Raw genomic sequence first — 81,827 nt, 5'->3', positions numbered from 1 at the left:
CGAAGGCGAACCAGAAGCCGATCTGCCAGAACCAGAAGGACAGCTTGCCCCAGAACGGATCCAGCTTGAAGCCGAAGGCCTTGGGGAACCAGTAGTTGATGCCGGCGAACAGGCCGAACAGCACGCCGCCGATGATGACATTGTGGAAGTGGGCGATCAGGAACAGCGAGTTGTGCAGCACGAAGTCGGCGGGCGGCACCGCGAGCAGCACCCCGGTCATCCCGCCGATGACGAAGGTCAGCATGAAGGCGACCGTCCACATCATCGGCAGTTCGAAGCGGATGCGGCCGCGATACATGGTGAAAAGCCAGTTGAAGAGCTTCGCCCCCGTCGGGATCGAGATCACCATCGTCGTGATGCCGAAGAAGCTGTTGACGCTGGCCCCCGACCCCATGGTGAAGAAGTGGTGCAGCCACACGATATACGACAGGATGGTGATGCAGATCGTCGCATAGACCATCGACGTATAGCCGAAGAGCTTTTTGCCCGAGAAGGTCGAGGTGACTTCCGAATAGACGCCGAACAGCGGCAGCACGAGGATATAGACCTCCGGGTGCCCCCAGATCCAGATCAGGTTCACATACATCATCGGCGAGCCGCCGAGGTCGTTGGTGAAGAAATTGGTGCCCGCATAGCGATCGAGCGCCAGCAGGGTCAGCGTCGCGGTCAGGATCGGGAAGCTCGCGACGATCAGGATGTTCGCGCAAAGCGACGTCCAGGTGAAAACCGGCATCTTCATCAGGCCCATGCCCGGCGCGCGGAGTTTCAGGATCGTCACGATCAGGTTGATCCCCGACAGGGTCGTGCCGACGCCGGCTATCTGAAGCCCCCAGATATAATAGTCGACGCCGACATTGGGGCTGTAGGCGATTCCCGACAAGGGCGGATAGGCGAGCCAGCCGGTCTGGGCATATTCGCCGACGAACAGCGAGATCATCGTCAGCGCCGCGCCCGACACCGTCATCCAGAAGCTGAAATTGTTGAGGAACGGAAAGCTGACGTCGCGCGCGCCGATCTGGAGCGGGACGATATAGTTCATCAGGCCCGTGATGAACGGCATCGCGACGAAGAAGATCATGATCACGCCGTGCGCGGTGAAGATCTGGTCATAATGGTGCGGCGGCAGATAGCCTTCGGACCCGCCGAACGCCATTGCCTGCTGCAGGCGCATCATGATCGCGTCCGAAAAGCCGCGCAGGAACATGATGAGGCCCAGGATCATGTACATGATCCCGATCCGCTTGTGATCGACGGTGGTCAGCCAGTCGCGCCACAGCCAGCCCCACAGACGATATTTGGTGATCGCGGCCAGCACCGCGATGCCGCCGATCGCGACGGCGATGAAGGTGACGACCAGGATCGGCTCGTGCAGCGGCAACGCGTCGAGCGACAGCTTGCCGAGGAAGGGGCCGGTTGCGGGGGCGGGTTGCGGGGTGATCACGAAGGCTGCCTTCAGCTTGTCTGGCGGGGAACGGCGTTCAGAGCGGTACGCTCGGGCGCCTGATTGGGATGGGGCAGGCCTTCGCCCTTCAGCGGCGCCGGGTTCACCGGCTTCGCGTCGGGACGGTCGGCCGAGTGCATCTGCTGGCTGCACAGCGCCGCGACATAGCGGACGCTCCAGTTCGCAAGACCGCCGGTTCCGCGCGCGGCGAATTTGTCATAGGTGACCGAACGGACGTTCTGGATGCCGGCAATGCCCGCGCCGCCCTTCGCATCGATCGCCATCATGTCGTGCATGCACATCTTGCCGGGTTCGACGCACATGTTGACCACCGCGTCGAAAAGCTGGGGATCCACTGTGGCGAAACGGCGCACCGGCTCCTTCTGGCTCGGCTTCTCGAGCTTCAGATAGGCGGCGCGGCCGAGGTCGCCCTCGCCCGAGGCCTTCGCCGCGGCGACCCATTGGTCGAACGCAGGCGCGGGCAGGCTCTTCACCTTGAAGCGCATGTCGGAAAAGCCCCAGCCCGAATAATTGGCCGAAAAGCCGTCGAACGTGCCGGTCTTGTCGAACACGCCGTGCAGCTTGGTCTCCATCCCCGGCATTGCATAAATCTGGCCCGCAAGTGCCGGAACGTAAAAGCTGTTCATCACCGACGAGGCCGAAATGCGAAAGCGGATCGGCCGGTTCACCGGCACCGCCAGTTCGTTCACCGTCGCAATCCCCTGTTCGGGATAGATGAACAGCCATTTCCAGTCGAGCGCGACGACATTGACGTCGAGCGGCTTCACATGGGCGGCAATCGCCTGCCCCGGCCCGGTGCGCGCGAGCGGGCGATAGGGGTCGAGCAGGTGCGTCGCGACCCACGTCACCGCGCCGAGGCAGATGATGATCAGCAGCGGCGCCGACCAGATGACGAGTTCGAGCTGGGTCGAATGGTCCCAATCGGGCTTGTAGGTCGCCTGCTTGTTCGCCGCGCGATATTTCCACGCGAAGAAGATCGTCAGCGCCATCACCGGCACGATGATCAGCAACATCAGCACGGTCGAGATGATGATCAGATCGCCCTGCTGGCGCGCAACGTCGCCCGCCGGATCGAGCACGATCAGCCCGCAACCCGACAGCAAAGGCAGCGCGGCGAGCAGCGGCAAAAGCCGCCAGCGAGCAGGAAAACGGGGGAGATTGCTTGGCATGATGCGCGCCTAGGCCTCCTTTGTTGCACTGCACATAGGACATTTTGTCCAATCCCGCGACCGCCGCGGATCGCGCAGGGGCAATTTCATAAGGGGCGTTTTTGCCCTATGATCGACTCGCGCCACCGAATGTCCCTTTTCGGGAGCGCCAGCAGCAGGACGCATCTTATGTCTGCCGAAACCGCGCCGTCCACCACCCAGGCCGAACGCGACGCCCGCGCACTCTATGAAGACGATCATCGCATTTCTCCCGCCGAGATCGCGATCGGGGTCATCATAGGGCGAACGTCAGAGTTTTTCGACTTTTTCGTGTTCGCCATCGCCTCGGTGCTGGTGTTCCCGAAGCTCGTCTTTTCGCAGCTCGACCCGCTCACCGGCACGTTGTGGTCGTTCGCGATCTTCGCGCTCGCCTTTCTGGCGCGTCCCGCCGGCACGATGGTCTTTTCGTGGATCGACCGCGTCTATGGCCGTGGCGCCAAGCTGACGATCGCGCTGTTCCTGCTCGGCGGATCGACCGCGGCGATCGCCTTCGTGCCGAGCTATGAGACCGCCGGGATCGGCGCGGCGCTGCTTCTGGCTCTTTTCCGCATGGGACAGGGCGTCGCGCTCGGCGGCTCGTGGGATGGGCTCGCCTCGCTGCTCGCGATCAACGCGCCGGAGGGCAAGCGCGGCTGGTATGCGATGATCCCGCAATTGGGCGCGCCGCTCGGGCTGATCGTCGCGAGCCTGCTCTTCATGTTCCTGATCGCGGCGCTGCCGGCGCAGGATTTTCTCGACTGGGGCTGGCGCTATCCCTTCTTCGTCGCCTTTGCGATCAACGTCGTCGCGCTCTTCGCGCGGCTGCGCATCGTCGTGACCCCCGAATATGCCGCATTGTTCGAGGATCGCGACCTTGAACCCGCGAAGCTGACCGAGACGCTGCGTTCCGAATGGCGGATCATCGCGATGGGCGCCTTCGCTCCGCTCGCGAGCTTCGCCCTTTTTCACATGGTGACGGTGTTCCCGCTGTCGTGGGTGTTTCTGTTCACCGAAGAGACGCCGGTGCGCTTTCTGATGATCGAGGCGGTCGCAGCCGCAATCGGTGTGTTCGCGATCATCGCCTCGGGCTATCTCGCCGACCGCGTCGGGCGCCGCACATTGCTGGGCGTCACGGCCGCCGCGATCGCCGCCTTCAGCGGCTTCGCGCCGCAGCTTCTCGGCGCGGGCGAGGCCGGCGAGGCCGCCTTCATGATCCTCGGCTTCATCCTGCTCGGATTCTCCTTCGGCCAGTCGTCGGGGGCGCTGTCGTCGAACTTCGACCCGCGCCATCGCTATACCGGATCGGCGCTTACCTCCGATCTCGCCTGGCTGTTCGGCGCGGGCTTCGCGCCGATGGTCGCGCTGTGGCTGTCGAGCCAGTTCGGGCTGATCGCGGCGGGCGCCTATCTGCTGTCGGGCGCGATCGGGACGCTCGTCGCGCTGTGGCTCAACCACGAACTGGCGCGGACGATCGATTGACGGCCGCCGCCTCCATCGCCGGCGTCGTCCTTGCGGGCGGCGCCTCGTCGCGCTTCGGCCGCGACAAGGCGGAGGAAATATATGCGGGGCGCAAGCTGATCGACTGGTCGATTGCGGCGCTCGCCCCGGTTTGCGGCGCCGTCTTCGTTTCGGGTCACGCCCATGCAGCGCGCGAGAGCGTACCCGATCGCCCGCGTGCCGGGCTGGGGCCTCTCGGCGGGCTGGCGGGCGCGCTGACGGCGGCGCGCGACGCAGGATATGAGCGCCTCCTGTCGCTGCCCTGCGATACGCCGCACCTCCCCGAGGGGTTGCTCGATCGGCTCTGCCGGTCGGACGGCGCGGCTTTTGCTCTCTCCTGCCCGGTGATCGGCATCTGGCCGAGCGCCGACGCCGACCGCCTCGCCGCCTGGCTGGCAGATGACGGCCCACGAGCGGTGCGCGCCTGGGCCGAAGCCATCGGGGCGCAGGCGGTCGAAAGCGATACGATCCCTAACATCAATCGCGTCACAGATTTCGAGCGGCTAGGTCAAAAATAGAACCCCATCATTCCCGCGAGGGCAGGAATCCCGCTTTTTCCTTTTATTCTTATCTTCTTCGTGCCTTTGCGCCTTTGCGTGAGTTTTTCTGGAATCTCACGCAAAGGCGCAAAGGCACGAAGAAGAAAGCTGGATCCCCGCCTTCGCGGGGATGACGAGATGGAATTTATCCGCCCACTTTGCGGAGGTTTCCCTCGATCCCGGCCAATGCCAACGCACCGAGCAGTCCCGCATCGCCGCCGAGCGCGGGCGCCACGATCATCGCTTCGGGATCGCCCGCGAAATAGCCTCCCGCCGCAGCCGCTTCGCTGCGCACCCGATCGAGCAGCCCAGGCGTTTCCATCACGCCGCCGCCGAGGATGATGCGATCGGGCGCGAGAATCGCGCGAAAGCTTGTGATCGCCCGCGCCAGATACCAGGCGATAATCGCGTGCGCTTCATGTTCGGCAGGCGGGTCCGAAAGCGACGCCCCCCACCGCGCCGCGATCGCCGGACCGCTCGCCAGTCCTTCGAGGCAATCGCCGTGAAACGGGCAGATGCCGCCGAAATCCCTATCGTCCGGGTGGCGCGGCATGGCGATATGCCCCATCTCGGGGTGCGAGGCGCCGTGGATCAGCCGCCCGCCAACCACCGCACCGCCGCCGATTCCGGTCCCGACGGTCAAATAGAGCGCCGACCGGCACCCCTGCCCCGCGCCCCAGCGATATTCGGCGAGCGCGGCGCCGTTGACGTCGGTATCGATCGCGACCGGACAGCCGAGCGCGCGAGCGAAAGGCGCCGCCATCGCCGCATGGCTCCAGCCGGGCTTGGTCGTCCGCGTGATATGGCCCCAGTCCGGCGACGCCGGATCGAGGTCGAGCGGGCCGAAGGAGGCGATGCCGACCGCCGCATAATCGCCGCCCTGCGCGCGCAGCCAGTCGATCGCCGCGCCGATGGTCTCGGCGGGATTCGTCGTCGCTATGCGCGTGCGTGCCGCAATCGTGCGATCGCGCCCAGCGATCCCGACGACGAATTTCGTCCCGCCAGCCTCGATCAGCGCTATCCTGTCCCTCGTCATCGCCGGCACTCTCCTATTTCCAGCCTTCGGACAGGCTGACCGGTTGTCAAGCACGCGGCCGCCCGATAGGGCACACGCGGTGAACAGCAGCATCGAAATCGGAACCGACGACCGGGGCAGCGCCGTTCACGTCAATGTGCAGGAATTGCTCGCGACGCGCCTGCTCGTTCAGGGCAATTCGGGGTCGGGCAAGTCGCACCTGCTGCGCCGTCTGCTCGAAGAAAGCGCCGGACTCGTCCAGCAGGTGGTGATCGATCCCGAGGGCGATTTCGTCACTCTCGCCGACCGCTACAATCATATCGTCGTCAACGCGGGCGATTACAGCGAGCGCGAGATCGCCGCGATGGGCGCGCGCATCCGCGAGCATCGCGCTTCGGTGATCGTGGCGCTCGACACGCTCGACATCGAGGCGCAGATGAGCTGCGCCGCGGTGTTCCTCAATGCCCTGTTCGATGCGCCGCGCGAGCATTGGTTTCCCGCGCTCGTCGTCGTCGACGAGGCGCAGATGTTCGCGCCGAGCGCGTCAGGCGACGTCTCCGACACCGTCCGCCGCGCGAGCCTGTCGGCGATGACGAACCTGATGTGCCGCGGCCGCAAGCGCGGTCTCGCGGGCGCCATCGCGACCCAGCGCCTCGCCAAGCTTGCCAAGAATGTCGCCGCCGAGGCGAGCAATTTCCTGATGGGCCGCACCTTCCTCGACATCGACATGGCGCGCGCCGCCGATTTGCTCGGCATGGAACGGCGGCAGGCCGAGGCGATCCGCGACCTCGAACGCGGGCATTTCCTGGGGCTCGGCCCGGCAATTTCGCGGCGTCCGATCGCGGTCAAGATCGGCTCGACCCAGACCGCGACGCGCGCCGGGACGCATGGCCTGCTGCCGCTGCCGAGCGCCGAGCCGCACGATATGCGGACGATGCTGTTCGCCGAACTGGAAACGCAGCCGCTCCCGACGCCAGCGCCCGCGCCGAAGCCGGTCGCCGCGCAGGAACTGATCCAGCGCTTCGCCGAGCAGGATGCGGATGACGAAGCGCCCGCAGCAGCACCGACTTTATTCCCCGAAGCCGATCTGCCCGATGCCGAACCGGCGATCGTCGCCGCGCTCGAGGACATGCTCGCCGACCCCGACTGCGCCTTCCACCCCGAATCCTTTCTCTATCAGGATTTCTCGGTGCGCTGCCGGATGCAGAAGCTCGGCCGCGTTCCGCTCGATCTCGCGCAGTTTCGCAAACGGTTCGCGCTGGCAAAGGGCGGCATCTTCGACCCCGCCGAGGACAAGTGGCGCGAATTGCTGGCCGCTGCCGACCGCCTACCCGACGATATGCTCGCGCCGTTCGTGCAGATCGCGCGCGCCGCGATCGAGGGCAGTCCCTGCCCCGACGACGACGCGCTCGGCCGCGCCTATGGCACGCGCTCGCCGGGCCGCATCCGGCGGCTCGTCGACTATATGGAAAAACAGGGCGCGATCGTCGTGCGATCGGACTTCGGCGGTCGGCGCTCGATCGGCATCCCCGAATTGGGGCTCAGCACCGAGGCGGAATAACACCCCGTCATCCCGGCGCAGGCCGGGATCTCGCCCTATTGGCATGACGCACCGGCGAGATCCCGGCCTGCGCCGGGATGACGATGGATTTATGCCGTCGCCAATATATCCGGCCGCCGTTCCAGCAACCGCTGCTGCTCAGCCTGCGAGCGGTATAGAAAATCAGCAGGAAGCCCGAGCCGCAGGCTCGCCTGACATGGCGCCGACGTCCGGCTGGCGAAGCGGTCGGCCAATTTGCCCACCGCACGCAGCATCAGCCTGTCCGCGCGCGTGAGGTCATATTTCGGCCCCAGATCGAGCCGGCCCCGGAGGGCATGGGGGAGCAGCGATACCGATGCCCGCGCGATCGCGCGATGCAGGAAACGCGGCGTCCCCGGCGCCGCGCGGCCCGACTGGATGATATCGAGGAATTCAAAGATGATCGGATGCGCCTCAAACTTCGGTTCGAGCATGGCCATCATGTCCATGAACCCGTCGACCGACGCCGGCGTGTGCCGCGCGCCGAACTCGCGCCCGATCGCATCGCCGTCGCGCATGAAGCGATCCTTGTCGGCCTCGCCGAGCGGATGGACGAAACGGTCATAGGCCATCAGGAAGCCATAGGAGGCCGTCGCCGCGACCCAATCGAGCAGCACCGGGTCGAGCGCGCGATAGGATTCGCCCGCGGGAGTCTTGCCCTTCACCGGCCCATGCAGGCGATTGACCTTGCCGATCACCTCCTTCGCGACGCTCGCGGGGCCGTAGCAGGCAAGCATCGCGACGAGGCCGGTGCGGCGCGAGCGGCCGATCGGATCGACCTTGTAGGTCGAATGATCCCATACCCCCGAACGGATGCGCGGCTCGGCAAATTCAAGCAGCACCGCCGCGATGCCGCCGATGCCGAGCGCGATCGGATTCTTGTAGACGCGCCACTGGACGCTGTCGGGCGCAAGCAGGGCCGGTTCCCCGGCGGGAGAGGCAAAATCGATTATCGTGCCCAGATAATTGTCCTGCATGTCTGCCTGCGCCCTTTCAGCAATTATTTGCGGCTTCCGCCGCGAGCGGCACCGGCCCGCTCCCCCTCCCGGCCTCCCATAGGCTACTATCGTCGGGGAGGCCGGGAGGGGGAGCGGGCCGGTGCGGGACCCCCGCTAAAAATCGTAACCCAGCGTCAGGCCGAAGGTTCGCGGCTGGTTGGCGAAACGGACGACGACGTTGGCGTTGCTGGCGACCGACGACCAATAATATTTGTTGAACAGATTCTTCGACCATAGCGACAGCGACCACCCGGCCTCTGACTTCAGGCCAAGGCTGGCGTTCACGACGGCGAAGGAGTCGATCTTGTAGAGCGGATCGTCCTCGAAGATCGTGTTCGACTTGCTCTGATAGCGCAGGCTGACCGCGCCATTGACGTTCAGCGTATCGCTCACCGGCGTGTCATAGGCGGCAACGATGCTGCCCTGGAAGTGCGGGCTGTAAATGAACTCCGCACCGTCGAAATTCTGCGGCTGACCGGCGGCATTGGTGCCGACATAATCGATCACGCGCGTCTTCAGCCACAGGCCGTTGGCGGAAATCGTCACGCCCTGGGCCGGACGCAGCGTCAACTCGCCTTCGACGCCATAGGCCTTCGACTTCGGCACATTGTCGAGGCGGGCCAGCGCCGTATAGATCGGATCGGCGAAATAGGTGCTGATCTGCTTGTCCTTATAATCATAGTAGAAGGCAGCCAGATTCGCCTGAAGGAGGCGATCGGCCAGCGTCGCCTTCAGGCCGACTTCATAGGCGGTCAGCTTTTCCTGCGTGACCGGCGCGTTCTGGCGCGCCTTGCTCGCCGCGTTGACCGGCGAGGTGCCCGATTTATAGCCGCGGGACACCGATGCATAGACGAGCGTATCGTCGTTCGGCGACCAGTCGAGCACCACCCGCCAGGCGAGGTTGTTCTCGTCGAGCGTGGAGACCACCGGGCCGAAGCTGTTCGTCACATCGTCATAGGTGTTGCACTGCCCCTCGACGATGGGCGCCGGGATCGGCAGCGTGCCGCCGGCCGAGAAGAGGAAGCGGTTCACGACGTTGACGTTCGGCAACATGCTGCCCTTATAGTCGCGCGAGCAGCCCACATAGTCCTGCTTGTCCTCGGTATAACGAAGGCCGACGGTCAGCTTGAGCTGCTCGGTCAGTTCGGCGTCGGCGTTTCCGAAGAGGCTCCACGTCTTCGTGTTCATCGTGCCGATGTCTTCATAGGTGCGGAACGCCGTCGCCATGTCGGCGGCCGTATAGCCGCCGGAATTGAACGGCGTTTCGAGCAGATTGACGCCGGGCACGATGAGATAGGGTGCCGCGCGGATGAAGCGCGCGTTCGCATTTTCACCGAGCAGCGTGCGGTTGCTGTCGACGATCTTGTCGTGACCATAATAGCCGCCGACCAGCCAGTTGACGGCGCCGCTCTCGCCCTCGAAATGAATCTCCTGCGCGAAGCTCTTGATGCGGCCGTCGGCTTTCTGCAGCAGAACCTCGAACGGCGCGCCGCTCCAGTCGGACAGCGCCTTGCGCCGAAAATCATTGTAGCTGGTCAGGCTGACGAACTTCACCGCATCGGTGACGTCGTGATCGAGGCGCAGTTTCAGGCCCCAGAAGCGATTATTCTCGGCCAGGTCGCCGGGCAATCCGGCTCCGCGTCCGATATCGGCCGAACGAGCGGCTTCGGGCGCCCAGTCGGCCTGGCTGGCCTTGGTCGGGAAATTGCCCGCGATATAGTCGGCAAGCCCCGGGACATTGAAGAAATGCGACGCGCTGGTGCCCGTCACGGGATTGGTCGCCGGCGTGAAGCCGATTCCCTGCCCGGCGACGGTGTCCGACTTGTTCCGCCACCAGGTTACCGACAGGTCGATGTGGGTGCCGGTGCCGGGCTCGACGGCGAGCGAGCCGCGGATACCGAGCTTGTCGACCTTGCCGAGGCGTTCGTCGGGGCGCGAATTGCTTACCTGCCAGCCCTTGTCGCTGTTCTCGCTGCGGATCGCGAGGCGCGCGGAAACGCCCTCGCCGAGCGGGCCCGAGATGTGACCGGCGAAATTATAGGTCTGATAATTGCCCAGTTCGGCGCTGACCCCGGCGTCGAAATGATCGGTCGGCTTGGCGGTGATGAAGTTGATGAGCCCCGCCGTCGTGTTGCGGCCATAGAGAGTGCCCTGCGGCCCCTTCAGCACCTCGACGCGCTCCAGATCCATGATCGGCCCGGTGTTCATGATCGGATAGGCGTAAGCGACCTCATCGACATAGGTGCCGACGGTCGAGGTTGCGGACAGGTTGATCGTGTTGAAGCCGATGCCGCGCAGCGTGTAGGTCGGCACGCCCTGATAGCTTTGCGACACGGTGAAGCTCGGCGCCACGGCGGTCAGGTCGCGCACATCGGTGACGCGCAGATTTTCCAGCGTTTCGCTGTCGACGGCCTGAATCGCCATGCCGACATCGTTGATCGATTCGGCGCGGCGCTGCGCGGTGACGATAATGTCCCCCTCGACCGGCGGCGCCGCCTGGTCGGCCTCGGTAGCAAAGGCCGGCACCGTCCCGGCCAGACCCGCCGCGGTTCCCGCGAGCAGAAAAATACGCATTGCCTTCATCGTCCATCCTCCCTCAAACAGCTTGTCGCGGAACTCGTCTATGTGCGAGCGTCGCGCGAAGCCGGACAATGACAGAGGACCGGATTGCGGCCCCGCGAACAAGCTGGCACCTGTGTCAGGATGAGGATGAGGTAGACGAGGTGAAGGACAGCCAGGCGCTTTGCTGGGCAGAAATGCCGACCCTGATCGCCGAGGTGCAAGCGGCGGGCGATGCGATCGGCCTTCCCTTCATTGCGGCGCAGGCCGATCTCGGCGATCCCGAACCGATGGCCGACGCCGACGGCCGTCCCTATGCCGAAACGAGCTTTCGCTGGATCGACCCGGCGCACGCCTATTGGCGCGACCGCAAGCTCGCGCTCCACATCGCTTTCCTGACCGCGGCGCGGCTCGTCGCCGAACCCTTTTATTACAGCGACGGCAGCCTCCACACCTGGCGCCCGACCGGGCTGCTCGACGCGGTCGATTGCGAGCAGGCGAAGAATACGCCCAATTTCGGCGAAGCGATCATCGCGCCGGTGCATCTGCCGCGCGGGCTCGTCGGCGCGGTCTTCTGGTGCTCGCGCGAGCCCGTCGGGGTCGAGGCGCTATTCGCGGGCCATGCAGGCCGCCTCCATAATCTCGCGGTCAAACTGGTCGCGACGCACAACGAGGCGCGCGGGCGGCCGCGTAACGCGACGGTGCCGCAAACGCTGACGCGGCGCGAGGTCCAGTGCCTGCGCTGGGCGGCGGCGGGCAAGACCGATGGCGAGATCGGGATCATCTTGTCGCTGTCGGTCTCGACGGTGCGCTTCCATCTCCGCAACGCCGCGGCGAAGCTCGGCGCGACCGGGCGCGCGCAGTCGATCCAGATCGCGGCGGGCCTCGGCTTCGTCGGCGCGCGCGCCGCCTGATGCAGGTGCCAGCTTGGCCCGACAAGGCGAGCGCCTGTAAGCCGGGCGCATGGACATGCTGACCGACGCCCTGATCCAACCGGGACTCGCCGATTTCCGCGCCGAGGTGCGCGCCTTTCTCGTCGAGAAGCTGCCCGACGACCTTCGCCGCGCCGCGAGCCGCGCGACGAGCGTCTTCATCGATCCCGCCGTCACGCTGCCGTGGCAACGCATCCTGAACGCGCGCGGCTGGGCGGCACCCGACTGGTCGGCCGAGTTCGGCGGGCCGGGCTGGAGCGAAATCCAGCGCTATATCTTCGCCGCCGAATGTGCCGCGGCGGGTGCACCGGGGCTCGCGCCGATGGGGCTCAAGATGGTCGCGCCGGTCATCATGCATTACGGCACGCCCGAACAGCGCGCCCACTATCTGCCGCGTATCCTGTCGGGCGAGGATTATTGGTGCCAGGGCTTCTCCGAACCCGGCGCGGGCTCCGACCTCGCCTCGCTTCAGCTTCGCGCGGTGTCCGACGGCAGCGACTATGTGCTGAACGGGTCCAAGATCTGGACCACCCACGCGCATTTCGCGAACCGCATGTTCGCGCTCGTCCGGACCTCAGCCGAGGGCAAACCGCAGGCAGGGATCAGCTTTTTGCTGCTCGACATGGCAACGCCCGGCATCACGGTCGAACCGATCCGCACCCTCGCGGGCGATCATGAGTTCAACCAGGTCTTCTTCGACGATGTGCGCGTGCCGCAGGCGAACCGGCTCGGCGGCGAGAATGAGGGCTGGTCGGTCGCCAAGCATCTGCTGACCTTCGAGCGCGGCGGAAAATATGCGCCGGGACTGATCGGGCGGCTCGAACGGCTGCGCGCCGAGGACGGCATCGGCCCGGTGCTGCGCGCCGAGCTCGACCGTGAGGCGATCGGGCTCGCGGCGTTGCAAGCGCTCGAAATCAAGGCGATGCGCGGCCTCGGCGGAAGCCCCGCCCTTTACGCCTCGGTTCTCAAGATATTGGGGACCGAAGCGGCCCAGCGCATCGACACGCTCGCCTGTGAAATCGCGGGCCCGGCAGCATGGGCCGACGCCGACGGCCAGACACCTGCCGAGCTTGCCGTCGCGGTGCCGCGCTATCTCAACGACCGCGCGGCGAGCATCTATGCGGGCTCGAACGAAATCCAGCGCGACCTGATCGCGCGGCTGATGCTGGGATGATCAGGCCGCCGCTTCGGCATAGCGCGCCAGATGATCGGCGCGCGACCCGAATGCCGCCGCGATAGACAGCGCGCGCTTGAAACAGGCGCCGAGGCTCAGTTCCTCGGTCAGCCCCATGGCGCCGTGGATCTGCACCGCGCCCTCGCCGACGATCCGAACCGCATCGGCGACCTCGACGCAGGCCGCGCTAACGGCGATTGCACGATCGGCGCTGTCGCGGTCGACGGCAAGCACTGCGAGTTCGGTGAGCGCGGCTGCCTTCATCAGCGCAAGCTGCATGTCGGCGGCCCGGTGGCGCAGGGCCTGGAACGATCCGATCGGCGCCCCGAACTGCCGCCGCTGCCCCAGATAGTCGATGCTGTCCGCGACCATGCGCTGCATCAGCCCGACCGCTTCTGCGCAGCGGGCCGCTAGCATCAGGTCGGATATCCATTCGGCAAGGCTGGCGGCCTCCTGCCCCGCCGCCAGCAACGCGCGATCGGCGGCAGGCGCGGTGAAACCCAGGTCGGCGGTGACGCTGCCGTCGTGCATGATCCGGTGGCGCTGCTCGACCTTGCCCTGGTTGGCCGCCAGCAGGACAATGCCGCCGCGATTGGCGACAAGGAACAGATCGGCCTCGGCCGCCCCGGCAACGAGCCGCGCGACCCCATGCACCGCGCCGAGCGCGACATCGGGCATCGCGGCGCTCGATGCGGAGCAGATGATGGCCGCGCGCCGCGCGCCCGCCGCAAGCTCGGGCAACACCTCGTGGCCGGGATCAGTCCGCGCGATCAGCATGGCGGCGGCGGCGTGCGACAGCCAGTCGGCGCCCGCGAGCGCGGGGCCAAGCTCGGCCATCGCCACCGCGACCTCGATCGCGCCGCCGCCGAAACCGCCCGCGGCTTCGGGCACCGTCAGCCCGGCGAGCCCGATCGCATCGACCAGATCGCGCCAGCCCGGACGCGGATTGTCGGCGAGCAGGCGCTGGATGCTCGCCGCGAGCATGTCGCGCTCGACGCTGTGCGGCAGATCGAGCCCGTTCACCGCCATCCTATCCCGTTATCGCGCATCTCGCTCTCCCTGCCCCCGCCTATGCGGCGATCGACAGGGCCGGACTAGCTGTCGGGCGTGACAGGTAGCGCCGGATCAGCCGAACAACCCCGCTGCCCGCGCGAGCACCCACAGGCCGATGACGAGGAACAGCGCCGCCGCGACCATCCGCACCTTCTTGAGGTCGACCCGCTTCAATAGCTCATTGCCGAGGAAGATCGCCGGCACATTCGCGATCATCATCCCCAGCGTCGTCCCCGCGGTGACCGCGAGGACATTATGATATTGCGCGCCGAGCGCGATCGTCGCGACCTGCGTCTTGTCGCCCATCTCGACGAGGAAGAAGGCGATCAGCGTCGTCACGAACGCCCCGAAGCGCGGCTTCGGCGCCTCGTCATCCTCGAACTTGTCGGGGATCAGCGTCCACGCTGCCATCGCGACGAACGAGATGCCGATCGCATAGCGGAAAGCCGGGCTGTCGAGAAACGTCGCCGCCGATGCGCCGAGCAGCGCCGCGAGCGCATGATTGGCGATCGTCGCCGCCAATATGCCGAGAATGATGGGAACGGGCCGGTTGAAGCGCGTCGCGAGCAGGATCGCGAGCAGCTGTGTCTTGTCGCCGATCTCGGCGAGCGCGACGACGGCGGTCGAGGTAAGGATGGCTTCCATGGCAAAACTCCGGGGCCGGGCGGCAGGCGAATTCCAACGGACATCGCACCCTGCCGCCCGGCCCGGACGGAAGGTTCGATGCCATTGGTCTCGCCCGAACGATTTCCCGTTCCCACCGCACCACGGCCTCTCGACCGAGTATGTTGACGCGGCGGCCCGTCCGGATCGGACGGCTGGCTACTCCCCAGATGACGGAGGCGCGTTAGACGGCTTCGCGGATGCTGGCAAGGCTTTCGGCTGCGTCGCGGCCGCGGCCTTCTCTGTCTCAGCGATGTCGGCGTCCATCGCCCGGGCGCGCATTTCGACCTCCTTCGCCGCCTTGTCGTAGCGTTCGTCGAAGTCGGGTTCCTGATGGCAGGCGGCGAGCAGCAGCGGCAGCAGGAGGACGGCGCGGCGCATCAATAATCCTTGCGATAACGGATGCTGACATTGGTCTGACCCGACCCGCCCGCCTGGCTGAGCAGCGACAGCGCGCGCGTCAGGCTGATCTCAAGCTGTGTCGCGGTATAGCCCTTCGCATCGGTGATCACCTCCAGATAGATATCCTTGGTGATATGTTGCCCCGCAGCGAGCGCGGCGCCGCGCCCCGTCGTATCGTCGGGACCGAGAACGCGCAGCCGGTCGATCCCCGCCGCCGACTGCAGCGCGCCGAGCGGATTGAGACCCCCGCCACCGCTGCTCAGCGTGTTGAGCGACGCGGCGAGCTGCACCGCCTGGAGCGGCGACAGCGAAGTGATCGAATCGCCGAACAGGATGCGCGAGACGATCTCGTCCTGCGGCAGTCCCGGCACGCTCGAGAAGGTCACCTGCGGATTGCTCGCGCGGCCCGATACGTTCACCGACACCGTCACATTGTCGAACGTATCGCTCGCGACGAGTTGCAGCGCCGGGTCATAGGCATCGCCGGTCGGGAATGTGATTTTCCCTTCTTCAAGGTCGAACGACCGCCCCGCAAAGCCCAGCGTACCGCGCACCAGTTCGACCTGGCCGGTCACGCGCGGATCGAGGGTCGTGCCCTTCAGCTGAATGTCGGCCTGCCATTCGGACTCGAGCCCCATGCCGGTGACATAGATTTCGTCGCCCGCGCGCAAATGAATGTCGAGGCGGATGAGATCGAACAGGCTACCGCCGACCGCCGCGAGCCCGTCGCCGCTGATCCGCCGCCGCCCGGTCGGTGGCTTGCGCCGTACACCCGTGAGGACGGGCACGGCGGCCGCCCCCTCGCGCACGATGCGATACCGCGTCTCGGGCAGCTTGAGGTCACCCGACAAAAGTGCAGCCTGCCCCGCAACCTTTTCGAGCGTCAGCGTGCCCGTCGCACGCGCCGCGATATTCTCGCTGCGTGCGAGCCGTGCATTGTCGAGCGTCGCACTGAGGTTCATCGGATAGCCGTCGGCCTGCGACAGGCTGACATAGCCCTTCGCATCGATGCTGCCGTCGCCCGCGGTCGCGGTGAGCTTCTCGATTTCGAGCCGGTTCCCGGTGAAGCGCCCATCGACCACCATATCGGTCAACCGAGTGCCATAGGCCTGATTCTCATAGGTCATGCCGTTGCCCCGGATCACGCCGTTGAGGCACGGATCGTCGACCCGGCAGCTGAAATCGGCGGCTACCGCGATCGGCCCCGCTATCCCTTGCCCGGCGGGCCCGGCGAAGGAATAAAGCGTGTCGGCAGGGCCATTATAGCGCAGCCCGCCGCTCAGCGGCGCGGCGCGCAGCCGCGTCGTCCAGTCGCCCGCGCCGGGACCGAGCGGCCGCAGCGAGGCCTGCAGCCGCCCGATCACGCTGCCGCGCTTGCGGATCACCGCGCGCGCCTCGCCGCCGTCGCTCAGCAGCTTGCCCGCAAAATTGATGTCGACCGGCTGGCTCACCGTCGCCGCGGTGGTGCGCGTGAAGTCGGTGATCGTCAGCCGCGCGTCGGCGCGCGGAAAGGCGTCGGCGTTCGCCTGCGCGAAATCGATGCTGCCCGTCGCGCGCCCGCCGAGCCCGAGCCCCGGATAGACGGCGTTGACGATCGCCATATTCGCGCGGTCGAGCCGGCTCTGGACCATGATCCCCTCGCCGAAGCGCCCGGCGAGCCGCGCGCTGCTGCCGCGGCCAAGGTCGATCGTCGTCGGGAGCAGTTCATACTCGTCCTTGTGCGGGATGATCCGCGCCGGCGAGACGGTGCGGAAATTGACCCCGGTCGCGCGGCCCTGCACCGATGCGCGCCACAGATCAGGCTGCAGATCGGCGTTGGCGGCGATGCGGAAGGGCACGCCGCTCGTCCCCTCGACGAGCGCCTGCGCATGGCCGCGTCCGTCGCGGTAATCGATCTTCACCCGCCCGACCGCGATGTCGTAGGTGCGGATTTGCGTGTCGGCGATCTGGATATCGGCGACGACGCGCGGCTGATCATAGAGGACGACGTCGGCGTCGACGATCGCCGACCCGACCGCGAGCTTCGCGGCGCCAGGCAGCACGACATTGTTTGCGCGCACATTGATCGCCGCCGCCTGATACTGCCCTTCGCCGCTCAGCCGGACGAGACCGCCGAGGCCCTGCCCCGACGCGTCGAGCCGGCCCTCGAACGGACCCGCGGCGCTCTTCACCAGTCGGCCGTGGAAACCGATTCCCGACAGGTCGCCGCGTTCGATGTCGATCGTCATCGGTCCCGCCGCAGTCAGCAGGACGACATCGGCCGACAGCGGGCCATAGTCGGTATCGCCGGTCGCCGCGAGGCGATAGCCGTTCGGCGCGCCGCCCACCTTCGCAACCAGATTGGCGAGCCCGATGCCCAGCCCCGGTCGGTCCGCCGTCACCACCGCGCGCGGGTCGCTGATCGTCCCGGCAAGCTGAACGCCGACCGGGCCATAATCGGTCGAATGCGCGCGCGCCGCGAGCTGGATCTGTCCATCGGGCGAATAGCTGCCCTGCCCGCCCGTCACGCGCAGGCGCGGCGCGGCGAGCCGCAGATTAGCGAAACGGACGATGCCGTCGGTGCCATAGCGCACGTCGCCGCTCGCGACGGCATTGCCGCCGAGAAAATCGCGCACCCCCGAATTGAACAGCCGCGTCGAGCGCGCGCGCACCTTGCCGACAATCTCGAACCCGCCGCGCGGCGCGGTCTTCAAATCGGCATTGGTGTCGATGTCGAACAGGCCGACGCTCTCGATGCGATAGTCGTTGACCCGCCCGTCGATCGCGCCGGTGTAGAAACCCTTGTTCAAATCGGCGATCACGATCGCCTTCGCGTCGATCCGCGGCGAGCGGAGGCGCAGATTGTCGCTGAGGATGCGCCCGTCCTTATAGGCGAGATCGCCGTCGAGCCGCACCTGCACCAGCGTCCCGCCCGCCACGGTGTCGAGCCCGCGAATGCGCGCTACCCGCCCGGCGACGGGGACATAAATCTGATCGGCGTCGACCCGCGCCTTGCCCGCGAGGCTCAGCGTCTCGACGATGACGTCGTTGAACGCGAGGGCATTGGCGTTCGCCTGATATTCGACCGTCGGCAGGTTGAAGGCGCCGTCGAGCTTTGCCGTCGCGCGCAGGCCGTTGCCGCGCAGGTTCGGCGCGAGCGCGTCGGGGCGCAGCAACACGAAGGCGAGGTTCAGCGCATCGTAACGGCTCTCGCCGAGATCGACCCCGCCGCTGATGCCGAGACGGAAGGCGTCCGACGATAGCCGGCCGTCGAGATCGGCCTTGCGCTTGTCGAGCCGCGCGGTGACGTCGACCGCGGTCTCGCGGCTGAGCAGCGAAGCGACGGGCCCCTCGGCGAGCAGCCGCGACGCCTGCGTCGTGCCCTTGACCGCGAGCGTGCCGTCGCGCGCGGTCAGCGCGAGCCGCGCGAGCGGGTCGGTGCCGAGGTTGGCGGTCAACGAACCGTCCCATTTTTTCCAATCGCCGCGCCCACCAAGTTTCGCGGTCAACGGCGCGGTAAACCCGCCCATCGCTGCAAGCACGCCGCCCTGCGGCGCGTTGAGGTCGAGCGTCGCGGCGAGGCGGTTCTTGTCGGGCACCGCATCGAGGACGAGCGCGAGCTTGTCGCCCCTGGCCTTCTCGCCGATCGTCTCGGCGTTCGCGGTGACCTGCGCACGGCGGTCGGCGATCGCGATCTTGCCGCTCAGCGTCGCGACTTGCCGCTCACCGGTGATCGCGGGCGCGAAGATCAGCCGGTCAACGCGCAGGGTTCGCACGTCGATGTCGATGTCGGGGAGCAGCGGCTCGCCAGTGTCGGGCACCGGCTTGAAGGTCGGCAATTTCTCGACGACCAACGTCTTCGCGGTCGCCGAGCGGACGTCGACATGGTTCGACAGAAAGGCGAAGGGCCGCCAGTCGATCCGCAGTTCGGGCGAACGAACGAACACGCCCTTGGGGTCGGACAGCGTGAAATTGCGCACGACCATCTCGCCGAACAGCGATCCGTCAAGCCGGCCGATGCCGATCTTCATCCCGTTCTCGAACTCATATTTCTCGATCTGGGTCGCAACGAAGCGCCGCCCGGCATCGCTGTTCAGCCCGATAAGGAACAGCGCGACCAGCGCGATCAGGCCGAGCAGCGCGATTCCGACGCCCTTGGCGATCCGAAACCCCAGCGATGGCCCCGCCGGCTTGTCGCCTTCGGTCGCGATGGCCGCTTCCTCCGCCATCAGAAGGCCTGGCCGATCGAGACATAGACGGTGACGCGCGCTTCGCCCGGACGCCGGTCGATCGGCGTCGCGATGTCGAGCCGCATCGGCCCGAAATTGGTATAGAAGCGCCCGCCGATCCCCGCGCCGAAACGCAGGTTGGAGAAATCGGGAGTCGATCCGCGATAGACCTGCCCGGCATCGAGGAAACCCACGATGCCGTAATTGCCGAAGCGATAGCGCGCCTCGACCGCCGCCTCGTTGAGGCTGCGCCCGCCGATCGGATCATTATTGGGGTCCTTGGGCCCGAGCTCCTGATAACCGAAGCCGCGTACAGACCCGCCGCCGCCGGCATAGAAGCGCCGCGACGGCGCGAGCCGCTCGCGCGCCGCGCCGACGATCGAGCCGACGCGCACCCGTCCCGCAAGCACGATGCTGTCGGTCACGGGATAATAGCCGCTGGCATCGACCTGCGTCCGTGCATAGGGCGAGAAGCGGCCGGCGAGCGATCCCTCGGGCTCGACCCGCGCGAGCAGGCGGAACCCCTTTGTCGGGTCGAGCAGGCTGTCGGTGCGGTCGATCCCGACCTGCCCGTTCAGCCCGACAATCGTGTAAAAGTCATTGACGCGCTCGCCGCGCGCAAAATCATAGTCATCCTCGCGCGTCGCGATCAGTTCGGCGCCGAAGGCATAGGTCAGTTTCTTCTGCCAGATCGGCGTCGAATCATAGCTGATGCGCGCGGCAACGCGGCCGGTGATCGCGTTGAAGGCGTTGTAACGACTCCGTGTCGCTTCGGTGACCAGTTCGAAGGTGCGGTCGCGGCGCCCGGCATTGGAGCGGCGCATCGTCACGCCCAGCGCCTGCTCCTTCGTCCCGGCCACGGCCCGGCCGATCAGCGCGCCTTCGGGCGGGAAGAAGTTGCGGTGCGTCCAGCTACCCTCGAGGCGGATTCCCTGCCCGGTGCCATAGCCCGCATTCGCCGCGATCGTGCGCGGTGGGCCCGCCTGCTGGGTGACGAGCATAGTCACATATTCGCTGTCGTCGCCCGCGCTCTCGCCCGTCGGCTGCGGCTCGACCGCGACGGTCGCGAACAGGCCGGTCGCGACGAGCGCCTGCCGCAGATCGTCGACCTTGCGGCTGTCATAGAGGTCGCCGCGCTTGAAGCGCGCGAGAACATCGACATGCTCGGCGTCGAAGGCGAGCTTGCCGGTCGTCTCGATCCCACCGAAGCGCCCGCGCGCGCCGATGTCGACGGGGAGCGTATAAAGCCCCTGCCCCGTATCGCCATCGAGCAGGATATCGCGCTGTCCGATCTTGGCGAACGGATAACCTTCCTGCGGCAGCTTGAGCGCGATTGCCGCTTCGGCGCCCTGCACGCGCTGTGCAACGATCGGCTCGCCGACCACGAGTGGGAAATTGTCGTGGATCAGTCCCGGCGGAATCGTCGGCTTCGCGTCGATGACGATGTCGGAGAAAGTATAGCGCACGCCGGGCTTCACATCGATGACCGCCGTGATCGACCGATTGCGGGCCGGCGCACCGCTGGCGCCTGCCTCGGCTTCGCCGCGGTCAATGCGCGTTTCGACGACAGCATCATAATAGCCTTCGGACGCAAGGATGCGCGACATAAGCTCCGAATCGGCGCTGAGACGCGCGCGAAGCATCGCGAAGTTGTCAGCCTTGCCGTCGCCCTCGTAGAGCGCCGACAGATCGTGGAACAGGTCAGCGAGATCGGCATCCGTGCCGTCATCGGCTGCGGCGAGACCGTTGACATTCACCGCATAGCGGATGGTCCGCGTCTCATTCGCATCCTCAGGCTCGGCGAATTCGACCGGCGTGACGTCGAAGCTGTCGAGCGGCGGCAGCGGCGCAGCCAGTTCGGCGTCGCTGATCGGTGCATCGCCGATGGCCTCGACGCTGTCGCCGTCCGCCAGTGCCGGCACGGGCGTGCCGTCGACTTGCGGCACGTCGGTCGCGGTGGCTTCGGCCGGCGTTCCGGCTTCCTTCGCTTTCGCCGCCTCGACCTGCCGGCGCTCGAATTCCGCGATCGATTCGAGCGGCTTGTCGAGCTCGGGGTCGTCCTCGGCGCTGATCGGCGGAATCGCCGATTTGAACTCCTCGTCAGGGATGATCGGCGCGACCTCGGGCAATTGCGCCTCGGGCGGCGGCGGGGTCGGCGCGGCGATATCGGGCAGCGGCTCGGCATCGGGCGCTTGCTGCGCCACGGTCGGCACGACCGCAGGGGGCGCGACGTCGGCCTGTTGAGCGGCCGCAACGCTCGTCCAGGCTAGGCCGAACAGCGACGCGGTCAGGATCAATCGCTGCCGACGCCGCATTCGCGGCGAAGGATCAAATTCGCGAGATTTATCAATATGACGCATCATGTCCCGACCGATGCGCACTTGTGGATCGCGAGGCGTGGCTGTGCAACCCGAATCTCCCCTGTTTCCAAGCCAACTCTCCGGCAATGGGACGGTTCCCGGCGTTGCGGCGGTTCGAGGGGACGGCGATGAGAGAATGGCGTCAGCTATCGGCGCCGAACAGGTCGCGACTATAGACCTTGTCCGCGACATCGGCGAGTTCATCGGTCACCCGGTTGGCGATGATGATGTCGGCCTCGGCCTTGAAAGCATCAAGATCGCGGACGACGCGCGAATTGAACAGCCGATCCTCCTCGATCAGCGGTTCGTGGACGATCACCTCGATCCCCTTGGCCTTGACGCGCTTCATCACACCCAAAATGCTGCTGGCGCGAAAATTGTCCGATCCCGCCTTCATGGCGAGCCGGTGGATGCCGACGACGCGCGGGTTACGCTTGATGATTTCCGCCGCGATGAAATCCTTGCGGGTCGTGTTCGAGGCGACGATCGCGGCAATCAGATTCTGCGGCACCTCCCTGTAGTTCGCCAGCATCTGCTTGGTGTCCTTGGGCAGGCAATAGCCGCCATAGCCGAAGGAGGGATTGTTGTAGAAACTGCCGATCCGGGGATCGAGGCACACCCCCTCGATCACCTGCCGCGAATCGACGCCGTGGGTCGCGGCATAGGTATCGAGTTCGTTGAAGAAGGCGACGCGCATCGCGAGATAGGTATTGGCGAACAGCTTGATCGCCTCGGCCTCGGTATTGCCGGTGTGCAGAATTGCCGCCTCGGGTTTCAGCGAAGCCTCCAGCAGCAGCCGGGCGAAGGCCTCGGCGCGCGGATGGGTGTCGCCGACGATGATCCGCGAGGGGTGGAGATTGTCGTAGAGCGCGCGCCCTTCGCGCAGGAATTCCGGCGAAAAGACGATGTTGTCCGATCCCGTCTCGGCGCGCATCCGGTCGGTGAACCCGACCGGCACCGTCGACTTGACGATCACCAGCGCGTTCGCCGCCATTTTGAGCGCATCGGCGATTACGGTCTCAACCGTGCTCGTGTTGAAATAATTGGTGTCGGGGTCGTAATCGGTCGGCGTCGCGATGACGACGAAATCGGCGCCGTCGTAGGCAAGCGCCCGGTCGGTCGTCGCGAGGAGGTCGAGCGGCCGGTTCGCCAGATACTCCTCGATCTCGGGATCGGCGATCGGCGACTGGCGCGCGTTGATCATCTCGACCTTGCGCGCGTCGATGTCGAGCGCGACGACGCTGTTGCGCTGCGCGAGCAGGACCGCATTCGATATGCCGACATAGCCCGTGCCGACGACCGTGATCTTCACAGGCGTGGCCTGCTGCGCTTCTGCTTCGGGCAATGAACGGTCCTCTGCTGGATATGGGCGCCGTCCCTAGCAATTGCCGCGCAGCCACTCAACCCGCACTGCCTGTCAGGTGCCACAGAAGGTTTTATAGGGGCCGAATTCGGCGGGCGCCGGCCCCTCGAACAGCGCCCATTCGGGACGCCGGACATAGGGATTGCGCACCACCTCCAGCAATTCGAACCAGGCGGCGAGATCGCCCGCCTCGGCCGCGCCCAGCGCAGCCTCGACCAGATGGTTGCGCGGAACATAAAGCGGATTCACCGCATCCATCGCGTCAGCGCGATTCAGCGGCGCGTCGGTCTCGCGCGCCAGCCGCGCCCACCAGTCGGCGATCCACGGCACCATCGCGTCGGCGTCGGGCAATTGCGCCTCAAGCTCCGATCCGTCGCCGCGCAGCATCATCGCAAGGCCGCGGAAGAACAAAGTAAAATCGACCTGGTGGCGTTCGAGTTCGGCGAAGAGCGCGTCGAACAGCGCGCCATCGCCATCCTGCGCTTCGGTCAGCCCCAACTTTCTGCGCAACCGCCCATGCCAGACCGCGGCAAAGCGGCCTGGCACCTCGGCCACCAACGCCTTCGCCGTCTCGACATCGGCGGCATCGACCGAGTGGATCGCGGGAAGCAACGCTTCGGCGAAACGCGCCATGTTCCAGTGCATGATCTGTGGCTGGCGGCCATAGGCATAGCGGCCATGGGCGTCGATCGAACTGAACACGGTGTTGGCGGCAAAGCGGTCCATGAAGGCGCACGGACCATAGTCGATCGTCTCGCCCGAAATCGCGACATTGTCGGTGTTCATCACGCCGTGAATGAAGCCGACGCCCAGCCAGTGCGCGACGAGGTCGCATTGCAGCCCGATCACCCGGTCGAGCAAGGCGAGATGCGGATTGGGCGCCTCGACAAGATCGGGGAAATGGCGGCGAATGCTGTAGTCCGATAGCTGGACGACGTGATCGGCACCGAAATGCGCCGCGAAGAACTGGAAGGTGCCGACGCGGATATGGCTGCTGGCGATGCGGGTCAGCACCGCGCCGGGATGCGCCTGCTCGCGCTGGACCCGGTCGCCGGTCGCGACCGCGGCCAGCGCCCGCGTCGTCGGCACGCCCATCGCCGCCATCGCTTCGGAGACGAGAAACTCGCGCAGCACCGGGCCAATCGCCGCCTTCCCGTCGCCATTGCGCGAGAAAGGCGTCGGCCCCGATCCCTTGAGCTGCACGTCGAAGCGCGCGCCGTCGGGCGCGACGATTTCGCCGAGCAGCAGCGCGCGGCCGTCGCCGAGTTGCGGCGAGAAATGTCCGAACTGATGTCCGGCATAAGCGAGCGCGAGCGGGTTCGCCCCACCGGGCAGGTCCTGCCCCGAAAAAAGACGCGCGATCACCTCGTCGCCCGCGCCGGCACCGTCGATCCCGAGCCGGTTCGCAAGCGCATGATTAAAGGCGAGCAGCTTCGGCGCCGCGGGCTTCGCAGCTTCGGCAGGGGCGTAGAAGCCTTCCATGGCGTCATGAAAACTATTGTCGAACGCGAGATCCATCGCCTCTATGTCGAGCGCGAACGCCGGGATTGCAAGGACCCGATGGGTCTTCCGCATAGCTCGCCCCTTCGCGATCGATTAACGCGCTGTTTTCCAAACCATGGCAAAGAGCGCTCGACGAACCCAGTTGATCTTCGGCGGGCGGATCGGCACAGGAGCGGGCATGAAAGTCTTCGTTACCGGCGGGGCAGGCTACATCGGCAGCCATACGCTCGTCCAGTTGCTGTCCGCGGGCCACGAGGTTTGCGTCTTCGACAATTATTGCAACAGCTCGCCGGTCGCGCTCGCACGGATTCGCCAGCTCAGCAACCGCGACATGCGTGTGGTCGAGGCTGACATCTGCGAGGCCGACGCGCTGACGCGCGCGGTCACGGACTTCGCACCCGATGCCGTGATCCATTTTGCGGGATTGAAAGCGGTCGGGGAATCGAACGATATTCCGCTGCGTTATTATCAGACCAACGTCAGCGGAACGATGAACCTGCTCGGCGCGATGGACGCCGCGGGATGCCGGCGCATCGTCTTTTCTTCTTCAGCGACGGTGTATGGCGAGGCGCACTATCTGCCGTTCGACGAAAATCATCCGATCGCGCCGACCAATCCCTATGGCCGCACCAAGGCGATGGCCGAGGGCGTGATCGCCGATTGGACGCGCGCGAACCCCGATGCTTCGGCCGTCCTGCTGCGTTATTTCAATCCGGTCGGAGCGCATGAATCGGGCCGGATCGGCGAAGATCCGGACGGCATCCCCAACAATCTGATGCCTTTCGTCGCGCAGGTCGCGATCGGGCGCCGGGAAAAGCTCGCAATTTTCGGCGACGATTATGACACACGCGACGGCACCGGCGAGCGCGATTACATCCACGTCGTCGATCTCGCCGACGCGCATCTCGCCGCGCTTGGATATGCGATGGGCACGGCGGGCTGCGAGGCGATCAACGTCGGCACCGGGAACGGCATCACGGTGAAGGAGTTGGTCGCTGCCTACGAGCGGGCGTGCGGGCATCCGCTCGCCACCGAAATCGCGGCGCGACGCGCCGGCGACGTGGCCGTGAGTTATGCCGCGACGGGCAAGGCCGAGCGCCTGCTGGGTTGGAACGCCCGGCTGGATGTCGATGCGATGTGCAGGTCGTCGTGGCGCTGGCAATCGGACAATCCAGAGGGCTTTCCCTCGGCAGGATAGATCGAAAGCAGCGACGGACCGACCTTCGCACGCGGCGCATGACAGCCGGCCGATTGAATTTATTGCCATCTTCGCTAATCTCGCGCCGAAACACCCACGATATGATGGGCACGGTCGCATGGATTTCGCATAAGAAGGCTGGAATGATTTGATGGGGCACGAGCAGGGATGGCACGATGTGCCGGCACGGATCGTCAACCTCGTCCTCAACCAGACGCGCGATCAGCGACGGTTGATCGCGGCGTTGATGGACGGGGCGCTGTGCGTGATGGCGGTTTGGATCGCCTATTCGCTTCGCGTCGGCAGTTGGAGCTTCTTTTCGCCGCCGGTTTCGAGCTTTGCCGCCGTGGCGCTGCTGTTCTGGTATCCGATAGCGCTCATGCTCGGCGTCTATCGCTCGCTCATACGCTTTTCGGGAGCGCGGACAGTCGCGGGTCTCGCCGCAGCCTGCGCGGCGCTGGCGATCCCGCTGCTCATCGTCTTCGTCATCTTTCGCTGGCCGGTGGTGCCGCGCACCCTGGCGATCCTGCACCCGATCATCTTTCTGATGCTGCTCGCATCGAGCCGGATCACGATCCGCTTCATCCTGCTGGATCTCCTCAACATCGTGTCCACCAAGGCGCGCCGCGTGCTCGTCTACGGCGCAGGCCGGGCGGGCCAGCAGCTCGCGCTTTCGCTCCGCCACGAATCGCAGGTCTATCTCGTCGGTTTCGTCGATGACGACCTGCGCCTCGACGGGCAGCGGCTGGACGGAATCCCGGTCTTCGGGTCGCACCGACTGGAAACCATCCTGGGCGACACCGACGTCGACGAAGTGCTGCTCGCTATCCCCAGCGCCTCGCGCACGCGCCGGCGTGAGATCATCGAGCGGCTGCAGAAGACCGATGCCTATGTTCGCTCGCTCCCCAGCCTGACGCATATCATCGAGGGTTCGATCACCGTGAACGATCTGCGCGAGATTCAGATCGACGAGTTGCTCGGACGCGAGGCGGTGGCTCCCAACGAGGTACTGATGGGCAGGACCATCGTCGGAAAGACGGTCATGGTATCGGGCGCTGGCGGCTCGATCGGCAGCGAACTCTGCCGTCAGATCCTTCAGTGCCACCCGAAAAAGCTGATCCTGCTCGAACAGTCGGAGTTTGCTCTCTATGCGATCGAGCAGGAGCTTTTGAGCCATATCCGGTCCACGGGGCATGACGTATCGCTGGTGCTCGAACTCGCCAATGTCGCCGAACGGTCGACGATGATGCGGGTCTACAAGCATCATCGTCCCGACACCGTCTTCCACGCCGCCGCCTACAAGCATGTTCCGCTGGTCGAAGCCAATCCGGTCTCGGGGATGCGCAATAACGTCATGGGGACGCTGCACAGCGTCGAAGCCGCCGAGGCCTGCGGCGTCGCAAATTTCACGTTGATCAGCACCGACAAGGCGGTACGGCCGACGAATATCATGGGCGCCTCGAAACGGGTCTGCGAACTCATTCTTCAGGCACGCGCCAGCGAAAAGCGCACAAATTCGACTGTTTTCAGCATGGTTCGGTTCGGAAACGTGCTTGGTTCAAGCGGATCGGTGGTGCCGCTCTTCCAAGCCCAGATCGCCGCCGGCGGTCCGATCACGATCACGCATCGCGACATCACCCGTTATTTCATGACGATCCCCGAGGCCGCGCAGCTCGTTATCCAGGCGACGGCGATGGCAAAGGGCGGCGAGGTGTTCGTGCTCGATATGGGACAGCCAGTCCAGATTCTCGACCTAGCGCGCAGCATGATCCGGCTATCCGGCCTCGGCATTCGCGATGCCGACGATCCCGATGGCGACATCGAAATCGTCGAGACCGGACTGCGTCCGGGAGAGAAGCTCTATGAAGAACTGCTGATCGGCGACAATCCCGAACCGACGAACCATCCGCGGATTCTGCGCGCGCGGGAGAAGCTGTGGCCGTGGCTGGAAATGAAACAGGCGTTGGACGAACTCGACGCCGTCATCCGGGGCAGCGGCGACCCGCACGCGATGGTGCAGGTTATCGCGCGGCTGGTTCCCGAATATACACCCGATGCGATGTGGCGCGAACGACTAACGATACATGCGTCCGCGGATCACCCTTGACCCGTCATCGCGCGGACGCCTGCCCCTTTGAACCTGGTAAGATGATCTACGGACCATCGGATCGGAATGGAATTGTCGATCAGGTTGAGGCGGTCCAACGTGACCAGGGGAAGCACGTCGCCCGTGCTCCCATTCCTCCTGAACCACATGATGCGGGTCTTGGGATGCGCCTTCACGATGTCGAGGCTGAGGCGCAGTTCAATATCGGCCCGGGCAAGATCTCTGGGACGCCACGCCACTATCCGGGTGGCCGTTGGCGCGTGAATTTGCAAGCTGACCTCGGTTACGCCGCCATAACGGGCATGCATGCCATAGTCTGACTGATGCAGCGCCCCGACCTTTGGAGAAAGATCGGCATTTCCAGTCGTCCGCAACACGCCGGTGATCCTGAAATCATGCCCGTGCATTTCAGCCAGAACCACCGGCGGACTCGCGCTTTTGATAAACTCGCCATGGGCCTCGTTCTTGTTGCCGCCCATTATGACGCCATTGGCAAACGTGCCGCGTAGACTGCAATATTCGGCGTTGCCGTGGATGTTGCCTCCTGCCAGGCCGGCAACCGGATGGCTGCCAGCCTTACCCTCGAAATGGATATCGCGATTCATCCCAACCTTGCCGCCATCCGTCTTGCCGCCGCCGATGGCGAACCCGCTGAAATGACCGTAGCACTCGCCGCGCAGGCGCACGTCCTGGCTATTTGCCACGACACAGCCATAGGGGCTTTTGGTCTCGGCAGCCGTCTGGCGCACCCGCACATTTTCGCCGGACACATAATAGCAATCGGTGATCGATAGCGCCGCCAATCTGCCCCCTTCGATTCGGCAATTGCTTATCGTCGCCCCGTCGAGGCTTGCGAACTCCATCGTATAGCCGATGTCGTCGCGGCCGATGACGGTCAACGACGCGCATCCTTGGGTGAAGCGGTCCCCCGCCCGCTTCCAGACTTCGGTTGCATTCGCAGGATAGTCATCGCGGCACCCATTCTCTACGGCGATTCGGGTGGCATCGATCACTTGGGCGACCCGGAACATCTCGCCCTTGCGGTAATAATAGCGATATCCGTTCCCCGCGAAATCCACGGTCCCCGACACTTGAAAAGTCTCGCCTACTCGCAAGCCGTGCGGCCCGGCAAATCTCAGCGTGCGCTCTCCCATCGCCAGATTCCGCAGCAGGTTCGGCAGCTTCGCCCTTGCCGCTCCGTTCACTCGCACGCAAATCCCGTCAGGAAAGTCCGCTGGATTAGCCTCCCTAAAATCGAGAACGACGTCGCCCCCTTCCAGGATGCCCGGCGGAATCACGAGCGGCCTCGATACTTTATACATGCCCCCAGGCAAGGAAGCGCGTCCTGTCCTGGCCATGTCGGCAAAAAGCGCCATGAGCGCGTCGCTATCATCGCCGCGAGGATCGTCCGGCAGGACATCGCGCGCATGCGCACATCTGGGGATGGCAGGCGCAAGCGCCATGCCCGCAAGAATCGCGAAAGTGTCTCGACGCTTGATCGTCATGCGATTTGCCTGATCTCCACCTGATATCGACAGACAGTTTCGTGTCGCCGATCCCTCCTTAGCGCTATGCCGCGCGGAGCACTATGCCTGCGGTCAATGCAATCTGTTCGCCGGTCGGCCTCTGATGCACCGGCTATATCAAGCCCGATTCCCCCGTGCGCGCGACCGGCAATCGCTGGAGCGGGCATAAATAACGATCACCGCTCGCCGGCAATCCTGATCCGACGGGATCAGGATGCGACATGATCGCCTCGTCCGCCACCAACGAACGTGATCCAGATCAACCTGATATCGTGCGCCAATGACATATTGCCCAGATATTTGGCGTCATTCTCCGCCAGTTTCTGCGGGTCCGACATGTCTATCCCGGCGACCTGGGACACGCCCGTAATTCCGGGCCGTATCGCCGCCAATCCACGCTCGCGACGGGCAAGAACAAGCGCGGTCTGAGATGGAAGGCATGGACGCGGCCCGACAAAGCTCATCTCGCCTTTCAACACATTCCAGAGTTGCGGCAATTCGTCCAACTTGAGCCGTCGCAACCACTTGCCAAGCGGCGTTACCGCGTCCCTATTCACCTGATGCGTCGGAAGGTCCGCTGTTCCGATGTACATTGTTCGAAGCTTCAGGCATTCGAATGGCCGCTCATCGAGCCCCACGCGCGTTTGCCGAAAGATCGCAGGCCCCTTCGATCCTGACCGAATGGCCACCATGCAGGCTGCAAGGAACGGGGCGGAAACCAGCAGGCCGAGCAATGCCAGGACGATATCCATCAAGCGTTTCAAGACGATGATCCGATTAGTTGTGCGGGTCGACCATAAAAGGAACGGTATAGTTCGCCCGATTTGCGTATGGACGCGCGAAGATTGGGGAAATCCGGAATAGAGAATGTGGAAAAGAAACGGGAAGGGTCAAGAACCAGATCGCCCATCAGACCCTCGATCAATTGTCGCCTGCCTGTCAATCGGCCAGCCAGATGCAACATCGCTTCGGGACAGGAAAACAAGCGAGGAGCCATTCCCATACCAGCACGAAGTTCCGTCAATATGTCCGCCGTAGAAATCGCAAAGGGGTCCGCGATACAATAGTTTCCACTCTTTATTGGCTTCGGCTCCTGCACACATATTGCCGCGATCGCCGTCACCAGCAAATCGATGGAGACAATCGATCGTCGATTCCTAGCTGACCCGAAGGGCAAGGGAAGTCCGGACAGCGCAAGCCGCTGCAACTTCCCCCAATTCCCCCCCGCATCATATCCCAGCACCAGGGGCGGTCGAAGCGAGACAACGCAAACCCCCTCTTCGGCCAATGCTGCGACATGCTGTTCCGCCGCCAATTTGGAACGACCGTAAGCTGTCACAGGCCGCGGTTCGGTCGTGTCGTCAACGACCTGATCGCTCGAATTTGCGGTAACCGCGGCGACACTGCTCAGATGGAGGAGAAGTGGAGTCTTCGATCGACGGATGCTCTCGGCCAATTGCAGGGCACCGACTGCATTGACCTCCTGAAAGGCAGCCTCTCCCGTCCTCGATGGCGCGTGCGCCAAGCCGGCCAAATGCACGACGGCCCAAGCTCCGGAAAGACCTTCACCCGCCATGACCGACGCGTAGGGAATAAAATCGATTGCCGGATGATCAGGAAACGCTCGCCGGGAACGACCGACATCGCGAACTGCGAGCGTCAACCGGAAATCCTTCTTCAGCAAGGCAGCAACCAGGTTACGGCCGATAAAGCCGGTGGCGCCGGTAATGACGATCCGCCTAGACATATTGCGTCAAACGACCCCACTCGCCCGCAAAGCGATCTTTCCATTCGCCCGGCCGAAAGTCGGAACGTCGAAGGCAGGGCTCCGCTCGGCGCATATCGATACCGCCTGTCCATTCATAATATCGCGCAAGACGCCAATGCCCGCGATCATTGCGACATCATCCTAAAATAGTTCGGCATAAATTCTTGCGAGAGCGGCATAATCATGGTTCGTTCGGACGAACGCCAGACCCCGCTCTCCCATTTCCCGCAACTCAGCGCGATCCATATCCGCAAGGCGGGCGAAGGCTTCGGCGACGGCAACAGGATCGCCCGGTTCGACAGTGAGGCCGCATCCTGCCTCGGTCACCGAATCATTACCCACCCGCATTGCCGACACGATCGGCAATTTCGCCAGCATATAGTCATAAAGTTTGTTCGGGCTGATGCCGTGCATAAACATAGGTTTAGGCCTCAAAGAAATATAACCGACATCGGCTTTCTGCATCAAACCGATCGCATGGGATTTCGGCACTTGTGGATAGATTGCAACACGCTCTTCCAGCCCAAGATCCGAGACCATCTTGGCAATTTGTTGCTGCAGTTCTCCTCGCCCGACCACAAGGATGCGAATCCTGTCGTTACCACGCGAGCGAAGTTCGGCCGCAGCCCGGACCAGAATATCGATATTGTTGGGAGGGCCGAGCGCGCCCGCATACAGAACGACGAACTTCTCTTCCTGATGCCACTGCATCAAACGCCGATAGGCCGGCTCGTCCGGCTCGATGACTGCTTCTTCCTGTGCATCCACGCCGTTGGGAATATAGTGCCAACGATCGGCATCAACTCCTCGCTCACACATATAGGGCCGGGATGCGGACTGAAGCGACACCACATGGTCGGCGTGTCGATATGCATATCGCTCAACCCATCCCGTCCCGATGACCAACGGATGATAAGGGCTTACATCCGCCAGTTCCACAAGGCTCAACGGCCACAAATCGCGCACCTCGAAGATCGAAACCGCGTTATAGCGTTTCGCCAGCCGGTGGGTCGCCAGAAATACATAAGGATGCGGACTCGATCCGATAATTGCATCAGGAACCCCGTATCGCGCGACAAGCCGGTCAGCGTCGCGCAAAAGACCGAATGAGAAGTCCGCCATATTGAGCAGGCGTGCAAGCCCGTTGTTCGGATAGGCGCGCGCACCAATGAAGTGGTAAGAGACATCGTCGATGCGCTTTTCGCCAGGCGCTTGCGGAGCATCCATCAAATGATGGAAGGTCGGGGACAGGATCGTCGTGCGAATTGATTGCAAACGCCAGTTTTGAGCAAGATAAAAGGCGCGGCTGAACCGACCGATTCCCGGCCCTCCCGCATAGGGGTGAACATACCAGATATTTTTGTGGACGGGCGGAATGGACTCAGGGGTCGACGGCATGCTCGCCAAATCCGGGGAACCAGACATGATTGATTTTATTCTCCGATTGGAAACATGGGAACGGAACGGCTGTCGACGGCGCGGTGGCCTCGATCTATCTGATCGGGCAAGTCGTCACAAGGCAATGGAGCCCGCCAGAGGATAGTATGCGCCGGATCGCAACGACGCATATTCAATCAAAGGGCAAGCCGATGTTATTTTCCGGCCCCCAGCAGAAACTCCCGATCCGCCGAGCGGGCCGGGAGCGCGTGAATCTTCAGCATATTTTCACGATACTCCGCCAATGGATGTTCATCCCCTGCATGTCGCGACATGCAAACTTCGAGCGTGGACGACGACATGAATCAGGACAAAAAGGCGCAGCGCAGCGATTGCAAGATCCTCATCACGGGGACGGCCGGATTCATTGGCTTTCACCTCGCCAATATCCTGCTGGCCGAGGGTTTTCGCGTCCACGGTTATGACGGCATGACGGATTATTACGACGTCGCCCTGAAACGGCGGCGCCACGAGATATTGAAACAACAGACTGGCTTCAGCGCGACCGAGGCGATGCTGGAGGATTGGGACTGTCTTTCCGGCGTCGCCGGCGATTTCGCACCCGACGTCATTGTTCACCTCGCCGGACAAGCAGGCGTACGATACAGCCTGGAAGAGCCGCGCTCCTATATCGAGAGCAATGTCGTCGGCACCTTCAACGTCATGGAAATCGCTCGGACGAGAGCTGTCGAACATCTGCTGATGGCGTCCACGTCATCGATCTATGGCGCCAACGACCAAATGCCCTTTACCGAGATGGACAAGGCCGACGCGCAGCTCACCATCTATGCCGCGACGAAAAAGGCGAATGAAAGCATGGGCCATGCCTATGCCCATCTGTGGAACCTGCCCACGACGATGTTTCGCTTCTTCACCGTCTACGGCCCCTGGGGCCGCCCCGACCTCGCTCCGTCACGCTTCGCCGACGCGATCCTGAATGGTCGCCCCATCGACATCTATAACCACGGCGACATGTATCGGGACTTCACCTATGTGGAGGATCTGGTGCGCGCGATCCGCCTGCTGATCGATGCCGCCCCGGTTCGTCCCGCATCGAAGGATGATGTTCCCGAAGGCGACAGCCTGTCCCCCGTCGCGCCTTTCCGCATCGTCAACATCGGCAACTCGGACAAGGTGCGGCTGTTGGATTTCGTCGACGCGATCGAGGCGGAACTGGGGATCAAGGCCATCCGCAACTACATGCCGATGCAAAAGGGCGACGTCTATGCGACCTGGGCCGATGCGTCGCTCCTGCAGCGGCTGACCGGCTATCGCCCGCAAACCGACATTCGCGACGGAGTCGCGCGCTTCGTCGCCTGGTATCGCGATTATCACGGAAAATAGGAACAGACGCGCGAGCGCGCTATTGCACCAGGCATCCACCTGTTGAAGCTGTCAGCCCCGCTTCGACGTGCGCGACGGGAATATAGAGTTTCACGACAGCCAGCGCGCATGAAAGCGTCGAATTGTTGTCCCCGTAAATCAGAACCGCATCGGGGCGAAGGTCGAGCAGGAGATGTTCGATTCCTTCAGCATCCGGCCCATCATCGCGCCATGCAAGCCGCCGTGCACGTCCAGATTATGGTCAGGGTGAGAATCCCAGCTCCTCAAAGAATATATTGGCGTCATGATGCCGGCCCGCATGGATGATGATTTCATCGATTTTGGGGAGTCGCCTTGCCGACCACGGACACCGCGCTTGCCTTGATGAATTGCGACCTCACGCCGACGATGGTTGCGATCTTCAACGTGGAGGTCATGCAAGGATATCCGCGTAGAGTTGCAAAAGCTTCTCTTCCTCGACCGACCAATTGAAAACTTCCTGGACCGCGGCGCGGCCGTTGCGTCCCATTTGTTCGGCCCGCTTGCGGTCGGATATCAACGCGTCGATCGCGGCCGCGATGGCATCGGGATCATCGGGATCGACGCAAAGACCGCAATCACGGCCGAGGACGATCTCCCGCCAGAGCGGAAAATCGGATGCGATGACCGGAATGCCGGCCGCCATATATTCGAACATCTTGACTGGCAATGAATCCAGATAGGCCGGTGTCGGACGAAGCGTGACGAGACCCGCCATCGATCGCCCCAGCACATCGCGAACGCCGGCGCGATCCTGAAAACCGTGGTCATGGACGTTCCGCCAACCGGCCGAATTTTTGACGACCGATTCAAGCTCCTTGTCCTCGAACCTGCCCACCAGATTCAGCTTGGCGCCCGACCGGATGCGCTCGAGTGACCGGATCAGGGGAACAATACCCCTGATGGCAGAGATGCCGCCGACATAGGCAATCTCGTCGGCCTTACCCTCCCAGGGACGTTCGCTCTCCAATTCACCGATTCGTGGAAAATTGTTGATGTTCGCGACCCGCTTCGCGGTTTCGCGAAACTTTTCGGTGATGCCCGGCGTCGCGCCGATAACGGCATCGAACCGCGGAGCTTTCGCCCTCTCATATTTCGCAAAAGCGGCCGAGAGGAGGCGGAGCGCCCAACGGTTCAGATACGGCTTGCTCAGCAACTGTTTGGGCACATCCTCGTGAAAATCGAAGACGACCCGTTTGCCGTGCCGTTTCAGCGCCAGGCCGACGGGGATCAATTCGGGATCGTGCAGGTGATAAAGGTCCGCATTCAGGGCGAAAGCTTGTGCTTTGACCTGCCGGGTCGCCTTCACCATCCGTCCGAGCCGCCCTCCCGAACGGCCGACGTCCAGAATATGCACTCCATTATCGCAATGCTCATCGCCTTTCCCGTCGGCGACCACAAGGGACACCGCGTAGCCATTGGCTGCGAGACTGTTGCATAGCTTCCAGAAAATCCGCGTATCGTAACGCTGGTGGACCGACGTCAGATGCGCGATGTGATGCCTGGGAATAGCTGACACCCTATCATTCACCTTTCAATAGCCGTATCTTGTCCAAGGCCGAGCAAAAGCGATGACCTGTGCGAACCGTGGACTTTTGTGGCCGCACAGGGCAATCGAATGGAATCAGGAATAGACGCCGACCCTGCGCCCGCGCAGCTTTTCCAACGCCACCTGTGCGGTTTTCGCTATCTTCTGCCGTCTTTCCCAAGTCGGAAAATCACTATGATGCCGCATGGGATCGGCAAGAATCGCCTCGAACTCCTCACGCGAAATCCGAAGCTTCTTGCAGAAATAATTGATGTCGGTCTCGAGTTCGATCGGATCGTAAAGCGGCTCGTCCAACGCCGCGACAGCCTCGTCACGCGTCATCTGGCCCGAAACGATCAAGCTCGAATAATGCGGCCGACGCTTGTCGAAACCGAAGCGCATAGGAAGAATATAATTTTGGAAGAGCCGGGTAAACAGCGACTCCCCGTGCTTGCGACCATAGCCTCGCCAGTTACATTTTTCCGCCAGTTCGACCATCGCAGAATCCTTGTCGTACGGCATATAATTCAACGGGCGGATCGTTCGCATCTTGCGAACGAAGGGGAAATAGAAATAATATTCGAAGAAACTGATGGTCGGATAGGATTTGAGCTTCCGCGAACCGAACTTGTCATGGATCGCCTTCAGATTCACGGCATCCATCGCGCTGCCGTGCCACGATGACGGGAAAATTCCCTCCGTCGCCAGATTTCCTCCCGAAAAAACCGTCCGGATTCCGTTTTCGACCGCAAACCGATACAGGCTGGCGAAGAAGGCGTGATCCTGCGGGACATCCTGGTTGGAAATCCCTGACCGAAGATAGGCCAATTGCAGGTCGCGCATGTCCTCCCAGTTGACGACATGCGTATGCAGATCGAAACCACAATGTTCGACGATCGCTTCGATATTCGCCACGGCGAGCTCGCTGTTCCAGCCGGCATCGACGTGGACAACGAGCGGGCGAAAGCCCGCCTCGTGAATCTTGAGCGCCAGATAGGAGCTATCGACACCGCCGCTAAGACCCAGGATGGAGTCATAGGCCTTGCCCCGACCATCCTGCTTGACCTGTTCGGCAATGGCCTGCCATTTTTGCTCGCCCTGCTCGTTCGGGAACCACTGCAGCGGCGCAATCTCGTCAAAATGGCGGCAATGGCTGCACACGCCATTTGCGTTGAATGAAATTTCGGGATCGGATGTGTCCATCACGCAGCGCGTGCAGACCTGATAGTCGCGGGGGGAGTCGATCATAATTTCTCACATAATGGCTACGCCGCCCGGGGAGAGCGCGCCCATTCCTTACCTGAAAGGACTACAAAGCCAAACAACAAAGCCACGCCCGACGACAGTGCTGCGGTCGTTGCCGCCTGTTCCACGATGAGCAGCGAGTATAGAAAGGCGATATAGAGATAGCCCAGGCTTTCCGTGCTCTCATAGAGCGCATCGAGAATTTTGAAGAAAGCCAGGACCAGCACCACGACCGCAATATAAGCCGGATAACCGCCGTCGGCGAGCGCATATACAAAAGCGTTCGTATTCGCATTCGTCTGGGCGTTTCCCAGAAATACCTCACCGATCACGAAAGTGACGGGCATGCTGTCGTTCAACCCGCCCCAGGCCGACCAAAAAAAGCCGTGGCTGTCGAACATGAACGTCATGAAATATTGCACGAGGAATCCGGGGATGACGAAGACCCGGCGGAAAAAAAATTCCGCCACCTGCGAATAGCCGGTTGCAATATATTCCACCAAAAAGACCACAAACAGGGCCGCGCAGATAAAGAAGATGGCCATGAAGACCCCACCGATCCGGCCCCGACGCGCAAGCATCCCGACGACCAGCGAAAGTACGACCATAGCCGTCGGCGCCTTCACGCCAAGGCTGTAGAAGAACAACAAGCCAAACAGGATCGGCAGCGCGAACAGCCACTTGCGGTTCCGAAGTCCGGCCCAAAAGGCAAGGAAGGGATTGAGTCCATTCATCGCCATCGCCACCAGATAGCTGAGAAGAGAGCCGGCCTGAAATACTTCGCGCCCGACCATCCGGCGCTCATAGGCATCATCGATCGAAAGGCCGCCGACATCGCCCACACCCGCGACGGCAAACACCACAGCCAGCGCGACAATGGAAATCGCAACGACGAGCAATAGCTGGGGCTTGAGGGCGAACGGAACCTCGAGCGACCACCGCACGCGCTGGAGCAGCAAAGCCCCCACATAGGGCAATGATAGAAGTCCGACCTGAAATAGATATTCGCCATTCCCGACATCCGTCGCCACGCCGCGAAAAAAAACGAAGGAAGCCAGTACGAAGATAGCGTAAATGACGATGAACATATCCAGCGGACGCGATGCGTTCGATGGAATGGTCAATCCGATCGCCGCGCCGAGAAAAAGCGCAATGGCGACCTTGAACATGCTGAAATCCAGCGGGACGAAGCCAGCATAGCTGTTCGTATACTGGAGTTGAAGGACATAGATGAGAACCGCCATACCCCCAAGGGCGTAGAATCCGGCGACAGTTGCCAGGCGGGTTCGTGTCACGCGAAACTCAGACATCGGGAAAAATGTCCTTGGGGTAATTGATCAGCACGGCCTTGTGCTTGCCGCGAAATACGAAGATGCTGCCGGCGGCAACGGCCGAAGCGCCTCCCTTCTCCACAGCTTCCACCAAATCCACCGCCGTTCCGGCTCCGCCGCAGGCGATCACCGGCGTGGGCGTTACCGAAGCGACCTTCCTGATAAGCTCCAGATCATAGCCATTCATGCAGCCGTCGCGATCGATGCTGTTCACGAAGATTTCCCCAACTCCAGCCTCCACGAGCGCGGCGACATGATCGGCCAGCTTCACCTTTTCCTCGCGGACACCGGAACGGGAATATAGCTTATGGCTGCCCAGAAACGTCTTCTTCGCGTCGATGGCACCGACAACCGCTTGCGCGCCGTAAACGGCCGATACTTCGCGTATGACGTCCATCGACCGGTAGGCTGCGGAGTTGATGACCACCTTTTCCACGCCGGCCCTTATCACCCTCTGGGCATCCTCGAATGTCGAGATGCCGCCGCCATAGGCAACCGGCATGAAGCTCTCGCCGGCGATTTCATAGAGGATTTCCAGATCCGGTCCGCGATCTTCGCGTGTTGCGTCGATATCGAGAAAGATCAGCTCATCGACCTCTTTGTCGTTGAAGATGCGCACGGCGTTCACCGGATCGCCAATATAGGTATCCGATCCGAACTGCACCGTTTTCACGAGGCCACGGTCGCGTAGGAGCAGGCAAGGTATGACACGCGGCATCATCCGCAAAGATCCTTGAACGCGCGCAGGAGACTTTTCCCATAGCGATGGCTCTTTTCCGGATGGAACTGAACCCCGTAGACATTGTCCTTCACCACCCCCGCTGCAAAGTCGAGGCCATAGTTCGCCTTCAGAAAGACGTTGCTGTCCGAGCGCGGTTCCAGAAAATAGCTATGGACGAAATAAAAGCGGGAATCCGGTTCGATCGCGCTGCCGATCGGATTTGCGGGCTGCGTCACGCTTATGCCGCACCATCCCATATGCGGCACCCTCCGCGATGCGGAGACCGGGAATTTGCGGGCGGTCATATCAATCCACCCCAGCCCGCTCTGGCCTCCTTCCTCGCTTCCGGTCCCCAGCATCTGAGCACCTACGCAAATACCGAGCAGCGGCACTTTGGTGTCGAAAACGCTCTTTTCGATCACCGGAAGCAAGCCCGTCGACCGGAGCCCGCGCATGCAGGCGTCGAAAGACCCGTTTCCGGGCAGGATCAGTCCGACCGCCGATCTTACCTCATCGGGATCGCTCGTGATCTTGGCCTTCGCTCCGAGACGGACCAGCATGTTCGCGATCGCGCCCAGATTTCCGATATCATAGTCAATTATCGCGATCATCAACGCGGCCCTTGCTGGCTGTGTAGCTGAGATAGATATAAAGAACGTACATCAGGCTGTAACCGGCACTGTAAGCCAAAATGACGCCCCTGACGTCATGCGGGACAAACATCGCGGCCAAGACCACGGCAAATCGCCCGGTCTGCCATGCCAGATCGACATTTTGCCGTCCGACGATATAGAAGACGTAGCTGAGCGGACTCGCCATGAACCCCAGCGCCACGAAGGGCGCGAGCCAGATCGCGAAGGTGCCGGCCTGACGCCAGACCTCCCCAAAAACGAAAGCGAACGCAGGTTCAGCGAGCAGGACAATCCCTGCCGCGAGCAGCAGTGAGAAGATCGAAAGCACCCTCAGCGTGGATATATATACGCTCCTGCATTCCCCGCGAGTGCGAAAGGCATCTGCGGCATAGCGGCGGAATACGTCGAGAATCGATCGTCCGATCAAACCCACGGGAGTAAGCAGAACGCGCAGCGCCAAAGCGAATATTCCCGCGACATGCGGTCCAAAGCGGGCCGACAGAATGAACAGCGGCAGTTGGAGCGACACGGCGCTCATCAGATCGGCCGGTAGCGCGAAGCCCGGGAAGCGTGGATAGCGACGCCAGAAGGCCACGAGCCTCGACCCCAGCCCCTCGATGCTGGGCAACGGCAAGGGACGAAACCATTGCGCCATAAGGATCGCAAACACCAACCCGACAAGATGCCCTATGATCAGGGCTTCCGGTACGCGCGACACCAGCGACGCCGTAATCTGACAGATGAGAATGCTGGCAGATCGGCCGATCCGGATCTTGACGAGTATCCGGTAAGTGCCGTCGGCGGAGGCAACCCCCTGCCAGGTTTCCGTGGTAGCGCTCAGCATGGCCGCAAGAACCACAAGGCCGAGCATATAGGGCTTCGCGACCGTACCGGAAATTAAGCCCATTGCCAAAAGCAGCAATGAAATCAGCAAGGCAGCGATGCCCACAAGGACGATCGTCACGAAAATCAGCCCGGCCGCATCTTCACGGCTTCGTCCATCGTCTATGATCGGAAGCGCCGTTTCCAGGCGCAGGGTCAATGTGACCGCAAGGATCAGTACAAAACCGAGCCAGACCGAATAGATCCCAAAAGCGTCAGGAAGGAACAGGCGCGCCAGTACCAGCGCACCCAGAACCGGGATGGCCTGAGCGACCGCAGTACCTGACAGGACGCCGGCTACATTGGTCCAGAAACGTCCTTGCATGGTGTCCGCTTTCCGAGAGTCTCCTGATCTTACTTCAGGAGCGCAGCGATTATCTCGTCCTGCTGTTCTTCGCGAAGATAGGGATGCATCGGCAGGCTGAACACCGTTTTCGCCAGATCGGCGCACGTCGCGAGACCCGCGGGATCGGCGGGATAATCGCGATAGGCCTGCTGTTGGTGGAGCGGCATCGGGTAATAGACGACGCTCGGGATGCCTTCGGCCTTCAGCGCCGCCATCGCGGCATCGCGTTCCTCGGTAGAAGCAGCGCGCAGCGTATATTGCGCCCAGACCGACCGCGTTTCGTTCGGAATGTGCGGCACCTGGAACCGCGCGGAGAGCGCCGCCGAATAACGCCCCGCCACCGTCTGTCGCGCATCGAGTTCATCGGCATAAATGGCGAGCTTTTCGAGGAGGATCGCCGCCTGCAGCGTGTCCAATCGGCTGTTCACGCCGATCCGCACATTGTCGTATTTGTCGCTGCCCTTGCCGTGGACGCGAAGCGACCCGATCAGCGCCGCCAGTTCGTCGTTGCTGGTGAAGACGGCGCCGCCGTCGCCATAGCAGCCAAGCGGCTTCGCGGGAAAGAAGGAGGTTGTCGCGATGTCGCCGATGCTGCCGGTGGTGCGATCCTTGTAGGTCGCACCGAAACCCTGCGCGCTGTCGGCGATGATCCACATGCCGTTTTCGCGGGCGACCGCCTCGATCGGTTCATAATCGGCCGGCAGGCCGAACAGGTCGACCGGAATGATTCCGGCCGGGCGAAGACCCAGTTCCTTCGCGTGGATGATCGCGCGCTTCAGGCTTTCGACACACAGGTTGAACGTCCGCGGATCGACATCGACGAACACCGGCGTCGCGCCGACGTGCGGAACGATCTCCGCGGTGGCGGCAAAAGTGAAGGACGGACAGAAGACCGCGTCGCCCGCCTTCGCGCCGAGCGCCATCAGCGCAAGGTGCAACGCATCGGTGCCGTTCGCGCAGGTCAGCACGTGCTTCGCGCCGCAGAACGCCGCGAGTTCGCTTTCCAGCTCGCGCACTTCGGGGCCCATGATGTAGGCGCCACCTGCAAGCACTGCCTGGATGCGCGCGTCGAGCCTGTCCTTGATCCGCGCCTGCTGCGCCTTGAGGTCGATAAATTCGATCGTCATGTTGGTTCAACCTTCAACCAGGCGCAGCGCGCCGTCGATTTCTTCGTAGATTTCGCCCGTGCGCGGGCAGACGAGTGTTTCGTCGAGGCGCTCGCCGGTACGCGAGACCCAGCCGATGCGCCGCGCGGGCACGCCCGCGACGAGCGCGAAGGGCGGCACGTCGTGCGTCACCACCGCCCCCGCAGCCACCATGCAATATTCGCCGAGGCTGTTGCCGCAGACGATGGTGGCGTTAGCGCCGATTGTCGCCCCCTTCCCCACCGGCGTGTCGCGGAACTCGTCCTTGCGCTCGACGAACGCGCGCGGCGTCAACACGTTGGTGAACACGCACGAGGGGCCGCAGAACACGTCGTCGGCCAGGGTCACGCCCTTGTAGAGCGCGACATTGTTCTGGATCTTGCAATTGTCGCCGATCGTGACGTGCGGTCCGGCCATCACATTCTGACCGAGCGAACAGCGCGCACCGATCGAGGTGTGCGACAGCACATGGACGAAATGCCAGACGCGGGTGTCTTCGCCGATCGACACATTGTCGTCCACGAAGGCGCTTTCGTGGACGAAGGCTTTGGGATGGATCGTCATGGTGGGCCTTTTCTAGGATGCGGATGCGAGCGCGTCGGAGGCGCGGCGCAGCACGTTCAGCACCGCCAGCCCCTCGGCCCCGTCGGTCACCGGCGCGGTTCCGTTCGCGATGCAATCGAGGAAATGCTGGCACTCGTTGCGAAGCGGTTCCGATTTCTCGACGATGATCGCCTCGGCCGTAGCCGGATGCGGCACGGGCACCGGCCCCTCGCGGTCGATGCGGTGGCGATAGAGCCGCAGCTTGCTGTCCCAGTCGGGCGCCGAATCCTCGAACACCAGCATGGCTTCGCTGCCGATCGCGACGAGGCGCTGTTCCTTGAACGGGTGCAACCAACTCGTCTGGATATGCCCCTTCAGCCCGTTGGCGAAGCGAAGCTGGAGCAGCGCCCAATCCTCTATACCGGGGGTCACGATCGCCGCACCCTGTGCCGTCACGCCGGTGCAATCGGCGTCGACGAGCGACAGGATCATCGACACGTCGTGCGGCGCGAACGACCAGAGCACATTCTCCTCGATCCGAAATTTGCCCAGCGACATGCGGTTCGAATAGACGTAGCTGAGTTCACCGATCGCGCCCGAGCGGACCATTTCGCGCATCTTGCGAAAGATCGGGTGATATTGCAGCAGATGTCCGACCATCAACCGCCGATCCTGCCGCGCCGCGACCTCGATCAGCTTTTCGGCATCGTCCGGCGACAGCGCGACGGGTTTTTCGACATAGACATGCTTGCCGCTCTCGAGCGCGCGCAGCGCGAGCGCGGCGTGGGTTTCGGCCGGCGTCGCAAAGGAGACGCCGTCGATCGACGGATCGGCGAGCACCTCGTCCAGCGTCGCGATCCGCGCGCCGGTGGCTTCCGAAATCCGCTCGGCGGTTTCGCGATGATCATCGACGATCGCATCGAGGGCGCCGAGCTCGGCGAAATTGCGGGCCAGATTCTTGCCCCAATAACCGCAGCCGACATGGGCGATACGAGGCTGGCTCATGCGCGCACCACGTTCGGAAGGTTGAGATCGAGCTTGCCGCGCGTATCGATCAACAACCTGGCCTCGCGCATCACGAGGTCATAATCGACATCGCTATGGTCGGTCAGCAGCAGCACCGCATCCTGCGCGCGGATATTCTCGGCCGTCAGCGGCACCGACGACAGGTCGAAACTATGCTCGCGCATCTTGGGAAAGCGCGGAACGTTCGAATCGCTGTACGCGACCTCCGCGCCCAGATCGCGTAGCAGTTCCATCACATGCACCGACGGGCTCTCGCGCATGTCGTCGACGTCGCGCTTGTAGGCAATGCCGAGCACGAGAATCTTCGAGCCCTTCACGGCCTTCCCATGTTCGTTGAGCCCGGCGGTGGTCTTGTCCACGACATATTGCGGCATCGCGGCGTTCACTTCGCCCGCCAGTTCGATGAAGCGCGTATGCAGCCCGAATTCGCGCGCCTTCCATGTCAGGTAGAAAGGGTCGATCGGAATACAGTGCCCGCCGATCCCCGGCCCCGGATAATAGGGAGTGAAGCCAAAGGGCTTCGTCGCCGCGGCGTCGATGACCTCGAAGATATTGAGGCCCATCTTGTCGGCGACGACCTTCATCTCGTTGACGAGACCGATGTTCACCGAGCGATGAATATTCTCGAGCAGCTTGACCATCTCGGCCGCCTTGGTCGAGCTTACTGGAACCACGCGGTCGATGAACGCCGCATAGAGCGCGGTGCCGAGTTCGAGACAGGCCGGCGTATGGCCGCCGATCACCTTCGGGATCGTCTGCGTATCGAAAGACGCATTGCCCGGATCTTCGCGCTCGGGCGAATAGACGAGGAAGAAATCCTCGCCGACCTTCAGCCCCGCCTTTTCGACATAAGGCAGCAATATTTCCTCGGTCGTGCCGGGCCAGGTCGTGCTTTCGAGCGACAGCATCTGGCCTTTGCGCAGGTGGGGCAGCAAATTGTCCATCGTCGAGGTGACGAAACTGAGATCGGGTTCGCGATAGAGGTTGAGCGGCGTCGGCACGCAGATGATCAGCGCGTCGCACTCGACCGAACGGCTGAAATCGGTGGTCGCCTCGAACCCCGAAGCGCGCATCTCGGCGATGTCGTCGTTGCCGATATGCTTGATGGGGCTGGTGCCGGCATTCAGCTCATCGACCCGCTCCTGGACGATGTCGAAACCGAGGACGGGCAAGCCCACCGACGACATTCTCCTGGCCAGCGGTATGCCGACATAGCCCAGGCCCAATATTCCGACACGAAATTGTTTTGCGGCGATATGGTCAAGAAATTGCTGCATAATATGGACAATCAAGCCTTTCGATTTTCAGCGGCCTCTCTATGGAACCGATGGATAGTTGGCAATGCTTCTCACTGGCGCGAAGAGACGACCAATCTGCGGCGTCGAAATCGACGACTCATTTCCAACACGTCACGCAAGCCAGCTGCAACTCGCCTCGGTCGAACTGCCCGCCGATCCATCGCCGGGAATTGTTGCCCATTTCTGTCATTCCGCTCGATAAGCTCCGCTGCCAGCGTCCGTGGTTGATCGCAACGGCGCGTCCGGATGCAAGACTGTCAAAGAATTTGTTGGCTGAATTATGCTGCATTTCAGGCAAGTCGATAGAAAGCGAAAGCGCAGCCCTGCGAGAGAATGGATCACTAACCCGCTGGGGTACTCGTGAGCGGCGCAAGGGACAGCTGTTCAAGATTGACATCGATGCCGAGCGCATCGTCCGGAATTTCGACCGCAATCGTGAACCAATACCATTTACAACCGCTATCAGGCACGGAGACAATCGCTTTTGCGGCGCCAGGCTTCAGCGGAACCGGGGGCAGATCGCCATCTTCTCTGCCCCGTTCCGCGCAAGCGATACGAGCGACCAACTCGCCCGGGTTGACCGTACTATCGGCGGCGATTTTCCAGCCCAGGGAATAATGTCCGGGTGCCAGTTGCAGCAATTGTTGCGCCGCCGCGCCGCGTGCGCCGCCGATCGCCGAGATCAGCAGGTTCTTCTCGCGCGGATCGATAGAAGCCCCCAGATTCCCCAACGACGAAAGCTGCCAATCGAAGGGCGCCAGTTCAGGAGCCGCGCCGAAATCGCCATTGTTGAGCAGGTTCGACGCTGCCGGGCGGCTGAGCCCCAGGCCGACGGCCAATCCATACGCGGCATCAAGATGGCCGTTTCGGCCAAGCGCCAGCAATAGTTGCTTGTCGGTCAACGTCACATCGAGTTGGCTCCACGGCGCTCGCGCCACGGCGAGCCGCAATTGCGCGGCGTTGACCAAGCTGGCCGGCTGCTTGACAACGAGTCGCCAATAATAATCGTCCCAAGCCGGACGCGGTCCGATGATCGGCGTCAACGCCTCGACCGCTCCGTTACGCGCCGTGGCCTGCGCCATCGCCGTACCATAGGCCGCCTTCGCCTGATCGCCGATCAGCATCACCCGCGACAGCCAGGTGAAAAAGGCGCGGTCGTCGCCGCGCAACGCCGCCGCCTTGATCTGCTCATTGTTGACCAGCATATTCCGACGGCTGATCTTTCCGGCCAGGTCGAGCAGCGCCTGTCGCTGCCTGGCCTGCTTGCCGCTCGTCATCGATACCGCCAAGATGCCAAGCGCAGGAACCGAAAGGGGTTCGCTCCGATAAGCCGCTCGCGCCAGCTGCACCTCGTTGGCATTAGCCCACGCCTTGGGATTCCGCGCGCTGCGTGTCGCAAAGACGTCGTAAGCGAGGCTGGCCTGCGCTGTCCCCGGAGTCGGAACCGCTATGGCCAACGCTCGCACCGGAGCGCGCTTATCGTTCGCGATGGCATAGCTCCAAAGCGCCACGACCAGCGCGATCACGATCGCGATCAACCAACCGATACCGCGCCTGACAGTCATTTTCATTTCCGAACCGATTTACAGCCGAGCGAAAGAGTCACCCCTTCGGCTCTTCATCGCCGTATTTGAAGCCGTAACCATAACCATAGCCATAGCCATATACCTGATTTCTGGCGCCGACCTTCGTCACGATCGCACCGAATATCTTCACGCCCGCCATGCGGAGCCGCATCAGCGCATTCGCAATCGCGCGCCTCTTGGTCGCATTGGCCTCGATCGTGAACAGCACGCCCTCGACGCGGCGCGCGATCAGCGGCGCGTCGGCCAATCCCAGCAGCGGCGGCGAGTCGATGAGGACATGATCATAGCGCGTCAACAAAGCGGCGATCAGATGGTCGAGACGCTGGCTGCCCAGCAATTCGGCGGCATTGGGCGGAACCTTGCCGGCCGTCATGATCGAGAAGCCATATTTGGGCATTTCCGCAATCATCGCGTCGTAATCGTCGTCGCCCGCCAGATAGTGGCTCAGCCCAAGCTTATTGGGGATGTGCAGATATTCATTCTGCGACGGATTGCGGACGTCAGCATCGATCAGAATCACCGACTTTCCGGTCGCCGCCATCACCGTCGCGAGGCATAGCGACGAGTTGCTCTTGCCTTCACGCGGCTGCGACGAGGTCAGCATGATCGATCGCGGCGCGCCATGAGCGGTCAGGAACGACAGGTTGGTCATCAACGCGAAATAGGCTTCGTAAATCTCCGATTTCTTGTCGATGATCAATTCAGCCGGGTGGCCTGCAACCTCGGGAACAGCCCCAAGGAGCGGCAGTCCGAAGCGCGCATTCACCTCCTGCGGATCGCGGATCGAACTGTCGATCTTTTCCTGCGCAAAGATCAATCCGGCTGCGAGCGCTATGCCTGCGAACAAGGCGAGCGCCACGTTCACGATCAGACGCGGGCTCGACGGACGATCGGCAATCTTGGCGGCATCGACGACCGAAATATTGTTGGTGCCGACGCCCGCGGCACCGATTTCCTTGTAGCGCTGCAGCAAGCCTTCATAAAGTTGGCGATTGGAATCGACTTCCCGCTGAAGGATCGCCATTTCGATCGATTCACGCTGCTGCTTGTTATACCGCTGGGTCAGGTCATCCAGTTCGCCCTGCAAATCGCGCTGGCGCTTTAGGGCGGCCTGATAGGCCTCGCGATTGCCTTGCGACGAACGTGCGACTTCCGCAGCAATGCTGCGATCAAGGTTGGCGAGTTGCGCGCGCAGGGAAACGACCGCCGGATAATCGTCGGCAAAGATCGTCCGCTGCTGGGCCAGTTCGGCTTGCAGTTCGGCGCGCCGTTGCCGCAGGCTGCCGATCGTCGGGGCGTTCACCGCCGCTATCCCGGTCTGCGTGTTTCCAAGCTGAGCCTCGGCGGCAATTCTTTCTTCGCGCGCCTTGGAAAGCGCGGTGCTGACAGCGGCAATATCCGAAGCAACCAGCGTCTGCGAACGCGTTCGACCGTCGGCGTCGGACTGTGACGAGATCGTGACGATCCCCTTGCTCATGCCATAATTTATCAGCGACCGTTCCGAGGTTTCAAGATTCTGGCGTAGCGTCTGTAGCCGCGCTTCGAGATATTTCCGCGCGTCGGACGTCGCAGCGAACCGGCGATCGATGCTCACTTGCTGGAACTGTTGCGCCCACAGATTTGCGAGTTTGGCGGACAGCTGTGCTGAAGGCGTCGCGAAACTGACGTCGACGAGGCTCGAATTGCGCACCGGAGAAACCGACAAACGATCGAGCAGGGCGGTCACGGCATCGCTATTTAAATTCCGCCGCTCAACGCTGGTCATCGACGCATCGGCATTGTCGAGCTTGAACGACGAGATGAAGTCCTTGTCCGCCAGAAGATTGCCGGCCCGCAAGACGCGTTCGGCAAGCGCCTCCGACCGCAAGAGCGAATATTGCGTATTATAGAAGGAAATTTCGTTGATCAGCGCCTTGTCGCGTTGCCCTTCGACCGAGGTTGCGACCGGCGCATCGGGCAGGATTTCCAGTCGCGTCGTCGACCGATATTGCGGCGTGGAGAGGAAGGTCACGATCAAGCCGAGCAAGACCATCCCCAAGACGGCCCCGGCCGCCAGATTGCGATGGTTGACGATCGCCATCCAAATCTGTTCGAGGATCGACAGGCTAGGCTGCCTCTCTCCGGCGAAAGATTCGTCCACGGGCGCCGGCAGACCGGGTGTCATCGAGCCATTATTGCTGATCAACTGATTCATTACGCGATATCGTCCCGGTCAAAATTCTCTGGCGAGCAGAATGATCGGCGACAAAAACGCCGGCACAACTGCCAATATATCCTTGAAGCGGCGCCTTGCCGGGGAATCGCCGACAATGACCACATCGTTCGGAAAGATTTCCGGGTCCGGGTAGTTACCGCGCCGAATGCCTTCCAGATTATAGATGCCGACATATTTCTGATTGCCGACGTCGCGAAACACGACAACGTCCTGGAGCTTGGCGAATTCGTTCGTGCCGCCGGCAAGCGCGACCGCGCGCATCAGCGTCACGCGACCGACAACCGGATAGGCCCCCGCCTTGTTCACCTGACCATCGACGGTCACCGACATCGACTGGATCGAGAGCGGATTCAAAGTCGACTTGAAATTCACAGTCACTTGCGGGTCGCGAATATAGCGCGCCGCCAGTTTCTGGCGAATTTCCTCTGAAACATCGCCCGGAGTCTTGCCCGCGGCGGCAACCGATCCGACGAGCGGGAAGGCAAAATTGCCCTTGCCATCGGTCATGATGTCGCGCTGCATGTCCGGGACCCCGAACACCTCGACGCGCAATTCGGTAAAGGGCCCGATAAACGCCAGTCGTGTCGAACGAACAACATCCGTCGCCTCGGGTTCGGGGAGGTCCTTGAGCGCGGTGACCGGACTATCCGGCGCGCTCGCGACCGGCGGCGCATTCTTCACGCAACCGGCAAGCATCAGCGCAGAAACAACGATGGGAATGTAGGCTCGGTTCATATCGGGAAGGATGCTCGATCAAGGAAGGGCTCGGGTGCTATAGAGACTCTAGGGGGCACCGCAACCCTAATCCGGGCGCGTTATCGCGCTCTTAGGGCAACACAGCAGGATTATGAGGAGCACCGCCAGAACCTGTATGGACGGAACGCGGAGCGAATAATCCACGACGCTTCCCGCCGCCAGAAGAAGAAGAATGACCATTGCCGGCAACCGGATGTCGCCTCGATGCCCTTTGATCAACCCACGCAGCCCGCCACGCCGCAGCCCGCGCAATATCCAGAGGATGGTGACAAGCAAAATGATCGCAGCGGGAAGTCCGCCTGTGATGATAATCTCGACCCAATCATTGTGCGCGTGATTGAAATAGGATGGTTGAAGAAGGTGGTCGGGTTCGAATATCTTATAGACATCCGGAAACGAGCCAAAGCCACTACCCATGACCCAATGGGTGTCGAGCATCGACTGGACGGTTGCCCAGGCCCGAACGCGCATATCGGCTGCAACGTCCTGACCGACGATGCGAGTCAGCGCCGTCGAGCGATCGGACGCCCAGAGCGCGAGTCCGAGCAAGGCGGCCATTATGACCACCGGCAGGTAAAATAACCAACCAGCATAGGGACGGAGCAAAGAGGCACCTCGCTCGCCCTGGACAGCACGCGACCGCCACGCCGAGCCGACCATCAAATACCCAACCGCGAAAGCAACGGCCCCTGCCGCCAGACCGGCGCGCGATCCGACCAGAATCGTTGCAACGGTCAAGCCAAGACCCACGACAGAGAGGCCGACTCGGACGAGGCCGCGCTTCTGCCGACGCATCAATTCGTCGCGCAAAAGCGCCGCCGAGATGAGCACGCCTGACGCCAGAAACATCGCATTATGATTGCGATTTGCAAACAGCCCAACCATAGCGTGCGAATTGGTTATCCGATAGAAATAGGCACCACTCGAGGGGCCCGACAATATCTGCACAAATCCCAACAAGAAGCTAAGGCAAGCGAGGCAAACGAGCGCGAAGAGAAGCCTGGAATTATCGTCGGCACTTCCGCGGCTGAAGACGATCAAGGCTGCGAACGGCACAACCATCGCCAAAAGACTATCGAGGCTTTGCGAGGGCGTCAGCGAAATCGGCCGCCACAGATCAGCTTGACCCAGCAGGCGATCTGCAGCAGCGATCGCCTCTCGTCCAGGCAGCCCGTGCCACATCGAGGGCGGCAGCGGTATCAACTGGACGAATATCCACGCGGTCATCGCCCCCAATAGCAGCAGCGGAATGCGGATGCGCCGCCAATCGGCGCCGTCTATCTGGAATGCCGCCCAAAAAGCAAAAAGAACGGCCCCGCCACGAAGAAAGGCCAGCGAGGCTGTGTCGCTCCGCGAGCCACCGCCGGTGAGGAACACGAACACCAGAAACAGAATGGCTATCCAGCCTTGCATATCGGGCGAACTGGCGCCCTTCGGACGCGACGCGCCTGTCGTTCTTCTGCTCATATTTTCACTATTCTGGCATCGAATGCGTGGAATGCAGGGCCATAGCCCGTATCGGCGCCGGCGAATAGACCGTCCTGCGAGGAGTGGCAAGATTCCCCGAGATCAGGCCGCATTCGCCTGGACCTCGCTTTCGCGTGCGAAGAGGAACCAACGCCGATCTCCCTCCAGTCCGATCCCGGCGAGGACACCGCTGCGGAACGCACCGACGTCGATGCCGATGCGATTAGCCTGCTCGTCGGGCGCGGCGGTGATGCTGTGACCATGGACGATGACCTTGCCATGATCGCCGAGGTCATCGAGAAATTCGTCGCGAATCCAGCGCAGGTCGGAAAGCGCCTGCTTTTCGAGCGGAACGCCGGGGCGCACCCCCGCATGGACGAAAGCATAGTCGCCGATCTCGACCATATCCTCACCGCCGCCGAGGAAATCGACATGATCCGGCGGCACCAGCGTGGGCAGCCGCTCGGCGACCTCCTCGAAACTCGCGTCTTCGAACGCCAGATCGCCGCGCCAATAGCTGCGGATCGTGGCGTCGCCGCCGATCCGCATGAAATAGCGAAGGCGGCGCACGTCGCCCGTCAGCGCCGCGAGAAAACATTCTTCATGATTGCCGATCAGCATCCGGACGTCGGAAAACTCGTCACCAAGCCGCATCGCGCGCTCGACGACCTCCGCCGACGCCGGGCCGCGGTCGACCAGATCGCCCAGCAGGATCAGGGTCATCTCGGCCGGCCCGCGCGCGGCATGATCGGCGCGGATCATGCCGATCATCTCCGCGAACAGATCGTCACGTCCGTGGATGTCGCCGATGGCGTAAACACGCTGTCCCGCCGGTATTTCATGTCCCCGGGGCGCGGACGGGGCCGGGCTTTTGCTGCGCTTCCAGAACATGACTAGCGAACCGATCAACCTCAAAATATCGAACAACGGGGTTTAGGCTGCGCGATGGCCGCGCCATTCCCCCCTAGCCCTCTGCCCCGTGGATGACAACACACACCGCCAAGCCCGAAAAGTTGCGTCCCGTCTCGCAAATTTTTCGGGCAGACGCATCTTCGTGCCGAAGAGAGCAGAAAGCATTTGCAAGCTAAAGTGATCAAGCTAAAGCGATGAAGAATCATGATATCCTGGCGCGAAACACTGGGCCGTGCGATTCAGGGAATAACAGATGAAGATAGTGACGGTTTTCGGCACGCGGCCGGAAGCGATCAAGATGTTTCCCGTCGTGCACGCCCTTCGCAGCCAGCCGGGTATCCAGGCTCGCGTCTGCGTCACCGCGCAGCACCGCGACCTGCTCGACCAGGTGCTCCAAATCGCGCGGATCACGCCCGACATCGACCTCGACGTCATGCAGGCGAACCAGACGCTCGATGGATTGCTGGCGCGGCTGGTGACCGGACTCGGCGAGACGTTCGATGCCGAAAAGCCCGATCGCATCCTTGTCCACGGCGACACGCTGACGACGATGGCAGCGACACTCGCTGCCTATTTCCGCAAGATTCCGGTCGGCCATGTCGAAGCTGGCCTGCGCAGCGGAAATATCTATCACCCTTGGCCCGAAGAGGTGAACCGCAAGGTCGCCGGCGCCGTCGCCGACCTGCATTTCGCGCCGACCGAGACCGCTGCCGCCGCGCTCCGCGCCGAGAATGTGCCCGCCGAGCGCATTCACGTCACCGGCAATACGGTAATCGACGCGTTGCTCGCAACCCAGATGCGGCTTGCTGAAGAGCCTTCGCTGGCCGCCGGTCTCGACCCGCTCGCCGCGCGCTTCGCGGACAAACGCATCATCGCCGTCACCTCGCACCGCCGCGAGAATTTCGGCGACGGCATGAGGGCGATCGCCGAGGCCATCGCCGGCATCGCGGCGCGCGACGATGTCGCGGTCATTTTCCCCGTCCATCCGAACCCGCATGTGCGCAGCGCGATGGAACCGATCCTCGGCGATCTCCCGAACGTCGCGCTGATCGATCCGCTCGACTATCCGCATTTCGTCCGCCTGCTCGGCCTCGGCCATCTGGTGCTGACCGACAGCGGCGGGGTGCAGGAGGAGGCGCCCTCGCTCGGCAAGCCGGTGCTCGTGATGCGCGAGACGACCGAGCGGCCCGAGGGCATCGAAGCGGGTACGGCGCGGCTCGTCGGCACCGACAAAAATCGCATCATTTCGGAAATTTTTAGCCTATTGGACGATGAAGGCGCTTATAGCGCCATGGCGCGCGCGCATAACCCCTTCGGGGACGGCCGCGCCGCCACACGAATAGCGGAGATTGTTGCGCGTGCCCATCGATAACGACCATCAGATTACCGTCCTCGGCCTCGGTTATATTGGCTTGCCGACTGCCGCGCTGATCGCGCGCTCGGGCAGCAAGGTCACTGGCGTCGATGTCAGCCAACACGTCGTCGACACCGTCAACAAAGGCAAGGTGCATATCGAGGAAGTCGATCTCGACGGCCTCGTCCAGGGCGTCGTGTCGCGCGGCACGCTCGTCGCTTCGACCGAAGTCGCGCCCGCCGACGTCTTCGTCATCGCGGTGCCGACCCCGCACGACGAAGAGCATCGCCCCGACATCAGCCACGTCCTCTCGGCCGCGCGCGCGATCGCGCCGAAGCTGGAGGCGGGCAATCTCGTCATTCTCGAATCGACCTCGCCGGTCGGCACCACCGAAAAGGTCGCTGCGCTGCTCGCCGAGTTGCGCCCCGATCTCAAGGTTCCGGGCGCCTGCACCGGTGCCGCCGACATCTTCGTCGCTTATTGTCCCGAGCGCGTGCTGCCGGGGCGTATCCTCGTCGAGCTCGTCGACAACGACCGCTGCATCGGCGGCATCACGCCGCGCTGCGCGCGCCGCGCGATGACCTTTTACCGCCAGTTCGTCCGCGGCGCCTGCGTCACCACCTCGGCGCGCGCCGCCGAAATGGTGAAGCTGGTCGAGAACAGCTACCGCGACGTCAACATCGCCTTCGCCAACGAGCTGTCGATGATGGCCGAGCATCTGGGCGTCGACGTGTGGGAGGTGATCCGCCTCGCCAACCGCCACCCGCGCGTCAACATCCTGCAACCCGGCCCTGGCGTCGGCGGTCACTGCATCGCGGTCGACCCCTGGTTCCTCGTCCACGGCGCGCCGGAGCACAGCCGCCTGATCCGCACCGCGCGCGAGGTTAACCTCGCCAAGACCGCGCACGTCATCGGCGCCGCCGAAATGCTCGTTTCGCAGCATCCGGAGGCGCGCGTCGCCTGCCTCGGCCTCGCCTTCAAGCCGAACATCGACGATTTCCGCGAAAGCCCCGCTGTCGAGGTCGCCGCTGCGCTCGCGCGCCGTTTCGGCCAGCAGATCCAGATCGTCGAACCCTATGCGAGGGGCCTTCCTATGGAGTTCGCGGGCACCGGCGCCGAACTCATCGACCTCGACAGCGCGCTTGCCGCTTGCGACTTGTTGATCGTGCTCGTCGACCACGATCTTTTCAAATCGATCCCGCTCGAGGAGCGCGGCGACAAGATCGTCTATGACACGCGCGGGCTCTGGCTCGACCAGCCCGGCGGCGCGAGCGGCAATCGGCTGCACCGGGCGGCCTGACGCTCTGGCTTGCTTTTGCGCAACAAAGCGCGCCCTATCGGGTTAAGGGTTGATCATTCCCGATCGTCATCCCGGCGAAAGGAAACACACCCCGATCGCATATGACCATGCTGACCCGCCTCGAAACCATCATCGTCGAAAAGCCGTGGGGGCGCACCGACATCCCCGCGGAATTCGGCGATTTCGGCGGCCGCCACATCGGCGAGATTTGGTTCGCACATCCCGGCGGAGCGGATGCACCGCTCCTGGTCAAATTCCTCTTCACGTCGGAGCGGCTGTCGATCCAGGTTCACCCCGACGATGTTGCCGCGCAGTTGGCGGGTTATCCGCGCGGCAAAGAGGAATGCTGGCTGGTGCTCGATGCCGAACCCGATGCCGAACTCGGCGTCGGCCTCACCGCACCGACGACGCGCGAAGCACTTCATGACGCCGCGCTCGACGGCTCGATCACCGGCATGATCGACTGGCGCCCCGCGAAAACCGACGATTTCGTTTATAATCAGGCGGGCACGATCCACGCGATCGGAGCGGGACTGACCATCGTCGAAGTGCAGCAGAATGTCGACTGCACCTATCGCCTCTACGATTATGGCCGCCCGCGCGAGTTGCACCTCGATGCGGCGCTGGCGGTCGCCGAACTCGCGCCGCGCCCCGATTCACGCGATGGTCACGTTGCGGCGAACGAGACCCGCCTGCTCGTCGACGGCCCGCACTTCCGCCTGCTTCACCTGTCAGGACAGGACGCGGCAACATCGTTGCCGCAGGAAACCGGCGATTTCACCTTCACTCCCCTGTCGAATGGCTGCCGCGTCGGCGGCGAGACGGTGAAGCTCGGCGAATGTGTCGCGACCGATCGCGCGGATGATATCCGCCTTGATCCCGGCGCACGCGCATTACTAAGCTGGCCTGCCGAATGATCGTCCCCGTCATCCTGTCCGGCGGCACCGGCACGCGGCTTTGGCCCGTATCGACCAGCGAGGCGCCCAAACAGTTCCAGCCGCTGATCGGTGACGGCGACATGTTCCGCCAGACGCTGGAGCGCGTCGTCGACCGCGCGCGCTTCACGCCGCCGCTGGTTGTGTGCGGCCCCGCGCACGTCGCGCATGTCGAAGCCGATCTTGCTGCTGCCGGCATCGCGGACGCGACGATCATCGTCGAGCCCGCCGCGCGCAACACCGCGCCGGCGATCGCCCTCGCCGCGCTCGCGGGCGATCCCGACGCGACGCTGCTTGTAATGCCCGCCGATCATTTGATGACGGATATCGCCGCCTTTCATCGCGCGATCGACGCCGCGCTCCCGGCGGTCGAGGCCGGCGCACTCGCAACCTTCGGGATCGCGCCCTCGCACCCCGAAACGGGCTATGGCTATATTGCGTCGGGCGATGTCTTTGCGCCCGACGTCCACCACGTGCGTCGCTTCGTCGAAAAACCACAGCGTGCCAAGGCCGAGGCCATGATCGCCGAAGGCGGCCATTATTGGAACGCCGGCATTTTCCTGATGCGTGCCGACCGTTTCCTTGTCGAGCTCGAACGGCAGCAGCCTTCGATCTGGAGCGCCTGCGCCGACGCGATGGCGGCGGCACGCCGCGACGGATCGTTGATCCATCCGCACGCGGAAGCATTCCTGCCCAGCCCGTCTCAATCGGTCGACTATGCGGTGATGGAGGGCGCGGAACAACTCGTCGTCGTGCCGGTCGATCCCGGCTGGTCCGACGTCGGCGGCTGGGCGGCGCTCTACGAACTCGCCGACAAGGACGAGCATGGCAATGTCCGCATGGGCGAGGTCGTCGCGCTCGACGCTCGCGGCAATTATCTGCGCGCCGACGGCGACAAGCGCCTCGCGGTCGTCGGCGTCTCCGACCTGATCGTCGTCACGCTCGGCAACGATGTGCTGATCATTCCGCGCGAGCGCGCGCAGGAGGTCAAGGCGATCGTCGAATATCTGGCGGCGAACCCGCCGCGCTGAGCGCGCGACTCCCCTTCCCCTTGCGGCCCCGCCCGCCATCTCCCATATCCCGGCCCATGACCAATCCCCATGCGCAAAGTGCCGCGCCCTGGCACGGAACAACCATCCTTTCCGCCCGCAACGCTGACAAGGTCGTCGTCATCGGCGACGGTCAGGTGTCGATGGGCCAGACGGTGATGAAGCCCAATGCGAAGAAGGTGCGCCGCCTCCACGACGGCAGCGTCATCGGCGGTTTCGCGGGCGCCACCGCCGATGCCTTCACCCTGTTCGAGCGCCTCGAAGCCAAGCTCGAGCGCCACAACGGCCAATTGCTCCGCGCTGCGGTCGAACTCGCCAAGGACTGGCGCACCGACAAATATCTCCGCAATCTGGAGGCGATGATGATCGTCGCCGACAAGGAAGTGACCCTGGTGATCACCGGCAACGGCGACGTCCTCGAACCCAAGGGCGGGATCGCCGCGATCGGATCGGGCGGCAATTTCGCGCTCTCGGCGGCGCGCGCCCTTGCCGACTATGAAAAAGACCCCGAGGTGCTGGCGCGCAAGGCGATGGAGGTGGCCGCCGATATCTGCGTCTACACCAACGACCAGTTCACCTCCGAAACCATCGAAATCCGGAAATAAGCATGAACAAGGATCTGACTCCGAAGGCGATCGTCGCCGCCCTCGACACGCACATCATCGGCCAGAACGCCGCGAAGCGCGCGGTCGCCGTCGCGCTTCGCAACCGCTGGCGCCGCCAGCAGCTTTCGCCCGATCTGCGCGACGAGGTGAGCCCCAAGAATATCCTGATGATCGGCCCGACGGGCTGCGGTAAGACCGAGATTTCGCGCCGTCTCGCCAAGCTCGCAGACGCGCCTTTCATCAAGGTCGAGGCGACCAAGTTCACCGAGGTCGGCTATGTCGGCCGTGACGTCGAACAGATCGCGCGCGATCTCGTAGAAGAAGCGGTTCGCCTCGAAAAGGACCGTCGCCGCGGCGCCGTGCGCGCCGCCGCCGAAGAAGCCGCGATGGAGCGATTGCTCGACGCGCTCACCGGCAAGGGCGCGAGCGAGGCGACGCGCCAGAGTTTCCGCCAGCGCATCCGCGAAGGCCATCTCGACGACAGCGAGGTCGAGATCGAGATTGCCGACGCGCCGAACATGCCGTTCGATCTGCCCGGCCAGCCGGGACAGATGAGCATGATCAACCTGTCGGACATGCTCGGCAAGGCCATGGGCGGATTGCCCAAGAAGCGCCGCAAGCTGAAAGTGATCGAGGCCGCGACGCGGCTGATCGAGGAAGAGCAGGACAAGCGCCTCGACCAGGACGATGTCGCACGCGTCGCGCTCGCCGATGCCGAGGCGAACGGGATCGTCTTCCTCGACGAGATCGACAAGATCGCGGTCAGCGACGTGCGCGGCGGATCGGTGAGCCGCGAGGGCGTTCAGCGCGACCTGCTGCCGCTGATCGAGGGTACGACCGTCGCGACCAAATATGGCCCGATGAAGACCGACCACATCCTCTTCATCGCGTCGGGCGCCTTCCACGTCGCCAAGCCGAGCGACCTGCTCCCCGAATTGCAGGGCCGCCTGCCGATCCGCGTCGAGCTCGGCGCGCTGACCGAGGAGGATTTCGTCCGCATCCTGAGCGAAACCAAGGCCGGGCTTCCCGAACAATATGCCGCGCTGCTCGGCACCGAGGGCGTGACGCTGACCTTCACGCCCGACGCGATCGCGCGCGTCGCAAAGCTGGCGGCGGACGTGAACGAGAAGGTCGAGAATATCGGCGCGCGCCGCCTCCAGACGATCATGGAACGGCTGGTCGAGGAGATCAGCTTCACCGCCGAGGACGTCCCCGACACGACGCTTGCCATCGACGCCGCCTATGTCGACAAGCAACTCGCCGATGTGGTGGGCGACACCGACCTCAGCAAATATGTGCTGTAGGGTGTGACCTCTGGCTTAGGATGGTTCCCAAATCTTCGTCATTCCCGCGAAAGCGGGAACCTAGTGTGGGGTAAGCCGACGCGCGCTCTGGGTTCCCGCTTTCGCGGGAATGACAAAGGTAAGGGATGAAGGGCCCGCTAACCGCCTTTCTTTTTCTGCGCCCGCGCCGCCCGGACGCCTTCGATGAACTGTTTTTCGTTCACTTTCACGGCCAGCCCCTTATCCGACAGGAAAAAAGCGGCGCGCGGCATCGTGATATTGCCCTCGCTGGTAGTCAGCACCGCGCCCTGCGCCACGATTTCCTTGATCTTGCCCAGCACCGCCGCACCGTCGGCGCTGCGGACCGCCACCCCCGGCTTCAAGGCGCCATCGACCGCCGCCGCATCAGCCTCGGCCTCCTTCAGCACCGCGAGGATCTTCGCCTTGGGCGCCTTGAGGGCGGGCCCCTTCGCCGACTTCACGAACGCATCCTTCGGCACGACCAGACCGTTGCCGTCGATCGCCACAGCGACCTTGTCACCCGCCACCTTGACGATCTGCCCGACCTCTTCGCCATTCTGGTCATAGACCTTCGTGCCGGGCGTCAACGAAGCGGCCGCCGCCGCGCCCTGCGCGCACGCAGGGGAAGCGGCAAGTGGCGCAAGGCCGGCAAGACACAGCGCGATGAGCGCACCGGAGGGTTTGAACATGAAGGCTCCTGTCGAACGGTAATGGCCCGTCGGTGACGCATCGCACGCGGTCACACCAAATACTTAGCTGCCCGGCCGTGCTGCGGATACGGCGAGCCGACGAAAGGCCGCCCGGACGAACAGGAGAAAGATCGCTGCCGTCCCATGGCAAGATTATCGATCGATCAGTCCTATGGAACGGTCCTTCGGCGTCTGCCTTTGGCCGAAACCCGTAACCGCTTCTTTTCAACCGTTCGTTTACCGAACTCCATTTGACTTTCGCGCGCCGTCAATGCGATGAACGGCCCGCACGGCCGAACCGGGTTGCATCGGCCGGCAAGGAGACAGCGATGGCAGACGAGGAAACCGCCCCCGAGCAGGGCGAGTTGGCGATCACGCGCACCGGCGACAAGCTGCGATTGGCGCGCGAAGCTGCCGGCCTGTCGCTCGCCGACGTGGCGACGCGCACGCGGATCACGCAAAGGCACCTCGACGCCATTGAAAAGTCCGATTTCTCGGAACTGCCGGGCCGCACTTACGTCACCGGCTTCGCGCGCGCCTATGCCCGCGCGGTCGACCTGCCGGAGGCCGAGATCGCGGCGTCGATCCGCCGCGAGCTCGAAGAGGATCAATATGGCGCGCGGCCGGTCTACGAAGCCTATGAGCCGACCGACCCGGCGCGCCTGCCGACCGCGCGGCTGACCTGGACGCTCGTCATCGTCGCGCTGCTGCTGGTGTCGGCCTATGGCGTCTGGCGTTTCCTGTCGGTCGAACCCGACGAGGCGCTGATCGCGGCGCAGAACCAGGCGGCCGAGGATTCGGAAGCCCCCGCCACCAAGGCCGCGCCCGCGACCGCCCCGGCGAAGACCGGCGCCTCCGTCGCCGCGAATGCGCCGGTCGTGCTGACCGGTCTTTCCGAAGTGTGGATCGGCTTCGACGACGCCAAGGGCAAGACCGAGAATTGGCGGACGCTCGATCCCGGCGAAACCTATGAGGTGCCGCCCGCCTATATCGAGCAGTTCACGCTTCGCACCAGCATTCCGCAAGCGCTGAAAGTCACCGTGGGCGGCCGCGACGTCGGCCCGATCGGCCCCGCCGACACGCTGGTCAAAGGCATCTCGCTGAAGCCGGTCGACCTCGTCGCGCGCGCCGGCGGCAGCACCGCGACTGCCGCCCCGGCAGCGACGCCCGCGTCCAAGACCCGGCGCTGAACGCCTTCACCCTGCCGAGGTGATGCGGCAGCGCGCCGAAATAGGTTTGCGCGCCCACCGGTTCGGGCGTTATGAAGAGCAAGATAAAATTGGTTAATCTGTGGGGGCCTATCGGCAAATGATGAAGCATGTCACTCTCATGGGCGTGGCGGCGGTCGCGATCGCGGCGGCCGCACCGGCACAGGCGCAGGACCAGACCGTCACCAAGCGCGTTGATCGGCTCGAAAAGGAAATGCGCGCGGTCCAGCGCCAGGTCTTCCCCGGCGGCGCCCCGACTTTTTTCGAAGGTGAGATCGCGCCCGACAACACGCCGGGCGAGCGCGCCAAGGCCGCGACCCCGATTGCCGACCTGACCGCAAGGGTCGACGCGCTCGAATCGCAGCTTCAGACGCTGACCGGTCAGACCGAGCAGAATGCCTATCAGCTCCGCGAGCTCGAAAAACAGTTCACCGCCTACAAGGCCGAGATGGATAGGCGCTTCCCCGCCGAAGCCGCGGCGGAGGCGACCCCCGCCAGCCTGCCGGTGGTGCCGACGGTGAAGCCGACGCCCGCTGTCACGACAGCGGCAGCGCCCGCGAAGAAGCCCGCCGCGACGCCCGCCAAGGCGGCGTCGCCCGACGCCGCGCGCCTCGCCCTGGTCAAGAAGGTCGAAATTCCCTCGACCGGCAACGAACAGCAGGATGCCTATGATTACGGGTTTCGCCTCTGGGATGCGAAACTCTATCCCGAGGCGGAAACCCAGCTCAAGACCGTCGTGACCAAATGGCCGAAGAGCAATCAGGCGAGCTTTGCGCAGAATCTGCTCGGCCGCGCCTATCTCGACGAGGGCAAGCCCAGCCTCGCCGCGGTCGCTTTCTACAATAATTACAAGGATCGGCCGAGCGGACCCCGCGCCCCGCACAGCCTGATGTATATGGGCGTCGCGCTCGAAAAGCTCGGCCGCAAGGCCGACGCCTGCAAGGCGTTCCGCGAACTCGACGATGTTTACGGCGACAAGGCGCCGCAGGATGTCCGCACCGATGCAGCCGCCGCAAAAGCAAAAGCAGGCTGCTGACAGCAGCGAGGCCGTCGAACGGCTCGGGCACGACCTCGCCGCGCTCGCCGGTACCGACTGGCAGCGGCTGCATTATGGCGTCGCGGTCTCGGGCGGTCCCGACAGCATGGCGCTGCTCTGGCTGATGGCGACGCTGCTGCCCGGTCAGGTCCGCGCGGCGACGGTCGATCACGGTCTGCGCAAGGGATCCGACGAGGAAGCGCGCATGGTCGCGGGCTTCTGCACGCGCGAGCATATTCCGCATGACACGCTGCTTCCGCCGGCACCGATCCGGGGATCGACGCAGGCGGCGGCGCGCGCCGAGCGCTATCGCCTGCTCGACGGATGGCGTCAGGATCATGGCATCGCGCATATCCTGACCGCGCATCATGCCGACGACCAGCTCGAGACGATCGTCATGCGGCTAAACCGCGCGAGCGGGGTCGGCGGCCTGGCCGCGATTCGCGCGCGCAACGGATCGGTGCTGCGGCCGCTGCTGCACTGGCGGCGCGACGATCTGATGCGGATCGCGTTCGACAACGACATCCCCTTCGTCGACGATCCGTCGAACGCCGACGACCGCTTCGACCGCGCGCGGCTGCGCCACGCGCTGCGCGCCCAGACGACCCTCGATGTCGAGGCGGCAGCGCGCTCGGCACGCTGGCTGGCCGAGGCCGACGAAGCGATCGACTGGGCGGTCGAGCGGCTCATCGCCTCGTGGCCCGATGCGTCCGATATCGCGGTGATCCGCGACGAAGGCTACCCGCCCGAGATGTTCCGCCGCGTCGTCACCCAGCGGCTGCGCGCCAACGATCCCGGGCTGGCGCTGCGCGGCGCGTCGCTCGACGGCGTCATTGCCGCGATGAAGGCGGGCCGGCGCGCGATGGTCGGTGCGCTGCTGATCGATGCGGTTCCCGGCCTCGCCGGCACGATCTGGCGTATTTCCGCCGCGCCGCGACGGAAAGCGCGCGCCTAGGGCGAATTGGCTCATTGTCATTTAACCCGATTATCCTACATTATCGGGAGAGAAGCGCCGCGTGCGCAAATTTTGGCGCGAATTTTGGAAAGATTCCGATGCAGGACGACAAGGAACCGCAGGGCAATCCCTGGATGAAGAGCGTGATGATCTGGAGCGGCATCTTGCTTGCCATGCTCCTCGTCGCCTCGATCTTCGGGGGCGCGGCGCAGCCGACCGGCAACACGCTCGCCTATTCCGAGTTCCGGCAGAAGGTGCAGGAAGGCGCCGTCAAGCAGGTCGTATTGTCCGAGGATCGCGTCACCGGCGAGCTGACCAACGGCGACCGCTTCACCGCCAATATCGTGCGCGACCCCGAACTGCTGAAGATGCTCAACGACAATAATGTCAAATATGACGGCAAGCCGACCGAAACCGGCAATATCTGGGTCTATCTGCTCATCCAGTCGCTGCCCTTCCTGCTGATCCTCGGCATCGCCTTCTTCGTTTTCCGCCAGGTGCAGAAGAACAATGGCTCGGGCGCGATGGGCTTCGGCAAGTCGCGCGCCAAGATGCTGACCGAAAAGCAGGGCCGCGTGACCTTCGACGATGTCGCGGGGATCGACGAAGCCCGCGAGGAGCTGGAAGAAATCGTCGAGTTTTTGAAAGACCCGACCAAATTCTCGAAGCTTGGCGGCCAGATTCCGAAGGGCGCGCTGCTCGTCGGCTCGCCCGGCACCGGCAAGACCTTGCTTGCCCGCGCGATTGCGGGCGAGGCGGGCGTGCCCTTCTTCACCATTTCGGGTTCGGACTTCGTCGAGATGTTCGTCGGTGTCGGCGCGTCGCGCGTCCGCGACATGTTCGAGCAGGCGAAGCGCAACGCGCCGTGCATCGTCTTCATCGACGAAATCGACGCGGTCGGCCGCCATCGCGGCGCCGGGCTCGGCAACGGCAATGACGAGCGCGAACAGACACTCAACCAGTTGCTCGTCGAGATGGACGGTTTCGAGGCGAATGAGGGCATCATCATCGTCGCGGCGACCAACCGCCCCGACGTGCTCGACCCCGCGCTGCTGCGCCCCGGCCGCTTCGACCGCCAGGTCGTCGTGCCGCGCCCCGACATCGAGGGCCGCCAGAAGATTCTGGAAGTCCACACGCGCAAGAAGCCGCTCGCGCCCGACGTCGATCTCCGCCGTATCGCCCGCGGCACGCCCGGATTCTCGGGCGCCGACCTCGCCAACCTCGCGAACGAAGCGGCGCTGCTCGCGGCGCGCAAGGGCAAGCGCCTGATCGCCTCGAACGAATTCGAGGAGGCCAAGGACAAGGTGATGATGGGCGCCGAACGCCGCTCGATGGTGATGACCGAGGACGAGAAAAAGGCGACCGCCTATCACGAAGCCGGCCACGCGCTCGTCTCGCTGCATGTCGAGGGCAATGACCCGCTGCACAAGGTGACGATCATCCCGCGCGGCCGCGCGCTGGGCGTGACGTGGAACCTGCCCGAGCGCGACCGCTATTCGCAGAATATGAAGCAGATGAAGGCACGCCTCGCGCTCTGCTTCGGCGGCCGCATCGCCGAACAGCTCATCTACGGCAAGGACGAACTCAACACCGGCGCCTCGAACGACATCCAGCAGGCGACCGACATGGCGCGCGCGATGGTCATGGAATATGGCATGTCCGAAAAGCTCGGCTGGCTGCGCTATCGCGACAATCAGGACGAGGTCTTCCTCGGCCACAGCGTCTCGCGCGCGCAGAATATGTCCGAGGAAACCGCCAAGCTGATCGACGCCGAAGTTCGCCGCCTCGTCGAGGAAGGCGAGAATGTCGCGCGCAAGGTGCTGACCGACAATCTCGACGAGCTTCACCTGCTTGCCGGGGCGCTGCTCGAATATGAGACGCTGTCGGGCGAAGAGTCGAAGCGCGCGATCAAGGGCGAAGACATCGGCCGCGACAATGATCGGGACAAGCACGGCAACCCGGTTCAGGGCCACGCCGGCGGCCTGCCGCAGATCAAGCGCAAGCCGCGCCCCTTCGGCGACGCCAACCCGCAGGGCGTCTGATTCAGACCTTGTTCATTGATTTTGCACGATTCCGGTCCGCATGACCAACGGGGAAATGCGGATCGGATCGGCTTTTGCCGCACTCGGCGCGGGCGCTCTGCTGTGCGGCATGGCGCCCGGCGACATGAGCGTCGCGACCTTTCTCGCGCGCGCCGGTTCGATCGAACGGCTGGGGCCGCTGGCGATCGCAACCCCCGAGGCCCATTATCTGAAAGGCGAAGTGATCGCCGCGGGCAAGCGCTACAAGGCGCGGATCGATGCCGAACGCAAGGCCGGGCGCAGGACCACGAGCTGCCCGCCCGAAAGCGGCACGCTCTCCCCCGAACAATGGCTCGCACATCTGCGCAGCTATCCGCCGCAATCGCGCAAATCGATTTCCATCTATTCGGCGTTCGATGGACTGATGCGGAAGCGCTATCCCTGCCCCGCCTGATGCGGCGTGCATGAGGCGAAGAAGGGTGCGGCATGACGATCTATTGCGATGAATCGGGTGGGCTCAATACGGGCGCGATGACCTTCGCCGCCGTGATGCTTTCCCCTGATGCGGCCGCGGCGATCCATGCCCGCTTCCGCGCCGTCACCGGGCTGCGCGGCGAGCTCAAGGGCAGCCGGATCAGCCTGACCGAGCGCGCCTATCTGCTCGAACTCTTCGATCGCGCGGGCGGACGGGCGTGGGTCGCGGTGGCGAAGCGCGACAATCTTGCGCCGCCCGCCGATGGTCGGCTCGCGACCGATCTCGCGCTCTATACGGCGTTGCTCGATCTCGCGGTGAGCAACTGGCTTCCCGAAACTGGCGGCGTCTGCACCGACGTCGTGATCGACGACGGTCGCTACGACCCGGTGATCCTGGCCGGTGTGCGCGAAACGATCCAGGCCGGGCTTGCCGGTTGGGGCCAAGCGTCGCTCGCCGACAGTAGGCGCTCGGACGGCGTGCAGATCGCCGACGTGATCGCGAACAGCCTGTTCAACGTCGAAATCGGTTCGCCGCGCGCGCACCGCATCGGGGTCATCCTCGAACCCATGCTCGCCTCGCGCGCGATCCGCATCGCCGAACTCACCACACTCCTCTGAATCAAGAAGGGCCGCGGTTTCCCGCGGCCCCCTTGGTTATCGACTGTCGTCGGCGCTTATTCGAAGTCGCCGCCGCCACCGGCCGGGCTGCGCGGGGGCGCCGCCGCGGTCAGGCGAAGCGCTTCGGCCGAACGCGCGATCGAGCTGATTTCGTCGGGCGTATCGTCATCATCGACGACGACCTTCTGGAGCGAACCGACGAGCGCATCGCCGAGATCGGTGGGGCGCACCGTCTGCTCGGCGATTTCGCGCAGCGCGACGACCGGATTCTTGTCGCGGTCGCGATCGACCGTCAGTTCGGAGCCGCCCGAGATTTCGCGGGCGCGATGCGCGGAAAGCAGCACCAGATCAAAGCGGTTGGGAACCTTGTCGACGCAATCTTCGACGGTAACGCGGGCCATTGTGTTTCCTTAGAAGCGGAGAGGCCAGCCAGAGGCATGGCGGCAAGCGCTGCGCGCTAGCAGCGGGCGCCGCCGATGTCAATCAAACCCCTGCCCTTGCGGGCTCCACGCCCCCAAGCCTATGAGCAAGGCATGACCGAGCCCGATGCAGCCGCCGGCCCCCTCGATACGTTGAAAGCGGACGTGGCGGGCCATCGGCTGGAGGTGATCTTCAACGGCGAACGGCGGCTCGAGCGGCTGCTCGCACTGATCGGCGGCGCGATCCGCAGCGTCGACCTGATCATGTATATCTTCGAGGACGATGATGCCGGGCAGCAGATTCTCGGCGCGATGACCGCGGCGGCGCAGCGCGGGGTGCGCGTGCGCGCGGTGATCGACAGCTTCGGGTCGGGCGACATATCCGACACCCTCTTCGCGCCTCTCCGCGCCGCGGGGGGCAGCGTCATCTTCTTCTCGCGGCGCTGGCGATCGAGCTATCTCGTCCGCAACCACCAGAAATTGCTGCTGATCGACGGCGAAGCCGGCGTAACCGGCGGCTTCAACATCGCGAATCCCTATCTCAGCAACCGGCGGACGCATTGCTGGTTCGACCTCGGCATCGTCATCCGCGGCCCCGTCGTCGCGGATATGACCAAATGGTTCGAGGCGCTGCACGATTATACCGTCCACGACGACGGCAAGCTGCTGGTGCTACGCCGGCTGATCCGCGAATGGCCGGTCGATGGCAAACCGCTGTCCTGGCTGGTCGGCGGCCCGACCCAGCGCCTGTCGCCCTGGGCACGGATGGTGCGCGGCGATCTGGTCGGGGCACGGCGGCTCGACATGGCGATGGCCTATTTCTCGCCCGGTCAGGGGATGCTCCGGCGGCTCGGCCGGGTCGCGCGGGCGGGGAAAGCGCGCTTCGTGATGGCGGCGAAGTCGGACAACCCCGCCACGATCGGCGCCTCGCGGCTGCTCTACGGCTATCTGCTCCGTAAGAAGGCAGCGATCTGGGAATATCAGCCGTGCCGGCTGCATATGAAGCTGATCGTGATCGACGACGTTGTCCACGTCGGCACCGCCAATTTCGACATGCGCAGCCTGTTCCTGAACGTCGAGGGGATGCTGCGTATCGATGATGCGGGCTTCGCCCAGCAGATGCGCGACTTTCTGGACGGGCTGAAAGGCGATTGCGAAATCGTCACCGCCGCGAGCCACAAGGCGCGGGCGAACTGGCTGACGCGGCTGCGCTGGACGCTCGCCTGGTTCGTCGTCGGCGTCGCCGATTATACGGTGACGCGGCGGCTGAATTTCGGGCTGGGGGAAATCGATCCCGAGAGCGAGATTTAGTCCTTCCAGCCCCAGAAGAGGAAGCAGGGCGGGACGTTCACCCATTCGAACGCATTGTCGATGCGCCGGAAATGTGCCGCAAGGAAATCGCGGGCGCGGGCGCGGAACTGATAGACGAGGAAGGCGCCGCCCGGACGCAGCACGCGATGAGTCGCGGCGGCGATCGCGGGGCCGACCCCCGCCGGCAGCGTCGAGAAGGGCAGGCCCGACAACACATAGTCGGCCTGCTCGAATCCGTGCGCGCGGACGATCTCCTCGACATCGGCGGCCGAGCCGTGGACCGCGATGAAGCGGCTGTCCCGAATGTCCTTGCGGAGATATTCGATGAAATCGGGGTTGGTATCGATCGCGATCAATGTCGCATCGCCCGCCATGCGTTCGAGAACCGGGCGGCAGAAGGTGCCGACGCCGGGGCCATATTCGACGAACAATTTCGTATTTTTCCAGTCGACCGGGCGCAGCATGTGGCGGATCAGCGTCGGCGAGGACGGGACGATCGATCCGACCATGACCGGATGCTTGATGAAGCCCTTCACGAACATCCCCCACGGTCCGAAAAAGCGCTTCAGCTTCTCGCGAACCCGGCGGATCGGCGAGACGGTCGATTGGGCCTGCGCCCGAGGATTGGTCATGACGGCTTTCGCATTGTTGCGGCTGGATAAGTGCGTGGCAAAATCGGCCCGCCAGCGCAAGGAAAGAGTCGGTCTTGACACTGGACAGCCCCCCTTTCGCGTGTAGGAAGACGCTGACCGCGGCGCAGGGCGACCGAAAGGGGACGAGGTGACGGCCAAATCGATTCCTGCCGACCGTATGGCGGTGCTGTTCGCGGTCATGCTCGTTGCCGCCGCCGGCAACACCGCGATGCAGTCGATCCTGCCCGCGATCGGTGCCAAACTTCGCATTCCGGACGTCTGGGTCAGCCTTGCCTTCAGCTGGTCGGCGCTGCTCTGGGTGCTGACCGCGCCCTATTGGGCGCGCCAGTCCGACAAGCGCGGCCGCAAGGTGCTGATGGCGCGCGGGATCATCGGCTTTTTCCTGTCGATGGCGCTATGCGGCCTCGCGCTGTGGGCGGGCTTGTCGGGTTGGCTCGCTGCCAGCACGACCTTCATCCTCTTCGCCTTGTTCCGCAGCCTCTATGGCGGTTTCGGGTCGGCATCGCCGCCAGCGGTGCAGGCCTATGTCGCGGCGCGCACCGACGCCGAGGAGCGCACACAAGCCCTGTCGCTCGTCTCCTCATCCTTCGGCCTCGGAACCGTCATCGGCCCGGCTGTCGCTCCCTTCTTCATCCTGCCGATCTTCGGCCTCGCCGGCCCGCTTCTCGTCTTTGCGGTCATCGGCATGATCGTGCTGGTGATGCTGCGCTGGCGGCTTCCGAACGACACGCCGCGCTTTGCCGCCCGCGGCGCGATCGCCCCCTATCCGCTTTCCGCCGGCCCGGCCGAGCCCACCGCCGAGGACGAGAATGACCGCGACCCTGCGACGCAGGAGTCGCTCGGCTGGCGCGACGAGCGCGTTCGTCCCTGGCTCTACGCGGGCTTTTTCGGCGGTCAGGCGCAAGCGATGATGCTTGGCGTCATCGGCTTTCTGATCCTCGACCGGCTGCACCTGCGGCTGAAACCCGACGAGGGCGCCGCGATTACCGGCATCGTGCTGATGGGCGGCGCCTTCGCGACGCTGCTCGCACAATGGGGGCTGATCCCGCTACTCAAGATGACGCCGCGCACGACCGTGCTCTATGGCGCCGCCTTTGGCGGGACGGGAATCATCATGACGGGACTGGCGCAGGATATGCACGCCATCGTCATCGGTTTCGCCTTCGCGTCGCTCGGCTTCGGTCTCTTTCGTCCCGGTTTCACCGCGGGTGCGTCGCTATCGGTCCCGCGCCGTGATCAAGGCAGCGTCGCGGGCATGACCGCGTCGATCAATGGGTCCGCCTATATCATCTCGCCCGCGATCGGTGTGCTGCTCTACAACTGGCACGCGATGGCCGCCTATGGTCTAATGGCCGCCTTCTGCGCCTGGCTGGTGGTGTGGGGCTGGTCCGCGCTACGGCAGGACCAGACTGTTCCGGACATACATATTTAGAGCGGGATCACATTGCCTTCACTCGTCATTGCGAGGAGCGAAGCGACGCGGCAATCCAGAGCGTGCGTAAACCGCCCTGGATTGCTTCGCTTCGCTCGCAATGATGAGCGAGGAAACCAAAGTCATCAAGCTCCCGCGCCATCCCGGCCTTAGCCGGGACGCGCAGGTTCAATCCTTCGTCTCTTCGGGCGGATCGTCGGGATGCTTCCGCTCGCGCATCGGCTTGAGCATCCCCGGCGCGAAAAAGCCGATCGGGTCGACGCTCATCGCCGCCTGCTTGATCTCGCCCTGGATCTTTTCATAATCCCTTTCCATGGCTTCGGTCACCGACGCCCGCGTATCCTTCAGCGCCGCCTCGAAATCCGCCATGGTGACGACATCGCTGCTCAGCGACCGCTTGAGCGCCGCAAGACCTGCGCGGCGGACGAGATCTTCCAGATCGGCGCCCGTGAAGCGCTCGCTGCGCTCGGCCAACGTGTCGAGCGACACATCGTCCGCAAGCGGCATCCTGCCGGTGTGAATCTCGAGGATGCGCTTCCGCCCCTCGGCATTCGGCACCGACACATAGATGAGTTCGTCGAGTCGCCCCGGACGCAGCAGCGCCGGATCGATCAGGTTCGGGCGATTGGTGGCGCCGATGACGACGACCGACTGCATCTCCTCGATCCCGTCCATCTCGGCGAGGATCGTGTTGACGACACGTTCGGTCACCTGCGGCTCGCCGGATGTCCCACTGCCTCGAGCGGGGACCAGGCTGTCGAGCTCATCGATGAAGACGATCGTCGGCGCGACCGCCCTTGCCCGCGCGAACAGTCGTGCGATCTGCTGCTCGCTCTCGCCATACCATTTGGAAAGCAGGTCGGACGATTTGATCGAGATGAAGTTCGCGTCGGATTCGCGCGCCGCCGCCTTCGCCAGCAGCGTCTTGCCGGTTCCGGGCGGCCCATAAAGCAAGAAGCCTTTCGCCGGGCGAATGCCGAGCCGGCGGAACGCCTCGGGATTCTTGAGCGGCAGTTCGATCCCTTCGATCAATTTGTCGCGCGCGGCATCGAGGCCGCCGATGTCGCTCCAGCGCGTCTTTGGCGCCTGCACCATCACCTCGCGCATCGCCGATGGCTGCACCCGCTTTAGCGCGTTGTTGAAGTCATCGCGCGTGACGCGCAATTCCTCCAACACTTCGGGCGGGATCGTCCCGTCCTCAAGGTTGAGCTTGGGCATGATCCGCCGCACCGCCTCGATCGCCGCCTCGCGCGTGAGCGCCGCCATATCGGCGCCGACGAAGCCGAAAGTCGTGCGTGCGAGTTCGGCCAGGTCGATATCCTCACCAAGCGGCATACCGCGCGTGTGGATGCCCAATATCTCGCGGCGGCCGCTCTCGTCGGGAACCCCGATCACGATTTCGCGGTCGAACCGGCCCGGACGCCTGAGCGCCTCGTCGATCGCATCGGGACGGTTGGTTGCCGCGATGACGACGAGGTTCGTCCGCGGTTCCAGCCCATCCATCAGGGTCAGGAGCTGCGCGACGATGCGCTTCTCCGCCTCGCCCGTCACCTGCCCGCGTTTCGGCGCGATCGAATCGATCTCGTCGATGAACAGGATCGAGGGCGCGGCCTTGGTCGCGGCCTCGAACACATCGCGCAGCCGCTTTTCGGATTCGCCATAGGCGCTGCCCATGATCTCGGGCCCGTTGATCAGGAAGAATTGCGCCTCGCTCTCGTTTGCGACCGCGCGCGCGAGCCGCGTCTTGCCCGTTCCCGGCGGGCCGTGGAGCAGCACGCCGCGCGGCGGATCGACGCCCAACCGGCGGAACAGTTCGGGATAGCGGAGCGGCAGCTCGACCATCTCGCGAAGCTGGTCGATCGTATCGCCAAGCCCGCCGAGATCGTCGTAGGTGACGTCGGTGCGCCGCGTATCCTGCGGCTCCTGATATTCGGGAAGCAGTTCGACTTCGGTATTCTCGTCGATCGTCACGATCCCCTTGGGGCTCGCGGAGACGACGAGCAGGCGCACTTCGGCAAGCGCATAGGCCGGTGCGTTGAGCATCTGGCGCAATTGTGGCGGCATGTCGCCCGACGGCAGCCGCTGCTGCCCCGCGGTCGCAACGGTGTCGCCCGCGACGAGCGGGCGCCCGAAGAAGCTGCGTTTGAGCGCGTTCGCGGAGCCCTGAAGCCGCAGATTCTCCTGCGCGGGTGCAAAGACGACGCGCGTCGCGGGGCGCGTTTCGGCGCGGCTCAATTGCACCATGTCGCCCGCCCCCGCGCCAGCGTTGGCGCGCTGCAGGCCGTCGAGGCGGATGACCTCCAGCCCCTCGTCCTCGGCATAGGGCGCGACGACGCGCGAGGCGGTCTCGCGCTTGCCGCTGATCTGGATGACGTCGCCTTCGGTCACGCCAAGCTGGGCCATCGCCGATCGCGGGATGCGGGCAATGCCGCCCCCGCTTTCCTCGGCGCGCGCATTGGCGACTTGCAGTTTGACGCTTTTCTCTTTTACCGCGGCGTCGGCCAAATTCTTTCTCCCGCAAAGAGGTCAATATGCGGAAGATAGGATGGTCGTTCCCGATTTTCGACCCCCGTTCGCTCGGAACGGCAGACGCCAATTACACCGCACCGCACAAATTTTCTGGCATGTCAGTAAGTGCCATGCCATCACCGCCGCTGAGACGATCATGCAACGCCTTCCCCCCCTCAGCAGCATGGAAGCCTTTCTCGAGGTCGCACGTCACGGCACGGTAAAGGCGGCCGCGAGCGAGCTTGGCCTGTCGATGCCGGCGCTATCGCGGCGCATCCAGACGCTTGAGCACGCGGTCGGACGGCCGCTCTTCAACCGTCACCATCACGGCCTCAGCCTGACCGAGACGGGACGCGAGTTGCAGGAACAATTATCGCCGATCATCGACGATCTGCGCGGGGTACTCGGCCGTGTCGGCAGTCCCGACGCGTCGCTGCGCCTGCACCTCAATGTCCTGCCGCTCTTCGCGCAGCAGCGGCTCTTTCCACGCCTGCCCGAATTGCGCCGCCTGCACCCCGAACTGCATATCGATCTCGACACGCTGTCGCACGCCGAGGCCCGGCTGGGCGAAGGGATCGACGCGGCGATCGCGCTCGCACGAACGATCGATCCGGCGCTTTATGCGGCACGGCTCGACCAGGACAAGGTTTTCCCCATCGCGGCCAAGACGCTGACCGACGACGGCCGCGCGATCACCGTCCCCGAACAATTGCAGCGCCTGACCGTCCTGCTCCACCGCGAAATGCCCGAGACCTTCGCCGAGTGGCGGAAGGCGGTCGGCATGCCCTATCTTGAGCCGGCGGGGATCGATTTCTTCGATTCGGGTCCGTTGATGCTCGAAGCGGCGGCACAGGGCATCGGGGTCGCCTTCATGCATGGCCATCATTTTGACGATGCACAGGATCCGCGCCTCGTCCGCCTGTTCGATTTCGATGTCGACAGCCCCTACAGCTATTGGTTCGTCTGCCGCCCGCGCGCGCTGCGCCAGCCGTCGGTCAAGCTGTTCCACGACTGGCTGCTGTCGGCGCGAATCTGACGAACCTGAGGCCAATTCACAGGAGGTTCAGTCGCGGGAGCCGAGCATCGCGGTTCTGCCACCGAGGGAGAAAGCCGATGCGTCCGGTCCTGTTGCCCGTCCTGCTGTTCGGCTTGCCGTCACTGGCGCACGCCCAGTTCATTGTCACGCCATCCCCCCGCAACGACCCGATGCCCGGCATCGCCGATCACGGAACGATGACACCGTCCCCGCCGATCGGCCACGAGATCGGCGAACTGCGCGATCGCATTCGCGACGGCCGCAAAAGCGGCGAACTGACAAAAAGAGAGGCCAAGGGATTGAAGCGCGAGGCCGACATGATCGGCACGCTGTCCGAACGCTATGCCGCCGACGGCCTGTCCGATTCCGAACAGCGCGAGTTGGAGATGCGGATCGAGGTGCAGCGCGCAACGACGGCGCGGCAACGCCTACTGAATGACGACCAACACCCCTGATCAGCCAGTGCCGGCAATTTCAGGAAACTGGTGCTGCTGGAGAGGATTGAACTCTCGACCTCACCCTTACCAAGGGTGCGCTCTACCACTGAGCTACAGCAGCATCCGGGTGCCGGCGAGCGCATGCTCGCTGGGCAGGCGCGGCCTATGGCGGGGCGCCTTGCCGCTGTCAAGGTGCGAGGCTTGACGCTACGCCGATTTCGCCGCATCGCCCCCTTTGTGAGCAAACCGCCCTCCCCCGCCGACCTCGAACGCGAACGCCGCCTCGCCGAGGCGCTGCGCGCCAACCTGCGCAAGCGCAAGACGCAGGCGCGCGAGGCGAAGGCGGAAAACCCGCCTAAAGACTGACGGTCACCGTCACCGCGTCGCCCTCGGCAAGGTTTTCGGCCTTGCGGACCGCGGCCTTGACCGGAAGCAGCCAGCCGCCGCTTTCGCGGTGCGGAAAGACCGAAGTGTTCCAGCGCGTATCGCCGATCGTCGCGCGCACGCGGGCCGAGCCGAAACCCTTGCGGCCATCGAGCCATTGACCACCGATCGCGGCAAGGCGAATCCCATCGGCCGCCTCGCCCGCAATCGTCAGGAAGAACCACGCCGCCGGCGCGGTCGCCGACTGCCACCGCCACAGCGGCGTCGTGACGGTGAAATCCTCCACCGCGCCTATTTCGCGGCGACAGGCCGGATCGGAACCGGAATATTGCAGATGTCGGCGCCACCCGCGGGTGCGATGAAAAAGGGATCGCGGCGATTCTTCCGCGCGTCGGCGTAGCGCGCAAAGCTGTCGCTGTTGGTCGACAGATATTCGAACTTCGGCTGCTCGGCCGCGGGCAAGTCGGTCGCGAGCCGGATCGAAAGGATCGGCACCTGCTCCTCCGCGCGCGCATAGACGCCGAGATCGCCCGTGCCGCGCGGCAGGCTCGACAGATGCTCGATCCCGCTGATCACGCGGCCGACGACCGCGATATTGCGGTCGAGATGGCGCGGCGCGTGGCCGATGACGGCATAGAGTTCGGCGCCCGAGCCCGTATCGGGCGACATGTTGCGGCCGACGCCGACCGCGCCGTAGCAATGGACCGGCCACCAATAATCACCGCTCTGGGCAAGCGGCCAGCCATCCCTGATATCGGCCGTTTCGGCATAGGAATCGACCAACCCAAGCCGGCCGAGTTGTCCCTCTTCGGCGGCAGGCACGCGCTGGACATAGTCGCTTTCCGGCACCGTCACCAGCCGCTCGGGCAACGGCTTCTTCTCGGTCGGATCGCCCCATTGCGCGACATAATTGTCCTGCACGCGGGTGACGGCGGTGCCGTCCCACCAATGCGCGGCGGCGAGCTTGCGAATGTTGCCAATCCAGCCCTGGCTGAAGGGCGGCGGCATCAACTGGATGACGACGCGGCGCGGCTTGCCCTTCGCATCGGGCGCGAGGTCCATGACCAGCATGTCGGACGGCGCGATCGCGATCCAGTCGCTCGCGGGCGCCGCGGCGGCAATCTCACCCGGCGATGGGACCGGGGCGGGTTCCCCGGCATGAACCGGAAGAGCAAGCAGGGCGACGGCCAGGAGCAGATTTCTCATGCGGACTGTCTGCCACGCCCATCCGACTTGCGAAAGACCCGGCAAGCGATTAGGGCGCCCCTTCCAGAGCATGCGGAGCGGTGGCCGAGTGGTCGAAGGCGCTCGCCTGGAAAGTGAGTATACGTCAAAAGCGTATCGAGGGTTCGAATCCCTCCCGCTCCGCCAAGATTTAGATTTCCATATCGTTTGGATCACCGCCCTGCGCGACGTCAGCGGAATTTAGGTCGCCGTGCGTAAATCGGCACCGCCCCAATTCCGCCCCAATTCCGTTCGTGTCGAGCGAAGTCGAAACACGAACAGGATGGTGGGTCAGATTAAGGGCTCACCGCTCTAGATAGCACTCATTCAGCGGGGCCGTGCCGCCAATATTCGCCTCTGATGCGACGGCGGTGGCGCGCCTTTTTGATGGCGCCCGTCACGCCATAAACGATCAGCGCGATCAGAAACGCGGCCATGATCGATGCATAAAGATATCTGTGTTCCACCGGGTAAGCTCCACGAACTTTCCCCCCCGTGCGCGAACGCCTATATCAATTATGTTTCAGGATCGCGAATCTGCCGGACCGATTCCTCTAACGGGCTGGCGGAATAAACGGGTTTTGCCTCAAGGAGATGAGGCGTCGCGGCCGCGTCAGCAGGTCGCCAGTCCCGCCTCCAGATCGTCCAGCAGATCCTGTTCGGCCTCGAGCCCGACCGAAACACGGAGCAGGCCGGGGCCGATCCCCGCCAGCGCGCGCGCTTCGTCGCCCATGTCGGCGTGAGTCATCGTCGCCGGATGGACGATCAGGCTTTCGACCCCGCCCAGCGATTCGGCGAAGGTGAAGACGCGGAGCGCGCCGATCAGCCGCTTCGCCGCCTCAACGCCGCCCGCGAGTTCAAAGCTCAGCATCGCGCCGAAGCCCGATTGCTGGCGCGCCGCGAGGGCATGGTCGGGATGGCCCGGCAGGCCCGGATAATGGACCGCCGAAACCGCGGGGTGACGGCTCAGCATCTCGGCGATCGCCATCGCATTATCCTGCTGCGCGCGCATCCGCGCGAACAGGGTGCGGAGGCCGCGCAGCGTCAACCAGGCGTCGAACGGCGATCCGCCGCAGCCGACGACATTGGCCCAATGCGCAATAGACTCCAGCCCTCCGGCGCCGGCGGCGATCACTGCGCCGCCGATTACGTCGGAATGGCCGTTCAGATATTTGGTCGTCGAATGCATGACATAATCGGCGCCGAGCGCGATCGGTCGCTGAAAGGCCGGCGACAGAAAGGTGTTGTCGACCGCGACCATGGCCCCCGCCGCCTTCGCGCGCCCCGCAAGCGAAGCAATATCGACGACGCGAAGCAGCGGATTACTCGGCGTCTCGATCAGCAGCAGCGCGGGTCTCTCGGCCAGCGCCGCCGCAACCGCAGCATCGTCGCGCTGGTCCACGAAGCGTAGCGACAACTGACCCAGCACCTCGCGCGCCTTGAGCAGCCGCATCGACCCGCCATAGCAATCGTGCGGCGCGACCACGCGCCCCCCGACGGGAAGCTGCGACACGATCAGGTCGAGCGCCGCCATCCCGCTCGACGTGACGACCGCCCCGGCGCCGCCTTCCAGCTTCGCGAGCGCGCCCGCCAGCAGGTCGCGGGTCGGGTTGCCGGCGCGGCCATAGTCATAAGCGCGCGGATTTTCGAATCCCGCGAATTCATAAGTGCTCGACAGATAGAGCGGCGGCGCGACGGCGCCGAAGGCCGTGTCGCCCGCGACGCCGTGCGCCGCCGCGATCGTCTCGGGCCGCGGCGAATGGTTCGGCTTGTCCATGGGCGTCTTTCCTGTCTCGATGAGGTGTCGCGGGCCTGTTGCGCAGCCTGCCGGGGTTCGACAAATGCATATTCTTCATGGCTGACGCGCGAAATTTTGCCGTCAAACCGCCCCGTTCGGCGACGGCCCGTTCGCATCCAGAAAGGTGGCCGCGCTGTCGATATTGACCTTATGGCTTTCCAGCATGTCGCGCAGGTCGGCGTGGAGCGCGTCGTCGCGGACGCGGCGCATCAACTCGGCGAGCCTCCGCACCACCCACGCCTGGCCGCGGTTGAGGAAAGCGAGGCGCTCGATCGGGTCGGCAATCGCCATCGCCTTGCCGCGAAACGCGCCACACTTGCGCGACGGGGTGCCGCCGAGCCGCCGGATCTGGCGCGACAGCATCGCGCACCAGCGTGCTTCGTCGGCGCGGACGGTCCGCATCATCGCGGCATGGTCGGCGCTCACCGCATCGCCGACGCTCCCCAGCGCGACGCGCGCGCCGGCGCGTTCGGCTTCGAGCAGTTCGTTGAGCGCGGCCATGATCTCGTCGCGCGGCGCATAGCCCATATAGACGTCGTCGGCTTCGGCGCCGTAGCAGACCGGCGAGGCGCGGTCGCCGCTCATGCTGCCCCCGCCGCCGCGCGTAGCCCGCGCCGGATGCGCTCCATTACGCCCGCGTCCGCCGTAGCCGAATGAACGACGTGCGCCGAATAGGAAAAGGCGGGGCTGTCGGCGACGATCGCCAGCCGCCCCTCGGCGAGATGCGGCCGGATGAAGCCTTCGCGGAAATAGCCGCTGCCGCCGGTGGCGAGGATATAGTCGAGCGCGAGCGGCCCATAGTCGATCGAAACCACGGCATTGGGTTGTTCGGGAAAGGCCGAACGATAGCCCGCGGCAAAATCCGCGCCCCAATCGATCGCGACATGATCCTCCGCCGTCAGCGGCCGGTCGGTCGGCGTCGTGCGGACGAGCACCAGTTTCTCCTCGAACAGCAGTTCGGCGACGACCCCCGGCAAGGGCGGCGCCGCATAGACCACCGCGACATCGAGCGACCCGTCCTGCACGCGCTCCATCAGCCGGTCCGAGGTGTCGATCGACGTGCTGACCGCAATGTCGGGGCATTCGCGGCGCATCCAGAGCAGCCAGTGGCGCAGCAGCGGGCTCCACAGGCTGAGCTCCGCGCCGATCGTCACCACCGTGTCGCGTCCGGGCGGCAGTGCGATCGCGCGCCGCGCTCGATCCCAGACCTGGACCATCGTCGTCGCGAAGCGCAGGAATTGCTCGCCCGCCGGGGTGAGCCGCGCGCCCGCCTTGTTGCGGACGAAAAGCGGACGGTCGAGTTGCGCCTCCAGCCCGCGAATGCGCGCGCTGACCGCGGTCTGGGTGAGGTTCAGATTGGCTGCGGCGCCGACAAAACTGCCGGTTTTTACGATTTCCAGAAAGGTGCGCGCGACAGCGACATCCATATCGATTTTATTTCTGAACCACCCATAGCAATCATTTTCTTGCTACTTCCTAGGCGCTGCGGCGCCGTCTGGCAAGGCGGCTTGGTGCCCGTTGAGCGGTGTTCCCCGCCGCCGATCAGGCGGCGAGAAGGACGTGGCGATAGGCGCTTTCCTCGAACGCGTGCCCCGCGCCCGTCGCGACGCAGGTCAGCGCGTTGTCGGCGACGCGGACGGGCAGCCCGGTGGATTCGGCGATCGCCTGGTCCAGCCGCCGCAGCAGCGCGCCGCCGCCGGTCAGCGTGATGCCTTCGTCGATGATGTCGGCCGCGAGTTCGGGCGGCGTTCCTTCGAGCGCGGCGCGCACCGCGCTGACGATCTGCGATACGGGTTCGGCGAGCGCGTCGGCGATCTCGGCCTCGGTCACCGTCACCTCGGACGGACGGCCGTTGACCAGGTCGCGCCCCTTGACCGCCATCGACAACCCCGCGCCGCCGGGCGCGACCGCCGATCCGATGGTGAGCTTGACGCGCTCGGCGGTCATTTCGCCGATCATCATATTATGCTTCCGGCGGATCGACGAGGCGATCATGTCGTCCATCTTGTCGCCGCCGACGCGCACCGAATTGCTGTAGGCGACCCCGCCAAGCGACAGGACCGCGACCTCGGTCGTGCCGCCGCCGATATCGACGACCATCGTGCCGAGCGGCTCGGTGACGGGCAGCCCGGCGCCGATCGCGGCGGCGAGCGGCTCCTCGAGCAATTGCACGCTCACCGCCCCCGCGTTCGACGCCGCGTCGCGGATCGCACGGCGCTCGACGATCGTCGAGGCGGTCGGTACGCAGACGACGACGTTGCTGCGGCGGCGCAGCCGGCTCGGCCCGCCGAGCGCCTTGTCGATGAAATGCTTGATCATCTGTTCCGCGACCTCGATGTCGGCGATGACGCCGTCGCGCAGCGGGCGCAGCGCCTCGATGTTCGAGGGCGTCTTGCCCATCATCAGCTTGGCGTCGTTGCCGACGACCTTGACGCTGCGGACGCCGTCGCGCGTTTCAAGCGCAATGACCGACGGTTCGTTGAGGACGATCCCCTGCCCGCGAACATAGATGACGGTGTTCACGGTCCCGAGGTCGATGGCGACGTCATGGGCGTGGGGCGAAAAGCGCTGAAGAAGATTCATTTAAGGGGCGGCACCTTGGAAAAGAACATGGACCTGGAGCCAACGGTCCCGCCCCCCGGCCTCCCGCCCTCTCCATCCGCCGGGCATGTGGAAAGCCGGGCGCAGCGTCAATCGCGCCGTGAGGCAGGCCGTGGGTTTCCCGCGCCTGACCGATATTTCCGCCGCCCGCCGACACCACATGGCGCGCGCTTTACGCAAAAGCTCGCCTGGACGGTCGAAATACCAGCGGAAGAGAGCTCAAAAATATTCCCACTGCGTGGTGGAAACAGATCAACATCATCATCGTCATCCCAGCATCGCGGCGCGTTTCGCCGGGCCCGATACCAGTCCCGCTAAGGAGCAGAAAACAAATGCCAGAGGGCGCTTGTCAATATCGGGCCTCGCTGTTAGAGGCGCCCGCGTTGCCGCTTTAGCTCAGTTGGTAGAGCACATCATTCGTAATGATGGGGCCACAGGTTCGAGTCCTGAAGCGGCACCACTTAAATCATTGAAAATAAATGATTTTTGCCAATAAAAGCGAAGCCTTGGCGTGCCCGATCGCATGAAATGGCGGAGCTCGCATCCATTATGAGACCGCGATCCGCACGCGTGAGTTCGCCGGGCACGCCTACAGCTCGCCGCTATCTTCCAGCCTGACGAATGCGCAAACTGCTTCAGATCATGTGACGATGAACCGGAATGAGCGGAAACCGCTCTAATGCCCGCAGTGGCCGATGATGGTCTGGCAGGACTCGGCATGGACAATGATAGCCGCCACCCAATTTTTGAGCCCCGCCGCGGGCAATATATTATCTGAGGCTTCCCGCTTACCATCAGACAGATGGTCTCGAAGCAGGGAATTTCCGCTTCGCCTCATCGGGCCCAGCCATTGGTTCAAGACCGAAGCACGTAGCCAGTCGCGCCCATGATTGCATCTTTGAGGTTTGTTAATGATGCAAGCTCCATAAGGAAGGTCGCGAGGACGTTCCCTGCCCTTATGAGAAGGTGGGCTCAGATGTCAGGCTTGGTTACGGCCATAGACTCGTCGCCCGGCGCCAGTTTTTGGGGCATATTGTTTTTTCGCTTTGCGGTCGCGGGCGCACATAACTGTCTTGCCAGAGGTTAGCCTTTGCCTGTGTCCGCTCTTGCCTGGGCTTCTCCCATCACATTTCTGCTCTGCGGCCTGGCCCTGATCCTCGCCGCACGGAATGGGCTTCCGACAGCGCAATGGGGCAGAGCCCTATGTCTGCTGGGTGGAGGGTTCGGCCTGATGGCGATCCCCACGCGGGATTTTTCGACTATCAAGCCGTTGGCGGAAGATTTGCTTATAATTTTGGGCACGACCGCCCTGTGCCGGGCCTTGGGGCAACGGTTCAGGCTCCATCCCAACCCGAATTTCGAGATCATAGTCATTGTTTTGGCCATGTCTCTGGCCGGCGGCTCGCTCGCCATGTCCCAAAGCCATAAAATGGAAGCCTTCTTCATTCAGTTCGGCTGCACCATATTATTGACTTTTCGCCTCTACACTATTCGGAACGCAGTCAGTACCAAAGCAGATAAAGTTCTGTTCTATACCTTTCTACCGCTCACCATATTCGTCGGAGCGCAGTGCATTTTCTATATTTTTGCGAAGGACACGCCGCCCATAGTGGGAGCCTGGCGCGAATCTTTCTGGGGTATGTTGATTCAATATACCGGCATCATGGTCGCCGTTCCCTTGTCCTTCGCGGCCATGTTCGCGGTCAGCCTGGATTTCATCAACTTCTATCGCGAACATGCCCATATCGATCCCCTCACCCGAATCTTGAATCGGCGCGGTATGGAAGCCTTCTTCCTCTCGGCCAAGGAAGCCGGGCGCCTGACCAAGCCCGCATCTGCCTTCGTGGCCGACATCGATCGTTTCAAGAGCATCAATGACAGGTTTGGCCATAATGTTGGCGACAGGGTTATCGCTGGCTTCGCCGCGTTGCTGCAAAGCCAGATCGATGCCAAAGGATGCGCGGCGAGATTGGGCGGGGAGGAGTTTGTAGTCCTGCTACCCGACACCTCGCTTGATGAGGCGGCAGCGATTGCCGATCAAATTCGGATAGCGTTCAAGGCATCGCACTGGCCGGATATTCCCGGCGACCCGGAATTTACCGCCAGCTTCGGTGTGAGTTTCTTCAGTCCCGCGGATTCGATCGCATCGCTTCTCGCGAGAGGGGACGAATGCCTTTATCGTGCCAAGCAGGGTGGGCGCGACCTTGTGGTGCCGGATAGCGCGCGCGTCCCGGCCCTAACCGCGACGCTTTCAGCTCATGTCCCCGACCAAATCGACCTTGTCACCGAACGGCTTAGTCCAGCGAGCGTCGGAAGACCCGAAAGCGAACATTGACGGCAAGACGCGCGCGAACATTGTTTCGCCGCCGTCAGCCCCATCAATACCACACCCAAACGCTCAGCTACCGTGAGCTTTTGGCTGATAGCGGAATGGCCGTTTGGACAGTGATCCTTCCAAAACGGCCGCTCCATGATCCTGGTTGCGTTCTACCCCCGCTGGGAGTCGAGCACTTCATGTTCATTGGCAACCCGTTGGGCCTTGTTGCAGCTTTCGATGAGGAGCTGATAGGGCGGAAAAATCTTGGTGTAGACCTCAGCCCATTCGGCGGCATCGTCGCGGTTCCATGTCCTCTGAAGCTCGGACGCGACGGCAGCCGTGTCCATCGGCACGACGCCAGCCTGGACGACGCGCGCGAGGGTGATTTCCTGCGCCATCTTCGAATAGGTGCCCGAGGCATCGACGACGGCGAAGTGGTGACACGCCTCGAAGAGGAGACCCGGATCGGCAAAGGCGGGACCCTGGCGGCGCAGCTGTCGCGGCTCGACCTGATCGTGCTCGACGAGCTCGGTTATCTGCCGTTCGCCCGCTCGGGAGGGCAGTTGCTGTTCCACCTCATCAGCAAGCTTTATGAGCGGACCAGCGTCATCATCACCACGAACCTCGCCTTCGG

69 protein-coding genes, 3 tRNA genes, 1 pseudogene and 1 riboswitch are annotated in these 81,827 nt (G+C 63.7%); of the genes and pseudogenes, 29 read left to right on the top strand and 44 right to left on the bottom strand.

What is annotated here, in order from left to right; genetic code table 11:
* Both VHO04_RS06960 and cyoA read right to left on the bottom strand, forming a co-directional pair.
* Positions 1-1,438 (bottom strand): cbb3-type cytochrome c oxidase subunit I (locus VHO04_RS06960; protein ID WP_329627638.1); only part of this gene is annotated, 1,438 nt, incomplete at its 3' end.
* 14 nt (positions 1,439-1,452) lie between these two features.
* A complete protein-coding gene (gene cyoA, locus VHO04_RS06955; protein ID WP_329627637.1) occupies positions 1,453-2,631 on the bottom strand; it encodes a ubiquinol oxidase subunit II in 1,179 nt (392 codons plus the stop codon).
* Between the two features lie 168 nt (positions 2,632-2,799).
* On the opposite strand from cyoA, the gene VHO04_RS06950 reads away from it, so the two are divergent.
* Both VHO04_RS06950 and VHO04_RS06945 read left to right on the top strand, forming a co-directional pair.
* The gene (locus VHO04_RS06950; protein ID WP_329627636.1) at positions 2,800-4,128 is read left to right on the top strand and encodes an MFS transporter; all 1,329 of its coding nucleotides are present in this window, start codon (positions 2,800-2,802) and stop codon (positions 4,126-4,128) included.
* A complete protein-coding gene (locus tag VHO04_RS06945) occupies positions 4,125-4,664 on the top strand; it encodes a molybdenum cofactor guanylyltransferase (protein ID WP_329627635.1) in 540 nt (179 codons plus the stop codon). Before VHO04_RS06950 ends, VHO04_RS06945 begins: the two co-directional genes overlap by 4 nt.
* Before the next feature lie 166 nt (positions 4,665-4,830).
* On the opposite strand, the gene VHO04_RS06940 is transcribed toward VHO04_RS06945, so the two are convergent.
* Positions 4,831-5,721 carry an ROK family protein gene (locus VHO04_RS06940; RefSeq protein ID WP_329627634.1) on the bottom strand — a complete coding sequence of 297 codons (891 nt, stop codon included), beginning with the start codon at positions 5,719-5,721 and terminating at the stop codon, positions 4,831-4,833.
* Positions 5,722-5,800: 79 nt separating this feature from the next.
* On the opposite strand from VHO04_RS06940, the gene VHO04_RS06935 reads away from it, so the two are divergent.
* Complete coding sequence (locus tag VHO04_RS06935; protein WP_329627633.1) at positions 5,801-7,261, top strand: ATP-binding protein; 1,461 nt, start codon at positions 5,801-5,803, stop codon at positions 7,259-7,261.
* 89 nt (positions 7,262-7,350) lie between these two features.
* Here the strand turns inward: VHO04_RS06935 and VHO04_RS06930 are convergent, their stop codons facing one another.
* Both VHO04_RS06930 and VHO04_RS06925 read right to left on the bottom strand, forming a co-directional pair.
* The gene (locus VHO04_RS06930; protein WP_329627632.1) at positions 7,351-8,256 is read right to left on the bottom strand and encodes an oxygenase MpaB family protein; all 906 of its coding nucleotides are present in this window, start codon (positions 8,254-8,256) and stop codon (positions 7,351-7,353) included.
* A gap of 135 nt (positions 8,257-8,391) precedes the next feature.
* On the bottom strand, positions 8,392-10,860 hold the full coding sequence (locus tag VHO04_RS06925; protein WP_329627631.1) for a TonB-dependent receptor: 2,469 nt from the start codon (positions 10,858-10,860) through the stop codon (positions 8,392-8,394).
* A gap of 68 nt (positions 10,861-10,928) precedes the next feature.
* On the opposite strand from VHO04_RS06925, the gene VHO04_RS06920 reads away from it, so the two are divergent.
* Both VHO04_RS06920 and VHO04_RS06915 read left to right on the top strand, forming a co-directional pair.
* On the top strand, positions 10,929-11,750 hold the full coding sequence (locus tag VHO04_RS06920) for a helix-turn-helix transcriptional regulator (RefSeq protein WP_329627630.1): 822 nt from the start codon (positions 10,929-10,931) through the stop codon (positions 11,748-11,750).
* A 55-nt stretch (positions 11,751-11,805) separates the two neighbouring features.
* Positions 11,806-12,942, top strand: a complete 1,137-nt coding sequence (locus VHO04_RS06915) for an acyl-CoA dehydrogenase family protein (RefSeq protein ID WP_329627629.1) — start codon at positions 11,806-11,808, stop codon at positions 12,940-12,942.
* Here the strand turns inward: VHO04_RS06915 and VHO04_RS06910 are convergent, their stop codons facing one another.
* The 7 genes from VHO04_RS06910 to VHO04_RS06880 all read right to left on the bottom strand — a co-directional run bounded on the left by VHO04_RS06910 (position 12,943) and on the right by VHO04_RS06880 (position 24,566).
* Entirely contained in the window at positions 12,943-13,971 is a 1,029-nt protein-coding gene (locus tag VHO04_RS06910; protein ID WP_329627628.1) for an acyl-CoA dehydrogenase family protein, read from the bottom strand.
* A gap of 96 nt (positions 13,972-14,067) precedes the next feature.
* A complete protein-coding gene (locus tag VHO04_RS06905) occupies positions 14,068-14,640 on the bottom strand; it encodes a TMEM165/GDT1 family protein (protein ID WP_329627627.1) in 573 nt (190 codons plus the stop codon).
* An 18-nt stretch (positions 14,641-14,658) separates the two neighbouring features.
* A riboswitch (yybP-ykoY riboswitch) is annotated at positions 14,659-14,839 on the bottom strand.
* The gene (locus tag VHO04_RS06900; protein WP_329627626.1) at positions 14,818-15,039 is read right to left on the bottom strand and encodes a hypothetical protein; all 222 of its coding nucleotides are present in this window, start codon (positions 15,037-15,039) and stop codon (positions 14,818-14,820) included. It overlaps the preceding riboswitch by 22 nt.
* Entirely contained in the window at positions 15,039-19,268 is a 4,230-nt protein-coding gene (locus VHO04_RS06895; protein ID WP_329627625.1) for a translocation/assembly module TamB domain-containing protein, read from the bottom strand. Before VHO04_RS06895 ends, VHO04_RS06900 begins: the two co-directional genes overlap by 1 nt.
* Positions 19,268-21,583 (bottom strand): autotransporter assembly complex protein TamA, encoded by a 2,316-nt coding sequence (locus tag VHO04_RS06890; protein ID WP_329627624.1) that lies wholly within the window; start codon positions 21,581-21,583, stop codon positions 19,268-19,270. Before VHO04_RS06890 ends, VHO04_RS06895 begins: the two co-directional genes overlap by 1 nt.
* A 187-nt stretch (positions 21,584-21,770) precedes the next feature.
* Positions 21,771-22,940: a nucleotide sugar dehydrogenase gene (locus VHO04_RS06885; RefSeq protein ID WP_329627641.1), complete on the bottom strand. Its 1,170-nt coding sequence runs from the start codon at positions 22,938-22,940 to the stop codon at positions 21,771-21,773.
* A 105-nt stretch (positions 22,941-23,045) separates the two neighbouring features.
* Positions 23,046-24,566: a protein adenylyltransferase SelO gene (locus tag VHO04_RS06880; protein ID WP_329627623.1), complete on the bottom strand. Its 1,521-nt coding sequence runs from the start codon at positions 24,564-24,566 to the stop codon at positions 23,046-23,048.
* Positions 24,567-24,672: 106 nt separating this feature from the next.
* Here VHO04_RS06880 and galE point away from each other — a divergent pair, with 106 nt between their 5' ends.
* Together galE and VHO04_RS06870 are read left to right on the top strand one after the other, a co-directional pair.
* Positions 24,673-25,692, top strand: a complete 1,020-nt coding sequence (galE, locus tag VHO04_RS06875) for a UDP-glucose 4-epimerase GalE (RefSeq protein WP_329627622.1) — start codon at positions 24,673-24,675, stop codon at positions 25,690-25,692.
* A 151-nt stretch (positions 25,693-25,843) separates the two neighbouring features.
* Positions 25,844-27,799 (top strand): nucleoside-diphosphate sugar epimerase/dehydratase, encoded by a 1,956-nt coding sequence (locus VHO04_RS06870; RefSeq protein ID WP_329627621.1) that lies wholly within the window; start codon positions 25,844-25,846, stop codon positions 27,797-27,799.
* Here VHO04_RS06870 and VHO04_RS06865 read toward each other — a convergent pair.
* The 4 genes from VHO04_RS06865 to VHO04_RS06850 all read right to left on the bottom strand — a co-directional run bounded on the left by VHO04_RS06865 (position 27,790) and on the right by VHO04_RS06850 (position 32,491).
* Complete coding sequence (locus VHO04_RS06865; protein ID WP_329627620.1) at positions 27,790-29,304, bottom strand: hypothetical protein; 1,515 nt, start codon at positions 29,302-29,304, stop codon at positions 27,790-27,792. The genes VHO04_RS06870 and VHO04_RS06865 overlap by 10 nt on opposite strands.
* A 230-nt stretch (positions 29,305-29,534) precedes the next feature.
* Positions 29,535-30,077: a sugar transferase gene (locus tag VHO04_RS06860; RefSeq protein ID WP_329627619.1), complete on the bottom strand. Its 543-nt coding sequence runs from the start codon at positions 30,075-30,077 to the stop codon at positions 29,535-29,537.
* Between the two features lie 8 nt (positions 30,078-30,085).
* On the bottom strand, positions 30,086-31,072 hold the full coding sequence (locus VHO04_RS06855) for an NAD-dependent epimerase/dehydratase family protein (protein ID WP_329627618.1): 987 nt from the start codon (positions 31,070-31,072) through the stop codon (positions 30,086-30,088).
* A gap of 162 nt (positions 31,073-31,234) precedes the next feature.
* On the bottom strand, positions 31,235-32,491 hold the full coding sequence (locus VHO04_RS06850) for a glycosyltransferase family 4 protein (protein ID WP_329627617.1): 1,257 nt from the start codon (positions 32,489-32,491) through the stop codon (positions 31,235-31,237).
* 339 nt (positions 32,492-32,830) lie between these two features.
* Here VHO04_RS06850 and VHO04_RS06845 point away from each other — a divergent pair, with 339 nt between their 5' ends.
* Positions 32,831-33,874, top strand: coding sequence for an NAD-dependent epimerase/dehydratase family protein (locus tag VHO04_RS06845; RefSeq protein WP_329627616.1), 1,044 nt, complete (start codon positions 32,831-32,833; stop codon positions 33,872-33,874).
* A gap of 19 nt (positions 33,875-33,893) precedes the next feature.
* Here VHO04_RS06845 and VHO04_RS18850 read toward each other — a convergent pair whose 3' ends face one another.
* The 16 genes from VHO04_RS18850 to VHO04_RS06770 all read right to left on the bottom strand — a co-directional run bounded on the left by VHO04_RS18850 (position 33,894) and on the right by VHO04_RS06770 (position 51,504).
* A complete protein-coding gene (locus VHO04_RS18850) occupies positions 33,894-34,013 on the bottom strand; it encodes a UDP-N-acetylglucosamine 2-epimerase (protein ID WP_414713089.1) in 120 nt (39 codons plus the stop codon).
* 273 nt (positions 34,014-34,286) lie between these two features.
* A complete protein-coding gene (locus VHO04_RS06840) occupies positions 34,287-35,411 on the bottom strand; it encodes a glycosyltransferase family 4 protein (RefSeq protein ID WP_329627615.1) in 1,125 nt (374 codons plus the stop codon).
* Positions 35,412-35,516: 105 nt separating this feature from the next.
* Positions 35,517-36,668, bottom strand: coding sequence for an N-acetyl sugar amidotransferase (locus VHO04_RS06835; protein WP_329627614.1), 1,152 nt, complete (start codon positions 36,666-36,668; stop codon positions 35,517-35,519).
* A gap of 17 nt (positions 36,669-36,685) precedes the next feature.
* Complete coding sequence (locus VHO04_RS06830; protein ID WP_329627613.1) at positions 36,686-37,975, bottom strand: hypothetical protein; 1,290 nt, start codon at positions 37,973-37,975, stop codon at positions 36,686-36,688.
* The gene (locus VHO04_RS06825; RefSeq protein WP_329627612.1) at positions 37,968-38,717 is read right to left on the bottom strand and encodes an AglZ/HisF2 family acetamidino modification protein; all 750 of its coding nucleotides are present in this window, start codon (positions 38,715-38,717) and stop codon (positions 37,968-37,970) included. The genes VHO04_RS06830 and VHO04_RS06825 overlap by 8 nt, the downstream gene beginning before the upstream one ends.
* Complete coding sequence (hisH, locus tag VHO04_RS06820; protein WP_329627640.1) at positions 38,714-39,328, bottom strand: imidazole glycerol phosphate synthase subunit HisH; 615 nt, start codon at positions 39,326-39,328, stop codon at positions 38,714-38,716. The genes VHO04_RS06825 and hisH overlap by 4 nt, the downstream gene beginning before the upstream one ends.
* The gene (locus VHO04_RS06815; protein ID WP_329627611.1) at positions 39,312-40,556 is read right to left on the bottom strand and encodes an oligosaccharide flippase family protein; all 1,245 of its coding nucleotides are present in this window, start codon (positions 40,554-40,556) and stop codon (positions 39,312-39,314) included. Before VHO04_RS06815 ends, hisH begins: the two co-directional genes overlap by 17 nt.
* Before the next feature lie 29 nt (positions 40,557-40,585).
* Positions 40,586-41,704 (bottom strand): DegT/DnrJ/EryC1/StrS family aminotransferase, encoded by a 1,119-nt coding sequence (locus tag VHO04_RS06810; RefSeq protein ID WP_329627610.1) that lies wholly within the window; start codon positions 41,702-41,704, stop codon positions 40,586-40,588.
* Positions 41,705-41,710: 6 nt separating this feature from the next.
* Positions 41,711-42,286: an acyltransferase gene (locus tag VHO04_RS06805; protein ID WP_329627609.1), complete on the bottom strand. Its 576-nt coding sequence runs from the start codon at positions 42,284-42,286 to the stop codon at positions 41,711-41,713.
* 12 nt (positions 42,287-42,298) lie between these two features.
* The gene (locus tag VHO04_RS06800) at positions 42,299-43,270 is read right to left on the bottom strand and encodes a Gfo/Idh/MocA family oxidoreductase (protein ID WP_329627608.1); all 972 of its coding nucleotides are present in this window, start codon (positions 43,268-43,270) and stop codon (positions 42,299-42,301) included.
* Positions 43,267-44,568, bottom strand: coding sequence for a nucleotide sugar dehydrogenase (locus VHO04_RS06795; protein ID WP_329627607.1), 1,302 nt, complete (start codon positions 44,566-44,568; stop codon positions 43,267-43,269). Before VHO04_RS06795 ends, VHO04_RS06800 begins: the two co-directional genes overlap by 4 nt.
* Before the next feature lie 362 nt (positions 44,569-44,930).
* Positions 44,931-46,127 carry a hypothetical protein gene (locus VHO04_RS06790; protein ID WP_329627606.1) on the bottom strand — a complete coding sequence of 399 codons (1,197 nt, stop codon included), beginning with the start codon at positions 46,125-46,127 and terminating at the stop codon, positions 44,931-44,933.
* Between the two features lie 64 nt (positions 46,128-46,191).
* Positions 46,192-48,369 (bottom strand): polysaccharide biosynthesis tyrosine autokinase, encoded by a 2,178-nt coding sequence (locus VHO04_RS06785; protein ID WP_329627605.1) that lies wholly within the window; start codon positions 48,367-48,369, stop codon positions 46,192-46,194.
* An 18-nt stretch (positions 48,370-48,387) separates the two neighbouring features.
* Positions 48,388-49,125 (bottom strand): polysaccharide biosynthesis/export family protein, encoded by a 738-nt coding sequence (locus VHO04_RS06780; RefSeq protein ID WP_329627604.1) that lies wholly within the window; start codon positions 49,123-49,125, stop codon positions 48,388-48,390.
* A 66-nt stretch (positions 49,126-49,191) separates the two neighbouring features.
* Positions 49,192-50,613, bottom strand: coding sequence for an O-antigen ligase family protein (locus VHO04_RS06775; protein WP_329627603.1), 1,422 nt, complete (start codon positions 50,611-50,613; stop codon positions 49,192-49,194).
* Between the two features lie 102 nt (positions 50,614-50,715).
* Entirely contained in the window at positions 50,716-51,504 is a 789-nt protein-coding gene (locus VHO04_RS06770) for a metallophosphoesterase (RefSeq protein ID WP_329627602.1), read from the bottom strand.
* A 274-nt stretch (positions 51,505-51,778) separates the two neighbouring features.
* On the opposite strand from VHO04_RS06770, the gene wecB reads away from it, so the two are divergent.
* The 6 genes from wecB (at position 51,779) to hslU (ending at position 58,072) form a co-directional block, all read left to right on the top strand.
* Positions 51,779-52,897, top strand: coding sequence for a non-hydrolyzing UDP-N-acetylglucosamine 2-epimerase (gene wecB / locus VHO04_RS06765; protein ID WP_329627601.1), 1,119 nt, complete (start codon positions 51,779-51,781; stop codon positions 52,895-52,897).
* Positions 52,884-54,179 (top strand): UDP-N-acetyl-D-mannosamine dehydrogenase, encoded by a 1,296-nt coding sequence (gene wecC, locus VHO04_RS06760; RefSeq protein ID WP_329627600.1) that lies wholly within the window; start codon positions 52,884-52,886, stop codon positions 54,177-54,179. The genes wecB and wecC overlap by 14 nt, the downstream gene beginning before the upstream one ends.
* 101 nt (positions 54,180-54,280) lie before the next feature.
* Positions 54,281-55,096: a class I mannose-6-phosphate isomerase gene (locus tag VHO04_RS06755; RefSeq protein WP_329627599.1), complete on the top strand. Its 816-nt coding sequence runs from the start codon at positions 54,281-54,283 to the stop codon at positions 55,094-55,096.
* Positions 55,093-56,145, top strand: a complete 1,053-nt coding sequence (locus VHO04_RS06750) for a mannose-1-phosphate guanylyltransferase/mannose-6-phosphate isomerase (protein WP_329627598.1) — start codon at positions 55,093-55,095, stop codon at positions 56,143-56,145. The genes VHO04_RS06755 and VHO04_RS06750 overlap by 4 nt, the downstream gene beginning before the upstream one ends.
* 56 nt (positions 56,146-56,201) lie before the next feature.
* Complete coding sequence (gene hslV, locus VHO04_RS06745) at positions 56,202-56,768, top strand: ATP-dependent protease subunit HslV (protein ID WP_297660830.1); 567 nt, start codon at positions 56,202-56,204, stop codon at positions 56,766-56,768.
* Between the two features lie 2 nt (positions 56,769-56,770).
* Positions 56,771-58,072, top strand: a complete 1,302-nt coding sequence (gene hslU, locus VHO04_RS06740; protein ID WP_329627597.1) for an ATP-dependent protease ATPase subunit HslU — start codon at positions 56,771-56,773, stop codon at positions 58,070-58,072.
* 137 nt (positions 58,073-58,209) lie between these two features.
* Here hslU and VHO04_RS06735 read toward each other — a convergent pair whose 3' ends face one another.
* Positions 58,210-58,761 carry a hypothetical protein gene (locus VHO04_RS06735; RefSeq protein WP_329627596.1) on the bottom strand — a complete coding sequence of 184 codons (552 nt, stop codon included), beginning with the start codon at positions 58,759-58,761 and terminating at the stop codon, positions 58,210-58,212.
* A 329-nt stretch (positions 58,762-59,090) separates the two neighbouring features.
* On the opposite strand from VHO04_RS06735, the gene VHO04_RS06730 reads away from it, so the two are divergent.
* From VHO04_RS06730 to VHO04_RS06705, 6 genes are all read left to right on the top strand, one after another.
* Positions 59,091-59,951 (top strand): helix-turn-helix domain-containing protein, encoded by an 861-nt coding sequence (locus VHO04_RS06730; RefSeq protein WP_329627595.1) that lies wholly within the window; start codon positions 59,091-59,093, stop codon positions 59,949-59,951.
* Positions 59,952-60,069: 118 nt separating this feature from the next.
* On the top strand, positions 60,070-61,005 hold the full coding sequence (locus VHO04_RS06725) for a hypothetical protein (protein ID WP_329627594.1): 936 nt from the start codon (positions 60,070-60,072) through the stop codon (positions 61,003-61,005).
* Positions 60,959-61,960: a tRNA lysidine(34) synthetase TilS gene (tilS, locus tag VHO04_RS06720; protein WP_329627593.1), complete on the top strand. Its 1,002-nt coding sequence runs from the start codon at positions 60,959-60,961 to the stop codon at positions 61,958-61,960. Before VHO04_RS06725 ends, tilS begins: the two co-directional genes overlap by 47 nt.
* Positions 61,961-62,058: 98 nt before the next feature.
* The gene (ftsH, locus tag VHO04_RS06715) at positions 62,059-64,002 is read left to right on the top strand and encodes an ATP-dependent zinc metalloprotease FtsH (RefSeq protein WP_329627592.1); all 1,944 of its coding nucleotides are present in this window, start codon (positions 62,059-62,061) and stop codon (positions 64,000-64,002) included.
* Between the two features lie 40 nt (positions 64,003-64,042).
* The gene (locus tag VHO04_RS06710; protein WP_329627591.1) at positions 64,043-64,435 is read left to right on the top strand and encodes a hypothetical protein; all 393 of its coding nucleotides are present in this window, start codon (positions 64,043-64,045) and stop codon (positions 64,433-64,435) included.
* A gap of 32 nt (positions 64,436-64,467) precedes the next feature.
* Positions 64,468-65,073 carry a DUF3800 domain-containing protein gene (locus tag VHO04_RS06705; protein ID WP_329627590.1) on the top strand — a complete coding sequence of 202 codons (606 nt, stop codon included), beginning with the start codon at positions 64,468-64,470 and terminating at the stop codon, positions 65,071-65,073.
* Positions 65,074-65,129: 56 nt separating this feature from the next.
* On the opposite strand, the gene rpoZ is transcribed toward VHO04_RS06705, so the two are convergent.
* Complete coding sequence (rpoZ, locus tag VHO04_RS06700; RefSeq protein WP_257550991.1) at positions 65,130-65,474, bottom strand: DNA-directed RNA polymerase subunit omega; 345 nt, start codon at positions 65,472-65,474, stop codon at positions 65,130-65,132.
* A gap of 132 nt (positions 65,475-65,606) precedes the next feature.
* Here rpoZ and VHO04_RS06695 point away from each other — a divergent pair, with 132 nt between their 5' ends.
* On the top strand, positions 65,607-66,803 hold the full coding sequence (locus tag VHO04_RS06695) for a phosphatidylserine/phosphatidylglycerophosphate/cardiolipin synthase family protein (protein ID WP_329627589.1): 1,197 nt from the start codon (positions 65,607-65,609) through the stop codon (positions 66,801-66,803).
* Here the strand turns inward: VHO04_RS06695 and VHO04_RS06690 are convergent.
* A complete protein-coding gene (locus tag VHO04_RS06690; RefSeq protein ID WP_329627588.1) occupies positions 66,800-67,435 on the bottom strand; it encodes a class I SAM-dependent methyltransferase in 636 nt (211 codons plus the stop codon). The genes VHO04_RS06695 and VHO04_RS06690 overlap by 4 nt on opposite strands.
* Before the next feature lie 178 nt (positions 67,436-67,613).
* Here VHO04_RS06690 and VHO04_RS06685 point away from each other — a divergent pair, with 178 nt between their 5' ends.
* A complete protein-coding gene (locus VHO04_RS06685; RefSeq protein ID WP_329627639.1) occupies positions 67,614-68,888 on the top strand; it encodes an MFS transporter in 1,275 nt (424 codons plus the stop codon).
* A 168-nt stretch (positions 68,889-69,056) separates the two neighbouring features.
* Here VHO04_RS06685 and VHO04_RS06680 read toward each other — a convergent pair whose 3' ends face one another.
* Positions 69,057-71,393 (bottom strand): CDC48 family AAA ATPase, encoded by a 2,337-nt coding sequence (locus VHO04_RS06680; RefSeq protein ID WP_329627587.1) that lies wholly within the window; start codon positions 71,391-71,393, stop codon positions 69,057-69,059.
* Between the two features lie 160 nt (positions 71,394-71,553).
* Between VHO04_RS06680 and VHO04_RS06675 the strand changes: the two genes are divergently transcribed.
* Together VHO04_RS06675 and VHO04_RS06670 are read left to right on the top strand one after the other, a co-directional pair.
* Complete coding sequence (locus tag VHO04_RS06675) at positions 71,554-72,432, top strand: LysR substrate-binding domain-containing protein (RefSeq protein ID WP_257551002.1); 879 nt, start codon at positions 71,554-71,556, stop codon at positions 72,430-72,432.
* Positions 72,433-72,509: 77 nt separating this feature from the next.
* Positions 72,510-72,887: a hypothetical protein gene (locus VHO04_RS06670; protein WP_329627586.1), complete on the top strand. Its 378-nt coding sequence runs from the start codon at positions 72,510-72,512 to the stop codon at positions 72,885-72,887.
* A 28-nt stretch (positions 72,888-72,915) separates the two neighbouring features.
* Here the strand turns inward: VHO04_RS06670 and VHO04_RS06665 are convergent.
* Positions 72,916-72,990, bottom strand: a tRNA-Thr gene (locus VHO04_RS06665).
* 116 nt (positions 72,991-73,106) lie between these two features.
* Here VHO04_RS06665 and VHO04_RS06660 point away from each other — a divergent pair.
* A complete protein-coding gene (locus tag VHO04_RS06660) occupies positions 73,107-73,235 on the top strand; it encodes a hypothetical protein (RefSeq protein WP_329627585.1) in 129 nt (42 codons plus the stop codon).
* Here the strand turns inward: VHO04_RS06660 and VHO04_RS06655 are convergent.
* Together VHO04_RS06655 and VHO04_RS06650 are read right to left on the bottom strand one after the other, a co-directional pair.
* On the bottom strand, positions 73,225-73,539 hold the full coding sequence (locus VHO04_RS06655) for a DUF1905 domain-containing protein (protein WP_329627584.1): 315 nt from the start codon (positions 73,537-73,539) through the stop codon (positions 73,225-73,227). The genes VHO04_RS06660 and VHO04_RS06655 overlap by 11 nt on opposite strands.
* A gap of 5 nt (positions 73,540-73,544) precedes the next feature.
* The gene (locus VHO04_RS06650) at positions 73,545-74,459 is read right to left on the bottom strand and encodes a peptidylprolyl isomerase (protein ID WP_329627583.1); all 915 of its coding nucleotides are present in this window, start codon (positions 74,457-74,459) and stop codon (positions 73,545-73,547) included.
* A 74-nt stretch (positions 74,460-74,533) separates the two neighbouring features.
* Here VHO04_RS06650 and VHO04_RS06645 point away from each other — a divergent pair.
* A tRNA-Ser gene (locus tag VHO04_RS06645) sits at positions 74,534-74,624 on the top strand.
* Positions 74,625-74,800: 176 nt separating this feature from the next.
* Here VHO04_RS06645 and VHO04_RS06640 read toward each other — a convergent pair.
* The 5 genes from VHO04_RS06640 to VHO04_RS06620 all read right to left on the bottom strand — a co-directional run bounded on the left by VHO04_RS06640 (position 74,801) and on the right by VHO04_RS06620 (position 78,858).
* Positions 74,801-74,944, bottom strand: a complete 144-nt coding sequence (locus VHO04_RS06640) for a hypothetical protein (RefSeq protein WP_329627582.1) — start codon at positions 74,942-74,944, stop codon at positions 74,801-74,803.
* Positions 74,945-75,090: 146 nt separating this feature from the next.
* Positions 75,091-76,254: a cystathionine gamma-synthase gene (metB, locus tag VHO04_RS06635; RefSeq protein WP_329627581.1), complete on the bottom strand. Its 1,164-nt coding sequence runs from the start codon at positions 76,252-76,254 to the stop codon at positions 75,091-75,093.
* Between the two features lie 102 nt (positions 76,255-76,356).
* Complete coding sequence (locus VHO04_RS06630) at positions 76,357-76,860, bottom strand: DUF6306 domain-containing protein (RefSeq protein WP_329627580.1); 504 nt, start codon at positions 76,858-76,860, stop codon at positions 76,357-76,359.
* Complete coding sequence (locus VHO04_RS06625; protein ID WP_329627579.1) at positions 76,857-77,702, bottom strand: LysR family transcriptional regulator; 846 nt, start codon at positions 77,700-77,702, stop codon at positions 76,857-76,859. Before VHO04_RS06625 ends, VHO04_RS06630 begins: the two co-directional genes overlap by 4 nt.
* A 115-nt stretch (positions 77,703-77,817) precedes the next feature.
* A complete protein-coding gene (locus VHO04_RS06620; RefSeq protein ID WP_329627578.1) occupies positions 77,818-78,858 on the bottom strand; it encodes a rod shape-determining protein in 1,041 nt (346 codons plus the stop codon).
* Between the two features lie 403 nt (positions 78,859-79,261).
* Here VHO04_RS06620 and VHO04_RS06615 point away from each other — a divergent pair.
* From VHO04_RS06615 to VHO04_RS06605, 3 genes and pseudogenes are all read left to right on the top strand, one after another.
* A tRNA-Thr gene (locus tag VHO04_RS06615) sits at positions 79,262-79,336 on the top strand.
* A 771-nt stretch (positions 79,337-80,107) separates the two neighbouring features.
* Positions 80,108-81,211, top strand: coding sequence for a GGDEF domain-containing protein (locus tag VHO04_RS06610; protein ID WP_329627577.1), 1,104 nt, complete (start codon positions 80,108-80,110; stop codon positions 81,209-81,211).
* A 413-nt stretch (positions 81,212-81,624) separates the two neighbouring features.
* Positions 81,625-81,827: pseudogene (locus VHO04_RS06605) on the top strand (ATP-binding protein); the annotation flags it as partial.

The sequence above is a fragment of the Sphingopyxis sp. genome (assembly GCF_036261875.1).
GTDB lineage: Bacteria > Pseudomonadota > Alphaproteobacteria > Sphingomonadales > Sphingomonadaceae > Sphingopyxis.
The sequence above is the reverse complement of the archived record's forward strand: the minus strand, read 5'-3'. Positions and strand labels throughout refer to the sequence as shown.

Coding starts and splice junctions, on each gene's coding strand:
- cyoA (WP_329627637.1), bottom strand. CDS start 2,631: ATGCCAAGCAATCTCCCCCGTTTTCCTGCTCGCTGGCGGCTTTTGCCG.
- VHO04_RS06950 (WP_329627636.1), top strand. CDS start 2,800: ATGTCTGCCGAAACCGCGCCGTCCACCACCCAGGCCGAACGCGACGCC.
- VHO04_RS06940 (WP_329627634.1), bottom strand. CDS start 5,721: ATGACGAGGGACAGGATAGCGCTGATCGAGGCTGGCGGGACGAAATTC.
- VHO04_RS06930 (WP_329627632.1), bottom strand. CDS start 8,256: ATGCAGGACAATTATCTGGGCACGATAATCGATTTTGCCTCTCCCGCC.
- VHO04_RS06925 (WP_329627631.1), bottom strand. CDS start 10,860: ATGAAGGCAATGCGTATTTTTCTGCTCGCGGGAACCGCGGCGGGTCTG.
- VHO04_RS06920 (WP_329627630.1), top strand. CDS start 10,929: ATGACAGAGGACCGGATTGCGGCCCCGCGAACAAGCTGGCACCTGTGT.
- VHO04_RS06915 (WP_329627629.1), top strand. CDS start 11,806: ATGCTGACCGACGCCCTGATCCAACCGGGACTCGCCGATTTCCGCGCC.
- VHO04_RS06910 (WP_329627628.1), bottom strand. CDS start 13,971: ATGGCGGTGAACGGGCTCGATCTGCCGCACAGCGTCGAGCGCGACATG.
- VHO04_RS06905 (WP_329627627.1), bottom strand. CDS start 14,640: ATGGAAGCCATCCTTACCTCGACCGCCGTCGTCGCGCTCGCCGAGATC.
- VHO04_RS06900 (WP_329627626.1), bottom strand. CDS start 15,039: ATGCGCCGCGCCGTCCTCCTGCTGCCGCTGCTGCTCGCCGCCTGCCAT.
- VHO04_RS06895 (WP_329627625.1), bottom strand. CDS start 19,268: ATGGCGGAGGAAGCGGCCATCGCGACCGAAGGCGACAAGCCGGCGGGG.
- VHO04_RS06890 (WP_329627624.1), bottom strand. CDS start 21,583: ATGCGGCGTCGGCAGCGATTGATCCTGACCGCGTCGCTGTTCGGCCTA.
- VHO04_RS06880 (WP_329627623.1), bottom strand. CDS start 24,566: ATGCGGAAGACCCATCGGGTCCTTGCAATCCCGGCGTTCGCGCTCGAC.
- galE (WP_329627622.1), top strand. CDS start 24,673: ATGAAAGTCTTCGTTACCGGCGGGGCAGGCTACATCGGCAGCCATACG.
- VHO04_RS06870 (WP_329627621.1), top strand. CDS start 25,844: ATGGGGCACGAGCAGGGATGGCACGATGTGCCGGCACGGATCGTCAAC.
- VHO04_RS06865 (WP_329627620.1), bottom strand. CDS start 29,304: ATGACGATCAAGCGTCGAGACACTTTCGCGATTCTTGCGGGCATGGCG.
- VHO04_RS06860 (WP_329627619.1), bottom strand. CDS start 30,077: ATGGATATCGTCCTGGCATTGCTCGGCCTGCTGGTTTCCGCCCCGTTC.
- VHO04_RS06855 (WP_329627618.1), bottom strand. CDS start 31,072: ATGTCTAGGCGGATCGTCATTACCGGCGCCACCGGCTTTATCGGCCGT.
- VHO04_RS06850 (WP_329627617.1), bottom strand. CDS start 32,491: ATGCCGTCGACCCCTGAGTCCATTCCGCCCGTCCACAAAAATATCTGG.
- VHO04_RS06845 (WP_329627616.1), top strand. CDS start 32,831: ATGAATCAGGACAAAAAGGCGCAGCGCAGCGATTGCAAGATCCTCATC.
- VHO04_RS06835 (WP_329627614.1), bottom strand. CDS start 36,668: ATGATCGACTCCCCCCGCGACTATCAGGTCTGCACGCGCTGCGTGATG.
- VHO04_RS06830 (WP_329627613.1), bottom strand. CDS start 37,975: ATGTCTGAGTTTCGCGTGACACGAACCCGCCTGGCAACTGTCGCCGGA.
- VHO04_RS06825 (WP_329627612.1), bottom strand. CDS start 38,717: ATGATGCCGCGTGTCATACCTTGCCTGCTCCTACGCGACCGTGGCCTC.
- hisH (WP_329627640.1), bottom strand. CDS start 39,328: ATGATCGCGATAATTGACTATGATATCGGAAATCTGGGCGCGATCGCG.
- VHO04_RS06815 (WP_329627611.1), bottom strand. CDS start 40,556: ATGCAAGGACGTTTCTGGACCAATGTAGCCGGCGTCCTGTCAGGTACT.
- VHO04_RS06810 (WP_329627610.1), bottom strand. CDS start 41,704: ATGACGATCGAATTTATCGACCTCAAGGCGCAGCAGGCGCGGATCAAG.
- VHO04_RS06805 (WP_329627609.1), bottom strand. CDS start 42,286: ATGACGATCCATCCCAAAGCCTTCGTCCACGAAAGCGCCTTCGTGGAC.
- VHO04_RS06800 (WP_329627608.1), bottom strand. CDS start 43,270: ATGAGCCAGCCTCGTATCGCCCATGTCGGCTGCGGTTATTGGGGCAAG.
- VHO04_RS06795 (WP_329627607.1), bottom strand. CDS start 44,568: ATGCAGCAATTTCTTGACCATATCGCCGCAAAACAATTTCGTGTCGGA.
- VHO04_RS06785 (WP_329627605.1), bottom strand. CDS start 48,369: ATGAATCAGTTGATCAGCAATAATGGCTCGATGACACCCGGTCTGCCG.
- VHO04_RS06780 (WP_329627604.1), bottom strand. CDS start 49,125: ATGAACCGAGCCTACATTCCCATCGTTGTTTCTGCGCTGATGCTTGCC.
- VHO04_RS06775 (WP_329627603.1), bottom strand. CDS start 50,613: ATGAGCAGAAGAACGACAGGCGCGTCGCGTCCGAAGGGCGCCAGTTCG.
- VHO04_RS06770 (WP_329627602.1), bottom strand. CDS start 51,504: ATGTTCTGGAAGCGCAGCAAAAGCCCGGCCCCGTCCGCGCCCCGGGGA.
- wecB (WP_329627601.1), top strand. CDS start 51,779: ATGAAGATAGTGACGGTTTTCGGCACGCGGCCGGAAGCGATCAAGATG.
- VHO04_RS06755 (WP_329627599.1), top strand. CDS start 54,281: ATGACCATGCTGACCCGCCTCGAAACCATCATCGTCGAAAAGCCGTGG.
- VHO04_RS06750 (WP_329627598.1), top strand. CDS start 55,093: ATGATCGTCCCCGTCATCCTGTCCGGCGGCACCGGCACGCGGCTTTGG.
- hslV (WP_297660830.1), top strand. CDS start 56,202: ATGACCAATCCCCATGCGCAAAGTGCCGCGCCCTGGCACGGAACAACC.
- hslU (WP_329627597.1), top strand. CDS start 56,771: ATGAACAAGGATCTGACTCCGAAGGCGATCGTCGCCGCCCTCGACACG.
- VHO04_RS06735 (WP_329627596.1), bottom strand. CDS start 58,761: ATGTTCAAACCCTCCGGTGCGCTCATCGCGCTGTGTCTTGCCGGCCTT.
- VHO04_RS06730 (WP_329627595.1), top strand. CDS start 59,091: ATGGCAGACGAGGAAACCGCCCCCGAGCAGGGCGAGTTGGCGATCACG.
- VHO04_RS06725 (WP_329627594.1), top strand. CDS start 60,070: ATGATGAAGCATGTCACTCTCATGGGCGTGGCGGCGGTCGCGATCGCG.
- tilS (WP_329627593.1), top strand. CDS start 60,959: ATGTCCGCACCGATGCAGCCGCCGCAAAAGCAAAAGCAGGCTGCTGAC.
- ftsH (WP_329627592.1), top strand. CDS start 62,059: ATGCAGGACGACAAGGAACCGCAGGGCAATCCCTGGATGAAGAGCGTG.
- VHO04_RS06710 (WP_329627591.1), top strand. CDS start 64,043: ATGACCAACGGGGAAATGCGGATCGGATCGGCTTTTGCCGCACTCGGC.
- VHO04_RS06705 (WP_329627590.1), top strand. CDS start 64,468: ATGACGATCTATTGCGATGAATCGGGTGGGCTCAATACGGGCGCGATG.
- rpoZ (WP_257550991.1), bottom strand. CDS start 65,474: ATGGCCCGCGTTACCGTCGAAGATTGCGTCGACAAGGTTCCCAACCGC.
- VHO04_RS06695 (WP_329627589.1), top strand. CDS start 65,607: ATGACCGAGCCCGATGCAGCCGCCGGCCCCCTCGATACGTTGAAAGCG.
- VHO04_RS06690 (WP_329627588.1), bottom strand. CDS start 67,435: ATGACCAATCCTCGGGCGCAGGCCCAATCGACCGTCTCGCCGATCCGC.
- VHO04_RS06685 (WP_329627639.1), top strand. CDS start 67,614: ATGGCGGTGCTGTTCGCGGTCATGCTCGTTGCCGCCGCCGGCAACACC.
- VHO04_RS06675 (WP_257551002.1), top strand. CDS start 71,554: ATGCAACGCCTTCCCCCCCTCAGCAGCATGGAAGCCTTTCTCGAGGTC.
- VHO04_RS06670 (WP_329627586.1), top strand. CDS start 72,510: ATGCGTCCGGTCCTGTTGCCCGTCCTGCTGTTCGGCTTGCCGTCACTG.
- VHO04_RS06650 (WP_329627583.1), bottom strand. CDS start 74,459: ATGAGAAATCTGCTCCTGGCCGTCGCCCTGCTTGCTCTTCCGGTTCAT.
- metB (WP_329627581.1), bottom strand. CDS start 76,254: ATGGACAAGCCGAACCATTCGCCGCGGCCCGAGACGATCGCGGCGGCG.
- VHO04_RS06630 (WP_329627580.1), bottom strand. CDS start 76,860: ATGAGCGGCGACCGCGCCTCGCCGGTCTGCTACGGCGCCGAAGCCGAC.
- VHO04_RS06625 (WP_329627579.1), bottom strand. CDS start 77,702: ATGGATGTCGCTGTCGCGCGCACCTTTCTGGAAATCGTAAAAACCGGC.
- VHO04_RS06620 (WP_329627578.1), bottom strand. CDS start 78,858: ATGAATCTTCTTCAGCGCTTTTCGCCCCACGCCCATGACGTCGCCATC.
- VHO04_RS06610 (WP_329627577.1), top strand. CDS start 80,108: ATGGCGATCCCCACGCGGGATTTTTCGACTATCAAGCCGTTGGCGGAA.